Consider the following 115,343-nt stretch of genomic DNA (forward strand, 5'->3'; position numbering starts at 1 on the left):
CGTGTGGCCCGCGCCTCGACGCTGGCGGTCAAGCAGGAGCCCTATGTTGAAGCGGCGGTCGCGGTCGGCGTGCGCACGCCGACGATTATTTTACGCCACATCATTCCGAACATTGCAGCCCCCATCGTCGTGTTGATGACGCTCTGGGTTGCCTCCGCCATCCGCCTCGAAGCTTCGCTCAGCTTCCTTGGCATCGGTACGCAACCGCCCAATCCAAGCTGGGGCAATATCATCCGTGACGGTCTCAACAACCTCTTCGGTTCACCTTGGCCGATCATCGGCGCCGGTATTGCGATTACGTTCGTGGTTCTCTCCTTCAACCTGATCGGCGACGCCGTGCGCGACGTGCTCGATCCGGAGACGGCGCAATGAAGCAGCGCTTGCTGAGCGTCGAGCATCTGCGCGTGGAATTCGGAACACCGGTGAACCCGATCGTTGTCGTTGACGATGTGAGCTTCGAAATCGAAGCTGGCGGTGCCGTCGGCATCGTCGGCGAATCCGGTTCGGGCAAGTCGGTCACGTCGCTCGCGATCATGCGGCTGGTGCCGGAACTCTGTCGGATTTCCGGCGGCAAGATCAGTTTCGAGGGCAATGATTTGCTGAAACTGCCGGCAAGCGCCATGCCCGAGATCCGCGGCCGCGACATCGCGATGATCTTTCAGGAGCCGATGAGCTCGCTGAACCCGGTCATGACCATCGGCGACCAGATCGGCGAGGCCATCAAGCTGCATGAGAAGATGAACCGCGGAGAGCGCCGCGCCCGCATCATAGAACTCCTGAAGCTTGTCGGTATTCCCAATCCGGAAGGTCGTCTCGATGCCTATCCGCATCAGTTTTCGGGCGGCATGCGCCAGCGGGTGATGATCGCGATGGCGGTTGCCTGCAATCCGAAACTTTTGATCGCCGACGAGCCGACGACGGCGCTCGACGTCACCATCCAGGCACAGGTGCTCGACCTGATGGCGAAAATCAGAAAGACGCTGAACACGGCCGTGCTGCTGATCTCGCACGATCTCGGCGTCATCGCCGAGGTCTGCGACCGGGTGATCGTCATGTATGCCGGCCACGTGGTCGAGGATGCGGATGTCCGCTCGATCTTCAGTAACCCGAGCCATCCCTATACGCAGGGTCTGCTCAAATCGATTCCGCGCCTCGATGACGATCAGAAGCGGCTCTACCAGATCCCCGGTTCGGTTCCGACCGCGGGCTCGGTCAAGCAGGGCTGTGCCTTCTACGCCCGCTGCGCCAACCGGACCGACAGATGCGCCGCGGAAATGCCGCCCATGTTTGCGTTTGGTCCGAAGCACAAGGCGGCCTGCTGGGTTACCGCCGAAAGCAAGGCACCCCTCCCATCGATCAAGGAGCATATGCGATGAACGCAATCCTGCGTGCCGAAGGGTTGAGCAAGGTGTTTTCCGATGGCGGCATGCTGTCCTTCAAGCAGGAGAGCAGCGGCGTGCGCGCCGTCGATGATCTGAACTTCGAGATCCTGCGCGGCGAAACGCTGGCGCTGGTGGGTGAATCCGGCTGCGGCAAGTCCACACTCGGACGCCTGCTGTTGCGGCTGATCGAGCCGACTGATGGTCGTGTTTTCTTCGAGGGCACCGAGCTGACGGCGCTGTCGCACGAGAAGATGCGCAGCATGCGGCGCAATGTACAGATGATCTTTCAGGATCCCTATGGATCGCTGAGCCCGCGCCGCTCCATCGCCGAAATCATAGGCGAGCCGCTGGATGCCTTCGGCCTCGTCCGCTCAAAGCGCGAACGGCGCGAGAGGGTCGCCGATCTCCTGACGCAGGTCGGCCTGCCGACGAGCGCCATGGACCGTTATCCCCGGCAGTTTTCCGGCGGCCAGCGGCAGCGCATCGGTATTGCCCGGGCGATCTCCCTCAATCCCGGCTTCATCGTTGCCGATGAGCCGGTCTCCGCACTCGACGTTTCCGTGCAGGCACAGATCATCAACCTGATGCAGGACCTTCAGGAGAAGAAGGGCTTTTCCTTCCTCTTCATCGCCCATGACCTCGCCGTCGTCCGCCATATCGCTGACCGTGTGGCAGTGATGTATCTCGGCAGGATCGTGGAGGTAGGCGAAAAGCGGAAGGTCTATTCGGCCCCGCAGCACCCCTATACGCAGGCGTTGCTGTCGGCCGCTCCCGAGCCCGATCCAGATCGCAAAAGCCGCCGCATTGTACTCGAAGGCGACGTACCGAGCCCGTCACGCATTCCGTCGGGCTGCAGCTTTCACACCCGTTGTCCGATTGCACAAGATATCTGCAAGCTGGAGCGGCCTGCGTTGAGAGAGGTGGCGAGTGGCCAGATGGCCGCCTGCCACTTCGCCGCTCCCAATCCGATCCGGCCTCGGGTACGCGAAGTTGCCGCTTAACCCTTTCGCTTTGGCCCGTTTAGGCGGCGCCAGGGTGCATGATCCGTCTTAATCGTGATCGAGGCAGAGGACGGCAGAAGGGGCAGGCGCTTGCGGCGGCCGAAGCGGCGTTTGAAGCCGAGGATGTTTTCGATAAAACTGCGGGCATAGAGACCGGGGCCGCTGGAATAGATGCGCCAGCCGCCGTCGACGTCGATCTCGCCCTTCTTGACCTGATCCCAGTCGCTCATCGCCTGATAGCGGTCAGGGAAGGCGGCATCGCTGCTGCTGAAATAGGTGTTGCGCTGGCGCAGTGACGCGTGTGGCAAGGCGTCGGTCACGGCGATCGGATTGACGAGACCGATCGTCTTCCAGAGTGCCTTTGCATCCTCAGCAATTGCCAGGGTCTCGCAGTAGCGCAGATGCGCATGCACATACATGAGGCCAATCTCGCGGCCGAAGAAGGAGGAGGATTCCGCACGCCGGAACAACGTCTCCGGACCGCCGGCATAGGTCGCAGGCTTCTCCATCAGGCGCACGCCGTCGGGGAATAGCAGGTGCTTCTCGATCAGTTTCATGTGCTGTTGCCGCTGTTCTGGCGTGAAAAGCTTGCCGAGCATCGCCTGCGTCATCGAAATCAACGAATAGTGCAGCCCGGTACGCCGGTCATCGGGATGCAGCAGCAGCTCGACGCCGTCATGGGTGGGATCGAAGATGCCGTAACCGGCGACCACGCCATCGCGGATCAGGTGTTTGTTGAAGTCGCGCCGCATGGCGGTGGCGATCTTGCGCAGTTCCGTGGCGTCAGCGGCCTGGCCGATACGGCGCAGGATGGCGGAATAGCGCACGATCTGTTCGTAGAGCAGGGAAACGGTCCAACTGCTCACCATCCAGTCGCGCAGATGCGGATCGGCCGGCTGCAGGGAATCGTTCCAGTCGCCTTCGCCGTAGCGGATCAGGTGCGTGCCGGGAATGAACCGCTCGCGCACGGTGGCGAGAAGCTTGTCGACATGGATGGTGATCGTATCGGCAGGTGCCCTGCCCATGGTCTTGTCGTCGCGCCACACCACCTTTTCATCGAGGATGGTGAGATCGCCAGTTGCCTCGATATAGTCGCAGAGCGCCTTCAGCGGCCAGACGACGATATCGCCGTGGCTGTCGCCGGAGCGGATGTTGGAATAGGGCTCCAGCATGAACCATTGCGGCCAGTCGCCCTTTTCCAGGTACTGCTCGCTGAAGACTGTCTTTACCACTTCTTTGGCTTCGCGGTCATGCTCGTAGGCGAGCAGGAATTCCACCGGCCCCTGGCAGGCATCGCGCGTGCCCCAGGCAGCGCCCGTATATTGCTCCAGCCCGTGCGGGACGCTGAGATGCACGATTGCATCATGTGCGAGCCAGGGCAGGATCGCGGCATGTGCCACCGCATCGGTTTTCGGCTTGTCGAACGTCACGCCACGAATGGCGTGCTGCCAGAAACGCGAAGCCGGAGCCAGCATCGTCTCCTGCGCGACACCGCCTGCATAGCGCTCGGCCAGACGCTCGGCCTCTGCCATGTCTGTCATCGAGCCGACGACGGCGAAGGCGAGCGATTGTGTCTCCTTGGAGCGCAACGCGATGTAGGCGCCGTTGCGGGCCACGCCGTCATCATAAAGAAGCTCGTCGCCGCCGACAGCCTCGACGGCGTCAGGCGTGGAGCTTACCAGCCAGTAGCTGGCATCGGGAAAACGTTCGCCCCAGAGCCAGTGCGGGTCCGGGCGGAAGCGGATGCGCTTGGCTTCAGCATCGAATTCGGCATAGCCGCTTGTGTCATATTCCCGTTCGCCGAGAACGAGGTGGCCGAAGACGAGGAAGCGGCAGGGCTTGCCCTCGACGGAGACGGCCCACTGCATCGCGGGGTCTTCGCCCGACGCCGTCGCCGTGACAGTAATGGTGCGGTCGCCAAGGCGATAGATCCAGCGGCAGTCGCTGAGGCCCATGTCGAAGGCTGAAGGCACGCCGAGAAGCTGCCAACCCTGACCGGCATCGGCAAGAATGCGCAATCCGCTGGTGCGCGTCAGATTGTAGGGATCGCGGGAGACCGAAAACAGTTTGTGGAAGGACGTATTGCCGATCGTCAACTGCGCGGCAAATATGCCCTGCATCCAGCAGGTCGATGCCAATGTGACATCGTCGAGCAGCATATTCTGGCCGCTGCGCACGATTGCTCCATGGCGCCGCGCGATCTGCAGTTCCTTCTCCCGCAGAACCACGTGGCGATTGAGGGCGCCCTCGGGCACGAAGAAGGACAGCAGCTTCCCGTCTACGCGTTCTTCGAGCATACGATCGGGATAGAGGCGGGTAAGCGCCTTGTTGTCGAGCGTTTCGACCGTCAGCAGCCCGGCACCCTGCAGGATGCTGCGCGGCGGCACCTGCTCTGCCGGATCAGCAGCCGTCTTTTCGACGGCTTTCAAATGATCGAGGCGGAACAGATCGCTATTGTCGGATGCCGCCTGATGATCGTTGAGGAACAGGCCGAAGAAACTCGCGGTCACGCCTTCGGTAGAAACGGAGAGCGGTTTCGACTGAAGGGCCGGACAGGCCATTTCATGCTGCCGGCGTTGGCTCGGCAGGTCGCTGCCGAAGGGACCGACGAGAAGATCGTCCTTGCCGGCGGCCGATTTGACCAATTGGATCGCATCGGTAGCGTAAGCGGCAACACCTTCCAGGCAACCCTGCGCGAGCCATGGATTGCGCCCGCCGCCCTGCTTGAGGTTCTGCCGGTTCATCACGACAGGCCCGAAGACGGAATGCTCGGCGATATGATGGTCGACATATTGCGAGGCATAGGCTTCGCTGTTCATCAGGAAACCGCGGTCGCCGAGACCGATATCCTGAACCAGCACGAGATCGGCCGGCAGTTTTTCCGTACCGGAATGCTTCAGCGTGACATGCCAGAACCATGTGGTCTCGGAGGGCGCAAGCACGAGGCTCACATGATAGTGGATGTCTCCGACTTCGCCACTCCAGGAGAAGCCTGCCTCACTATGGCCAAAGCGACCCTGCGCCCGAGGTCCGACGATCTCGGCAACGGCAGGCTTCTTGCCACCGATCCGCAGATAGAGCCGTCCAACGCCGCCGGAGAGCGGCGATCCCTGGATCTGATTGATCTGCACCGATCCGAGGCTATCGACATAATCGATGGAAAACAGCGTGCCGTTCGGCAGCGCCGATATGGAGAGGCCGGAGCCGTTGGCGATCGTCAGAAGGCCGAGGTCGTCGCGGCGGGGCATCTGCAATTTGCGATTCAGTCTCGAGGGCATGTGAGATCTCGTGTCGCCTAAAAGGGAATCGGACAATGCCGCAAAATGTTTGACCAAAACACTACCTAATGTCACGGATTAGATCGTGGCGCGCAGGATTGTTTGTCGCAGCTGGGGGCACCCAACTGCCGACTTTTCCTCATTAGAGGAGAAAAAGACCCTTCATGGCCAGCCTAGTAGCGGGATTTCTCCGGCGGTTCGGCGTTATTGAGCTCGGGCGATGAGAGGCCGGACGTGTTCCGCCTCAAGACCGCAAGCAGCAAAAACCTCTCCGACGCCAATCAGCACGGGCCGGTCGAGGCCGATTCCGACCATGGCCGAAGAAAGATCATTGAGACTGCCGCCCCAGCGTCGCTCATCGGCATTGGCAACAGAACTGACGATCACGACGGGCGTTTTTGCATCGAGGCCAGCCTCGATCAGCTTGTTCTGGATCGCTCCAGCGGTGCGTCCGCCCATGTAGAAGATCGTCGTTTTTCTTGGATCTGCGATCGCCTGCCAGTCGATCGTGTCAGGCAGGCTGCCATGACGCGAATGGCCGGTGACGAATTGGACGCTCTGCGCATGATCGCGATGCGTCAACGACACGCCGAGCCGCGACGCCATCGCGCTGGCCGCTGTGATGCCCGGGATGACCTCGACCGGGATATTATGCTGCTTCAGATAGGCAATCTCCTCGCCGGCGCGGCCGAAGATCATCGGGTCGCCGGATTTCAATCGGGCGACGTTCTTGCCGGCCCTGGCGAAGGTCAGCATCATCTCGTTGATATCTTCCTGGCGGCAGCTCGTGCGGCCGCCGCGTTTACCGACGAGCAGGCGCTTCGCCTCGCGTCGCGCTAGTTCCAGAACCTCGTCCGACACAAGATCATCGAACAGGATGACATCGGCGGCCTGCAACGCCCGCACAGCCTTCAGCGTCAGATATTCTGCATCGCCCGGACCGGCGCCGACAAGCGTCACCCGCCCGACGGGGCGGGCCTGAGCTGGCCTTTTCATATCGGCAAGCAGATCGCGAGCGCTTGCTTCTGTCGGTTCAGCTCCGAAAGCGCGATCGACAAAGCGCTCCCAGAAGGCGCGGCGCTCTGCGCCGGGCTTTAGACGAAGAGCAATTTCTTCGCGCAGTGACTGGGCAAGGGCTGCCCAGGATCTCAGCGATGTCGGCAGCAGCGTCTCTATGCGGCGGCGAATGGCTTGGGCGAGAATGGGAGCGGCGCCATCCGTCGAGATCGACACCACGACGGGCGAGCGGTTGACGATGGAACCGAACTGGAACTGGCAGAAAGCAGGTTTGTCGATGATGTTGACAGGAACCCCGGCTCGCTGCGACGCTTCGAAAAATGTTCGAGCCTCGGCCTCATCCTCACAGTCCGCTATGGCGAGCGCCGCATCCGCAAAAATATCTTCGCGCCATGCCGTCGGATGGTAGATAAACGCACCATCCGGATGCGACGAACCGCGCTCAATAAGGGCGGCACAGGCTTCGCCGAGGTGCTCGGCATGAATCTCGACCTTCGCACCGCAGGCGGCCAGCAGTTCCGCCTTCCAGGCACAGGCATCCGAGCCGCCGGCGACGATCACCCGTTGTCCGGCAAGCGACCAGAAGACCGGCAGCTTGGCAAGCGGGGCCATGCGGGCGGGCGCCCGGTCGGCAACATCATTCGGCAGCGTCTGCAACACAGGCATTGATGATCCCCCTGATTTCGGCGCGGCAAGAACCGCAATTGGTGCCGGCCTTAAGTTCGTTGCCGATCGCTTCGACGCTGCGGCAGCCGGAGCGGACGGCGACGACGATCTGGTTGACGCCGACGCTGAAGCAGGAACATACCGTCGCACCCGGATCCGGCCTGTCGGCCCCAGGCCGGCCGGCGATGATGGCAAAGCGGCGACGCAGATCGCTGTGATCGGCGGTCAGCTGCGACACCGCCCAGTTGCGCGCAACGGCAACCGGCTCTCTTGCAAGGAAGAGCGCGGCAAGCAGCCTCTCTCCGTCGAAGAAGGCGATCCGCCGGTCGCCGGACTGCTGGTCGGCATAACCCAAGGGCTCGATATGGTCGGCAATGCTGAAGCTTTTTCGGCACCAGGCCGTCCAGTCTTCGATACCGTCATGGAACGCAAGCTCCAGCCGCCATCCGCCATCGGCCTTGGCGAGTGCCCAATAGTCCGCGTCCGCCACATCAGGCTTTGCCATGCTGACGGCGAAGCCATAAGTGGCAGCACGATAGCGGCTGACGGCAACCGCGACATTCTTCGAGGCGGGCTGACCCGAAACGGGGTCCGTTGTGGGTTTGACGACGGCGCCGATCCGCGCCTCAGCCGAATTCTGGTCGCTCCAGTGCATCGGCACGAAAACGCTGCCGCGCGCCTGCCGGTCGGTCACCAGCGCGCGGATGATCGCCTTGCCGTAGCTGCTTTCGATCTGCACAAGGGCGGCATCGGCCAAGCCGAGTTCCATCGCGTCGCGCGGATGGATTTCCGCAAAGGGTTCGGCGATATGGGATGATAGCCGCGCGCTCTTTCCCGTTCGTGTCATGGTGTGCCACTGGTCGCGGATGCGGCCCGTATTCAGCGTGAAGGGATAGGTTGAATCTGTTCTGTCGGTTGCCGGCGCTTCGACGGCAACGAAACGCGCCTTGCGATCGGGATGGAAGAAACCGCCCTCGGCGAAGAACCGCGTTTCCTTTTTCTCTTTTCCAAAAGGCTGCGGCCACTGGAATGGTTTCAGCGCGTCATAGGCTCGCGCTTCGGTCTTGGCATAGGCGCCGATGTCGAAGTCGCGGCTGCCGTCATTCTCGAAGGCGGAGAGTGCCGCGTGCTCGGCGAAAATATCGGCCGGAGACGTGTAGTCGAATGCGGCAAAGCCCATCCGGCGGCCGACTTCTGCCATCTGCCACCAGTCGGCGCGCGCCTCTCCCGGAGAAACGAGAAAGGGGCGTTGCCTCGATATGCGGCGTTCCGAATTGGTGACCGTTCCGTCCTTCTCGCCCCAGCCGAGGGAGGGCAGCAGCACATGCGCGTGCCGCGTCGTATCGGTCTCGCACAACATGTCGGACACGACCACGAAGGGGCAGGCGGCAATCGCCGCCTCGACGCGGCGGGCATCGGGCATGGAAACGACCGGATTGGTCGCCATGATCCAGAGCGCCTTGACGCGACCCTCTTCGACGGCGCGGAACAGATCGACGGCCTTCAGGCCGGGCTTGCAGGCAATGTCAGGCGCATTCCAGAAGCGTTGCACCCGATCGCGATCCTCGGCATTTTCGATCGCCATATGGGCGGCCAGCATGTTTGCGAGCCCGCCGACCTCGCGGCCGCCCATGGCGTTCGGCTGTCCCGTCAGCGAAAACGGTCCCATGCCAGGTCGGCCGATGCGACCGGTCGCCAGATGGCAGTTGATGATGGCATTGACCTTGTCGGTGCCGGAAGCGGACTGGTTGACACCCTGGCTGTAGCAGGTGACGACCTTATCGGTCGTCTCGAACAGGCGGAAGAATTCCCTCACCTGCATGGCTGGCAGGCCGGTACGCTCAAGCAGGTCGTCTACCGTTAGTGCGGCGGCAGCGGCGAAGGCCGCTCCAAAACCTTCCGTGTGGGCACCGATATAGTTCTGGTCGATGACGGGGCTTGCCGCGAGATGGGCGAGCAGTCCCATGAAGAGTGCCACATCGCCATCCGGGCGAATGGCCAGATGCAGATCGGCAATATCACAGGTCATTGTCCGGCGCGGATCGATGACGACGATTTTCAGGCCCGGCCGGGCCGCCTTGGCGGCAGCGAGCCGCTGGTAGATGACTGGATGGCACCAGGCGAGGTTCGAGCCCGTCAACACGACGAGGTCGGCAGACTCCAGATCCTCATAGAGGCCGGGCACCGTATCCGAGCCGAAAGCGCGACGATGGCCGGCGACCGAGGAAGACATGCAGAGGCGGGAATTGGTGTCGATATTGGCGGAGCCGATGAAGCCTTTCATCAGCTTGTTGGCGACATAATAATCCTCGGTCAGAAGCTGACCCGAGACATAAAAGGCGACGGCATCAGGGCCATGTTGGGCAATGGTCTCGGAAAATCTGTTGGCGACGAGATCGAGAGCTTCATCCCAGCCTGCTTGTCTGCCATCGATTTCGGGATGGAGCAGCCGACCGTCGAGATCGATGGTTTCGGCAAGCGCCGAACCTTTGGAGCAGAGCCGCCCGAAATTGGCCGGGTGCTCCGGGTCGCCCTTCACGGTCACTGTGCCGGCCTCGTCCACCCGGGCGATCACGCCGCAGCCGACACCGCAATAGGGGCAGGTGGTCCTGACCTCCGCTCCCATCATTCGGCCGCCATAACGAGGCTTTCGAGCGCGATATAGAGCCTGCCGCCCTCGTTCCTGAGTGGGATGGTACGCACCGCGCCGTCATCGGCGCCGAGTGCCTTGCCGGTCTCCAGCGAAATCACCCAGTTGTGTAGTGGGCAGGTGACGGCATTTCCATGCACGATGCCCTCCGAAAGCGGCCCGCCCTTGTGCGGGCAGCGGTTTTCGATCGCATAGACCTCGTCCTCGCCCGTGCGGAATACGGCGATATTCATATGCGGGGTCTTCACGCAGCGGGAGCCACGCAAAGGAATATCGGAGATCTCGCCGATCGGGTGCCAGTTCATGGTTGATCTCCTCACTCTGCCGCCTGATTGAAGCCGATCGTCGCCATCGGCCGGAATTCGTGCTTGTCCTTGCCGGAGACGCGCTCCGACCAGGGGTCGACCTGGGCGAATTTCTGGGAAAAGACAAAGCGCTCGTAGTAGGCTTGGCGCTTGTCGTGATCCTCCATAATCTGCCGGCGGATCTCATCGAGGCCGATGCGCTTGGCCCATTTGTAGATGCGCTCAAGATAGCGGCCCTGCTCGCGATACATCTGGGTCAGCGCCACGATATGTTCGAGCGCTTCGTCCTCGGTCTTCACCAGGCCGAGCACCTCCGTGCCCTTGATGTCGAGACCCGCAGCGCCGGCGAAATGGATCTCGAAGCCGGAATCCACGCAGATCACGCCGATATCCTTGCAGGTGGCCTCCGCACAGTTTCGCGGACATCCGGACACTGCCATCTTCAATTTGGCCGGTGTCCAGGAGCCCCACATGAACTTTTCGATGCGGATGCCGAGGCCGGTGGAATCCTGCGTGCCGAAGCGGCACCAGTCGGAGCCGACGCAGGTCTTCACCGTGCGCAGGCCCTTGGCATAGGCCTGGCCGGAAATGAAGCCGGCCTTGCCGAGATCGGCCCACACGGCCGGCAGGTCTTCCTTTTCGATGCCGAGCAGGTCGATGCGCTGGCCGCCGGTCACTTTGACCATCGGGATCGCGAACTTGTCGACCACATCGGCGATGGCGCGCAGCTCGCCGGAATTGGTCACTCCGCCCCACATGCGTGGCACGACGGAATAGGTGCCGTCCTTCTGGATATTGGCATGGACGCGTTCGTTGATGAAGCGCGACTGATAGTCGTCGGCATATTCATCCGGCCAGTCACAGACGAGATAGTAGTTGAGTGCCGGGCGACATTTGGCGCAGCCGCCGGATGTCTTCCATTCCAGCTCCTGCATGATGGCGGGTATGGTCTTCAGCTTCTTCGCCTTGATCAGGCGGCGCACATCATCATGGCCGAGTTCCGTGCAAGTGCACATAGGCTGCACGGCTTTCGGATTATAGGCATCACCCAGCGTCAAGGACATGAGCTGCTCGACAAGGCCGGTGCAGGAGCCACAGGAGGCCGAAGCCTTGGTATGGGCGCGCACATCGTCGAGCGATGTCAGCCCCTTAGCCGTGATCGTTGAAGTGATTTTGCCCTTGCAGACGCCGTTGCAGCCGCAGATTTCCGCATCATCCGGCAAGGCTGCAACGGCCGCCATAGGGTCCAGCGGGGACCCTCCCTGATAGGCCTGGCCGAAGATCAGAGTGTCGCGCATCTCAGAGATGTCGACCGCCTTTTTCTTGAGGTCGTTGAACCAGGCGCCATCGGAGGTTTCGCCATAAAGCACCGTGCCGATAATGCGGTTGTCCTTTAGCACCAAGCGCTTGTAGACGCCCGCTGTTGCGTCGCGCAGCACGATTTCGTGCCGGTCATCGCCGTCGGCGAAATCACCCAGAGAATAGAGCTCGATGCCGGTGACCTTGAGCTTGGTCGGCGTATCGGAATGCACGAAGCCCGGCTTTATATCGCCCGCAAGATGGGAGGCTGCCACGCGGGCCATCTCGTAGAGCGGCGCGACAAGACCATAGACCATGCCGCCGACTTCGGCGCATTCGCCGAGCGAGTAGATGTCGCCATCGGAAGTCTGCATGCCGGCATCGACGACGATGCCACGATTGACGGCAAGCCCGGCTTCCTTGGCAAGATTGACGTTCGGACGAATGCCGACCGCCATGACGACGAGCGTGGCCGGAATGATCGTGCCGTTGTCGAGCTCGACGCCTTCCACCTTGCCGTTGCCGATGATCTGCTTGGTATTGGCCTTGCAGATGACCTTGATGCCGCGTTCCTCGACGGCCTTCTGTAAGAGGTAGCCGGCGGTGGGGTCGAGCTGGCGCTCCATCAGCGTCGGCATGACGTGCAATACGGTAACATCCATACCGCGCTGGGCGAGGCCGGCGGCCGCTTCGAGCCCGAGCAGGCCGCCGCCGATGACGATCGCCTTTTGCCGCGACTGGGCGGCGAGCAGCATGGCCTGCACGTCATCGAGGTCGCGATAGGTGATGACGCCGGGCAGATCCTTGCCGGGAACGGGAATGATGAAGGGCACAGAGCCCGTGGCGATGACGAGCTTGTCATAGCTCTCGGTCACACCATGATCCGACGTGACCGTCTTCCTGTCGCGGTCGATCGAGACGATCTTGTGGCCCTTGTAGAGGGTGATGCCGTGGTCGATGTACCAGCCATCGCCATGGATGACGATCTGCTCGTAGGTCTTTTCGCCCGAGAGGACCGGCGAGAGCATGATGCGATCGTAATTGACGCGCGGCTCGGCATTGAAGATCGTGACTTGATAGCGGCCCGGCGCCTGTTCGAAGAGGTGTTCCAGCATGCGCCCAGGCGCCATGCCGTTACCGATGATGACGAGTTTTTCGGTCATGGTTTACTCCGCGGCTTCGACGAAGCGGTGACGTTCGTAGAGGAACTTCAACACGGCTTCGCGGCATTTGAGGTAGGTTCGGTCGGAGGCGAGTTCGATACGGTTGCGCGGCCGGGCGATCGGCACGTTGAGCACTTCGCCGATGCGGGCGGCGGGGCCGTTGGTCATCATCACGATGCGGTCGGAAAGCAGTACGGCCTCGTCGACATCATGGGTGATCATGACCATCGTATTGCCGAGCCGGGCGTGGATTTCCATCACTGCGTCCTGCAGATGCGCACGGGTCAATGCGTCGAGAGCGCCGAAGGGCTCGTCGAGCAGAAGGATCTTCGGCTCCATCGAGAGTGCCCGGGCAATGCCGACGCGCTGCTTCATGCCGCCCGATATTTCGGAGGGGCGCCTGTCTTTCGCATGAGCCATCTGCACGAGGTCGAGATTGGCCATGACCCAGTCGTGGCGCTCGGCCTTGCTCTTCTTATTGCTGAAGACCTTCGAGACGGCGAGATTGACGTTTTCATAGACAGTCAGCCAGGGCAGCAGCGAATGGTTCTGGAAGACGACGGCGCGTTCGGGGCCGGGTTCATTGACCTCGCGGTTTTCGAGCAGCACGGCTCCCTTTGACACAGGCGTCAGGCCGGCGATCAGGTTGAGCAGCGTGGACTTGCCGCAGCCGGAATGGCCGATGATCGACACGAATTCGCCCTTGTCGATGACGAGGTTGATGTCCTTCAGCACCTCGGTGCGGGCGCCCGCCCGGTCGAAATGTTTGTCGATATGGTCGAGTTTCAGATAGGCGTTCATGGTCGATCCCCTCAATTGGCCTAGGCGCCGCGCGTGACGAGTTTGCCGATGGCGGACACGAGCTTGTCGAGGGCGAAGCCAACGACGCCGATATAGGCAAGCGCCACGATGATGTCGGGCAGGCGGGACGAGTTCCACGCATCCCAGATGAAGAAGCCGATGCCGACGCCGCCGGTCAGCATCTCGGCGGCGACGATCGCCAGCCATGACAGGCCGATGCCGATGCGCAGACCGGTGAAGATGTAGGGGGCTGCCGAGGGCAGCATGATCTTGAAGAAGAACTCGAACTGGTTGAGCCGCAGCACTTCGGCGACATTGCGGTAATCCTGCGGGATATTGCGCACGCCGACGGCAGTGTTGATGATGACCGGCCAGATCGAGGTGATGAAGATCACGAAGATCGCCGAAGGATTGCTGTCCTGGAAGGCCGCGAGCGACAGCGGCAGCCAGGCAAGCGGCGGCACAGTGCGCAGCACCTGGAAGATCGGATCGAGGCCGCGCATCGCCCAGATCGACTGGCCGATAACCGCACCGATGACGATGCCGGCTACGGCTGCAAGACCGAAGCCATAGGCAACCCGCTGCAGCGAAACCAGTACGCGCCAGCCGAGACCGATATCCTGAGATCCGTAGTTGAAGAAAGGATAGGCGATCAGATCATAGCTTTCCTGCCAGACCTGGTGCGGCGATGGCAGCGAGGCGTTCGGCGAGGAACAGAGGATCTGCCAGAGGCCGAGAATGATCGCAAGAACGATCAGCGGTGGCACGATATTGCGGGCGGCAGCGACCGAAAGGAGCTGCAGATCGATCTTGCGCGCCGGCTTCTTTGCGAGATGGACGACATTGGCCGTCTTCGGCGCAACAGTCGCCTTGATGTTTTCATTCTTTGCAAGCGCTGACATGCGTTCGCTCCTTCATGGAATAAAAAGCCGGCGCGCCTCACGCGCCGGAGGCGGGGATTACGAAGCGGCCTTGATTGAGAGGCTGTCGAGATAGGCAGAGGGGTTCTCCGGATCGAAGACTTTGCCGTCGAAGAAGGTTTCCTTGCCGCGCGACGTCGAGGCCGGAATGTCGGCCGCCGCAACGCCGAGGTCCTTTGCGGCCTCGCGCCAGATGTCCTCGCGGTTCACCTTGTCGACCAGCGCCTTGATATCCGTATTCGGCGCGAGTTTGCCCCAGCGGATATTCTCCGCCATGAACCAGGTATCGTGGCTCTTGAAGGGGTAGGAGACGCCGCCGGCCCAGAACTTCATGTAGAGATCAGTGCCATGCGCGACGCGGCCATTGCCGTAGTTGATGTCGCCCTTGAGGCGGCCGAGCACATCCTTCGGCGGCACGTTGAACCATTGCCGCTTGCCGAGGATGGTCGCCATCTCCTCCTTGTTGTCCATGCTGTCGCACCATTGCTGGGCTTCCATGATGGCCATCAGCAGGGCCTTGGCGGCATTCGGATTTTTCTCCACCCAGTCGGCGCGCATGCCGAGGGCCTTTTCCGGATGGCCTTTCCAGAGCTCACCGGTTGTCGCCGCGGTGAAGCCGATACCCTGGTTGACGAGCTGCTCGTTCCAGGGTTCGCCGACACAGAAGACGTCCATATTGCCGACCTTCATGTTCGCCACCATCTGCGGGGGCGGCACGACGATGGTAGAGACGTCTTTGTCCGGATCGATGCCGCCGGCGGCGAGCCAGTAGCGGATCCACAGGTCATGCGTACCGCCGGGGAAGGTCATGGCGGCTTTCACTTCCTTGCCTTCGGCCTTCTTCTTTTCGAAAGCGGCCTTCAGCTTGGAGGAGTCGAGCTGGACGCCGGTATCGGCATATTCCTTGGCGACCGAGATGCCCTGGCTGTCGTAGTTCAGCCGTGCCAGCAGTGCCATCGGCACCGGCTGGTTGTTCTGGGTCACCTTGCCGGTGTGCATGAGATAGGGGAGCGGCGAGAGGATATGCGCGCCATCGATGCCGTTGGCCGCACCGCCGAGCACCAGATTGTCACGCGTTGCACCCCAGGAGGCCTGCTTCGCCACGTCGACTTCAGGAAGGCCGTGCTTTTCGAACAGACCCTTTTCCTTGGCGACGATGAGAGGCGCTGCATCCGTCAGGGCGATGAAACCAAGCTTGACGCCGGTCACCTCAGGTGTGGCCGCAGCAGCGAAAGCGCCTGAAGGAAATGCCGTCCGAACGGCGCTCACGAGGGCTGCGGCGGCGGTGGTCTTCAGCATGCTGCGACGGCTGATCGCGGTCGTGAAAATCTTGGTCATGCGCGGGCTCCTCTGGGTGGCTGCCGGATTTTTCGGAATAAAAAAACGCCGCTCGGAGATTGCGTCCTCGGGAAGGGAGAAGTCCCGGACAGCAAAAACCTTGCGACGTCGATGTCTGTTGTAAGCGCTTATTACGCGCTCATCCTGCACCTGGTCGCCGTTGACCGGTGCGATTTTAGTCTTGCAAGCGGCGTGCCAATTTGTGGTAGTTTCTGCAAACTATTGAAATAAAAAGAAATTTCTTTGAGTTGTGCCTGCTGCCGCTTTTCGAAGCACGAAATTACTCTGCAAAACTTTTGTGCGATTGCTCAGTTGCGGGTCGAAAATGCTGCAAGCGATTTATGCAATGCAGCAACCTTTTCAGGTTTCATCAGGATGCGGAATGAAGGGCAGGGCGCTCTTCACCGCAAAACCCGCAATATAGTCAGGCAGTTTCGATGGATCGAAAACATGGCCGTCCATAAAGCGGTCGGTTTCGTCGGCGCCTTCGATGCGCACGTCGGCATCGATAGGTGCGCTGCCCTCGCCCAGGGCTGTGCGATAAAGGTCCGGGCGATAGGCGGAAGCGGCTGCGCGTGCGGGGTTGAGCCCGAGTTCGGCCTGGCCCCAGCGGATCATCTGGCTGTAGATCCAGAGCGCCTGGCTCGTGCGCGGATAATTGGCAAAGCCCGAATGGAACATGAAGTAATTGTCGATGATGCGCCGGTTCCCCTTTGCATCGAGGCTGAACTCGCCGGCCAACACATGACGGATGATGTGGACCGGTGCTGCTATGTAGCGGGCATCCGCCAGGGCCTCGGCAAGCGCATCGTGGTTTTCCGGCCGGTCGCACCAGCGCGCCGCCGCGTCGAGAGCGACGATCAGCCGGGAGACCGTTTCCGGATGGCTGTCCGCCCATTCCGGGCGCATGCCGATCACCTTTTCCGGTGCAGATGGCCAGATATCCTGTTTGGCAGCGACGATACGCCCGACACCGCGCTCTGACGCCACCATGTTCCAGGGCGCGCCGACGCAAAAGCCGTCGATCGCGCCGGCGGCCAATGCATCCGAGGTCAGCGGCGGCGGCACGACGACGAGTTTGACGTCCTTGTCCGGATTGATACCGCCGGCGGCGAGCCAGTAGCGGAATTCGTAATTATGCGAGGAAAAGGGATAGGTGACGCCGAAGGTTGGCAGCGGCTCGCCGCTTGCCTTCATTTCAGCCAAGACCTTTGAGAGCGCCTTGGCGTTTTCCAGTGCGCTGGCAGTTTCGGAAAGTCCGGTCGCATTCCGCATCCTGTCGAACAGGCGGGTCGATAGCGTGATCGCATTGCCGCCGCGCCCGAGAGAGAAGGGCGTAATCGTCGGCGATGGATTGGAGCCGAGGCCGAGCATGGAGGCAACGGGCATCGGCGAGAGCATGTGGGCGATATCGAACTGCCGGAAAGCGAGGCGGTCGCGAACGTTCGCCCAAGAGACGTCCTTGACGAGATCGAGCGTCAGGCCTTCCCGCTCAGCAAAGCCGAATTCCGCTGCGGCGATGAGCACGGAAGCATCGACGAGCGGAATGAAGCCAGCCCTCAACATTCTGGAGCCTTCGCCGTTGGCGCGGGCGGGCGCGGGAAGGCCGGCATCGGGATCGCGGCTTTTCGTCATCATGTTCACTCCGGCTTCCTCCGGACAGTCGCAACCAGACCGGCCATCACATTAAAAGTCCTGCCGCGGTCACGACGCTCTGGGCGATGTCGGACATTTTCTTCTTCTCGTTCATTGCCGTCTGACGAAGCAATGCAAACGCCTCCTCCTCCGACAGGCCGCGCATCTTCATCAATATGCCTTTGGCGCGTTCGACGACCTTGCGTTCCTCCAAGGCCGACTTGGCATCGGCAAGTTCGCGCTGCAGCCGGCTAAAGGCATTGAAGCGGCTGACCGCCATGTCAAGAATGGGTTTGACGCGCTCCTTCTTCAACCCGTCGACGATGTACGCCGACACACCGGCATCCACCGCGGCCTCGATGGAGGCCGTGTCCGAGCGGTCGACGAACATGGCAATCGGCCTGCCGACGGTACGGGTCAACTGGAACAGATGCTCCATCATGTCGCGATTGGGGTTCTCGATATCGATGATGATGACGTCCGGCCGCAGCGTATCGATGATACGCGCCACGCCTTGGACTTCATGGATGACCGTCACGCGCGCATGCCCTGCCTCTCGCAGCCCCTCTTCGATGATGGAGGCGCGAATGGTGTTTTCATCGATCACAAGGATGGTCAGATCGAGCCGGCTCATGCATCATTTATGACGCAATGCAGCAAGGCGGACAAGCTAAAAAGGCAATTTATTAGGCATTCAGTGAAAATGATTAAATAATGGGCTATTTGCTTGGTATATGTGCAGTTCTTTTCTGCGTTGGGAGTTTCGAAAAAGATTGCGACATCCATGCCTTTGTCGGCGGCTGCGCTACCTATGCCTCAGTATAATGCACCGCCCGGACACTCGCTGTTATCGTCGGGCTATCTTGAAGACGGAGAGCGAAGATGAGCGACAAGCGTCCGGAAGGCGTTGAGGCATATGGTCACCCCGCAGGCGGATGGGATGCGCTGAAAGCGGTGGCGAAAACGCTGAAGCATCAGCAGATCGTTGCGCAGGGAAGTACGACCCTGCTCAAGGCAAACCAGCCCGAAGGCTTCGACTGTCCCGGCTGCGCCTGGCCCGATCCGAAGCACACCTCTTCCTTCGAATTCTGCGAAAATGGCGCAAAGGCCATCACCTGGGAATCGACCGCCCGACGCGTCGCGCCGGAATTCTTTGCCGAACACACGGTCTCTGAGCTTTGGGAATGGATCGATCACAAGCTCGAAGACCAGGGCCGGCTGACGCATCCGCTGAAATACAATAGCGCCACGGATAAATATGAAGCGATCGAATGGGGTGATGCCTTCGGCCTGATTGGTGCGGAACTCAACAAGCTCGCAAGTCCTGACGAAGCTGAGTTCTACACGTCCGGGCGCGCGTCCAACGAGGCGGCTTTCCTTTATCAGCTATTCGTGCGGGCCTATGGCACGAACAATTTCCCCGATTGCTCGAACATGTGCCATGAGGCGACGAGCGTCGGCCTGCCGCTGTCGCTCGGTGTTGGCAAGGGTACGGTGACGCTTGAGGATTTCGATCATGCCGATGCCATTTTCAGCTTTGGCCACAATCCCGGAACCAATCATCCCCGTATGATGACGACCTTGCATGAGGCGTCCCGTCGCGGTGTTCCCATCATTGTCTTCAACCCGCTGAAGGAGCGGGCACTCGAGCGTTTCGCCGCGCCGCAAAACCCGGTGGAAATGGTGACGTTGTCCTCAACACGCATTGCATCGGCCTATCATCAGCTTCGTACCGGCGGCGACCTTGCTGCCCTCAAGGGGCTGATGAAGCTGATCTTCGAGCGCGACGAGGCCGATCTCGCAGCCGGCGGTGAGGGCGTTCTCGACCGGGCCTTCATTACCGAACACACTGTCGGCATCGATGCCCTCAAGGAGGATCTCGCCAATGCCCACTGGGCCGATATCCTCAGCGTGTCCGGCCTTACCATGGAGGCGCTGAACAGCGCCGTCGACGTCTATCTCAATGCCCGCAATGTTATCCTCTGCTACGGCATGGGGATCACGCAACATGCCAATGGAACGGCGAATGTTCAACAGCTTGCCAATTTCCTGATGCTGCGCGGCAATATCGGCCGCCAGGGCGCGGGGCTCTGCCCGCTGCGTGGCCACTCCAATGTGCAGGGGGACAGGACTGTCGGCATCACCGAAATCCCGAACAAGGCGCTGCTCGACGGTATGGAACGCGCCTTTGGTTTTCGGCCTTCTGCAGAGAAGGGCCATGATGCGGTCGAGTCCATTGAGGCAATTGCGGCCGGCAAGTCCAAGGCGCTGATCTGCCTCGGCGGCAATCTGGCTGTCGCCATGTCCGATCCGGACGTCACCTTTGAGGCGATGCGCAAGCTCGATCTTGCCGTCCATATCGCCACCAAGCTCAACCGCTCGCATCTCCTGACGGCAAAGACCTCGATCGTCCTACCGTGCCTCGGGCGGACCGACCTCGACACCCAGGCATCAGGCCCGCAGTCCGTGACGGTGGAAGATTCCATGTCGATGGTGCATGCCTCGCGCGGCTTCCTCAAGCCGCCGAGCGAGTTTCTGAAATCCGAACCCGCCATAATCGCCGGCATTGCGATGGCCACACTCGGTACAAAATACGGCATCGACTGGAACGGGCTGATCGCCAATTACGATCGAATCCGCGAAAAGATCGAAGTGGTCTTTCCGGATTTTCACGAGTTCAACAGTCGCGTCCGGCTCCGCGGCGGTTTCCGGCTCGATGTTCCGGCCTCCTATCGCGTCTGGAAGACGGCGAGCGGAAAGGCGAATTTCCTTGTCGCCCCCGGTCTCGACGAAGATCCCCGCCTGAAGGACCCGACGATACTGGTGCTGACGACGCTGCGCAGCCACGACCAATACAACACGACCATCTATGGCCTCGACGATCGCTATCGCGGTATCTTCGGCCGCCGTGACGTCATCTTCATGAGCAGTCAGGATCTTGCCGAACGGGGCCTGCGTGACGGAGACCGGATCGATATCCGTTCAGCCACCGGAAACGGCGGCGGGAAAACCGTCATCGGTTTCACGGCTGTCGAGTATAATATCCCCATCGGTTCGGTGGCCGGCTACTATCCGGAAATGAATGCGGTGATTGCGCTCGATCACTATGACCGCAAGTCGGGCACGCCGAGCTACAAGGGTGTTCCGGTCACGATCGCCAAGAGCGAGGCCCAGGCTGCTGCTTGATGGTCACGCCCGTACTTTCGCGAGCGATGACCTCGAAGCCAAGATCGATCTGGCTCGGCGGCTGGCGGCTCGTCGAATTGAGGGCCGCCAGTACCTTTTCGGCGGCAAGCTTGCCCGTCTCGAAACGCCTCGTCACGATCGATGAGAGGGATGGTGACGCACAGGCAGAAAATTCCAGATCGTGAAAACCGATGATGGCGATATCATCAGGCACGCGGATGCCGCGCTTGCGGCACTCCTGCATGGCGCCGAGCGCCACGTTGTCGTCGGTGCAGAAGATCGCTTCCGGGCGGTCGCCACGTTCATGCATAAGGGCCAGGAGATCGGAGCCGAGCGCAACCGAGCTGTGCCGAGGCCGCTGGGTGACGATCTCAAGGTTCTCCAAGCCCGCTTCCTGCATCGCCAGGCGATAGCCGTCGAAGCGGGACTGGGAACGATGGTCGAGATTGCCCGCCAGAAAGGCAATACGCTTGAAGCCACGGTCGATGAGATGCTGCGTTGCTGCCTGCCCGGCGCGATCTTGAAGCATGCCAATATTGAGGTCGATCGGATCGGGCGATAACTCGAATGTCTCGACAACGGGCAAATGCGCCCGCCTCAGAAGCTGATGGGCAAGCGGTGTATGATGAATGCCGGCGATGATGATCGCTTCGACCCGTTGGCCGAGCAGTACCTTGATGGCATTTTCCTCTTCCTGTTCGGAATACCGGCTATTGACGACGATGACCTGAAAGCCCGCCCCGACAAGCACGTCGTGCAGAGCGAAGAGATATTCCGCAAAGATCACGTTATAGAGGGTTGGCACGATGACGCCGATTGCATGCGTGCGCGACGAGGCAAGCCGGCTGGCCGCAATATTCGGCACATAGCCAAGCTCCTGGACGGCGGCATTGACACGCAGTCGCAGCGCCTCCGAGACCGCATCGGGCTTGCGAAGTACGCGTGAAACTGTGATCGGGCTGACGCCGGCCAGAGATGCCACGTCATCCAAAGTTATTCTTCGCATTGTCATCTCGCTTTATACAGAAAACTTACGCCGATCTGTAATTTATCTCGCAATTGCGAAATATTTCCTCTCGATGATTACAGTTGACAGCGCTAGCAAATCCGATTTGACAGCGCTGTCAACTATGTTAGGCTCAAATTGCACCGGAAAAGGATGGGATGGAGCCTTCCGGGATCAGCATGCCAATAAGATTTTGTGGAGGGGCGGCCTGGTCCGCCTTGAGGAGGAGACATTCAATGCTTAAGGTGAAGAAAGCGAAGATGGCCCGTGTCGCCGCGTTTTCCGCGTCGGCGTTTGTTCTGCTCTGCAGCACGGCCATGGCGGAGCCAAAGGTCGTATCCGGCCCCGCCGCCGACCCCACTTGCATGGTGCCATGGTCGGCCGAAACCCAGTTCTTGCAATATCCGAAGAAGGAAGGTCCTTACCGCATCGCGCTTGCCAACGGCTATATCGCCAATACCTGGCGCATCCAGATGGTGCAGACGGCAAAGGCCTATGCCGCCCAGCCGGATGTCGCCGCCAAGCTCAAGGAATTCAAGGTCGTCTCGACCGGTGAGGACGTCCCGGCCCAGATTTCGGCAATCAACAACTTCATCGATGCCGGCTATGATGCCGTTGTCGTCAACGCCCAGAACCCGACAGCCTTCGGTCCGGTCATCAAGCGCGCCAAGGAAGCCGGCGTCGTTCTTGTCGCTTTCGACAATATCCTCGACACCAAGGATGCGATCAACGTCAACGTCGACCAGAAGGGCCTTGGCGTCATCTGGGCCGACTGGCTGGTGAAGCACCTGCCACAGGGCGGCAAGATCCTCGAAGTGCGCGGCGTTGCCGGCACCTCCGTTGATACGGATCGCCATAGCGGCATTCATGAAACGCTGGACGCTTCCGGCAAGAAGTTCACCGTCACTGAAGTTGTCGGCAAGTGGGATGATGGCGTGGCGCAGAAGGCAACGGCCGATGCGATCGCCACCAATGGCCCGTTCGATGGCATCACCGCGCAGGGCGGTGACACTGGCGTCGTGCAGGCGATGATCGATGCGAAGCATCCCTTCGTGCCCTTCGGCGGTGAGACAGAAAATGGCTTCCGTAAATTCTGCGCCGCCCATGCGGGGGATGGCCTGAAATGCTCGTCGGCAGGCACCGGTCCGGCACAGGTTGCTGTTGCCATCAAGACGGCCATCGCGGCTCTTGAAGGCGAGGTCGTTCCTCAGGCCGTCAAGCTACCGACGGCCCTCGTTTCCGATCCCAATTTCAAGGAAGGTGAGGATTATTACCCCACCCAGTCCGACAACTTCTTCGTCGGCAACTCCTTCCCGACCTGCGGCATCAACTTCTCCGCACAGGAAATCATGGGGCAGACCAAGGAAAACCAGTAAGCACCACCATCCGGACCTGGCTACGGGCGCGCGCGCCCGTAGCCTCGATCTCGACACGACCGAATGGAGGCTGGATGCATGACCCTTTCCGAACCGCTTCTGCGCCTGGAAGGCATATCGAAGCGCTATGGCGGCGCGATTGCGCTGAGGGAAGCTAATATCGCCGTTCGACCAGGGGCGATCCACGCCGTGCTCGGCGAAAACGGGGCCGGGAAATCGACCCTTATCAAGATCATGGCCGGTGTGGTGACGCCGGATGAAGGGCGCATGCTGCTGGACGGCAATGAGGTCTCCTTTGCCTCGCCGGCCGCCGCCATTGCTGCCGGTATCGTTTGTGTCTTCCAGGAACTGTCGCTCATTCCCGATCTTTCGGTGGCCGACAACATCGTCATCAGCAATCCGCCGCTGCGTTTCGGCATGATCGACCGCAAGAGGCAGCGCCAGATTGCCGAGGAGGCGCTTGCCCGTGCCGGCGCTGCCGATATCCATCCATCATCCCTGGTGAAGGATTTGCCGCTTTCTCGCCGTCAGATGGTAGAGATCGCCAAGGCGCTTGCCCGCAAACCGCGTCTGATGATCCTCGACGAGGCGACCTCGGCGCTGACCCAGTCGGATGTCGAGAAGGTCTTTGCTGTGCTGAAGCAGCTCAGGGCCGAGGGCATGGCGCTGATCTATATTTCGCATCGTATGCATGAGATTACCGAGCTCGCCGATGACTGCACGGTCTTCAGAAACGGCCGCAGTATCGAATCCTATCCCGCCGGCACCAAGACCGACCAGCAGGTAGTGGAGCTGATGATCGGACGCGAATATACCAACGTCTTTCCGCCCAAGCCGCTGCAATCGAAGGTGGACGCGCCGGTTTTGTCCTGCCGCGACCTCTCCTGGGGAGATCGGCTCTCCGGGATCAATTTCGACGTGCGCCCTGGCGAGATTATCGGTTTCGGCGGCCTGGACGGGCAGGGGCAGCGCGAATTGCTGCTGGCGCTGTTCGGCGTGCTGCGCGACCTCAAGGGCGAGGTGGCAGTCGATGGCAGACCAGTCAGGTTGAAGAGCCCGGGTGCGGCGAAATCGGGCGAGATCTCCATGGCGCTGATCCCGGAGGACCGCAAGACCGAGGGGTTGATGCTGCCAATGACGGTGCGCGAAAACCTGTCGATCGCAGCCCTTGATCGTGTTTCGCGCAACGGCGTGATCGATCGCGCAGCCGAACTTCGGGAGATCGACGAACTTCTGAAGCTGCTGGCGATCAAAGCGGCGACGATCGACATGCCCGTCGCCTCGCTGTCCGGCGGCAACCAGCAGAAAGTCGTGATCGCCAAATGGCTGATGAACCGGCCGCGCATCATTCTGCTCAACGATCCGACACGCGGCATCGATGTCGGCACCAAGCAGGAAATCTATGCCCTGCTGCGTAAGCTTGCCGATGCTGGTGCGGCCATCATCTTCTATTCGACCGACTACGATGAGTTGGTCGGTTGCTGCGACCGCGTGCTCGTCATGTATGATGGCAGCATCATCCGCATTCTCGAGGGAGACGAGATCAACGAGCGCGAGCTGGTGAGCGCCGCCCTCAACATCGGCGCCGCCGAGGCGCAGCAAGGGATGGCCCAATGAGCAGGCAGGCGACTGGTGAATGGCGCTACCGGTACGTTCAACAGAAGGGCACGCTCTTTGCGGCGCTCCTCTTCATCCTGATGTTCATCATCTATGTCTCGAACCATCCCGCCGGCTTCACGCCCAATGTGGTGCAGACGGCCGCCAACAAGGCGACATTGCTCGCCTTCGTGGCCATGGCGCAGTGTTTCGTGGTCATAACGGCGGGCATCGACCTTTCGATCGGCATGATCCTGATCCTGTGTAACTGTCTAGCCTCGTGGCTTGTCGTCGGCACGCCGCTGCAGACGGGGTTGGGTGTCCTGGCCGTACTTTTGACCGGTCTCGCCTGCGGCCTTCTCAATGGTCTCGTCATCATTTTCGGTCGGCTTCAGCCGATCGTCACCACGATCGCGACCAGTGCGGTCTTTTACGGACTGGCGCTGCTGTTGCGACCCACACCTGGCGGCTCGGTCAATGAAGATCTCGCCGATACTTTTACCTCGAAACTTTTCGGCGTCATTCCGGCAAGCCTTGTCATACTTGCGCTTGTCGTCCTGGTGATCTGGGTGCCCTTCAGCCGTTCGGTGCTCGGCCGCACCGCCTATGCGGTCGGCTCAGCAGAAAACGCCGCCTATATGTCCGCCATGCCGGTGAAGCGGGCAAAGCTTGCTGCCTATGCATTGGCTGGTCTGCTGTCAGCGATTGGCGGGCTTTATCTGACCTTCTTTTCTTATACGGGTGAGGCGGCCTTTGCGAGCGGCAACGCCTATACGCTCTATTCGATTGCAGCGGTGGTGCTCGGCGGTGTTTCGCTTGCGGGTGGTAAGGGAAGCGCTGTCGGCGCCGTTTTCGGTGCGCTGGCCTTCCGCACCATCGGCGACCTGTTGTTCGTTTTCGATCTCGATCCGCTCTGGCAGCCGCTCTTCCAGGGCGTAGTGCTGATGCTGGCAGTCAGCATCGGCTGCATCGGCCTGTCGCGTGTTCGCAATCGTCTGGAGTGGTTCCAATGAGCGAGGATGCTTCCACCATGCGGCAAATTCCTGTGCCCGCCCGGCTGCGCGGCGTCGATCCGGCTGTGGCGATCGCCTTCGGCTGCATCATCCTGCTGCTTCTCGGCGGCTCGCTCTATTCCTCCAATTTCCTGTCGCCGGATTATCTGCTGCAGCAATTGAAGGTGGCCTCCTTCCTTGGCGTCATCGCAACCGGCATGATGGCGGTCATCCTGCTTGGACAGATCGACCTGTCTGTGCCCTGGGTAGTGACGACAGGGGCGATGATGGCCTGCGCCGCCACTGCTTACGGAACGACGGGTGCGGTCCTCGCAATCCCCTTCGGTATTCTCTGCGGTGCCGCGATCGGCCTCGTCAACGGCATCGCAGTCGCCTATCTGCGCATTCCTTCGATGATCATCACGCTTGCGACCAATGCCGTCGCGCAAGGGTTGATGGTCGTCTACACAGGCGGTTTTTCGCCACAGGATTCGGCCTCTGCCGCCATGCGCTTTCTGGCAACCGGCTATGCCATACCCGGGCTTCCAAATGGCGTTCTGGTGTGGTTGGCCGTCGGCCTGCTCGCCGTCTTCCTGCTGACGCGCACCACCTTCGGCCGGGCGCTCTATGCGATCGGTAATCGTGAGCGCGCCGCGTACATGTCCGGCATCAATACCCGTAGGATCACCTTGCTGGCCTTCATCATGTCAGGCGGGCTCAGCGCGCTCGGCGGCGTGCTTCTCGCCGGCTACGCCTCGAAGGCATCTCAATCTATGGGTGACGCCTATCTCTTGCCCTCGATCGCTGCCGTGGTGCTTGGCGGCACACATGTGCTCGGCGGCAAGGGTTCCTATCTCGGAACCGTTGCCGGCGTCATCCTGATCACCCTTCTCCAGTCGATCCTCTCGGTCATGCAGATCGAGGAGGCCGGCCGCCAGCTCATCTATGGTGCGGTCATCATCGGCATGCTGCTGCTTTACGGGCGGCAGAAGGTCTCGTGACGAAACTCAGTGTTTTGCCTGGTTCGGCCGTCGATTGCCCTGAGGTTTTCGACCGATAGACCATTCGGGCCGAAGCTGGGGGCGAGATAGGTATCGACGATCGCTTTGGCGAGTTCGGGGCCGGCCACGCATGCATCCACGGTGATGATGACTTGGCGGCGCCCTCGGCAGAATAGGTATCGTCAGTCAGCGCCGCCGGATGCTTTTTGGCAGAAATCGACACGCCGGTGACCGTTCCTCAGAAGAGCGGGGCGCGATCATGCTCGCCGTCGATAATCTCTTTGCGCCACGTCGGCACGATGTTCCACACGCCCTCATTTCCCGCCGCGCTGTCGCTCTTCGCCCTGAAATTGCTGGCTTTTTCGGCGCCGTTCCTGGCTCTCGGATACCCTGACATTTACGTGATTGCGCATCACTTGACATTTGTCGAATAGCAATCGAATATTGTCAGCATCGACATTCGGGCGGAGGTTTCCGGATGTCGAATGGCCTGCACGGAACGTGCTCGCCAGACGCATGCGTGGAGGAGACGGACGTGGAATTTCTGCTGGAAGTGGAGGGGCTCAAGAAGTCCTTTGGCGGCGTCGCAGCCCTGCGCGACGGCCGCTTCCAACTTCGCGCCGGCTCGGTTCACGCGCTGTGTGGCGGCAACGGCGCGGGCAAGTCGACCTTCCTGAAAATTCTGATGGGCATTCACAAGCGCGATGCTGGCTCGATCCGCCAGCGGGGCCGGGAGGTGGATTTCTCCAGTCCGGCTGATGCACTCGCATCCGGTATTGCCATCATCGAGCAGGAACTGAGCCCGGTTCCGCACATGACGGTCGCCGAGAATATCTATCTCGGCCGTGAGCCGTCAGCCCGTTTCGGTGGCATCGATTTCCGCACCATGAACCGCGCGGCGCAAAAGCTGCTCGATGGACTGGAATTCGATATCCGCGCAAACCAGTACATGATGAACCTCTCGGTCGCGCAAATGCAGCTTGTGGAGATCGCCAAGGCGCTGAGCCACGATGCCGAAGTCATCTTCATGGACGAGCCGACATCGGCGATCGGCGAGCGTGAGGCCCAGCAGCTCTTTGCGGCGATCCGCCGCCTGCAGGCGCAGGGGCGCGGTATCGTCTACGTCTCGCACCGCCTATCGGAAATCTTCCAGATCGCTGATTCCTACACGGTTTTCCGCGACGGTTCCTTCGTCGATGCCGGCGCCTTGTCGGAGATCGACCGGCCGAGCCTGATCCGCATGATCGTCGGGCGGGAACTGTCGGAAGAATACGTCAAGACCAATACGCCGACACCTCAGATCGGTCTGGAGGTCAGTGCGCTCTCCTGCCCGAACAAGATCAAGGACATTTCCTTTGCTGCCCATAAGGGCGAGATCTTCGGCATATACGGGCTTATGGGCTCCGGCCGCACGGAAATCTTCAACTGCCTCTTTGGCCTCGATAAGCCATCGACCGGGCGCATTGCAGTGGACGGTGCGCCGATCTCGGTCGCGAAGCCCTCGGACGCGATGGCCCATGGTCTGGCATTGGTGACGGAAGACCGTAAGCAGACGGGCCTCAACCTCTCCGATTCCGTTCGCGCCAATATCTGCATGGCGAGCCTGCCGGAGCTGAGCCCCGCCTTTGCCATGGACCATGCGAAGGAAGTGGATGCCAGCAGGCGGATGCGCGAGCAGTTTCAGATCAAGGCAGCGCGCGACACCATGCCGGTATCAGGCCTTTCCGGCGGTAACCAGCAGAAGGTCGTTCTCGGCAAATGGTTCCTGCGCAATCCCAAGGTTCTGCTGCTGGATGAACCGACACGCGGCGTCGATGTCGGCGCCAAGCGCGAAATCTATCGCATCATCTGCGACTTCGCTGAAAACGGCGGCACGGTGGTGATGATCTCATCGGAAATAGACGAAGTTCTCGGCATGTCCGACCGCATCATGGTGATGCGCGGCGGCAAGAGCGCCGGAATATACAGCCGGGAGGAGACGAATGCCCAATCACTCGTCCACTTATCAACCTGACCAGAGTCAGAGCGTTCGTCCGGCAGCAGAGGAGCAGGCAGTGTCAGTGAGTGAGAACAAGAGTGTGGGCGGCTGGTTCAAGACCGAGCAGCGGCGTTTGATCGTGCAGGAATACGGCATCTTCCTCGCCTTCCTGCTTCTGGTCGTTATCCTGTCGTTCTCGAATGAGTTCTTCCTGACCGGCGGCAATATTTCCAACGTGCTGCTGCAGACGTCCATCAACGGCGTGCTGGCGATCGGCATGACCTTCGTGATCCTGACGCGCGGCATCGACCTGTCGGTCGGCTCCGTCGTAGCACTCGCCGGCATCGTCAGCGCCAGTTTTGCCACCACTTCGGAAACGGCCGGCGTCATCGGTTCGCCCTATCCGGTCGCTATCGGCCTCTTGGTCGGTGTCCTGGTCGGTGTTGTCTGCGGCTCGATCTCCGGCGCGATCGTCTCGCGCTTCTCGGTTCCTGCCTTCGTCGCCACACTCGGCATGCTCTCGGCTGCCCGTGGCATGACGTTGATCTACGGTGGCGGTCGCCCGGTTCCGGCGCTGACACCCGCCTTTCGCTGGATCGGCACCGGTGATGTATTCGGTCTTCCTGCTCCGGTCATCGTGCTTGCGGTCGTCTTCGTGGCTTCCTGGTGGGTGCTCAACCGTACGCGGTTCGGCCGCTACATCTATGCCGTCGGCGGCAACCCGCATGCAGCCAAGACTTCGGGCATCAACACCGACCGAATCCGTTTCACCGTCTATGTCATCTCCGGCGGCCTGGCAGGGCTTGCAGGCATCCTGCTCAGCGCACGCACCGGTTCGGGCCTGCCGCAGGCTGGCGTCGCGTATGAACTGGATGCGATCGCGGCAGTCGTCATCGGTGGCACGAGCCTTTCCGGCGGCGTCGGCCGGGTGACGGGAACACTGATCGGCGCGCTCATCATCGGCGTGATGAACAATGGTCTCGATCTGATGGGTATCCAGTCCTACTACCAGCAGGTCTTGAAGGGCGCCCTCATCGTCGGCGCCGTCATGCTCGACCAGAAACGAAATTTCGGAGCCTGAGCTCAACAAAAGAAATTCGGGGCAGGCGCTTCGGTCGCCCCGTCCGACAGGCAAGCCATGCTGGCAGCCTAAACCCAAGGTGGAGGAAAATGAAATGAAAAAGCTTCTGATTGCGCTTGCTTCGGCAACGGCGCTACTGGCTACGTCGGCCGCAGCCCAGGAGAAGATCAAGATTGGCGCAGCACCCTACGGCCTGAATGCAGAATTCATGCAGATCTGGACTGCGGCCCTGCAGGACCACCCCGCCGTCAAGAGCGGCGAGGTCGAACTGACGGTTTTCGATGGCCGCTATGACGCGCTGGTTCAGCAGGACCAGTTCAAGACGATGATTACGCAGAAGTACAACGCCATCATCTTCGCTCCGATCGATGTCGATGCAGGGGCATCTGCCGTTCAGTCCGCCGTCGATGCCGGCATTCCGGTCATCGGCTCCAACACCCGCGTCAATTCCGATCAACTGACCTCCTATGTCGGTTCCGATGACACGGTTTCCGGTTATCTCGAAGCCAAGAGCGTGCTGGACAAGATCGGCTGCAAGGGCAATGTCGTGATCATCGAGGGCCCGGTCGGCCAGTCGGCGCAGATCCAACGCTTGCAGGGTAACAAGAAGGCGTTGGCCGAGTGCCCCAACGTCAAGGTTCTCGAAGACCAGACTGCAAACTGGTCGCGCGCAGAAGCCCAGACGCTGATGGAGAACTGGCTGACATCGCACCCGAACCAGATCAACGGCATTATCGGCCAGAATGATGAAATGGCGCTCGGCGCCATCGAGGCGATCAAGGCTGCCGGCCTCGACGTCAAGAGCTTCGCCATCGCCGGTATCGACGGCGTCACCGATGCGCTGCGGGCCGCCAAGGCCGGTGAGATGACCTCGATCCTTCAGGATGCCCGCGCCCAGGCGCAGGGCGCTCTGGATCTTGCGATCTTCAATGCCAAGAAGGGCGACTATAAGCCGGAATCCGATATCTGGACTACCTACAAGGATATGCCGTGGAACGACGGCAAGGATAAGACCTATAATGTCCCGTGGACCCCGGTGACGGCTGAAAACGTCGATAAACTGCTTTCCACTCGCAAGTGATCCTCCCTGGGGCGGGATGAAGATCCCGCCCCATATCCCGACAGGTTGAGAAGAAAGCCATGACTGATTCAAAACAGGTTGATTTGAACTTTTCCTTGAGCGGCAAGGTCGCTCTGATCACGGGTGGGGCCTCCGGCATCGGCAGCGCCATCGCATCCGCCATGGCCGCCAAAGGCGCGATCGTCGGCGTGGTGGACATCAATGAATCGGTCGCGAAGGGCAAGGCCGAGGAACTCGGCAACGGCGCGAAATCATTCGTCTGCGACGTGTCGGACCCGCAATCGGTCGAAAAGGTGGTTTCCGACGTGGTGGCCGCATTCGGTCACATCGATATTGCCGTCAACAGCGCCGGTGTCGTCATGCTCGCGCCAGCAGAGGAACTCAGCCTCGATGCGTGGGACAAGACCATCGCGATCAATCTCAAAGGCACCTTCCTGGTGTCCCAGGCCGCCGGCCGCGCCATGATCAAGGCGGGTAGGGGTGGCAAGATCATCAACATGGCCTCACAGGCCGGCACGGTCGCCATCGATCAGCATGTTGCCTATTGTGCCTCGAAGTTCGGCGTTATCGGTCTTTCCAAGACGCTGGCTGCCGAATGGGGAAAGCACGGCATCAACGTCAACACGATCTCTCCGACTGTCGTCCTGACCGATCTCGGCAGGAAGGCATGGGACGGCCCGCGCGGTGAGGCGCTGAAACAGCGCATTCCATCCGGCCGTTTTGCATTTCCAGAGGAGATTGCGGCGGCGGCGGTGTTCCTGGCTTCCAACGGTGCCGATATGATCAATGGCGCGGACCTTCTGGTCGACGGCGGCTACACCATTATCTGACGCGCGGTAGATAGGAGTTATAATGCAGAGATTTATCAACAATCCGGACGAGGTCGTCGAGGATACCGTCAAGGGCTTCGTCAAGGCCCATGCCGACATCGTCAGGCTATCGGCACAAAATCCCCGTGTCATTGCTGCTCGTCACACACCGGTCGCCGGCAAGGTGGGCGTCATCACTGGTGGCGGTTCGGGTCATGAGCCGGCCTTCATCGGTTATACCGGCCGCAACATGCTGGATGCCGTGGCCGTCGGCGAACTTTTCTCTTCGCCAACCGCAAAGAGCTTCCTCGATGCCGCGCGCGAAGCCAATGGCGGCAAGGGCGTCGTCTGCCTCTATGGCAACTATGCCGGCGACAACATGAACGTGAAGATGGCAATCAAGCTGGCGGCCAAGGAAGGCATCGAGATCGCCACCGTCGTCGCCAATGACGATGTATGTTCAGCAGGCCCCGAGGAGCGCGAAAAGCGCCGCGGCGTCGCCGGCGAGATCTTCATGTGGAAGTGCGGCGCGGCGAAGGCTGCCGAGGGCGCGAGCCTCGAAGAGGTTCGTGCGACCGCTCAGAAGGCGATCGACAATTGCCGTTCGATCGGCGTCGGCCTCGGCCCCTGCACGCTGCCCTCCGTCGGCCATCCAAATTTCACCATCGAACCGGGTACGATGGAGGTCGGCATCGGCCATCATGGCGAACCCGGTGTGCGCGTCGAGCCGCTGAAATCCGCCAAGGAAGTTGCCGAGGAGATGGCGAAGATCGTTCTCGACGATCACCAGCTTGCTGCTGGAGCCGAAGTCGCAGTTATCGTGTCAGGGCTTGGCGCAACGCCGCTCAACGAACTCTATATTCTCCACGATACGATTGAATCCGAGATCACTGGACGCGGACTGAAGATCTACAAGGTCTATATCGGCAACTATTTCACATCGCTGGAAATGGTCGGCGCAACACTGACCGTCATGGCACTGGACGACGAGCTGAAGCGGCTGCTGAATGTTGATGTTCAGTGCCCTGCGATGCTCTGAGGGGAGGCAGACGAATGCAGCAATTTCGGAATGCCAAATCGGGCGATATCGTTCTCTCGCTTGCCGATCGGATCATCGAAAACCGCGCCTATCTGAGCGAAATTGACGGCAAGATCGGCGACGGTGACCATGGCGTCAACATGGCCAAGGGTTTCGGCATGGCGGCCGAACGCGTCAAAGGGGCAGATATGTCCTTGGCGGAAGCGCTCGACACGCTCGGCACCGTGCTGATGACGGAGATCGGCGGCTCCATGGGACCGCTCTATGGCGTCATGTTCACGCAGTTTGCCGAAACGATCGAGAAGTCTGATGCGATCGACGCCGCGACGTTCAGCACCATGCTCCACAATGGCCTCGATGGCATTCAGGCGATCGGCGCGGCCAAGGTGGGCGACAAGACACTGCTTGACACACTCGTGCCGGCGATCAGTGCATTCGATACGGCGATCGGCAGCGGAAAGTCCTTTGGCGAGGCGCTTCAGGCTCTCGTCGCAGCTGCCGAGGCCGGACGGGACAGTACACGCGATCTCGTCGCCAAGATCGGTCGTGCTAGCCGTCTCGGCGAACGTTCGCTCGGCGTCCTCGACGCGGGCGCGACATCCTGCGCGTTGATCCTGAAGTCGCTGGCTGATGGCGTGGGAACGAGGCTCCAGCCCGCCTGACAAATCGGGCTTTGGTGAGAGCCCGTGATCCTCCCTTGCATCACCTTCCCGGCCGCTTCGGCGGCCGGGAACAATCGGCCGGAGGTACGTTGAAAACTGCAGCTTTTGCGCTCATCTTCGCCGTCGATTGCAGACGAGGGGAAACCAGGCAGGATGACAGCTAAGACATCATCGGCACGAAAGAACACTACGGCTGATATCGCGGCTGAACCAATCCCGCTGCGCTACGGCGACGATCCCTATGTGTGGGCATGCTGGCTCTACTACGAAGATGGCATGACACAAGGCGACATCGCCGAGACCATGGGCATTTCACGCGCAACGGTGAACAGCTACCTCGCCGATGCGCGCGCCCGCGGCATCGTCAATATTTCCATCGAACCCTCGCGCCTGAGCTCGCTCACCATCGCCCAGGAACTGAAGCGGCATTTCGGTCTGCATGACTGTCTTGTTGTGCCGAGCGACGACAATGCCCGACCGCTGATCGAACGGCTTGGCGCAGCCGGCGCGCAGGCATTGCAGAAACTGTTGAAATCCGGGGATACAATGGCGGTCGTCTGGGGCCGCACCATCATGGCGGTTGGCGGGCAGGCCGCCATTTCGGGACTGCAGGATATGACCATCGTGCAGGCGACAGGTGGGACGAGCGCAACCTTCGCCTACACGCCGGAACTTTGTGCTGCGGCCTTTGCCGACGCGGTCGACGGCCGGCTCATCAACATTTCGGCGCCTGCCATCGTTTCCAGCGCCGAATTGCGTAACATGCTGATGCGCGAACCTTTGATCGATCAGCAGTTTGAGGCGCTTTCGCGGGCAAACAGGGTGATTTTCGGCATCGCCTCCATGCGGCCGAATTCCACTATCCACACCAGCGGCTTTTTTGAGTCGGTATCGCTGCAGGACTATCTGGCGAAGGACGCGACCGGTGTCGTTGCCGGACGCTTCATCGACGGCCACGGACGGCCCGTCGCCGGTCCGCTGGACGACCGGACCGTCGGCATTTCGCTCGACCTCCTGAAGAAGATCAACATGCGCATTGCTGTCGCCGGTGGCTTTGACAAGGTACCGGCAATCCTCGCCGCGCTTCGCGGCGGTTATGTCAATGTCCTGATCACCGATGCAGCCACCGGCCGCGGCATCCTGAATGCCGATGGGGTCACCGAGATCACTCAAAAGCTCTCCCAGCGTCCGCGCGTGGAAAGCGATATGTCGGCGCCACTGAACGGCGCTCGCACCCACATCAAGAAGTTCCTGAACAATCCTGATGATGTCGTTGAGGAAATGCTCGAGGGTGTCGTCAAAGCGCATGCGGATTACCTCCGCCCGGTCGACGGCTCCAACCGCGCGCTCGTTGCCCGCGCAGGCCCGCGGGCCGGCAAGGTCGGGCTGGTCGTCGGCGGCGGCACTGGCCATGAGCCGGCTTTCCTTGGTTATGTCGGCAAAGGGCTCGCTGACGCTGTCGCGGTCGGGAATATCTTTTCCTCGCCGCCTCCGGGGCCGATCCTGCAATGCGCCAAGGCAGCGTCGGGCGGGGAGGGCGTGCTCTTCGTCTACGGCAATTACGCCGGCGACGTTATGAATTTCGAGATGGCTGCCGAAATGGCGGCAGAGGACAATATCGAAGTCCGCACCGTGGTGACGACGGACGATATCTCCTCATCGCCCTTGGAGGATCGGGATGGACGCCGCGGTGTTGCCGGCAATTTCTTCATCTTCAAGATTGCCGGTGCGGCCTGCGATCGTGGCCTGTCGCTGAACGCTTGCGAGGCAGCAACGCGAAAAGCCAATGACCGTACGTTCACGATGGGTGTTGCGCTGGAGCCCTGTTCGTTGCCGCAGACGCGTCGCCACAATTTCGAGATCGGTCCCGACGATATGGAAATCGGCATGGGCATCCACGGCGAACCGGGCGTGATGCGCGAAAAGATGATGAGCGCCGATGYTGTGGTCGATGTCGTCATGGATCGCATATTTTCGGAGATGAAACCGGTGGCGGGGGACCGCGTCGCCGTTCTCGTCAACTCGTTCGGCGGCACGCCGCTGATGGAGCTCTATATTCTCTACAGACGGGTGGAACAGCGCCTGAGCGCGAAGGGGATCAAGATCGAAGCGAACTGGGTGGGGCATTATTGCACATCGCTCGATATGGTCGGCGCATCCATATCGATCCTGCATCTCGACCAGGAATTGACGGATCTGCTGCATCACCCCTGCGATACGGCGTTTCTGAGGGTCGTAAACTGAAAAGCATAAAAGCATCCCAGGGGGCTGGGCTGCATGAATTGGGAGGATACGCATGTCGGCAAACGCGGCCCGCCGCCTCAGCAGGATGTTTCACCGGATATCCGTGGCGATTTCGGCTGAGAAGGATCATCTCTCCGATCTGGATGGCGCGATCGGCGATGCCGACCACGGCATTACCATGTCGCTCGGCTTCCAGGCGGTGAATGGCGAACTGGCGAAACACGATCTCGATAAAATATTGCCATCAGAGGTCTTTTCGCTTGCCGCATCCGCCTTTCTCGATGCTGTTGGCGCATCGACCGGCCCGCTCTATGCCACGGCCTTTCGCAAGGCAGCGCAGGCTTTGAAGCGGGACGAGACGCTTTCGATCGCCGCTCAAGCTGCAATTGTCGAGGCCATGACATCGGGTATCCGGGACCGCGGCAAGGGGCAGCGCGGTGACAAGACGATGCTGGATGCCTGGATCCCGGCAACAGAAGCGGCTGCTGCTGCCCGCGACAGACAGGCGACAGTCTCGGACATGTGGAACGGCATTCTTGAAGCCGCCGACGCCGGCGCACGCTCGACCCGTTCGATGGTTGCCACGCGCGGCCGTGCCGCCCGCCTCGGCGAACGATCCCTTGGCCACATCGATCCGGGCGCGGCATCGGCCGTCGTCATCATCAAGGCGATGAAGGAAACGTTCACGGAAAATGAGCCGGCGGAGTGATCCACCGGCTCCGGTCACCGCTTTTGATCCGATTATTTGCCGGCTGCCTCGGCAGCCTTCGCGATCACATCGGCGACCTTCTCCGGCTGAGACGCGAAGACGGCGTGGCTTGCCTTGATCTCCGCCACCGTGCTGCCGGCCCGCTTTGCCATGTCGCGTTCGAGGTCGGGATTGATCGAACGGTCTTCGGTGGCGACGATCGTCCAGCTCTTCTTAGCCTTCCAGGCGGGATCCCCGACCTTGGCCGAGAAGGCCTCCTTGGAGGCGAAGACTTGCGACTTCGCTAGGAACGCGGCCTCGTCCTTCGGCAGGTCGGCGGCGAAGTCGTTCGCGAAGGCAGCCGGATCGAGATAGAGGTATTTTCCGTCCTTCGTCTCACGAATATTCATGCCGCCAGCCGGCTTGGAACTCGCCAGGCTGATGAGGCTTTCACCCTTGTCCGGCTGGAAGGCTGCGACATAGACCAGGCCCGCGACATTGGAGCTGTTGCCGGCTTCGGTGATCACCATGCCGCCATAGCTGTGCCCGACGAGCAGGGTCGGGCCGTCCTGCAGGTCCAGCACCCGGTTGGTGGCGGCGACATCATCGGCAAGCGAGGTGATCGGCTCCTGGACGATGGTGACGTTGAAGCCGCGGCGCTCGAGGATTTCGGTTGCCTGGCGCCAGCCGGAGCCATCGGCGAGTGCGCCGTGGACGATGACGATGTTTTTCACCTCGGCCGCCTGGGCAGCAAAAGCGATGACGCTGGTGGCGAAGGCAAAGGCGAGGGTGGAAAAATACTTACGTTTCATGGTGATTGCTCCTGTTGTTCAAGTTAAACGAGAGAAGGAATGTTCAGCCGAATGTGAAGGCGTAGGCCTGGACGCCGGGATCGAGGAAATGGATCTCGAAGTTGCGTGCTTCCACAGCGCCGGACTGCCGCACGAGCTGGTAGAGTTTGGTCGAGGTCACCGTGCCGTTTCCATCGGCATCGATATCGCTGCCATGGTCTGCACCCGGCGTCTTGCCGTCGACCGTCACCTGGAAGCGGATCGGTTTGCCGTCAGCACTTGGGCCAAGAACGAGATGTAGGTCGCGGGCGCTGAAGCGATAGGTGATGCCGCCGCCTGCCTGATCCAGCGTCGCCTCTTCGGCACCGACAGTCCATTTGCCCGCAAGACCCCACTGGTTGAGACCCGGCTGCTTGACCGAATAGTCCCTGGTGGCATCGGCGCGCATGCTCTCATTGGACGCAAAGCCGGTGGCCTGCTTATAGCCGATATAGGTCTCGCCAGAGCCGATGTCCTTCAGGTCCGGGCTAACCTCGGCGCCCTTCGCATCCGGCACGACTGGTGCGCTTGTTGCCATCTCGCTGCCGGCTTCGCGCAACAGGTCCTGGATCGCCTGCTCGGTCTGTCGGTAGTTGCCTTCGCCGAAGTGATGTTCGCGTATCTGGCCCTTGGCATCGATCAGATAATGGGCCGGCCAGTAGCTGTTATCGAAGGCGCGCCAGATCTTGTAGTCGTTGTCGATAGCGACCGGATAGCCGATGTTGAAGTCGCCAATGGCCTTTTTGACATTGTCGATCTTCTTTTCGAAGGCAAATTCCGGGGCATGCACGCCGATCACAACCAGGCCCTGGTCTTTGTATTTTTCAGCCCAGGCGCGGACATAGGGGATGGTGCGGATGCAGTTGATGCAGGAATAGGTCCAGAAATCGACGAGCACGACCTTGCCACGAAGCTGTTCCGTCGTCAGCGGCGGCGAGTTCAGCCACTCGACCGCCCCGTCCAGTGACGGCGCACGGCCTTCGACCGGCAGATCGCTGTGGAAAGGTTTCTTCGCATCGGCAAGACCGATCGTCTTGTCGTTGCTCGCGACTTCGGACGATCCTCCATCGGTTGGCTTCACATTCACCCTGTCGAGAACGGCCTGCTCGAAGGATGCGGTGCTGGCATAGGAAAGCTGCGAAAGCAGGCCAGTGTCGAGACCGAGTGCAATAACGACGACACCTGCAAGCACGGCAGCGCCGAGGCCCTGACGAATGCGCTCGCTGACGCCGAGCGACTTCTTCATGCCGGCAAAGATCTTGCCGCCGACGGAGAGGGCGATTGCGAGTGAGGTGGCCGCGCCCGCCGCATAGGCCAGCAGCAGGAATGTCGTCTGCAGGTTGGCGCCCTGAAGTGCCGCACCCGTCAGCACGAGACCGAGGATCGGCCCGGCGCAGGGCGCCCAGAGCAGCCCGGTTGCAACGCCGAGAACGAGCGCGCTCGCCACAGTCGGCGCAGCACCGGTCTTGCCGGAAGCGTTCAGCAGGCGGTTACCGAAATCGACGATCGGCTGGGTGATGAAGCTTGCGACACGCGGCGAAAGAAGACCGACGCCGAAGACGGCAAGCAAGGTCAGCGCGGCAAGGCGGCCATATTCATTGGCGTTGATCGCCCAGCTGCCGCCAACGGCGGCGAGTGTGGCTACCAACGCGAACGTGGCGGCCATGCCGATCAGCATGGGCAGCGTGCTGCGCACGAATGGCTGTCCGGCTCGGGCGAAGACGAAGGGCAGGATGGGAAGGATGCAGGGGCTGAATATGGTCAGCGCCCCTCCGAGATAGGCAATGAGAAGAAGCGTCATCATCGTTTCCTTTGAAACCGGGTGATCGGGCTCTGGACGGCGATGCAGCCCGACCAGCAACGCGGCTATCTGGTCGGGGCGATGTATCTCGGATGTGTCTGATTTCCCGGCAATATGTACCGAAGTGTAGGAAGCGCTCCGATGAGGGCTACGCTATCTTCCATGCATCAGCGCTTCGCCCGGCCGGGATCCCGCAAGAAGAGGGATGGTCGGTGAATGAGGAGGATCAAATGACAGCCAGAGCTGAGACGATAAAGCTCAAGCGGGTCTATGCGGCCAAGGTGGATGCGGATGGCGCCCGACTGCTGGTCGATCGCATCTGGCCGCGCGGTCTCAGTAAGGAGCGTGCTGCACTGACTGCCTGGCTAAAGGATGTCGCGCCAAGCACCGAGTTGCGCCACTGGTTCAATCATGAGCCTGATCGCTGGGAGGAATTCCGCCGGCGCTACACTGCAGAGCTTGAGCACAAAGAGGAAGAGCTGAAGCCGGTGACCGATTTCATAAAGAAAGGCACCGTCACGCTGCTTTATGCCACCAGCGATGCCGAGCACAACAATGCCGTGGTGCTTCGTGATTTCCTCATCCAACGGAATTTCGATTGAGAAGGCAGCCAATTGTATCAGAACGTATCTGGAAGGCCGGATGCTACATCCGCATGCAATTGAAGCGGATACCCGAAACATCGGGGATACATGCGAGCTGTTTTCTCCTTGCCATCAACTTGAAACGGAGAGAGCCAATGTCCAGCGAAATCAATCTTCAGCGTCGTCGTTTTTTCGGTGTTGCGGCCATGACCATGGCGGCGGTCGAATTCGGCCTGACCAGCGCCGCCGGCGCCCAGTCACAGGTTACCGCGCCCGCCGTCACGGCAGGCTCGCACACGTCCTTTGCACCGCTGAAGCAGATCAAGGCCGGCGTACTTAATGTCGGTTACGCTGAAGCCGGTCCTGCAAATGGTCCGGTTGTGATCCTTCTTCATGGCTGGCCCTACGACATCTACAGCTTCGTCGATGTAGCGCCTGCGCTCGCTGATGCCGGCTACCGGGTACTGATCCCCTATCTGCGCGGCTATGGCTCAACCGAATTCCTCTCCGCAAAGACACCGCGCAACGGTCAGCAGGCTGCCATCGCCACTGATATCATCGCCTTCATGGATGCGCTTGACATCGAGCGCGCCGTGATCGGCGGTTATGACTGGGGTGGCCGCACCGCGGACATCCTGGCCGCTGTCTGGCCGGAACGCTGCAAGGGCTTGGTCTCGGTCAGTGGCTATCTGATCGGCAGTCAGGAGGCGAACAAGAAGCCGCTTCCGCCGCAGGCCGAGCTGTCCTGGTGGTATCAATTCTACTTTGCCACCGAACGCGGCCGCGAGGGATATGAGGCCAACCGGCATGATTTCGCAAAGCTGATTTGGAAGCTTGCTTCGCCGCAGTGGAAATTTGATGACGCAACTTTCGACCGCTCTGCCAAAGCCTTCGAAAACCCCGACCATGTCGCGATCACCATCCACAATTACCGCTGGCGGCTTGGCCTTGCCAACGGCGAAAAGAAATATGACGCGTTGGAAAAGAAGCTCGCTGCCTTCCCTGTCATCACCGTACCGACCATCACCATGGAAGGCGACGCCAATGGCGCGCCGCATCCGGAGCCATCGGCCTACGCCAAAAAGTTCACCGGCAGGTATGAGCATCGCAACATCACTGGCGGCATCGGCCATAACCTGCCGCAAGAAGCACCGCAGGCCTTTGCTCAGGCCATTCTGGATGTCGATCGCTTCTAGAGCCTGCCTCGGCTGCCGCGAACGGAATTCCCTGTTTCGCGGCAGCCAATTCAGAGTCAAAACAGTAAGCAGCGAATCTGCATCTGAGATAACAATTCTGCTGCGCGCCAACTGATAGAGGATCCGAAAGTCCTGACATGGAGCACGTCGACCATATCCTGATCGTCGATGACGATCGTGAAATCCGCGAACTGGTTTCAAGCTATCTGAAGAAGAACGGGCTTCGGACGTCAGTCGCCGCCGATGGCCGCCAGATGCGCAGCTTTCTCGAAGGCAATACGGTCGATCTCGTCGTGCTCGATGTCATGATGCCGGGTGATGACGGGCTCGTGCTCTGCCGTGAGCTGCGTGCCGGCAAACATAAGGCAACGCCGATCCTGATGCTGACGGCTCGTAGCGACGAGATGGATCGCATCATCGGGCTGGAGATGGGCGCCGACGACTATCTGCCGAAACCCTTTGCTGCGCGCGAATTGCTGGCACGCATCAAGGCCGTCTTGCGGCGCACCCGCGCGCTGCCGCCGAACCTGCAGATTTCGGAGGCGGGACAGTGGCTTCGCTTCGGTGACTGGCGCCTGGATACGGTCGGCCGTCATCTTCTCGACAGGCAGGGAACCGAGATTGCGCTGAGCGGCGCCGAATATCGGCTGCTGCGGGTCTTCATCGACCATCCGCAGCGGGTGCTCAACCGCGACCAACTACTGAACCTCACGCAGGGCCGCGATGCGGAACTCTTCGACCGCTCCATCGACCTGCTCGTCAGCCGCGTTCGCCAGCGACTGGGGGATGATGCCCGCGAGCCGACCTATATCAAGACGGTGCGTAGCGAAGGTTACGTCTTCTCCGTTCCGGTGGAGATTGAAGAGGCCAGGTCATGAGCGTGGGAGCTGCTCTTCGCTCCGGGTTTTGGCCGAGCACGCTGAGGGCTCGGCTCTTCTTCATTCTGCTGGCGGGCCTGGCGATTGCCTATGGCCTGTCCTTCACAGTCCTCTTCGTCGAGCGTTCCATGTCGGCCAAGGCCGTCATGCTAGGCACTTTGGAAAGTGATGTCGCGACCTCGATCGCCGTTCTCGACCGCCTGCCGGCGGATCAGCGCAGCGACCTGCTCGATCGTCTCAGCCGCGGCAATTATCGTTTCGAACTTGGGCCGGGTCTGCCCGGTGTGCCTGACAATTCCAGCAAAGGCAGGGAAATCGGCGGCAGGATCGAAGAGGCGATCGGCGGCACCTATCCGATCCGCATGGAATCCATTCCAGGCGACGTCAGCCGGTTGCAGGCGCATCTGACGCTGAGTGACGGAAGTCCGCTGACGATCGACATCACACCGCGGCCTCCGATGCCGATTGCGGCATGGTTGCCCTATGTGCTTGCTGTCCAGATGGTGCTGCTGGTGCTTTGCACCTGGTTTGCCGTGCGCCAGGCAATCCGGCCGCTCGGGGCTCTTGCGGCTGCAGCCGATGCACTCGATCCCAACAAGAAAGGTCCGCCGCTCAGCGAGCGTGGCCCGAGCGAAGTTGCGCATGCGGCGCGCGCCTTTAATGCCATGCGCGAGAGGATCGCGCACTATCTCGAAGAGCGAGTGCAGATTCTGGCTGCGATCTCGCACGACCTGCAGACGCCGATCACCCGCATGCGGCTGCGCGCCGATATGACCGATGATTCCCCCGAGAAGGACAAGCTGGTGCGCGATCTCGGTGAGATCGAACGTCTCGTGCAAGATGGGATCGCTTATGCCCGCAGCGCCCATGGCAATGGCGAGAAGTTTTCTCGCATCGACCTCTCGTCCTTCATCGACAGCATCGCCTATGACTATCAGGACATGGACAAGGCCGTCAGCGTCGTCGGCCTCGTACAGGGCATTGCATCGACGAAACCGCATGCGCTTCGCCGCATTCTCACGAACTTCGTCGACAATGCGCTGAAATTCGCAGGTGCAGCGGAAATCAGCGTTGAGCGGAAAGGCGAGGAGGCGATCGCCATCACCGTGATGGACCGCGGCCCTGGCATTCCGGACGCCATGCTCGAAGCCGCCATGCAACCCTTCTTCCGGCTGGAACAGTCGCGTAACCGCGAGACTGGCGGCACAGGCCTTGGCCTTGCTATTGCCCAGCAATTGGCAGCCGCGATCGGCGGCTCGGTACGGCTCTATAACCGCGAGGGCGGTGGTCTCGCGGCCGAAGTGACGATCCGCGCCAACTGAATCTCTCGCTGCATTTGTATGCGAAAATGTCCAGATAGACCGGCGCTACGCTTTGATACAGTTCGGCCGATTTTGGAAACATACGGGATACGTCAGCCCGTCAAAACCACTCCGTCACCAGATGTCGCAGGTCGCGACACGAAACCAAGGAGTGCTCTCATGACGACGATTGAAAAGGTTCTCTACACCGGCAAGACCCACACCACCGGCGGTCGCGACGGCGCCGCCCGCAGCAGCGATGCGCAGCTCGATGTGAAGCTTTCGCCTCCGGGCAGCGCCCATGCAGGCACCAATCCTGAACAGCTCTTTGCAGCCGGCTGGTCGGCCTGCTTCATCGGGGCGATGGGCCTTGCTGCTGGCAAGCGTAAACTGAGGCTTCCCGCCGATACCGCTGTTGACGCTGAAGTTGATCTCGGCATGACCGGCGATGCCTATTTCCTGCAGGCCCGGCTGAACATCAGCCTGCCGGGTCTGGAGCCTGAAGTCGCCCGCACGCTGATCGAGGAAGCCCACCAGACCTGCCCTTATTCGAAGGCGACGCGAGGCAACATCAATGTCGAGCTCAATCTCGTCTAAACATCCCGGCGCAATTTGGGTGCAGCTGGCTGCGCCCACGGAGGCTTCGATGAAAAGGATCATTATCTTCATTCTGGGAGCCGCGATTTTTGCAGCCCCCTGTATCTATGACGTGTTCTCTGATGAGCCGTCGCCACTGCTTGGTCTGCTTGCTGCGGCCTCGGGGGCACCCGGGTCCCTGTAAGGTGATTGCAATCTGTCATCGCTGGGAGCGATGAGTAGGGCACCCGCCGTTTGGGGGGTGCCTTTATTTTTTTGTCTTTCTACCTGTCTGGCTCCGATTGCGTCGCAAAACGATCTCAGTCTTGACAATAATACGGTCGTACGTATTGTGATGCGTATGGCAAAACATTCACATCGAAACTCAATTCTCGAAGCCGGCCGAAAGGTCATGTTCCGCAAGGGTTACATTGGCGCGGGCGTCCGCGACATCGTCGCCGAAGCGGGCGTGCCGCAGGGTTCGTTCACCAACCACTTCCGTTCCAAAGAGGAATTCACGAAGGAGGTGCTGGATCTCTACTTTAGGGATCTTCAGTGCGCCATCGAGACGGCGCTGGGGGATGCGGGGCTGAGGCCACGCCAGCGCATCGAGAAATATCTCGATATCATCACCGGCCGTCTGGCTGCCGATGGTTTCAGCCGCGGCTGCCTCATCGGCGATCTCAGCCTGGAGGCCGCCCCGCAGAGCGAGATGCTGCGCGCGCGGCTCGCGGAAATTTTTGGCGAATGGAGCGCGCCATTTACGGCTTGCATTGCCGAAGGACAGGCCTCCGGGGAGATCGATGATGCGATCAGCCCGGAAGATCTGGCCGAATTCCTCCTTGCTTCATGGGAAGGCGCGATCCTGCGCATGAAAGTATCGCGGGATGCCCAGCCCCTGGAGCGGTTCAAGAAGATCGTTTTTGCCACCGTGTTCAAGGATCACAGCCATGAGACATGATATCAGTCTGCCGCGCGTGCCGGTGCTCGATTCCGAAATGGCATATCGCGAGGCCGGCAGAACGGACGGCCCTGTCGCCCTCCTTCTGCATGGCAATCCCACTTCGTCCTATATCTGGCGCAACATCATTCCGCATGTCGCAGATGCCGCCCATTGTATCGCTCCGGACCTGATCGGCTTCGGCCAATCCGGCAAGCCGGACATCGCATACCGCTTCGAAGACCATGTGCGCTACCTCGACGCCTTCATAGCGAAGATGGGCATCAAGTCGGCCTATCTCGTCGCCCAGGATTGGGGGAGCGGGCTGGCGCTCCATCTCGCCGCCCGTCGTCCTGATTTCGTCCGAGGCTTGGCCTTCATGGAGTTCATCAGACCGATCCCGACCTGGGACGAATTTCTGCAGAACAGCGCCGAGCGTGAGATTTTTCGCAAATTCCGCACGCCGGGAGAGGGTGAGGCCCTCATCCTCCAGGACAATATCTTCGTTGAAGGCGTACTGCCGGGGGCGACGCTCCGTCAATTCAGCGAGGAGGAGATGGCCGTCTATCGAGCGCCGTTCCCGACACCGGCCTCGCGCCTGCCGACCTGGCGATTTCCAAATGAGCTGCCGATCGCCGGCGAACCGGCAGATGTCTATGCGACCATGGAAAAGGCGCATGAGGCTCTGGCGGTATCGAACTATCCGAAGCTTCTCTTCGCTGGCGATCCCGGCGCCCTCATTCCGACCGCCTTTGCCGAGGATTTTGCAAAACGTCTGCGCAATTGCCGGCTGATCAAGCTGGGCAAAGGCCTGCACTACCTGCAGGAAGATCATCCTGAAATCATCGGCGAGACGGTTGCCGAGTTCATCGCCGAGATCGAGGCGCAGAGCCTGGTCGCATAGGCAGCGGAGCGATTGCCGCCACTGGAGAACGAAGGCGAGCCTCGACTTCGTTCTCTTCTCTATCCGGCTACCGCAGATGTTAATGTATTCTTTTTGCGGGGCGAACGGTGCGTTGTTCGATCCGCCCTGCGATGGAGAARATCAGCACATCGACATCGGCATCGATCGTCGACCCATCCAATAGCCGGACGACGTCGTCTATCCCCGACACCGGATGGCCGGCGATTGCGAGCAGATAATCACCCTCGCGAAGGCCGGCCCTGGCGGCAGGACCATCGTCTTCGACGCGGCGCAGGCGGACTGTTGTCCGTTGGGGAACGCCGGCCTCAAGCGCAATACGCCGATGCAGATCGACCGTATCGGCTGCAATGCCGATATATCCGCGGCGGACCTCGCCGAAGCGCAGGATTTCGGACACGACATGTTTGGCGGTATTCGACGCGACCGCAAAGGCAATGCTCTGCGCGCCCTGGATGACAGCGGTGTTGACGCCGATGACTTCACCAGACGAAGAGACCAGCGGACCGCCTGAATTGCCGGGGTTAAGCGCCGCGTCGGTCTGTATGATATCTTCCATCAGGCGACCGCTCGCAGCGCGCATCGAGCGTCCGAGAGCGGAAACGACGCCGGCTGTGACAGTCCATTCGAAGCCAAGCGGATTGCCGATGGCAACAGCGATATGCCCGCGCTTCAGCTTCTTCGAGTCGGCAAGCTGCGCCCAGGCGCCGGACCAGTCGTTGGCCCGGATCAGGGCAAGGTCGGTGTCTTCATCCCGGCCGAGCACCCGGCCTTCTATGACTGCACCATCGGGTGTCTTGATGGTGACGGCCTTTGCATCGCCGACGACGTGATTGTTGGTGACGATGAGACCGTCGGGCGAGATGGCGAAGCCGGAACCATGTCCGGCCCGTCCGCCGATGCGCTCGATGCGGCTGACTGCCGGGCCGACCATATCGACGGTATTCGACACCGTTTCGGAATAGGCATCCAGCAGCCCGGCGTCTGACGACGGTTGAATGTCACGATCAATGAATCCCATGAAATCTCCTCCGACGCGTGAGGCGTCGACGTTGAGGACCGGCAGCGACTGCTGATGGCAAAGGGCTGTCGTTCGACAGGTGAACAATGGAGATATCAGGTGAGACTTGCAGGGCTGTCTTTCAAGAGCCGTGATTTCCGGAGGCGGCGAGGTACGAAGCCGCCACCTTGCAGGCAGCCAGCGCTGCGGCGCCGGCGTCAAGACCTCCGATGATGGCATCGATGTAACCACCAGCGAAATAATCCCCCGCTCCGGTCGTATCGCGCACCGGGGCTGCTGGCGGTAACTCGACGATGATCGAATCCTGCCGGCTGACGATCTCGATGGGTTGCGTACCGCTCGTCAGCACGAGGGTTTCAAGTCGTGGCGCGGCGATTTCAGCAGCTGCCTGCCAGGCGGTTTGCGCCGCTCCTTTCACGTCCGAGCGCGAAGCGATCAGAACATTGGCCGGCCGGCGTTCAGCCGAGAGCGGATATTGCGAAACCACCTGGTCGAAATCATCCAATTGCCGCAGAGCGTCCGGGCTCATCGCCCGTGCGTTGAGGTAGACGAGCGAAGCATCGATCGGCGGCAGGGCTCCGATACCAGGCCTGCGGCGGCCGGCAGGTGCGATGATGGTGCGTTCGCCGCTGGGGTCGACAAGGATGTCGACGGCTGCTGTCTTTCCGGGCACGAGGCCAACGAAATCGGTGTTGAAGCCACGCTTGCCGAGATCCTTCAGACAGGTGCGCCCTTGATCATCGTCGTAAAGGCTGGTGACGAGTATCACCTCATGGCCGCGATCGAGCAGGACCAGGCCGGTATTGAAGCCGCCGCCGCCATAGCGCTCCTCAATCGATTGGCAGGCGAGCCTCCCGCCCGGCACCAGCGGTCGGTCGAGCCACCAGATTCGGTCGACATTGGCATTGCCGACCACCATTATCCTTGCCATTCCATCTCCCTTGCCGCGCTCTTCCGCCGCTTAGCGTGCGCTGTCATTCTTGCCGATGATCTTACCGCGCAGCCAGGCGGAGGAAAGATCGATAGCATAAACGACGGCGACGATCAGGAAGATGATCGTCCAGGCTTCCGGCCAGCGATAGGCGGCAATGCGGTCCGCCAGCAGAAACCCGATTCCGCCGGCGCCGACAATGCCGAGAATGGTGCCTGAGCGGGTGTTGGATTCGAAATTGTAGAGCATGATCGACAGGATCACCGGCATGGCCTGCGGCATGATGGCAAGGCGGATCGTCTGCAGCGGTCCGCCGCCCGACGCGAGAACACCATCGACGGGTTTGCGCGAGGTATTTTCGATCGCTTCCGAAAAAAGCTTGGCGAAGGTGCCGATTTCCGAAACGGCGATGGCAAAGACGCCTGGAAGCGGACCAAGGCCGAAGGCGCGGATGAAGATCAGTGCGAGCACGATCTGTTCCACTGCGCGCAGCGCATCGAAACCTCGGCGGGTCGACAGCCGCACCCAGCCGAGCGGCATGATGTTCTTGGCACCGAGAAAGGCGAGCGGAAAGGCGACCACCGCACCAAGCAGCGTTCCCAGGAACGCCATCGAAATCGTCTGGCCGAGGCCGACGAGCACATCGTTCCATTCCTGCCAGGTCGTCCAGATATAAGGCGGGAACATGAAGGAGAAGATCATGCCGAGCCGCGACAGGCCGTTCAGGATGCGCGCCGGCGAAAAGTCGAAGAGATAGAGGCCGGCAATGAGTGGCAGGATCAGGACTATCGCACCGGTATAACGTATCAGCCGTACGCGCGGCGGGATCGAAAATGCGCCCGGCACGCGTTGCCGCAGTCCGGAAAGGGAGGAGGTGTCGGCCATGTCTCAGATACTCCGGCTTTCGATGCCGATGATGCGGTGGCGCAGCTTCTCACTCAGGAAATCGATGATCACGACAGTGACGAGAATGATGACGAATAGCGCCGATAGATCGGTATATTCCTGAAGCGACATGGCGGTGCGGATCTCCTGTCCAAGGCCGCCGGCGCCGACATAGCCGATGATTGAGGACGAGCGTACATTGATCTCGAAACGCAGCAGCGTGTAGCTGATGATGTTCGGGATGACCTGCGGCACGACGCCATAACGCATCTGCTGAAACCAGTTGCCGCCCGAAGCTTTGACGCCTTCCAGCGGCCGCATGTCGATATTCTCGTTGACCTCGGAATAGAGTTTGCCGAGCGAACCCGTCGCATGCGTCGAGATCGCCAGCACGCCGGCAAGTGGGCCGACGCCGAAGCAGAAGACGTAGATCAGCGCCCAGACGATATCGGGAACCGTGCGGATAACCTCGAGATAACGGCGGGAGGCGATCAGCAGAAAGCTGTTGGGGCTGAGGTTGCGGGCAGCGGGGAAGCTCAGGATAGAGGCGCCGACGACACCAAAAAACGTTGCGACATAGGCGATCAGGATCGTTTCGCCGAGCAGCTCCAGCCAGACCGGCCAGCGCCAGAACCATTCGGCGAGATCGGAACCGAGCGTATCGAGGCGCAAATGCGGCAGTGTCTTGTAGAGATATTCGCCGAGCCGGGGCAGGGAAGCCCATAATTTCCAGGTCGTGATACGCTCGCCCGAGGGCAGATTGACCTCGGTCATGTCGAAGAAGCCGCCCGTCCAGGCCGTCAGCAAAACCGCGGCAGCAAAGAGCGTGACCGAAACGAGTTGCACGGTCTTGGCGCGGCTGCGGATACTGCGATATTCCGCCTCGAACTGGCGGATGGTGATGGAAGCTGATGCTGTCGTCATGTCTGATCCCGGTCGTGAGAGCGCCGGAGGGCGCGGCGCTCCCGTTGCTTGGCGTGGATGAGGGATATCAGCCGTTACGGCGCTGCTTCTTCAGCCAGTCGCGCATGTCGACGATCCACTGGTAGCGCTGATGATCGACGTCGACATAGCCCTTCGAGGTGGAGTTGTCGCCACCGCTCATTTCCTTGAAGGCGTCAGGCGCCTTCTCCGGCGTTGCCTTTACCGCTGCCTTGACCTCAGCGATCATGTCGGCGGGCAGGTTTGTGCGGGTGGTGAAGGGGCCGTTGGTGATCTCAGGCGACTGCCAGATACGGCAGACCTCGCCCTTCGGGATCATGCCCTTCGACTCCATGCGCTGCGGAATGCCGCTGATGTCGTTGTTGACATAGGTCGCGGCAGCATCGAACTGCTTGTTGGCGACGGCCATGACGCCGGTTTCGTGAGCGCCGGAGAAGGGAATGGCCGAGAAAAAGGTCTTCGGATCGTAGCCCTGCTTGACGAGGTTATAGTAGGGCACGGCGTAGCCAGAGGTGGAATCCGGATCGGCAAAGGCTAGAACCTTGCCCTTCAGATCTTCGACCGACTTGTAGCCGGAGTCGCAGCGAACGGTGATGACAGAATAGTAGCCGGTCGAGCCGTCCTGTTCCTGGCCCGCGAGCAGTGGTTCCACGCCGCCATTGGTTTCGGTATAGGCGGCCGCATAGGCCGAGGAGCCAAGGAAGGCGAATTCGATCTGGTCTGAGGCGAGCGCCTGGATGACGCCGTCATAATTGCCGGCGGTGAAGATCTCGACCTTCACGCCGAGTTCCTTTTCCAGATATTGCTGGAAGCCGACGCGGCGTGCGACGCGGTCCTTCTCGTTCTCGCCCGAGAGAACGCCGAGGCGGATCGTCTTGTACTGGTCTTTCCAACCGTCGGCATGGGCCTGGCTGGACAGGGCAAGCGTGGCCGTCACGGCCGCAAGCATGAGGACGTTTTTCATTCCAACTCTCCTGTTGCAAAAAGAAGCCCGCGGCCTAGCAGAACCGCGGGCGAAACTCATACCGCCTGGTAGACCTTCTCTTTTGCGGTTCGACCGGCGTTGAATGAGGTGGATGTCACGGCCTCGTCGATCTCTGCATCGAAATCCTCCATGCCGAAGATTTCGCGGACCCGTTCCTGGGTCAGATCTGCCGGCGCTCCGTCAAAGCGCACTCGCCCGGCCCGCATGGCGATGATGCGTTCGCAATAGTTGCGGGCAGTATCGAGCGTATGCAGATTGACGAGTACGGTAATGCCATCCTCGCGATTGATCTTGCGCAGCGCGTCCATCACCCGCGTTGCATTGGCCGGGTCGAGCGACGCGATCGGCTCGTCGGCAAGCATGATCTTCGGGTTTTGAACCAGCGCCTTTGCGATGGCGACACGTTGCTGCTGGCCGCCCGACAACGTGCCGGCCCGTTGCAGCGCCTGCGGCACGAGGTCGAGCCGATCGAGCGCGCGGATCGCCATTTCCTTTTCTTCATCCGTAAAGCGGCGCAGCATGGATGAGAGGAAGCCGTGCTGAGCGACGCGACCGATCAGAACGTTCGTCAGCACATCCATGCGCTCGACCAGATTGAACTGCTGGAATACCATGGCGCAGGAGGCGCGCCACAGACGCAACTCGCGGCCGCGCAGCTTGGTGATATCCTTGCCCTCGAACATGATCGTGCCGGATGTCGGGTCAAGCAGACGGTTGATCAGCCGGAGCAATGTCGATTTGCYGGCGCCGCTGCGTCCGATAATGCCGACCATCTGCCCGGCGTGGATCGACAGATTTACGTCGTCGACTGCCTGTGTTTGACCAAATTTCTTCTTGAGGGAATGAAGTTCAAGCACCGGAAGACCTCCGCTTGCCAGAAGCGCCTGAGACGAAACTGAATTGTACTTAAATACCAGTCTATGAAATGAAATGTAGCATTTCAGTATGACGTTTTTATTAAGTAATTGTTCAATATTTGCCGGTAGTTGCGCTATTTTTATCAAGTAATACATCCGGAAATTCCGGATGTATTTTGTTCAATGGCAGCTCTTGGTGCTTTTCCGCTAGAGGCTTCTTATGCAGCCTTTTGGAATCGCAGGACAATTCCGTCCGAATAGACCTGCCTGCCCCGGCAGAAAGTGGCCCGCACCCGCGGAAGGCGGCCATGCTCGGCAATGACGAGATCGGCACTCAATCCAACCTCGATCGCGCCGCGATCTGTCAGCCCGAGCGCCTTGGCGGGATTGGCGCTGACCAGCGCCACAGAAGCCGGCAGTCCGCCCGATCCGGCTTCCGCAAGCGCGACGGCAGCCGGCAGCATGGCGGAGGGATGGTAATCGCTCGCCAGGATGTCGAGAACGCCGCGTTCATAGGCTTCGCGGGCAGAAAGGTTGCCCGAATAGGACAGTCCGCGAAGCGCATTCGGTGCGCCCATGGCAGTTGCCAGCCCGAACTTGCGGGCCTCCTGTGCAGCCGCCATCGTCACCGGAAACTCGCTGATACGCGCGCCCAGTCCCTCAACGATCGCCACCTTTTCGATGCTGTCGTCATCATGAGAGGCGATGATGACGCCGTGGTCGCGGGCAGTCGCGGCGATGCCCTGCAGATTGTCGACCGCGTCATTGTTCTGGGCGCGGTTTTCCATGCGCTGCTGGACACGCTGGGCGGCCTGTTCGAGACTGATCTTATTATTGCGCGCGATCGTCTCGATATGCCGTTCGACATCGCGGTACTGGCCCTGGCCTGGTGTGTGATCCATCAGCGAGACGAGATCGAGGGCGCCGGCCCGCAGCAGGTCTTCGATGACGACGCGGGCATGGGTGAAGGTGATTTCGAAGCGTGCGTGAACCCGGTGATCGATCAGGAGATCGTTCTTCCGGAGTTCGACCAGCGTCTGGATGATCGAGCGCGAGTGTTCTTCCGAGCGGATGTGACCGTAGCTGCTATTGGCATGGAAGGAGAGCGCCGCATAGGCGGTGGTGATGCCATTGCAGGCGAGCTTCTTATCGAGTTCGAAAATGCCGAGTTCCAGGGGAAATCGCACATTCGGTCGCGGCTCGATCTCGCGTTCGATCATGTCGCCATGCATGTCGATGAAGCCCGGGAGCAGAAGCCTGCCGTCGCCGGAAATATCGGCCGCGGCCACCGGCTCTTCCCTGATGTCGGCGATGATGCCGTCTTCGATCCTGACAGCGCCGCGCGGTATGACCCTATCGCGCAGCACGATTTCGAAATCACTCAACCACATTCTCTGCTCCATCCTGGATCTGTCGGGTTTGAAGGCTGATTTCGCGGTCGATGAGATCCGCGACATCGTCGGGGTGGTGAAAGACGCCGATCATTGCGACGCCTGCAGCCTTCAGCTCGGCGAGGCGGGCAACGAGTGCGCGGCGTGCATTCTTGTCAAGCGAGGCGGTCGGCTCGTCGAGGAAGAGAAGCCGCTGCGGCAGGATGAGGGCGCGCGCTAGATTGACCTTCTGCTGCTCGCCGCCGGAGAAGGTGGAGGGATAGGCCGCCCAGAGCCCCGGCTTGACGCCGAAGGCGGAAAGCCAGTGGCGGGCCTCTTCGATCGCTTCGCTGTAAGGCCGGCCAGCAAGGCGCAGCGGCTCGGCGACCAATTCTTCGGCCGCCACGCGCGGACGGGCCTGCAGGAACTGCGTCACGAAGCCGATCTCCCGCTTGCGCAGGAGGGCGATATCGACGTCGGCCGCGACTGTCAGATCGATGATGCCTTCGCGCGTGTGGTAGTAGGCATGGCCTGATCGCGGCAGGTAGGAGCGGTAGAGCGTGCGCAGCAATGTCGATTTGCCGGCGCCGTTTTCGCCCGTCAATAGGATGAACTCACCTTCGCGCAGCTCGAAATCGACATTGTCGAAAGCGTGCAGCGTGCGTTTCAGATGATGCATCTCGAAATGCTTGCCCAGGCCCTGGACGGAGAGGATCGTCTGCACCGAAGCGGCGGGATGTGTGTGCATGTTCACCGGGTCAGTCTCCTGTCAAAGCTTCGCATGCACGAGCTGCTGGGTATATTCATGCTGCGGATCCTGGAAGATCTGGTCGGCGAGGCCCTCTTCGACGGCTTCGCCGTTGCGCATGACCATGACACGGTCCGCCATCGTGCGGATGACACCGAGATCGTGTGAGACGATGACGATGGTGATATGGCGTTCGCGCTGCAGCCGTTTCAGCGTGTCGAGCACCAGCGCCTGGACGCTGACATCGAGCCCCGTCGTCGGCTCGTCGAGCAGTAGAAGCGCCGGCTCGAGCGCGATCGCCTTGGCAAGCTGCACACGCTGCTGCATGCCGCCCGAGAGTTCCACCGGGCGGGCATCCATGCGCGCCACCGGAAATTCCGAGGCGTCGAGAGCACCCTTGGCGCGGGCGCGGAGCACGGCGAAATTCCGTTCGCCGGCAATCAGCAGCCGCTCGGCAACATTGCCGCTGCTCGTATGGTTCATCCGAAGGCCGAGATGCGGGTTCTGGTAGACGATGCCGATATGACGCGCCTGCAGCATGCGCCGCTCGAAACGATCGAGCGTGAAGAGGTTGAGATCCTCGCGGCCGGGCAGCGCCAGCCTGTATTCGCCGTCATCGGCTCTGTCTTCGAGGTTCATCATCCTGAGGAGCGTCGATTTGCCGGAGCCGGATTCGCCGACGATGCCGAGCACTTCGCCGGGATAGACGGTGACATCGACGCCGCGCAGCGCCTGAACCTCGCCGAAGCTCTTGCGGATGCCGTTCATTGTCAGGATCGGCGAGGACAGCATCAGCCGCGGCGGCTGGCGCCCGGATGCCGAGAGATTTGAGGCAGAAAGATTGGAGGCGGAAAGGGGGGCGGCGCTCATTGCTCGATCCTGCCTTGCTTGTAATAGGTTTCGCCGATGGCAACGGTCTCGCCGTCCTGCTTGCGGATATGCTTGACGCCATATTGGCTGTCGGACACCTCGAAGCTTGAGGAGCCATCTTCTTGCGGCAGCTCGTTCATGAAGTAGCCTGTTATGCCGCTGCGGTGACAAATCTTGTCAGCATGATCCTCGACCCGGTAGGGCACGTCGTCGAATACAAGCGGTTCGACGCGCGTGTAGGGCGGTACGGCATGGATGCGCTTTTCGCGGCCGGCCGAGAGAATGGTGAGGTTCGCCGCCTGGTTTATCTTCGGCACATCCCAGCGCGGGATCGGCGAAGGGGTCATCACATGGCGACCATTGACCATGCTCGGATAGCTGGAACCCTGCATGATCCGGCCGGAGCGCACCAGCTGCTCGTAGAGGGTCAACCAGAGCTGGCCGTAGTCGGCATCACCATGCATGATGCGCGCTTCTGACATGTCCGGCTGGACAGGCCGCAGTGGTTCGGGATTGGGAACCTGCAGCACGAGGATCTGGTCCTCGCGCAGCTTCTCTTCTGGGATGCGGTGGCGCGACTGGATGATGTCGGCCTCCAGCGTATCCAATGTCTCCCGGGCCGAGCTGACCCGGCGCAGGAACTTGCGGATGCTGCTGGCATTGACGGAATCGTCGGCACCCTGATCGATGACCTTGACGACGGATGTCGGCTTCAGGAGCGTCAGCGTCACCTGCAGGCCGCCGGTTCCCCAGCCGCGGGCAATCGGCACCTCGCGGCTGGCATAGGGCACTTGATAACCGGGAATGGCGATGGCTTTGAGGATGCGGCGGCGCATCTCGCGCTTGGCGGATTCGTCCAGGAAGCCATAGCTGAAGGCCGCCCAGGGTTTGGTCAGTTGATGGAGCTTCACGGCATTGCCTTTTCGAGTTCGGCCTGCTTGACCGCGCCGTCCTGGGGCGCGCCGGTTTCGTTGGCTGCCTTGTCGGCTTTGACGCGCCTGATAGCATCGAGGCTCGACTGGAAGGTCACGTAATGCGGCAGCTTGAAGTGGATGCAGAAGCCTGAGCTTTCGACAGGTTCCGTATGGTAGAGGACGAACTCCTCGTTCGATGCCGGATGGGGATTGGGCTGATTGGAGGCGAGGTCGAGCGAGGCAGCGGCAATGACCTTCACCTCGTTCCAGCCGAAGGTAGCGGAAAAGCCGAGCTCGAGGCCCTTGCTCTTGGAGATGACCTCTGTCTGGCTGACGCGCACGCGTCCGGCGCTGAAGAGCGTGCCGCGCGGATGGCGGATGCGCACTTCGGCTTCGCCGAGCCGCAATTCGTTGACGGTCGGATGCACGCTGCCATAGCCGCGCATGGTCGAGTAGCCGAGCGTCAGCGTCCCGCCGGTATCGGCACGCGCGAGGCTCTGCAGCTTGTGGGCACGGCTTGCCGGGAAGAGCAACGGTTCGCGCGTCACATCGGGGATCTCGTCGAGCGGTACGTCTTCCGCTGATGTCTCCTCGATCAGGCCCTGCGCCTTCTGCCAGTCGGTGAGCGACGGCTGGGTGGCGGGTGCGGGTGTCTTTGCCGCTTCCACCGGCTCAGGAACGAAGGTTGCTCCGTTCAGAACATCGACATTCAGCAGCCGGTGCGAGTAATCGAGTGTCGGGCCGAGGATCTGGCCGCCTGGGATATCCTTGAAGGCGGCCGAGATACGCCGCACTGTAAAGAGATCCTGCTGGCGAACCGGTTCGGCGATCGTCAGGCGCGGCTGGGTGGTGCGATAGGCGCGCAGCAGCAGCACTGCCTCGTAGAGGTCGCCGCCCGACTGAGCGAGTGCAAGTGCGGCAAGCTCCGGTGCGTAAAGCGAGGCTTCGCCCATGACGCGGTCGACCAGGTAAGGCAGGCTCTCGCCGATCGCGTCGACACGGGCCTTGTCGATCTGTCCGAGTTCTTCGCGATAGAAGCGCTCGGACTGTTCAATGGCGTGTTCGCCGCCACGTGTTGCAACATAGGCCATCAGAGCACCTCTATCTTTGTGGAGCGGGGAATGCCGATCAGGCTTGCGCCATCGGCGAGATAGATGTCCCAGCCGAGGGGATAGTGGATGGCTTCGGCGCGCAACGCCCAGAAATCCGGATGCACACCGCCGATGGCGATATCGATGAAACCGTTGACGCCGGGGCCGGTCAGGCGAAGCCTCGTTCCCGAGCCGATGACGGCCGGCGCGAAAATCGTTGCGGAGGCATCTGGATAGAGCAGATTGCCGCTGAGCATTGCCGAAAGCGCGGCGACTTCGGCGCGGTTGCCGATCGAGGCGAAGACATATTCAGCCTGATGCAGGGCGACTGCGTTGGCGCCGGTCCTTACGATGTCGGCCTTCAGTCGCTCGTCGGTGCAGAAGAAGCTGCATTCGCGGTCGAGCAGGCTTTCGGCCAGTGCAAGAAGGCCCGGAAAGGGCAGGGGCTGGACGCGGCCGGGACGGGCAAGTGCCCACATCAGCGCATCGAAGGTGGCGTTCGTGCGCATGTCCTCATCAGTCGGAAGGAGCAAGGTCTGTGTCATCAGAAGGTCTCCATGCGCACGCGCGTCGCTTCGACCTTGCGCAGCCTGATGTCGTCGTCCTGCATCTGGCGGCGCTGTTCGCTGGTCAGAAAGGTCTCGATGCCGGCCTTGCCGATCTCGCCTGCGAAGCTCGCATCCATGACGGCGATCGCTATGGCATGTTCGAGATCGCGCCCGACTATGGCGCCGTAACCTTCCACTCCATGATCCGACAGGCGGATATGGGCTTCGGCCATCAGCACTTCGCCGAGGTGGAAGGCGGTGTTCTGCACGGTATCGGTATAGGGCAGCATCGCAAGGCCGGTGCGGTTCACGAGAACCTCAACCGCTCCCACGTCATCGAGCAGTTCCTCTGCAATCGCCTTGATCCCTTCCGCATCCGCCCTGGCAAGTATGTCGAGCATGCTTGCATGGCTGAAGCTGGCAGGGGGCGCGCCGGCTTCCATAGTGTCATTCATCGTCCTGCCCTTTCGCCGTGGTCGCAGCGCGATCCTCCGGCTCGTTATCAATGCTGAATTGCACGCGTTCTCCGGCCCAAACGGTCTCGGAATAGGCGATTGGCCGGCCTTCCATGTCGACGTCGGTCTTCTGGACGACGAGCACCGGCTGCTGCGGCGACTGGGCGAGAAGCTGCGCTTCATCGCCGATCGCTCGACGGGTGAGGATCATGGTGCTCTGCCTGACATAATCAGGGATGCCGAAGGCAGCGTAGATGCTGGTGACCGATTCACCCGCGCGGCGGCGCAGATGCATGTTCGGGAAACGCTCGACCGGATGGTAGGAATGACTGAGGCTGATCGGCACATCGTCGGCAAAGCCACGGCGGGCGATCATGTAGACCTTTGCGCCTTCCGGGAGCTTCAGTGCTGCGGCGATCCCCGGCGGCGCAACGATCTCCGACTCAGAGACCGGCTGGCCGGAGGGAACGCGCCCTTGTTCCAGCAGGTTTTTGCGGAAGCGCGTTCGCCGGGCGATATTGTAGGTGATGACGGAGTGCTCTTCCACGAAGGTACCGCGCCCCTGCTCGACCCGCACCTTTCCGGCAGCGGCAAGCTCGGCGATAGCCCGCCGTACGCTGTGGCGGCCGACCTGGAACTGCTCCATGATCTCGGTTTCCGTCGGCAGGCGGCTTCCCGGTTGGAGCGCGCCTGACGCGATATCCCTGTTTATCTGCTTCTCGACGATCTGCCACTGGCCCGACCGCGATCTTGCTTCGATCGAATGTTGTTCGTTATTCATTCGGATGAATCCAAAATTCATTCGGATGACTTAAATATAGTGGCTGTCGGTGACGTTTTTGTGTAAGGCAGCGCAAAATTCGCGACAGCCACAACCGTGATGGCCCGCCGGCGTTCTGTGCCGGCAGGTTGGATGATTTAACTGGTTGCTGATGGCTGAGGCTGGCTGAGCCTTAGTTCTCAGGAGTCGTCTGGCTCGGCACAGCGCTCGTTCGAGTTGCCCGCTTGAAGCCGCCGCTACCATCCATGCCCGGCGTAACGATTTCGGGGTAGAGATAAAGGAAGTCGTGGAAATGGACGACGGTCGAGGGGCCGTCGATCAGGGTGACGGCATATTCGGCCGGACCGACACGGTCGCGGTGACGGGAGTCGCCGAGGTTCAGGGCTGCCTGATGGTTGAGGCCATAGCTCATCGACATCGGAATGCCATGCCATGAGCCGGCGATCGGCCGGTGGACGTGGCCGAAATACATGTGCCGGACTGCTGGATGTGTCTTGAGCACCGCAAGCAGCGCCTCTTCATCGACCATGCGAATATTGTCGACCCCGTTCATGCCGATGCGGAATGGCGGATGGTGGAAGAAGAGATAGACCGGCCTGTCTTTTGCTTCGGCAAGCCGGGCTTCGAGCCACGCAAGACGCGCCGCATCCATATGTCCGCTGTGTTTTCCATGTTCGACCGTATCGAGCATGATCAGCCGGCAGCTGTCATAGTCGATGACCGACTGAACGAAGCCGTTGTCGTCGACGGGCTGTTCCGAAAATACAGACCGGAACATGTCGCGGTTGTCGTGATTGCCGATCATCAGGCGGTAGGGAATGGTCGTTTCCTGCTCGAGAATGTCGCGCAGCAGGGCATAGGCCTCGACCTCGCCGTGATGGGCGAGATCACCCGTGAAGATCAGCCAGTCGGCATTGGGCTGATGAGCGCTGATATCGCGCAGCGCCATGCGCAGCCGCACTTCCGGGTCCGTATCGAAGAGGGAGCTGCCCGGTGGCATGAGATGGACGTCGGTCAGCTGGATGAATTTCGGCATGTCGGTCTCCCAGGAGGTTTAGGCGGCGGCGCTTGCCGGCCGTGTTTCGATGAGGCGGCCGTCGCGGCCGAAGAAATGAAGATGTTCGGACGGCAGGCTCACCGTCAGCGCCTGGCCGACGGCCTGCTTGTCATTGGCAGGCAGCAGAGCCGACAATGCGGTCTGGCCGATGCGCAGATGGACTTGCCGGCCATTGCCCAGTTCTTCGACGAATTCGACCGGAAGGTTCGGCCCCATGCCGACCTGCATGTGCTCGGGCCTGATACCGGCAACGATATCGGTGCCTGGCGCCACCGGCAGCGCATGGTCGAGCGGGACTGTGATGTCGCCGCCAAGCACGATGCCACGGCTGTCGGCATCCACAACGGCGGGAATGAGGTTCATCGGCGGCGAGCCGAGGAAGCTTGCAACGAAGGCGCTTGCGGGCCGCTCATAGATGTCGGCGGGCCTGCCCATCTGCTCGATCCGCCCCTTGTTCATGACGATCAGGATGTCCGCGAGCGTCATCGCCTCAATCTGGTCATGGGTGACGAACAGGCTTGTGACACCTTGCCTGCGGTGCAGCCGCTTGATCTCAAGCCGCATCTGGGTACGCAGCTTGGCGTCGAGGTTCGACAGCGGCTCGTCGAACAGGAAGACCTTCGGTTCGCGGATAATGGCGCGGCCCATGGCGACGCGCTGGCGCTGGCCGCCGGAGAGCTGGCCAGGCTTGCGCTTCAAGTAGTCTTCAAGCTGCAGGACCTGGGCGACTTCGATCACGCGCCGGTCGATCTCGGCGCGCTTCACGCCTGCCACGGTTAGCGAATAACCAAGGTTCTGGGCGACCGACATATGCGGATAGAGCGCGTAGTTCTGGAAGACCATGGCGACATCGCGCTCGCGCGGCTGCAAATCCTCGACCTGCCTTCCGGCAATCGAGATGCGTCCGCCCGAGACCCTTTCGAGACCGGCGAGCATTCTGAGCAAAGTGGATTTGCCGCAGCCCGATGGACCGAGGATGACGGCGAAGGCGCCGAGTTCGATCGACAGGCTCAGATCGTGGAGTACTGCAGTCGTTCCGAACGACTTGGTGACGTTGGTGAATTCTATTTCGGACATTTGAAATCGATCCCTGTGCCCGCTGGGCCTATTTTTCCGAGTTGACCAGACCTTTGACGAACCATCGCTGGGCGAAGATCACCACCGCCACCGGCGGCAGCATCACCAGCAGCGCGCCGGCCAAAATGACGTTCCAGTCGTTGGCGCCATCGGCGCCGGGCTGCATGAAGGTGAGCCCGATAGTCAGCGTGCGGTATGCAGGTCCTGACGTAACGAGAAGCGGCCAGAGATACTGGTTCCAGCCGAAGACGAACATGATCACGGCAAGGGCTGCGATATTTGTGCGCGACAGCGGCAGCAGGATATCCCAGAGGAAGCGGAGTGCACCCGACCCGTCCATCTTGGCCGCCTCCGTCAGTTCATCCGGAATGGTCAGGAAGAACTGACGAAACAGGAATGTACCGGTCGCGGTCGCAATCAGCGGCAAGGTCAGTCCGGCATAGGTGTTGATGAGGCTGAGATTGAGATTGATCCGGATGCCGGAGACCATCTGGACGAGCCAGATGATACCGGTCCATTCCATGATCTTCTGGAACGGCAGGAGCACGTTCGAGGCAACCTCGTAGGTCGGCACGATGCGCACTTCGAGCGGCAGCATGAGGGTGATGAAGATCATCCAGAAGGCCACGCCCCTGAAGCGGAAACGGAAATAGACGAGGCTGAAGGCGGTGATCATCGCGATGACGATCTTGCCCACCATGATCGTCATCGCCGAGATCAGCGAGTTCAGATAAAGGGTTGAAAATCCACCTCTTTCCCAGGCTGCGGCCATGTTGACCAGCAAATGGTCTCCCGGCAGCAGCGGCTTCGGGATCTCTGCCATGCGCTCCAGAGGAAGCGTTGCGGTGATAAACGACACGTAGATCGGAAAGCACATGAGTGCCGCTCCGCCAATCATGATCGTATGTGTGACGATGTTGAGAATGGGGGTCTTTTCGATCATTCGCTTGCCTCTCCCTTGTCGGAGCCGGCGTAGTGAACCTTGCGCTCGACGAAGCGGAACTGAAGAAGGGTGACGGAAATGACCAGCAGCATCAGGATCAGCGACTGGGCCGAGGACGAGGAAAGGTCGAGCCCGATGAAGCCGTCCTTGTAGATCTTGTAGACCATGGTCTGGGTGGCATTTCCCGGCCCGCCCTGGGTCATGACGTTGATGATGCCGAAGCCCTCGGTGAAGGAGGTCGCGACATTCAGCACCAGAAGCAGGAAGAAGGTCGGCGAGATCAGCGGGAAGACGAGATCGAAGAAGCGGCGCACCGGTCCGGCGCCATCCATGGCGGCGGCCTCGACAAGGTTATTGGGAATGGCCTGCAGGCCGGCCAGGAAGAAGACGAAATTGAAGGTGATCGAGGTCCAGCTCGAGGCGATGACCACCATGATCAGCGCATCGGTGCCGCTGAGCGACGGGTTCCAGAGACCCGGATACCATTGGTTCAGGATGCCGATGAAACCGATCTGCGGCTGGAAAATATACTGCCAGGCAACCGCCGCGACGGGGGCGGCAACCGCATAGGGCCACATGATCGCGGTCTTGTAGAAGATCGTGCCGCGCAGGCCCCGGTCGGCAAAGATCGCAAAGATCAGCCCAAGCCCCAGCGAGATGGTTGTCGTCGACGCCGACATGATCAGCGTGTTGCGGATGGCAGTGTGGTAGACAGGGCTGGTGACGATCTCGGTAATGTTGCGCAGGCCCACCCACACGGCATCGCCGCCAAAGGGTGGTTCGAGGGTGAAGGACCAGAAGAGGGCCTGGCCGGTCGGCCAGTAGAAGAACACGAAGATGATCAGCAATTGCGGTCCTATCAACAGATAGGGCAGCCACCGGTCTTCGAAGATGACGCGTTTGATCATGCGGAATGCTCTGATGATGGGACATCGAGGTGCCGGCCCGGGTCGCGAGACGATCCGGGCCGGCGTGATCGGGAACCGGCAGCTCTGTCCATCAGGGCAGCTGGGCGCCCGGATAGGTGTCTGCAAAGCGCTTGAGCAGCTGGTTGCCGCGATCGGTCGCGGTGTCGAGCGCCTGCTGCATCGTCACCTGGTTGTTGAGAGCCTTCTGGATCTCTTCGGTAATGATGTTGCGGATTTCGACATAGTTGCCGAGGCGAACGCCCTTGGAGAGCAGCGTCGGAGTTGCGCGGGTCAGGCTCTTGACGGCGAGATCGCGATTGATCTTGCCCTTCTGCTGGTAATAGCCGGACGCGACGAGATCGTTGTAGGCAGACTTGGTGACCGGGATATAGCCGGTGCCGTCGGACCAGAGCTTCTGCTGGTCCGGCTGGGCGATGAACTGGTAGAAGGCTGCGACGGCCTTGTACTCTTCCGGCGAGAAGCCCTTCATCGTCCAGAGTGCTGCGCCGCCGACGAGGCTGTTGATCGGCGTGACGTCCTTGTTGTGCGGCAGCTGGGCGACGGTCCAGTGGGTGCCCTTCGGGGCGGCCAGCTCATCGGTTGCGGTAAAGCCGGCGATCGAATCGAAGAAGATCGCGCACTGGCCGTTGACGAACATGTCGCGGCGGGTGTCGACGTTCGGATCGTATTTGGCGAGACCCTGGTCGAACCAGCGCTTCTGGCGTTCCATATGCTTGACGAACAGCGTCTTGTTGATTTCGAGCTGGGCGTCGAGGCCGTCATAACCGTTATTCTCGGTGGCAACCGGAATATTGTGGATCGCCGAGAACTGCTCCATGTCGGACCAGAGGTCGATCGTCCAGGCGACCGGGCACTTCGAGCCGGCCTTGTCGCGCAGCGCGACGAGCAGGTTGTCGAGGTCTTCCCAGGTCTCGGGGAAGTTGTCGTAGCCGGCGGCCTTCAGCTGATCGATATTGTAATAGACCATGGCGGTCGAGGAGTTGAACGGGAAGGCCCAGAGCTTGCCGTCGCGGCCGGCATAGTAATTGCCGATGACGGGGAAATAGTCGTCCCAGTTGACCTTGATGCCGGTCTCTTCGACCAGCTGATAGGCCGGAACGACGGCACCCGACAGCATCATCGTGCCTGTGCCACGATCGACGACCTGTAGGATATGCGGCTGGTTGCCAGCACGAACGGCGGCCATCGCCTTCTGGAAGATCTCGTCGTAGCTGCCCTCGCGGGTGCAGTTGATGTGGTATTGGTCCTGGCTCTGGTTGAAGCGGTCGCACTGGGCGAGAACTTCCTTCTGCAGACGGCCCGACAGGCCGAACCACATGTTGATTTCGGTCTTGGCGCTGGCAGGCACGGCACCGGAAAGCACCGCAAGAGTGGTGGCCGCGATAAGAGCAGTCTTGAACATCCCTATCTCCAAAATTCGTTTCATGCGGGAGCTGAAAAAGCAGTGGCCCCGCGACAACGGGCGATTTCCTATCGTGGAAACGTTTCATCTGCATGACGACCATGTGTAGGATTGGTGACGTTTCAGTATCTGCCCCGCATCGCCTGCCCAACGAAAAGCGCGAACGCCGACCATCCTTCCTCTCTGGCGATAGGGAGGAAAGAGACGGAGGGGATCAGGAGAAGATGGAGAGGGGAATTAGAGGCCGGCGGATTCCGCCAGCGCCAAAAGGCCTTGCCCGACCAGTTCCGCTGTGATTTCGACGGCATTCACCCCAACCGCACCGATGGAATAGGAGGCGCCGACCGCAGCCCAGCGCGCCGCGAGTTCCGCATCGCGGCTATTGAGGTAGACGGCCAGGAATACGCCGACGAAAATATCGCCGGCACCCGTCACGTCGACGGGCTCTACCGCAAGCGCCGGCACGATGACGGGCGCAAGGCCTGGCTGGATAAGCGCGGAACCGACGGCGCCCATAGTCAGCATGAGGCTCGCGCCGCCGCCATCGACACGCCGCGCCAAGGCACGAACGAGCTCGGCGTCCTCGGCATGTTCGCCGATGAGCTGTCGCGCTGCCGGACGGCTCATGAAGATGAAATCGCAGGCACGTCTGAGCGCGTCGAAGGCCGCTGGCGTCTGCCAATGTGCGGGTAGCCCGGTCGTATCGATCGTCACGAGTTCGGGCCGCATCGCACCGGTCAGGCTCAGTTCATCAAGCAATCCCACCCTGAAGCCTTCCAGATGCAGGCAGTGGCGCCCGCCCCTGGCAACGGCTTCGGTCATGTAATCGCGAATACGCGGCACAGGCAGCGATAGCGGCTCGTTGAGGATGGTGCGCCGGCCTCCCTTTTCCACAATAATGACACTGCGCGACAAGCGCCCGTCGGTAACACGCTCGACTGTCTCGACATTGAGGCCGCATTCCAGCAATTGCGCCAGCGCCCAATCGCTTTCAGGGTCGTCGCCGAGCGAGGAAATCAGGCTGACCGCGACCGGAAAATCACCGCCCAGGCGGCTCGCGGCGATCGCCACATTGGTGGCCGGGCCGCCGACCGAGCGGTGAATGAGCCGGGCGGAAACACGGCTGCCTGCCGGCGGCATCTCGTCTGTGAGGATGGAATGATCGATGCTGACGTAGCCGATCGTCGTCAGCCGTGGCGCATCGGGAGGAAGCGTAATGCCACGGCGGGCCTGCTCGGTCTGTCCGACTAGGGAGCGCGCGACGGAGCTTGGCCTGTACCCCAGTCTTTGGATCGCATCGAAGACCGCGAGACGGTTCTGCTCTGTCACGGCCGGATTGCCATTGACGACACGGCTCACCGTGCCGACGGAAACCCGCGCAAGCCGGGCGACGTCCTTGATGGTGGCGCGGGCTTTCATGGCCTGGAGAACCCTTCGCGGGTTTCGTGGCGCAGTTCAGCAGACGCGATTTCAATGGGGGAGGTGGAAATCGTGGTCAGGTAGGACTGAAGGTTCATGCAATCATCACACAAGCGTGTCGGAAATTTCATATTCGCGGATTAGCCCTCGCATGACTGCACAATGAAACGTTTTCTTGGTGTAGCGCAACTCAAATTTTATGCGAGGCTCCATGCTGATCACTACCTATAATATTCAGTACACCCGTGGACGGGATGATCGCTACGATCTGGAACGTATCGTCGATACCGTCAAGGACAGCGATATCATCGCCCTGCAGGAGGTAGAGAATTACTGGGACCGTTCGGGCAATATCAGCCAGTCGGACGAAATTGCGCGCCTTCTGCCGGATCATTTCCATGTCTGGGGTCCGACGGTCGATGTGCTCAAGGTCTCTGACGCCAACGGCAAGCGCCCCACTGACTACAAGCGCCGCCAGTTCGGGAACATGATCCTTTCACGCTATCCGATCCTATCGACGCGCAATCATATGTATCCGAAATTTACGGCACCCGGCCCGCACACCATCCAACGCGGTGCGATCGAGGCGCTGATTGAAACATCGGCCGGCCCTGTCCGCTTCTATTCGACCCATCTCGATCATCTGGCTAGTCGCTACAGGATGGATCAGTTGCAGGAGCTGGTTGGTGTCTCCAACCGCGCCTTCTATGACGGCCCGGCAATCGGCGGCCGCGAGATCGTCGCCTCCTGGCGCGAAGAGCCGGCTCTGCCTGATATGCCGCGTGAAGCAATCCTGCTCGGCGATTTCAATTTCGAACCAAGTTCGCCGGAATATGAATGGATGTGCGGTCCCGTCAACCGCTGGCACGGCAGGCTGCCGGACGCCGCCGGGTTCGTCGACGCCTTCGTTGCTGCCGGTGGCGCTGAAGATCAGGGTCACACGCTTTATCGTGATTTCGAGGCCAAGAGCGGCATCCGCATCGACTATTGCTTCGTGCCGACATGGTTCTCGAGCCGGATCCGCAAGGTCTGGGTGGACGAACAGGCCGACGGATCGGATCATCAGCCGCTGCGCATCGACATCGATCTATAGTCTCCACGGGGCCGATATCAACGGCACATAAATGCCTGACGCCGCCGTTGGGGAAAGCGGCGTCAGGTCATCTTGTTGGCTCATTTGCGAAACGAAATTTAGACCGCGTAGGGATTTTCTGCGGGCGTCGAGAACCAGTGCGGGCCGCCTTCGGTCATGTAGATATGGTCTTCGAGGCGAACGCCGAATGCGCCGGGGAAGACGACCATCGGCTCGTTCGAGAAGCACATGCCCGGTACCAGCGGTGTTTTATTGCCGCGGACGATATAGGGCGCCTCGTGGATTTCGAGGCCGAGGCCATGGCCGGCGCGATGCGGCAGGCCAGGCAGGCGGTAGTCCGGGCCGAGCCCATGCCGCGCAAACACGTTGCGGGCTGCGGCATCGAGGCTTTCGCAGGGCGTGCCGAGTTTTGCCGCATCGAAAACGGCCTGCTGGCCCTCACGCTCGATTGCCCATGCGCGTAAGAATTCGCGATTGCCCTCGTCAAGCATATAGGTGCGTGTCAGATCGGAATGATAACCATCGATCCGGCAGCCCGTATCGACGAGGATGACGTCACCTGCCTGCAGGATCTGTTCGCCATCCGCCCCGTGCGGCAGTGCTGTCGCCTCACCAAAGGAGACGATGCAGAAGGTCGAGCCGCCATCGGCGCCGGCAGCGCGATGCTGCTGGTCGATGAAGCGTGTAACGTCCGAGGCGGCTATGCCGGGCGCGAGCGTGTCGCGGACCTTGCGATGAATATCGAGCGTGATACCCATCGCATACCGGACGAGGGCGATTTCCGCCGGCGATTTGATGGCGCGTAGCGCGCGGATGACAGGCCCTGCATCGACAAGGCGGGTCGCCCCCATCTCTCCGGTAAAGGCGTGATAGAAGGCAAGCGGCAATGCATCGTCGAGCGCGAGCGTGCCGGACGAGCCGACGAGCCGCGATACCAATGCGGCAGGGCTTTCCTCTTCTTCCCAGATGGCAATCTCGCCGGGCAGATGCGGCAGCGTCTCGACGCGGCTGCGCTCAAAACCGGGGACGATGTAAGTGAGCTTATCGTCAGTCACAACCGCGCCGAGCAGCCGCTCGCTCAGATGCCAGACGAGGCCGGTAAAATAGCGTAAACTCTCGGTTGGGCCGAGCAGCGTGGCGGCGATGCCGTGCGCCTGCATGCGCTCGCGCAAGCGCGACAGGCGGCTGCGCCGTTCTTCATCAGTGATGGCTGCGACGGGATGGGACCAGACCGGGAGAGACACGCTATATATCCGTTATCTTTGTCAAAATTGAATGCTTGATTCCAGCATAGGGCAATTGTAGGCAGTGTGTCGACAAACATTCCACAGGATTTGATCATGCTTGTCAGCGAATATACGATCCCCGGCGTTCATGTCTGCGACCATCTCGTCGACGTGCCGCTCGACTGGAAAAAGCCTGATGGCTCTTCGATCAAAGTCTTCGCGCGCGAGGTCTGCGATCCCGCACGCAAGCAGGAAAAGCTGCCTGTCCTTCTCTTCCTGCAGGGTGGCCCCGGCGGCAAGTCGCCACGGCCGGTTGGCGGCGGTCCGTCCTGGCTTGGCGAGGCACTCAAGAATTACCGCGTCGTGCTGCTCGATCAGCGCGGCACGGGCAGAAGCACGCGCATCGAGAGCGCCACCATGACTGCCTTTACAGACGGGAAGGCCGGAGCCGATTATCTCAGCCATTTCCGGGCAGACAGCATCATTGCCGATTGCGAGCATCTCCGGAAGACCGTGTTCGGTGGCGTGCGCTGGGAGACGCTTGGTCAGAGCTATGGCGGCTTCCTGACGCTGACTTATCTGTCGCAGGCGCCGGAGGGGCTGGCTGCCTGCTATGTCACGGGCGGGCTGGCCGGGCTCTCGGCAACTGCAGATGACGTCTATCGTCGCACCTATCCGCGCGTCGCTGCCAAGAACCGGGAATACTACAAGCGCTATCCCGCCGATCGCGACCGCATCGCCCGGATCGCCGAGCGCATTGTCGCCGGCGATGTGCGCCTGCCTGATGGGGACCGCTTGACAGTGCGCAGGCTGCAGACCATCGGCATCGATTTCGGTATGGCGCCGGGTTACGAAAACGTGCACTGGCTGGTGGACGAGGCCTTTTCCGATCCGGAGGAAACGCAATTCTCCGATGCTTTCCTCGCCTCCGTCATGTCGCTGACTTCCTATGACGGAAACCCGATGTTCGCCGTGCTGCAGGAAAGCATCTACGGGCAGGGCAACGGTGCGACCGGCTGGGCGGCGGAGCGTATCCGGTTGGAATTCGCCGAATTCGGCGAAGAGAGCCGGCCGCTCTATCTGACCGGCGAGATGATGTATCCGTGGATGTTCGAGGAAATCCGCTCGTTGCGGCCCTTCCGCGATGCGGTGGAGGCGTTGGCGCGTCACGACGGCTTCGAACCGCTCTACGATCCAGTCCAGCTGGCATCAAGCGAGATCCCGGTTGCCGCAGCGGTCTATTTCGATGACATGTATGTGGATGCCGAGTTGTCACTCGCGACTGCCCGTGATGTCGGCAATATCAAGACCTGGGTGACGAACGAATTCGAACACGACGGTGTGCGCCAGTCAGCCGCTGTCTTCACGCATCTGCGGCAGATGGTGCGCGATCGCGGCGGCCCCCTCGGTTAATACGAGGGGTTTCCACCTTTGCTATGTCCGCGCGTACGCCGACGTCAGGCCGAAAGCGACTTGCCGCCGACGGGATCGAAGAGATGCATGCGATTCATGTTAAAGGAGAGCGGCATTTTCGTGCGTGGGCGTGGATCGCTCTCAGGATCGACATTGGCGCACATGCTGACCGAGCCGATGTCGAAATAGATCATCGTTTCCGGCCCCAGCGGCTCTACCAGATCGACATTTGCCTCGATGGTTTCAAAGCCGGGTTTCGGCGTCAGGCTTGATATCGATTCCGGCCGGATTCCGAAGATGACCGGCTTGCCGGCATGCGCCTGATATTCCTGAAACCGGGTCGCGGGAACGGCGAGCCGGCTGCCATCTTCGAGGATGACGACCAGCCCATCTCCCTCGGCCTCAAGCATCGCAATGAGGAAATTCATCGACGGCGAGCCGATAAAGCCGGCCACGAACTGGCTGACAGGATGATGGTAGAGTTCCTGCGGCGGCCCGGCCTGTTCGATGATGCCGCCATTCATGACGACGACGCGATCAGCCATAGTCATCGCCTCGACCTGGTCGTGGGTGACATAGACTGTCGTGGTTGGCAGCAATTGGTGCAGGCGCTTGATCTCGGTGCGCATCTGCACGCGCAGCTTGGCATCGAGATTGGAAAGCGGCTCGTCGAACAGGAAGACTTTTGGATTGCGCACGATGGCGCGACCCATGGCAACACGCTGACGCTGGCCGCCCGAGAGCTGGCCGGGGCGCCGCGACAGGAGTTCGGTAATATGCAGCGTCTCGGCTGCCCGACTGATACGCTCGTCGATCTCCGCCTTCGGCAGCTTCTGTTGCTCAAGGCAGAAGGAGATGTTTTCCCTGACATTCATATGCGGATAAAGCGCGTAGTTCTGGAACACCATGGCAATGTCGCGCTTGCCGGGGCCGAGCCGATTGACGACCTGATCGCCGATGACGATATCGCCGCCGGTGATGTGCTCCAGTCCGGCAATCATGCGCAGCGTCGTCGATTTGCCGCAACCGGACGGGCCGACAAAGACGACGAATTCGTTGTCCTCGATATTGAGGTTAATGCCGCGCACGGCTTCGTAAATGCCGTAGGATTTGACCACGTTGCGCAGTTCAAGGCGTGCCATTGTGATCTCCCTACTTTTCGTGCAGCCAGACGGCCATTGCGCCCGGCTCTCGGTTTGCCCAGAGGTGGTAGGGGATCGCCCTGAACCGCCGCGGCTTCAGCGTCGGCGGCTCGGTGCGATAGAGCGAATCCTGCCAGTCGGATGCATCGGCTTCCAGCGCATCGCCTTCGAGAACCGTGGCGCCGCCGAGAAGCGTTTCGTCGAAGCTGGCCGCGATCTCGCCTTGCGAGGGCAGTCTCAGCCGCTGCGGCTCCGTGCCGAGATCGGCCTCCTCGACACAGAAAATGACCGGCCCGCGGCGCAACGCAAAGCGGCCATTGTCCTCCGTTGCCGCCGGATGGGCATAGAGGCGATCGACCGGCATGTCGAATGCGAGACGAGCCTCGTCGCCATCCTTCCATTCACGTTCGATGGCCGCATAACCCTTGATGATATCCAGCCTGACTGCCTCGCCATTGACGAAGACTTTAGCATCGCGGCACCAGCCGGGAATGCGCAGGCGCAGCGTGAAACGCTTCGGCTGATCGAGGCCGAGCGAAATCCCGATATCGCCATTCCAGGGATATTCGGTCTTCTGCTTCAGACGCAGTAAGGCATTGCCGACCGTGAGCTCCGCAGCATTTTCGCCGTAGAGGTGGACAGCAACCTCATCGGCCTTGCTCGAATAGAAATATTGACCGAGCGAAGTGATGAAACGGGCGATATTGGTCGGGCAGCAGGGGCAGTAGTGCCATTTCCAGCGGCGGTTCTGACCGTGGCTTTCGAGCACGTTCTCATAGAAATAATGTTCGCCGTCGCGGGAGATGCCTGACAGCGCGCCATTGTAGAGCACGGTTTCGAGCTTGTCGGTGAACTTGCTGTCGAGCTCGATCTGCGCCATGCGGTGGCTGAAGAAGCCGAGCGCCACGGCAGCACAGGTCTCGGCATAGGCTGTCTCGTTCGGCAGGTCGTATTCCCTGGTGAAGCCTTCATTCGATGCCGAGGGGCCAAGGCCGCCAGTGACATAGAGCTGGCGTCCGACCAGATTGTCGAACAGCCGGTCGCAGGCGCTCTTCAGGCCCTCGTCATCATTCTCGAAGGCGAGATCGGCCATCGCCGAGAACAGATACATGGCACGCACTGCGTGACCCACGACCTGCGTCTGTTCGCGCACCGGCATGTGTGCCTGGCTATAGGCATAGGTCTGGAAGACATAGCTGGTCGGGTCCTCGCCGCGCTTGCGAGCCTCTTCATCATAGTAGGAGGGCATCTGGCCGCGTTCGTCGACGAAATAGGTGGCGAGATCAAGGTGGCGGGGATCCTTGGTGACGCGGTAGAGCTTGACCAGCGCCAGCTCGATTTCCTCATGCGCGTCGTAGCCGCGCAGCTTGCCCGGCTCGCGGCCGAATGTGTCGATGATGTGATCGACGGCTCGGATCATCACATCGAGGAAACGGCGCTTGCCGGTCGCTTCGAAATAGGCGACCGCACCTTCCAGCAGATGACCCATCGAATACATTTCATGAAGGTCGCGCAGATTGGTCCAGCGCTTCTCGGGCTCGCGACGGATGAACCAGCTGTTGAGATAACCGTCGGCCATCTGGCCATGCTCGAGCTTCTCAACGATCGCGTCGATCTTCGCCTCGATATCAGGGTTCGGATTGTTCTTCAGCGTGTAGCTTGCCGCCTCGATCCATTTGCCGAAATCGGAATCGAAGAAATGCTGCATCGACAGGCCGCTCGGCTGGATCGGCCGCGCCAGCGGGCCGGCCGGCTTGTCGAAATCGAGCACTTCGAGGAAGTCTTCTTCATCCAGCCGCATATGTTGCGTCGGAATGGTCACGTGGCGGACGGTTTCAGTCCAGCTCTTCCAGAAGCCGCCATTGAAGGCAACGCGGGTATGGTCGGCCGGCACGTAGCGGTCGATCGGGGTTCGTGACGGGGATTTCTGGGCGTTGGGCATGGGAACTCCTTGAGCGGACGGGCCGCTTCTCATTTCACGGCGCCGGCCGTCAGGCCGCGCACATAATAGCGTTGCAGAAGAAGGAAGAGGATGATGCAGGGGATCATGGTGACCACGATGCCGGCCTGCAGAGCGCCCCAGTCGATGATGCCGTAAAGGCCCGAGGAGACGTTCACGAGCATGATCGGCAGCGTGAACTTGTTCTGGTCCGACAGGAAGATGAGGGCGGCCAGGAACTCATTCCACGAATTGAGGAAGGCAAACATTGCCACCGTCGCCACGCCGGGCAGTGCAATCGGCAGCATGATGCGGCGCAGGATCGTCGCCTGCGAGGCCCCGTCAATGCGCGCCGCCTCGATCAGTGCCTTCGGCACGGCATCGAAAGCGTTGCGCATCATGAAGACGGAGAAGGGCAACTGGAAGGTGACGTAAATAAGCACCAGGCCAGCCAGGCTGTTTTGCAATCCAAGCAGCTTCAGGATCAGGAACAGCGGCGTCAGGATCGACTGGAAGGGGATCATCATCGTCGCCATGATCAGCACGAAGAGGATCGACTGGCCTGGAAACCTGAACTTGGAGAAGCCGTAGCCGGCCGGCACGGAGACGATGACGGTCAACAGAACCGTGCCGACCGCGATCATTACCGAATTGGCTGCGTAGACATACCAGCCGGCGCCGACATTCTCGAGCCGCCGGTAATTCTCCAGCGAGAAGGTCTTGGAGAACAGCGCTGCGGGATTGGCAAGCGCTTCGGCGGCTGGCTTGAAGGAATTCGCCAGCGACCAGACGATCGGCATGATGAAGAAGATCGCAAACAGGATCGATACGAGCAGAAAGAGCAGATATCCCGTCTGGCCGCCGCGCGGATTGCTGCCCGTGTTGGATGGGGTCGGGGTCATTAGCTTTCCTCCGGGCGCTCGCGCAGCAGCACGAATTGAATGGCGCTGATGGCGACCAGCACGATCAGCAGCGCGAAAGAGAGCGCCGAGCCGTAACCCAGCCGATAAGACGAGAAAGACGCCAGGTAGATGGAGAACACCGCCGAGATCGTGCTGTTTTCCGGGCCGCCCTGGGTGATGATGAAGAATTGATCGAAGGCCAGCATCGAAGACGTGACGTTGAGAACCAGCGCCAGTACCAGCGAGTTGCGCATCAGCGGCAGGGTGATGCGACGGAAGCGGCTGAAGACGCTGGCGCCGTCGATCTTTGCCGCCTCGATAACGTCATTGGAAATGCCCTGCAGCCCAGTGAGCAGGATGACCATGGTGAAACCTGCGGTTTTCCAGACGACCATCAGGATGATCACGGCCATCGCCGGCCAGAAGCTTTCGAGCGGGCGCGGTGCCGAGCTGATGAGACCGATGCCACGCAGGACCTGTGCGAAGACGCCGCTATCAGGATTGAGCAGCCACATCCAGAGTGTGGAGGCGGCACCGAAGCCGATCACGACAGGCATGAAGAAAATGGTACGGAAGAAGCCGGCCGAGCGCAGCGGGCGATCGACGAGCAGCGCCAGCGGAAAGGCCACCGCAAAGATCGCGGCCGTTACCAGCACGGTGTAGAGCATCGTGAAGCCGAGGGAATGCCAGAGCTGCATGTCGCCGAGCAGCTCGCCGTAGTTGGCAAGACCGATGAATTTCTTCCGGCCAAGCAGCGGCCAGTTGTAGAAGCTCATCCATATCGTCATGGCGAGCGGAACGAGAAACAGCACCAGGATGAACAGGAAGCCGGGCAGGATGAAGGCCAGTCCCAGCCAGCCCTTCGGCTCCGGCTCCCCGGAGATCGGCTGTTTTATGTGCGTTGTCGGCGTGTCGACCACTGTCATTCCTCGAAGATTTCAAAACCGCGTGTCGGCAATCCGGAATGTGCGGGGCGGATACCGCCCCGCCTCAGATGCTGTTACGGATTGGTGCGGTCGAGGATCTTGGTGAAGTCGTCCTGCGCCTTCTTGATCGAACCATCGACATCGTCACCAAAGATCGTGCCCTGGATAAGGTTGAGGAACGGGCCGGTGCGGCTGACGAACAACTCATCCGAAGAGAAGGTGTAGGGCGTGCGCGCCTTTGCCAGGATGTCGTAGGCGATCAGGTTGCGCGGATCGAACTTGGCATAGGCTTCCTTGGCAAGGTCGGTGCGCGACGGCATGCCGGATTCCTGGGTGATGTAGACCTGCTGTTCCGGCTCCATGTAGAATTTCACGAAGTCGAGCGCGACCTTCTTCTTTTCCGCGCTGATACCCTTGATGAGGGCCAGCGTGTCACCGCCTGCAAAGCTCGATGCGCCGCCCTTCGGGCCGGGGATCGGGGCGACGGCAAACTTCACATCAGGATACTTGCTGGTCAGCAGGTTGACGATGTAGGAGCCGGTCATGAGGATGCCGACCTTGCCCGAGGCGAAGGCTTCAACGGCGTTGTTGCCGTTGCCCGAACGCGAGGTCGGGTGGATGGCGCCTTCCTTCCACATGTCGCGATAGGCGGCGATAGTGTCGCGCAGCGCCGGTGTATCGACGGTAGCGGTGCGGCCGTCATCGGAGAGCACGTCGGCATTGGCGGCCCAGAGATGCGGCAGGAAATCGTAGATCAGCCAGCTGCCGGAATTGGCGACGAAGTAGAAGCCATAGGTTTCCTTGTCGAGCGCATGAATTTTCTTGGCGTCGGCAGCGATTTCTTCAAGCGAAGCAGGCGCCTTGTCCGGATCGAGGCCGGCTTTCTTGAAGAGGTCGGTGTYGTAGGCGATGATCGAGGCGTCCGGCAGCGCCGGCACGCCGTAGACCTTGCCGTCATAGGTGGCGAGGCGAATGTGCGACGGGCTGAGCGCCGCCGAATAGGGCAGGCCCTTGACGAAATCGCTGATGTCTTCAAGGCTGTCGTTGGACGCAAAGGTCGGCAGATAGATCAGGTCGAGGACGGCGCCATCAGGGGCAGCGTCGCCGGCGATTGCAGCGCCGAGCTTCGGCACCATCTGCTCGGCGGTGATCTGGGTCACGTTAACCTTGTCGGAATGCGAAGCATTGTATTTTTCGGCCAGGCCCTGGAGCACGGCACCCGAAGATGTGCGCACCCATAGCGTGATTTCTTCGGCGCTGGCGAGAGAAGAGCTCGCCAGGAGCGCAACGGCGGCAATCGTGGTTTTCAAATGTAACATGTGGGTTCCCCTTCTCTTATTTGAGGCTCCTCTGCCTCGAGACAAAGACGACGTTAGATGAGAAAATTTTTTATGTCGACAGGCTGTATGCATTAAAAGGCAATGTTTTTGTTAAAACCTTTTAGCAGCTAAATTTTTTCTGCTAAAAGGTTTTAACAAGCTAGCTGAATGGGTGCGAATTTGAAGGAATCTGGTGGCAACCGACATACGATCCGTGACGTTGCGAAGGCTGCGGGGGTCAGTATTTCAACGGCGTCGAACGCGCTGAATGGCACTGGGCGAACCAATGCCGAGACCCGTGAAAAGGTGCGACGGATCGCCGAGGAGATCGGATTTCGACCGAATGCGCTCGCGCGTGGGTTGTTGACCAAGCGCAGCCATGCGATCGGCATGCTGACCAACGATACATACGGGCGTCTGACGCTACCGATGGCGAGCGGCGTATCGGAAGTGCTGGTGGATCATGGCGTCTCCCTTTTCCTTTGCGCCACCAACAATGATCCAAGGCTGGCAAGACTGCATCTCGAAGCGCTGCGTGACCGGCAGGTCGACGGCATCATCTTCACCGCGACGCGCATTGATCTGGAACCACCGCCGGAACTGACCCAGTTAGGCATTCCAGTCGTCTATGTCTTCGCGCAGGGACCCGCGGACAGCGTCAGCTTTCATCCCGATGACGCTCAAGGTGCGCGGCTTGCGGTTGAACATCTCCAGAGCCTCGGCCGCTCCCGCATCCTGCATATTACCGGCGAGCAGAACTATCGCGCCGCCTGTATTCGCGCCGAGGCCTATCGGGAGCTCGTTGGACAGACGGCCGAGGTCATGTTCGGTGACTGGTCGGAAGAATGGGGGCATGCGGCGATCGAGACGGTCTTCTCGCGATCCGGGGCCAAACCGGATGCGATCTTCTGTGGCAGCGACGAGATCGCCCGCGGCGTCATCGATGCGCTGCGCGACAGAAACGTCTCCATCCCCGGCGACGTTGCGGTCGTCGGGTTCGACAATTGGGAAGTCGTCTCACGGCAGACACGCCCGCCGCTCACGACCGTTGACATGGAACTCAAGGAACTCGGTCACCGCGCCGGGCTTGCGATCCTCGGTCTCTCGAAAGGGGAACCGGTCCAACCTGGCGTCGAGAGATTGCCCTGTACGCTCGTCGTTCGCCGGTCTGCCGGCCAGGGCGATCAAGCCTGAGGCCGGCACGGCTGATCATCTATCCGCATGCGGCCTGACTGGCTTCGTCCTCGGTATCCTCCTTGTTGTCAACGGCGCGCGGCTTCAACGCCTTCGTCAAACAAAGGGCTGCGACGATGATCGGCAGGCAGACAAGGTAGGAAACTCTGATGCCGGCATGTTCGGCGACAAAGCCAAGAAGGGGCGGGGCCAGGAAGAATACGACGAAGGACATCTGCCCGAGAGCCGCGACATTGAGATGGGCTGGGCGATCAGTTCGTTGTGCCGCGGCAGACACGGTGAGCGGATAAACCGCGCTGCAGCCGCCGCCCATCAGCGCAAAACCGAACAGCGCGACATAGGGGTGTGGCGCAAGCCAGACGGCGCAGAGCCCGACCACCGCAAGAACCAGCAGAAACGTGGCGACGGCGCGCGCGCCAAATCGGTCGACTTGCGGATCGACGAACAGTCGGGCGACCGCCATGAAAAAGGTGAACAGCGTCAGGCCAAGGCCGCCGACAAAGGGTTCGACCGCGAAGGTGTCACGCATATAGATCGCCGACCAGTCGATACCTGCGCCTTCCACCAGAAAGGCGGCAATGCCGATCACGCAAAGTGGCATCAGCCCCCATGTCGGCAGCGCCATACTTGGGCCTTCCACATGCTCAACTCCGGCACGGGCCGGCGCATTCTCTATGCCCGAGATGACGACAATGCCGACGATCAAAACGAAAGTGAATGTTAGCGCAAGATGCAGATGCATTGGCACGCCCACCTGACGAACGGCAGAGCCGAAGAGTGCGGTCAGGAAGAATCCAAGGCTCCAGAAGCCATGTGCCCTGTTCATCACGCCGCGGCCGAGTTGGGCTTCGATGCGATCGATCTCGACATTGAGATTGATCTCCAGGGCGCCGGCCAGCAAGCCCTCACAGAAGAGGATGAAGAAAACCAGCCAGGCGGCATTAGCCCAGGGAATGGTTGCCAGTAGCGCGGACGTGCCGAGTACCGTCAGGAACGCCGTCTTGCGCGCGCCGAAGCGCGCAATGAGAGGTGACGCGAATGTCAGGGAAATCAGCGCACCGATCGCTGCGCCGATCAACGTGAGGCCGAGTTCGGACTTGTTGACGCCCAGGGCGTCCTGTAGGTCGGGCAGGCGCGAAAGCAGTGCTCCCATCGAAACGGCGAAGAGAAAGAAGCAGACATAGATCCGGTGTTGCGGCTGGATATGCATTCGATCGCTCCGGGATGATCGGTTCGGGAGTTTGGTCTCAATCGCAGCGACGGCGAAAAAAGACAATTTCGAGTGGCATTTCCGAGATATATCTTGTTGACGGCAACCGCAACAACAACCTTAACTAGTTGTTGACAGACTTGCCGACTGTGTCATGACGGCYGCAGGGCAGCGCGTTAAACCATCGTATATCTGACCTTTCCTCGTGCGTGGACTTAGCCTGCCCAGGTCGTAGCGAGCCCCAGAGGAGAAAGATACGATGCTCAAGTCCATGACCACTGCCGCGCTGGCGCTGTCCCTTGCCGCAGCCCCGGCTTTCGCGGCCCAGAAGGCCCACAATGCCAAGATCACGGTGGTCTTCGACCATGAATTGCCAAACGTCCCGGGCAAAAGTATGCGCGGCGTTCTCGTTGAATACGGGCCGGGCGGGTATAATCCCGCCCATACCCACGCGAAGAGCGCTTTCATCTACGCGACGGTCATCGAAGGTGAAATCAAAAGCAAGGTAAACGACGGCAAGGAAAAGGTCTTCAAAACCGGTGAGAACTGGATCGAAGTCCCCGGCGATCATCACTTGGTAAGTGCGAATGCCAGCAAGACGAAGCCGGCAAAAATTCTGGCCGTATTCGTCGTCGATACCAAGGAAACGGAGTTGACGACGCCCGATCCCTGATCGAGAAGTCGATGCGTTGAGCGGGAAGGGGATGTCCCTTCATCACCTTCCCGTATTTTCGCTTACAACGCCCCTCTTTGTCACCCTGCGATGGAAACGGGATTAGTGCCGGCCGGGCCGCGCGGGAACGGACGCCATCAGTCGCGCAAATGCCGCTTGAGATCGCACACCCGTTTTGGACAGGAGCCTTGCTGTATGCGTTTTGACGGTGTTGGGAGATAGGGCAAGCATCCTGGCGGTCTCTGGAACCGAAAATCCGCAGCCGACAAGCACAGCTACCTTCGTTTCCGCGGCGGTTAGGCCAAAGATGCTGCGAAGCTGTTCTGCCTGCCCGGTGGCGCGGCTTTCCGCATCGACGATCTGAAGAAGTACGCGGGCGCCGGAATCTGCCGAATCCCAGGCGACGAAGGAATTTGGCGGCAAGGGAGTGACCTGCGCGAGGTAGGGCGGGAGGCCCGACGGTCGGAAAATCTGGACAGCGCCCTGCAATTGCGTGGCGGTTCCGCTTGCGATTTCGATGGCTTGCCGTATCGCATGAGCCAGAACCTTGGAGCTGCTGGAAATGCTTGGAAGCGCCGAGCGCTCATGTCTGTTGATGGAAAGGCCGTCGCCCCGTCTCAGGATGTCTTCGGCGGCGGAATTCAGCAGGACGATTTCGCCCTGGCCATCGAGCAGCATGGCCGCATCGGGCAGGGCCTCGAGCAGCCGCTGCAGAAGGCTGGCTTCCCGTCTTATGCTTCCGACATGAAGGGAAAGCTCTATCGAGCGGGAAAGATGCGGCGTCAATTGCAGGAGCTTCCGGGCCGCCTGGGCGTTTTCGGTGTCCTGGGCCTTGGAGAGAAAAAGCGCCACCCCGCCGATACCGCCGCGTTCGTGCAGGCTGGCGTGAGGAACGAAGAGCTGATTGTAGATATTTTGAGGTGCGCAGATGTCGGCATAGTATGCGGTGCGCCGAACGGCGGTATCATCGATGAGCTCATTGCCGATCGCCACCTGATCCGGCTGAACTTTCTCGAACGCCTTTGCATAGGGATTGCCGGCGTAATGCTGCAAATAAAGGTCATTCAGATCTTCGCGCATCCGGCCGGGGATCAGAAAGCTGCTTTTTCCATCAGGGGCCTGATAGACAATATTGCCGGCTGTTGCTCCGACATAGTCGACAACCGTGCATAATGTGCTGGACCACAACTGTATGTTTACAGAAGCCCGATAGATGGCATCGACAATATCCGCATGCTCCATTTGACTGTCTTTCGATTGGTAAAGTCATATGAGCGGCCGAAGCCGAATATTAGTCTGGCCAAATCTTTTAGAGGAGAGACTGATACTTGAGCATCACCCGATTGGGTGACGATAGAAAACTCAGTGGCTTATCAAGGAATAAGGCCGAAAATCTCAAACCATCTGGTCGGTTCCTGCCATGAGACGCCGATAGGTCTGGCATGGAAGGCGATACGGCATGTCACGTTGTTGATGCTCGTCCATCCCTCAGGTGTGGAGTTTCGAACTCGCCCAAGCGATGGAAATAGACACAATCTATGCGGGATAAAGCACCGCTTGCTAGCGCTGTCGGCGATATGTGCCTGCGGATTATGCCCATAATGTTGACCATTCAAAATTAAGTAAAAAACAAGTTTTCCTCTCAAGAATTAGGGTATTCGACGCATGAGAGGACGATATGAGCGAAGAACAGATTAAGCGGCCGATTTGGATCCGCATCACAGCCTACGGGTTCGCTGCCGTTTTGTTTGCAAGCGCAGCAATCGGTGGCCTTGCCTGGCATCGCCAGAGCGCGATGAGCGATCAATCGCTTCAGAAGGAGCTCTCGGCGGACCTGCACGTCATCCAGACCGACATGGATGCGCAGAAACGCGCTGCTGCCGGGCTTGCAGTAACCCTTGCCGGTGAGCCTGAAACGGCTGATCTGATCGCCAAGAATGATCGGGCATCCATTCTTGCAAAATACACGGCCAGCCTGCCGGCGATCAAAGCGCAAGGCCTTCAGCTCATCACCTTCAGCAATGGCGATGGCCTCGCAGTCGCACGTATCCATACGCCTGACACCTTCGGCGATGACCTCAAGGGACGTCGCAAGATGATCGTTGCGGCGCTGACGCAGGGCAAACTGAATGCGGGCATCGAACCCGGGCGGACCGCCGTCAGCATGTTTGCCTCAGCCCCCGTTATCAAGGACGGCAAGACCGTCGGCGTCGTCGATGTCGGCACCTCGCTCACGAATGACTATTTTGCGCCGCTTGCAAAATCCGTCGATGCCGAAGTTGCGGTCCACATCCTGCAGGACGGGAAATTTGTGCCGCAGGCCTCGACCTTCGGAGACAAGACGATCCTCACCCAGGAACAGTTGCAGGCGGGTTTCAACGGCGACCGCGTCCGTGTCCATGCCGTTCTCGGCAACAAGGACTATGAAGTCACCGCCATTCCCTTCGAAGATTTCTCCGGCCGCAAGATCGGTGTCTTCGAAATCGGCTCCGATGTTACGGAAGTCGTCGAAGCATCGCAGCAGGCACTCTGGATGGCTGGGATCGGCACAGTCGTTGTCTCACTTATTTCACTGCTCGGTTTCCTCGTCTTCGCGCGTTCGATTGCGTCGGTCATGAAGAAGATGACAGGCACGATGGCGCGCCTGGCCGCAGGCGATATCAATGTCGAGGTCGAAGGTCAGGCTCGACCTGACGAAATCGGCGCGATGGCCCGTGCCGTTCAGGTCTTCAAGCAGAATGCGATCGAGCGGGTTCGCCTCGAACAGGAGGCAGAAGCCAATCGCAGCTTGAGCGAAAGAGAGCAGATCGAGCGCGAGAAGGAAAAGGCGAAGGACGCTGCCGATGTGCAGTTTGCCGTCGACAATCTCGCTGCCGGCCTGTCAAAGCTCGCCGAGGGCGATGTGTCCTACCGTATCGCGCAGCCCTTCGTGGCAAGGCTCGATGGCGTCCGCAGCGATTTCAATGACTCCGCCGAAAAGCTGCAATCCGCGTTGAACCGGGTCTCGCAAAATGCCCGCGGCATCGACTCGGGAGCAAACGAGATCAAGTCGGCTGCCGACGACCTTGCGAAGCGCACCGAGCAGCAGGCGGCGGCTCTCGAAGAGACGGCTGCGGCTCTCGAAGAAATCACCACGACCGTCAAGGGTTCCAGCAAGCGCGCCCAGGATGTCGGCCAGCTCGTGGCGCGTGCCAAAACCGGTGCCGAACATTCTGGCGAGGTGGTCCGCAAGGCCGTGCTCGCCATGGAGCAGATCTCCAAGTCTTCCGGTGAGATCGGCAATATCATCGGCGTGATCGACGACATCGCCTTCCAGACCAACCTGCTGGCGCTCAATGCCGGTGTTGAAGCGGCCCGTGCCGGCGAGGCCGGCAAGGGCTTTGCCGTCGTCGCGCAGGAAGTGCGCGAACTGGCGCAGCGCTCCGCAACGGCGGCCAGAGAGATCAAGGATCTGATCACGGCCTCGAATGCGCAGGTGCATGCAGGTGTGCAGCTGGTCGACGATACCGGCAAGGCGCTTCAGGCGATCGTTTCGGAGGTTCAGGAAATCAACCGACATATCGCTGCGATCGTCGAAGCATCGCAGGAGCAGTCATTGGGCCTCGACCAGATCAACACGGCCGTCAATCAGATGGACCAGGATACGCAGAAGAATGCTGCCATGGTCGAAGAGTCGACCGCTGCAAGCTACAATCTTGCGAAGGAGGTTGCGTCGCTCAACCAGCTTCTGGCTCAGTTCAAACTGAACGAAGCGGGCTATGCTTCGCATTCGGCGCCTGTTCGAAGCGCCGGGCGAAACGATGCACCGGCGCAGTCCCCCGCCCGGGCGCTCGGCCGCAAGATTGCCTCCGCATTTTCAGGAAACGCCGCACTGGATACGAAGGGCGGCAACTGGGAAGAGTTCTGAGGTTCGATCGGCCAAGCAAGACAAGGTGCGGCGATCATCGCCGCACCGTTTTCATTCGGTAGCGCAAAGCAGCCGCTAGCCGATCGACAGACGCTTTTCGGTTTTGGCGTCGAAGAGATGCAGTTTGGTGAGATCCGGCATCATTCTGACGGTATCGCCGGCCTGCAGGGAAAGCCGGTCTCGCACCGTCGCCACCAGAGGATCCAATCCAAGCTTCGCGTTAATCTGGGTTTCAGCGCCTGTCGGTTCGATGACCGCCACCTCGGCGCTCACGCCATCCTGGCTGACGATCAGATGCTCCGGACGGATGCCATAGACCACCTCCGCGCCGCGTACTGCCGCAGCAGCCTCCGGCAGCGGCAGGTGCGCGCCTCCGTCGGCGATGAATTCAAGCGGTCCGGACGCGCTGATCCTGCCTTTGATGACATTCATGCCCGGCGAACCGATGAAGCCCGCGACGAAGAGATTGGCCGGCCGGTCGTAGAGATCGAGCGGGGAGCCGATCTGCTCAACATAACCGTCGCGCATGACGACGATCCGGTCGGCCATGGTCATGGCTTCGATCTGATCATGCGTCACATAGATGGTCGTCGTTTTCAGCCGCTGATGCAGCTGCTTGATCTCGGAGCGCATCTGCACGCGAAGCTTGGCATCGAGGTTGGATAGGGGCTCGTCAAAGAGGAAGACTTGCGGCTGGCGGACGATGGCGCGGCCCATGGCAACACGCTGACGCTGACCGCCGGAGAGATTTCTCGGGTAGCGGTCGAGCAGATGTTCGAGGCCAAGGATCTGCGCCGCATCGCGGACACGCGCCTTGATCTGCTCCTTCGGCGCTTTCGCCAGTCGCAACGAAAATCCCATATTCGCTTCGACCGTCATATGCGGATAAAGCGCATATGATTGAAAGACCATGGCAATGTCGCGCTCCTTTGGAGCGACATTGTTGACGACCTTGCTGCCGATCGAGACGTTGCCACCGGAGATTTCCTCAAGCCCTGCGATCATGCGCAGCAAGGTCGACTTGCCGCAGCCGGAAGGGCCGACAAGGATGACGAATTCTCCGTCGCGGATATCGATGTCGACCCCGTGCAATACTTCGAAGTGACCATAGTTCTTGCGGACATTTGCCACATTTACGGACGCCATAACTGTCTCCGGCTGAAAATCTGATTTCGGATCTGTGCTCGCTCGGGCAGAGCGATATGTAGCGCCTCGCTTATCGAGGCGCTGTCGCGGTGGCGTAGGGAGCGAGCGCCCCATCAATAGCGGCAAGACAGAGATCGCGGGCTTTCGGAGCGACACGCTTTTCGACCACATCAGGGTAGAGGCGGGCGAGATGCTGGCTGATCAGCGTTTCCGGGATCTCGTCGGGCAACCGGGCGAGTAGTTCGTCGACTGCTGCTGCAGCACGCGCGTCGGGCCAGTAGTACCGGATGCGGTCGCTGTAGCTGAAATGCCGCTGCAACCGCTGCTCATCAGCCGTACCACCATAGTGGCCAGCCCAGTGGCTGGGCTCGGCGAGCATGATCTCTTCCATCGCCGCCGTGAGCCCGCTGCCTGGCCTACCATCGCCAAGAATACCGGCGATCGCATCGAGGCCGTAGAGCGCCTCCCGCAATGCGAAGGTCAGGCCGGGGCCGACTTTCAGGATCGCAAACCCGCCGTCGACCAGAGCCGAGAGCGCGGCTGCCGGCTGGTAGTCGGTGGAATGGGCCTCGAAAAGCAGTCCCTTCATCCCATCGAGCGCAGAGATGAGCTTTTGCGCGCGCTCGGGCTTGTAGAGCGCAACATTGGCGTTGCCGAACTCGACGCCCGGCTGGACGACAATGGCGATAACGCGCTCCAAAGCTGGATTGACGTCGGCTTCGGCAAATGCCTGACGGTGAACATCAAGCGTCCTCAGAGCCGCTTCCCGCCGCGTGATCTCCAACTCGTCCAGTGCATGGGTCGCACCGCCGGGCGGCGGCACCTCGGTGCCAATGACATAGACCGGCAGACGTCGACCGCTGCGACGGGCAGCCTCTTCGGCAGCTTTCGCCAGACGTGCCGCTCTTGCGGCGGTCAGTTCGTCGGCAAGCGCCACAGGCTCGCCAGCACAGCCCATCGACGTGTCGAGATGCAGTTTTTCGAAACCGGCTTCGACATAGGCCGTCACCATGGCTTCAGCGCGCGCCATCGCATCCTCGGCAGCAAGCTTTCGCCATGGGTTCGGGCCGAGATGGTCGCCGCCGAGAATGATGCGGTTTGCGGGAAAGCCGACCTCTGTCGCGAGGCGCTCGATGAAGGCCCGGAAGTCAACTGGCGTCATGCTCGTATAGCCGCCTTCCTGATTGACCTGATTGCAGGTCGCCTCGATCAGGACGACATCACCCCGCCGGGCCGCGTGTCGCAATGTCGCCTCGATGACCAGCGGATGGGCCGAGCATACAGATGTGATGCCGCGCGGCAGGGGCAGGCCCCTTTCGCCGAACAGTTTCGCCAGGGCGGTCTGGCGGTTTTGATCGATCACGGCGCTCATACGAGTGTGACGACCTTGGTGAGATGACGCGGCGAGACGGTATCAATCTGTCTTGCTTGCGCTGCGCGTTCGCCAAGGATCTGCAGCGCCGGCAGGACGACGAGACCGGCAAGCGACAGATCGACATCAACAGGAAGCTCCAGATCGCCGGGGCCGCCGATACCGATCACCACAGCGCCTTTCTCGCGCAATTCGCCGACGAGCTTGGCCTCGGCTTGTCTCTGGTCCGTGCTGTAGAGCATGATGGCGGCCGTCTTCTCGTCGACGAGGCTGATCGGCCCGTGGCGGTATTCGAGCGGATGAAAGGCCTGAGTCATCAGCTGGCTCATTTCCATCAGCTTGAGCGCCCCTTCGAGCGCGATGCCGAAAAGGGGGCCGCCGCCGAGAAAAACGAAGTGAGAGCGATCCTCGATGATGTCGGGCAGGGCGGCGTCGAGCGTATTCGCGAGCTGACGTGCTGATGCGACGGCCGAAGCGGGTACGGTCTGACCGATCAGTTGCAGGCTGAGCAACACCATGAGGCTTGCCGAAACCGTCATGACGATGCCTTCCTCAGGATGGGTCGGAGAGCAGATCAGCTGGTCACAGTTCTTGGCGAGTGCGCTTTCGGGCTCTACCGTCACGGCGGTCACGAAGGCGCCGGCAGCACGGCTCGCCTTTGCGGCGGCGACCGTTTCCGTCGTTTCGCCGCTGCGCGAGAGCGCGACCACATGGGTCTTCTGCCATTCCGGCCAGAAGTAAGAAGGCCGGTTCAGCCATTCCGCGCCCGGAACGGCGATTGCCTTGCGCTTGAGGCTGTTGGCATAGGCGGCCAGAGACAAAGCGAGGTTGAAGGAGGTGCCGCAGCCGACGAAGACGAGGAGGTCGTCCGCCTTGCCGCTTGCCATATTCGAGCCGATGGCTTTTTCCCAATAGGGGAACTGCTCGAAGATTACCTTTTCGGTCGTGTTCATGATGTCTCCGATTATTTGACCGAACCAGCCAGCAGACCGCTGACGAGGTACCGGTTGAGGAAGATGACGACCAGGGCAGGGATGACGATCGCAATCGATCCGCTTGCCGTGATCAGCCCGTAGTCGATGAAGTTCTTGGTGACGAATTCGGGAATGAGAACCGTCAGTGGTTTCGTCGCCTGCGGTGAGAAGATGAGGGGAACAAGGTACTGGCCCCACGCCCCAAGGAAGGTGAGGATGGCGGCCGCCGTCAGACCGGGTCCGGCGAGTGGCAGCACGATGTGGAAGAAGATGAATAGGCGACCCGCGCCATCAAGCTGTGCCGCCTCTTCGAGCGCGATTGGAAGCTGCTCGAAGACGCTGCGCAACAGCCAGAGGGAGAGCGGCAGATAGGCTGAGACATAGATCAGCGAGACCCCGGTATAGGTGTCGACCAGATGCATCCCGATCATGATCTGATAGAGCGGGATCAGCACCGCATAGGCAGGGATGGCCAGCGTCGCGACGACAGCGCCAAACAGAAGCTGACGCCCGGGAAAGCGCATCCGGGTGAAGGCATAGGCGCCGAGTGCCGAGATCGCGACGCAGAGAGCCGTGGCGGCGGCAGACGTGATCACGCTGTTGAGCAGCGCTGCACGGAACTGCTTCCATACTTCCACCCCGCCGATCCGCGCAATGTTGATTCCGAGCAGGCGCGAATAATGGTCGAGCGTGAAATGCTGCGGGAAGAAATGGATCGGCCGCGTGGAAAAATCTTCCGTCGGCGTCACGGAACTTGCGATCGTCCAGTAGATCGGGCCGAGCGACCAGATCAGCAGCACCGCAAGACCGGCCCAAATCATCAGGCGATAGAGAATGGTTGGTTTCATCAGTCGAACCGTGTGTTGCGATAGACGCGGAGGACGTAGACGAGCGAGACGAGCAGCGACACCAGCGTAATGACGACCGACAGCGCCATCCCGTAGGAGAAGCGAAGGTTCTGGAACGTCTCGAGATAGATCTGCACGAGGATCGGCCGCGTTTCGAGGCTCGATCCGGCCAGCACCCAGGCCTCGTCGAAAAGGTTGAAGGCATTGACCGTCGCGTTCGTCATGGCAACGGCGATGGCGCTGCGCACCAGCGGAAGCGTGACCAGGCTGAACATCTGCACGCGCGTCGCACCGTCGATGCGGGCAGCCTCGTAGAGATGCGCCGGGATGCTCCGCATGGCGGCAAGCACGATGACGATCGTCAGCGGCATCATGCGCCAGACATGCACGACGGTGACCGCGATGATCGCGCTCGTCCGGTCGTTGAACCAGACATGATTTTCGAAAGGCAGGCCAAGTGCGACGAGGATGCCGTTCAACAGGCCGGCGCCGGGCTGATAGATCCATAGCCAGATGACGGAGTTGACGACACCGGGGAGCGCCCAGGGCAGGATGACGGCCGCAAGCACCCACTGGCGCCCGACCTTCATCTGATTGATGAGCGCTGCGGCAAGCACGCCGAAGATGGTTTCGGCAGCGACGGCGAGAACGACGTAGATGAGGGTATTCGTCCAGGTCGTCGCCAGCTGTCCATCCGACAGCATGCGTATGTAATTTTCCAATCCGACAAAGGGCGTTCCGGCCTGCATCGGATTGACCCGGTGCAGCGAGTCCCAGACCGTCCGTCCCATCGGATAGAAGACCAGAGCTGCCATCGTCACGAGGATCGGCAGCACCAGCAGCAGTCCGAGCATGGTGTCGGCGTTGAGGCCGACACTACGCTTGGCTGCGACACCTTCAGCGGTGGCTGTTGTCATTGCGCCATCGCCTGCTTGGCTGCATCGGCGATGCTCTGCATGGCCTGATCAACGGTGACCTGCTCCTTTGCCGCGCTGTTGATCGCCGTGTTCACCGCGCTCGAAAACTGCGGATACCACGGCGGCGTTCCCTGCTGGAACAAAGGCTCGACGGTCTTGGACTGTGCGACAAGTGCGTCGCCGCTCGTCAGCTTGCCTTCCGTATTGAGTTCGGCGAGAGCCGAAGTGCGCGTCGGCAGGAAGCCGTTTGCGGCATTCTTCTTCTGGAACTCCTTGCTGGTGAACCACTTGACGAAGGCGACCGCCGCTTCCTTGTTCTGCGAAACGTTCGGAATGGCGAGCGCTTCCGGAAGACCGAAGCTGCGGGTCTGACCACTTTCGGTCGGTACGAGGATCGCTTCCACCTGGCCGGCGACCTTGGACTGCTTCGGGTCGTTCATCTGGCCCAGGCGACCGGGCTCACCCGAGATCATGATGCTGGTCAGCCCCTGGGCAAACATGCTCTCGTTGATCTGGCTGTCCTTGAGGCCCGTCGAGGCCGGATCGACCAGACCGTCCTTCAAGAGCTTCAATTCGAAGGCGAGCGCCTTGTAGCCGGCCGAATCGGGGGTGAGGAAAAGCGGCTTGAAATCCTTGTCGAAGAGTTCGCCGCCGAAGGCCTTGGTCAGCAGATACCAGCTGGTGGAAGCGCCTTCGGTCGCCGAGAGCGGCAGGCCGATTGGATAGGTGGAGATGCCCTTCTCCTTGATCTTCTTTGCGGCCTCGACCAGCGCGTCGAGCGTCTTTGGCATCTCGGTAACGCCGGCGTCCGCGAAATGCTTCTTGTTGACGAGCATGACGCGGAAGTCGTTGGTGTAGGGTACGCCGAGCAACTGACCGTCGACGGTGAAGATCTTGGCGACGCCAATATCATCGACACTATCCTTGTCGATCACGTCGTTCAGCGGCATGTACCAGCCGGCGGCGCTGAACTGACCCGTCCATGACCAGTCGAATTCGGTGACATCGGCCGGTGCCGTGCCGGCGACGAGCGCCGTTACCAGCTTCGGGCGGATATCGTCCCAGGAGAGGGTCTGGAGATCGACATGAATGCCGGTCGCGGCTTCAAAATCGGCCGCAACCGTGGCGCCCTGCGGAGATGGCATCAGCACCGTGATAGACTGGCCGGCAAGTGGCTTGGCGTCGTCCGCCAAGGCAGGCAGGGCGATGGCAAGGGCGGCGGAGGCAAGCAAAGGCAATATCAATTTACGCATGTTCCCATCCTTCTTTATCGTTGACAGTCATTGTCTTGATCGCGCGATCACAGCTTCTGCCGCGACCGCGATTTGCCCGAACCAGCGCTCGTCAAGCGGCCAGTCGAGAAGTTGGGCGGCGGCCAGAAGCGCGCCGCCAATGGGGGGAAGTACGGGTGAAACCGCCCGCCGGCCGATCCGCCGTTCGACGGCTTCAAGCAAAAGACGGCTGGAGAAGGTGCCGCCCGCATAGGTCCAGTCGGCGCCGGTTTCACAATGGCCTGATATCGCCCAATGGTGTTTGGCAAGCTCCTCGGCTGCCTTCTCGATCAGGCCGATTGCGGTTTCGTCACCCTGGCTCGCTGTTTGGTCGACAAGGACGGAGAGCGCTGCAATACCTGCACGTGGACGCTTGAGCCCGCTGATCCAGCCCTCGAGCGCGTTGATCGGATCGGTGATGTCGAGCTGGAGATGGTCATAAATGGCCTTCGCCAGCACGGTCGGTTTGGCACGTCCGTCAAGGCTTTGGCTGATGAGATGCAGAGCTTCGCGGCCGATCCAATAGCTACTGCCCTCGTCGCCGATAACATCGCCCCAGCCGCCTGCGCGTGCGGAGGCGCCCGCGCCATTGCGCGCCCAGGACATGGAACCAGTACCCGACAGAACGAGGATGCCCGGGCGCCCGGCAAAGGCGCCGAGATGGGCGGCGTCGACGTCATTCAGCACGATCCCGCGGATATCCGGAAAGGCGTCGTCAATGCATTGTTCCTGGAGCGCGGAGAGATGCGCTACTTCGCCATAGGCGGGCAGGGCAGCTCCGACGGCGGCCAGTCCTGGCTCATTGCGGAACGGTTCGATATGCCGCTCCAGCTCCTGCCGCCAGTCCGGATTGTCCATCGGATTGACACCACCGCCGAGCGCAGTGCGCAGAATTCGGCCGTCTCTGTCGGCCAGTGTGACGAGCACCTTGCTGCCGCCGCCATCGATGCCGAGGATCAGCTCGTTACTCATTCTTTTGCTCCGAGTTCGGCATAGGTTGCGTCAATACCGAAGTTGGTGAGTTCGGCGCGCCATTGGGGTGTCAGCCCCTTGTCGGTGATGAGCTTTGCGGTGTTCAGCGGCGCGACCTTGTAAGTCGCCATCGTCCCGAATTTCGAGGAATCGGCGAGCACATAGCCGTTGGCAGAGCGGGTGAGCATGCGCCGGTTCAGGCTGGCTTCGGCACTGTCCACGCTGTAGATCGCGCCGTCTGGGCTGATGGCGCTTGCTCCGAGAAACAGCTGATCGAACCAGATCGTTTCGAGCATCGCCTCGGCCTGCGGGCCGACGAGCGAGGCGTTTTCGCTGCGCAGCTGGCCACCGAGAAGCACGACTTCGAGGTTCGGAATGTTGAGAAATTCCTGAGCGACGATCAGGCCGTTGGTGAAGATGCGGAGCGGCATCGGATTGATGCGAATGAGCCGGGCAAGCTGAAGAACCGTCGTGCCAGCGTCGAGGAAGATCGCCGTGCGGGGCAGAAGCAGTTCATAGGCCGCATTGGCGATCGCACGCTTGGCCGAAAGCTGGCGCTTTTCCCGTTCCTGGAAGGCCATTTCGACCGAGGAACCCTCGGCGATGCGGGCACCGCCGTGCACACGGTCAATCGCGCCATCCTGTTCGAGAATTTGCAGGTCGCGCCGCACAGTTGCCAAGGAGGCGCCGACAGCATCGGCCAAGTCCTGAATGGTGGAAAAGCCATTCGCGTAGAGATGGCTGCGGATGGCATCGAGCCGATCAGTCTTCACGCCGCCAGTCTGGTTCACAGATTGTCCCCTGCTGCAATTGTGCTTCTTTGCATCAAAGTTCCCACTCAATACGATCAATGTCAATCAAGATTCTGATCGTTTATGATCTTTTTCATGTTGGCCGATCTGGTAGTGCAGGATCAAAAAGAAAGGCACGCCGTCTCTGATGACGACGTGCCTCTTGGCTGTTGTTTGGTGAGCGAATAGGCCTGTGGCCGATCTCAGCTATATCTGGGCAGGAGGTCGCCGTGGGCCTCGATCAGGTCGTCGACCAGGCCCCAGATCTCGTCCGGCGACAGTTCTGCCGATGTATGCGGATCGAGCAGAGCTGCCTGATAGATGCGGTCGCGTTTTCCCGTCAATGCTGCTTCAACGGTCAGTTCCTGAACCGAGATGCTGAGTTTCATCACAGCGGCGAGCTGCGAGGGGATCCTGCCGATGCGGGTCGGCTGGATGCCGTTCCTGTCCACATGGCAGGGCACTTCCACGATGCATTCGGCCGGAAGGTTCTCGATCAGGCCGTTATTCGGAACATTGCCATAGATCAGCGCCGGATTGCCGGTGACGGCGGCGTGGATGATGCCCGCGGCATATTCGTTGCTGCGGCAGACCTCGATCGGCTTGTCGCCTTCGAGATCCCGGCGCAGCGCATGCCATTCTGAAATCTGCCGCTCGCAGCGGCTGATATACTCGTCGAGCGGGATGTTGAGCTTGTCGATGAGCTCCGGACGGCGGTCCTTGATGTACCAGGACGTATATTCGGAGAAATGCTCGCTGGATTCCGTCACGAAATGACCGAGCCGCTTCAGGACATCGAAACGCACCCGGTCGTCGGACGGCACGCGTCCCTCGCCGGCGAGAGCCTTCAGGCGGGGATAAAGATCTTCGCGTCGGCCATCGGCATGCAGCTTCTCGTATTTCAGGAAGAAGGCGACGTGGTTGATGCCAGCTGAGATGTAGTTGATGTTGGCAATGTCTTCGTCGAGGCAGGAGGCGAGATGGGCGGCGGTATGCTGCACGCTATGGCAAAGTCCAACAGTGCGGATGGAAGGCGCCAGTTCCTTGATAGCCCAGCAATTGATCGCCATCGGGTTCACATATTGCATCAGCAGTGCGTCCGGGCAAACGTCTTCCATATCGCGGCAGATCGCTTCCAGCACCGGAATGGTGCGAAGTCCGCGGAAGATCCCGCCGATGCCGAGCGTATCGGCAATGGTCTGCCGCAGGCCGTATCGCTTCGGCACTTCGAAATCCGTCACAGTAGCCGGCTTGTAGCCGCCGACCTGCATCATCAGAATAACGAAATCCGATCCGCGCAGCGCCTCGCGACGATCGAGGGTGGCCTCTATCTTTACCCTTTGCAGATTGAGCGCCTCGCAGATGCGCCGCGCAACGATCTCCGATGTCTTCAGCCGCTCGGGGTCGATGTCGAAAAGGCTGATCACATAGTCGCTGCCCGAGGGTGTGGACAGCACATCCCCCAGAATGTTCTGCGCAAAAACGGTGCTGCCCGCACCCACGAGGCAAATCTTCGGCATTTCGGTCTCCCACAAATCAAGGTCGCCATAGTCGTGCCTCTTCCAAATCAGAATTTCTTCCTGTTATTGAAGGGAGTATTCCCGGATTGAAGCATTGGACGCATGAAAGACGATCATTTCAACAGGAGCGGCGAGTGGGCGGGGTCGCCGCGGACCTTCCTGATCGAGCGCCACACGGCAGATGCCATGAGCGCTGCGCATTGGCACGACCATGTCGAGATCAACCTGCTTCTCGATGGCGCAATGACCTATCTCTTCAATGGCCGGCAGGAGCGGGTCGAATCCGGGCGTCTCGTGCTCTTCTGGGCGGCCATTCCCCACCAGACGATCTTGGTCACCCCGGAGGCGCCGCTCATCTGCATCTACCTTCCGCTCGTCGACTTTCTCGCGCTCTCCATCGACAAGAAGGAGAGACAGGCAATCATGCAAGGCGCCTTCGTGGTCGAGCCCCGCCGCCGCGAGACGACGCCGCTCACCGTCTCTGCCTGGGTCGAGGAATGGGGCAAGGGCGATCCCGTCCGGCGCCAGTTGATCGCGGACGAGGCTAAGCTCAGGGTGCGCCGGCTCATCCTTGATCACGCCGATGATCGAGGCTCGTCCGTCGCAGCCGCCGCGACGCCGGTAAGCCCCGCCATCCGCCATTCAGAGGTGCTGACCGACCTGATCAACCGGCATTTTTCCGAGCCGCTCAGCCTGGCGGATCTTGGAAAGCGCGCTAACGTGCATCCAACCACCGCCAACCGGGCGTTTCGCGATGTGCTCGGCATTTCCGTAATGGAATATCTGACGCGTTATCGTCTCGCGAGAGCAATGCAGCGGCTGGCTGAGACCGAGGACTCGATCCTGGAGATTGCCCTTGACTGCGGCTTCGGCTCCAGCAGCCGGTTTTACGACATCTTCAAGCAGCGAACCGGCACGACACCCCGGCAGTTCCGCCTGTCGCTCGGCAAGCCGTGACGTTTGCACAAGTCGGACAGGGGTTTGAAAGAAGTGCAGGTTCAGGCGCAGTGCGGCTATCGAATCTTCTCGTCAGCGCGCTAGAGTTTGCAGACGATCCACCCGAACGGATTGAGGCCGATGACGACTGACAGCAAAAACCCCGCTGGCGCCCTGGCGTCCTTGGCAACGATCGAGGATTTCTGCCGAGAGGTCTTTATCGCGGCCGGTGCCGACCAACAGACTGCAGATGCAGCGACACGGGGAATGCTGCATGGTACGCGCTATGGCATCGACAGCCACGGTGTGCGCCTCCTCCCTCATTATCTGAAAGGGTTGACCGAAGGACGCCTCAATCCGCGCCCGCATCTCGCGCTGGTAAACACTTTCGGCGCCGTCGCTTCGCTCGATGCGGATAATGGCCATGGTGCGCTCGCGACCTATACGGCCATGGAGCATGCGACGCGTCTTGCCGGGGAATTCGGGATCGGTGCCGTTGCGATCCGCAATTCCTCGCATTTCGGACCGGCAGGTGCCTATGCGTTCGATGCCGCCCAACGCGGCTTCATCGGCTTTGCCTTCTGCAATTCCGATAGCTTCGTGCGTCTGCACGAAGGCGCCATGCGCTTTCATGGCACCAATCCGATCGCCTGCGCTGTGCCGGTCACGGGAGATAACCCGTGGCTCTTCGACATGGCGACGAGCGCCTTGCCCTATAACCGCGTGCTGCTCTATCGCAGCCTCGGTCGCCAACTGCCGGAAGGAGTCGCCTCTGATGAACGGGGGTATGACACGACCGATCCCGATGTGGCCGACATGCTGGCGCCGCTCGGCGGCGAATTCGGCTTCAAGGGCGCCGGGCTTGCAGGCATTCCCGAGATTCTGAGCGCCGTGCTCACAGGCATGAAGCTGAGTTTCGATATCGCTCCGATGCCCGGGCCAGATTTCTCGACACCGCGCGGGCTGGGTGCCTTCGTCATCGCGCTGAACCCTGCAGCCTTCCTCGATATCGAAATCTTTGACGCTGCCATGAAACGCTACATCGAAACCTTGAGGGCATCTCCGCCGCGTGAAGGCTTCAGGGTGATGGCGCCTGGCGATCGGGAATGGGCTGTTGCCGCCGAGCGGGAAAAACATGGCGTGACGCTGGATCCGGCGACGGTCGAGGCCCTTAGAACCCTTGCGTCCACTTATCAACTGGCCAGCCCGGTCTGAGTGCATGCGTCGGATTGACGCACAACTTCCCCGATGATAGCTTCGGATCAATTGGTCAGGCCAGTTGACCAGTTGTGCGCTTGAGGAGAAGCGTGCCGGGGAGGCCATAATGTTTTCGGCAGTTGAATCACGCCGCCTCTACAGGCAGGTGGCGGACCAGATTCGTATGATGATTATCCGAGGCGAACTCGCCGTCGGCCAGAGGCTGCCTGCCGAGCGCGAGCTTGCGGAGCAGCTTTCGGTTTCGCGCCCCACGCTGCGCGAAGCACTGATCGTGCTGGAAGTCGAGGGATACATCAATATCCGCATGGGCTCCGGCATCTATGTCACGCGCAAACATGCGGCCGAAGCGACCGGCAGCGAGCGCGAACCGGTGGAGGGGCCTTTCGAGCTGCTGCAGGCCCGCGCCATCATCGAATGCGCAATATCAGAGGAGGCCGCAAAAGGCGCCCGCCCTGAGGACATTGCCGTTCTCGATGAGGCGCTGAGAGCGATGAGCGGCGTGGTGGAGGATGCGCGCGCCGTGCTTGTCGCCGACCGCGCCTTTCATATCGGCATCGCCGCAATCGTCGGCAATGCGACCTTGATCCGCGTCACCGGCGAGATGTTCGACATGCGCATGACGCCCTATTTCGAGAAGCTCGCCAGCCATTTCGAAGGACCGGTGTCGTGGCGCAGCGCGCTGGAAGAGCACCGGGCTATCCGCGACGCGATCGCCGCCGGCGATACGGCAGGGGCGAAGGCGGCCATGCGCACGCATCTCACGAATTCACAGAAGAGATTTTCCGAAAGCTTCGGGGAGGAGTTTTCGGGCGAGGAGGGGCGCGGCCACACGGCCGGGCCGAACAAGGGAAAAGCAGCCACTTAACGAAATTTCAGGAGGAGAGAGCGATGAAGTTGAAACTGACGACGATACTCTGCACTGCCGCCGCAATCATGGCGACGACTGCGATCGCACATGCCCAGACGGTGCTGAAATGGGCCCATGTCTACGAGACATCGGAACCTTTCCACACGGATTCCCTCTGGGCCGCGGAAGAGATCAACAAGCGCACCAACGGCCGCTACAAGATCGAGGTCTATCCGGCTTCGCAGCTCGGCAAGGAAGCCGATATCAACCAGGGCCTCAAGCTCGGAACGGTCGACATCATCATTTCCGGATCGAGCTTTGCCGCCCGCGACTATAAGCCGATCGGCGTCACCTATTTTCCTTATATCTTCCGCGGCCCGGAACACCTGATCGCCTACACCAAGAGCGACGTCTTCAAGCGCCTGGCCAAGGGTTATGAGGACAAGACCGGCAACCATATCGCCGCCGTCAGCTATTACGGGACGCGCCATACGACGGCCAACAAGCCCATCGCCAAATGCGCCGACATGCAGGGTCTGAAGATCCGCGTGCCTGATGTTCCGGCCTACCTCGCCATGCCGCGCGCCTGCGGCGCCAACACCACGCCAATCGCCTTTGCCGAGGTCTATCTCGCCTTGCAGAACGGCACGGTCGAGGCCCAGGAAAACCCGCTGACGACGATCGAGGCCAAGAAGTTCTACGAAGTCCAGAAGAACATCATTCTGACCGGCCACATCGTCGATCACTTGAATACGGTGATCTCGAAGACGCTCTGGTCGAACCTTTCGGACGAAGACAAGAAGATCTTCGGCGAAGTCATGCAGGAAGCTGCCGTGCGCACGACCAAGACCATCGAAGGCAGGGAAAACAGCCTGATCACCACCTTCAAGGAGAAGGGCTTGAGCGTCACCGAGGTCGACAAGGCCGATTTCGAGAAGACGGTCGCGGAAAAGGTCAAGTTCGAGGACTTCGGCTACGAAAAGGCCGATTGGGAAGCGATCCGCGCGATCCAGTAAGTGCCCGAGGGCGCGCCGCCTGAGCGCCGCGCGCCCTTCCTTCCCAACCGGAACAAGGCCGATCATGTCACAAGAAGTCCATACGCAAGTCACTGCCGAGGAGATCGGCCATGAATTCGAGGGGCATGCGCCCACCGCCAATATCTCGGACTACGCCATCGAAGACTGGATCACCCTGATCGTCTTCTGGCTGATGGCCGGTTGCGTCTTCCTGCAGTTCTTCACCCGCTATGTTTTGAACAACAGCTATGCCTGGACCGAAGAGATCGCCGTCAATTGCCTGATCGGCGTCGTCTTTCTCGGCGCCGTCATGTGCGTGCGCACGTCGCGCCATATCCAGGTGGACGTCTTCTATCATTACATGCCGGCAGGTCTTGCGCGCGTTCTCGCAACCTTCGTGGATATCGTCCGCATCGGTTTCTTCGCCTATGGCTGCTATCTGATGTGGCGCTATGTGCAGATTGTCGCCGACGAGCAGATGGTCACCGTCGACCTGCCGCGCAACATCGTCTTCTACAGCGTGCTTGCAGCCTTCGTGCTGATGCTGATCCGTGCGGTGATCGTCTTCATCGCCAATATGCGCCGAGGCTACTCCGTTCTGGAGCGCCCCGAAGAATTCCACGCTGTCGAAGGATGACCTGATGCTGCTCTTGCTTGGCTCATTTCTGGTGCTGATGCTGATCGGCGTGCCCGTCGCGATATCGATGGCCGTCGCATCTGTTCTCTATATCGTCCTCTACGGCGTTGCCCCCGACATCATTGTCGCCCAGCGCATGATCGCAGGCGTCGAAAGTTTCCCGCTTCTCGCTGTTCCCTTCTTCATCCTTGCCGGCAACCTGATGAATTCGGCGGGTGTCACCGGCCGCATCTATTCCTTCGCCGTCGCGCTCGTCGGCTGGATGAAAGGTGGCCTCGCACAGGTCAACATCATCGGTTCCGTCATCTTCTCGGGCATGTCGGGCACTGCGCTTGCCGATGCSGCCGGYATCGGCACSATCGAGATCAAGGCGATGAAGGAYCACGGCTACCCSGTYGARGCYGCRGTCGGMGTMACRGCSGCSTCKGCSACGCTCGGTCCGATCTTCCCGCCGTCCTTGCCCTTCGTGATCTACGGCATGATGGCGAATGTCTCGATCGGCGCTCTTTTCATGGCGGGCATCCTGCCGGGCGTCGTCATGACGCTGCTGATGATGATCACAGTTGCGGCCTTTGCCTACATAAAGCGTTGGGGTTCCGATGCGCCTTTCGACGTCAAACAGCTCCTTTCCGCAGGTTTGGAGATCGTCGTGGTCCTGCTCGTACCGCTATCGATCTACGTGATGATGCGATCAGGCGTATCGATGAATGCTGCGGCGGGCATCGCGCTTGTCGTGCTTCTGGCGCTCGACTGGTATCTCCGCTTTTCCGCCGTCATGGCGCTGATGACGCCGGTCATCCTGATCGGCGGCATGACCATGGGTTGGTTCACGCCGACGGAAGCGGCCGTCGCCGCTGTGCTCTGGTCACTGTTCCTCGGCCTCGTGCGCTATCGCACGATGACGTTCTCGACACTTGCCAAGGCGAGCTTTGACACGATCGAGACAACGGCTTCCGTTCTCTTCATCGTCACTGCCGCTTCGGTCTTCGCATGGCTGCTGACGGTGAGCCAGGCTGCCCAGCTTCTGTCCGACGCGATCCTGTCGATCACCGACAATAAGTGGGTGTTCCTGATCCTCGTGAACCTGCTGATGCTCTTCGTTGGCTGCTTTCTGGACACAATCGCGGCCATTACCATCCTCGTGCCGATCCTTCTGCCGATCGTCGCGAAATTCGGCATCGATCCGGTACAGTTCGGCCTTATCATGACCCTGAACCTGATGATCGGGCTGCTTCACCCTCCGCTGGGCATGGTACTTTTCGTGCTGTCGCGGGTGGCGAAACTGTCCGTCGAACGCACGACGATGGCGATCCTGCCCTGGCTTGCGCCGCTCTTCATCGCCCTGATCCTGATCACCTTCGTTCCCTCGATATCCCTGTGGCTGCCACAGCAGCTTGGGCTTCTGAAATAGGAGAATGTGATGCGCACCCGTCTGGCACGGCTTTATGCAAAGGGCGATCTCAGGATCGAGACTGATCCGGTCGCGGCCCCCGGTCCGGGCGAAGTGCTTTTGAAGATGGCAGCCGCAGGCATCTGCGGCTCCGACCTGCATTATTACCAGGATGGCGGTTTCGGACCGGTCAGGGTTCGCGAGCCGATGATACCCGGCCACGAGGCCGCCGGAACCGTGGAGCAGGCAGGTGAGGGCGTCACCCTGAAGGCCGGAACGCTGGTCGCCGTCAATCCGAGCCAGCCCTGCGGTGCTTGCGAATATTGCAGTATCGGCTTGCCGATCCACTGCCTGGAAATGCGCTTCATGGGCAGTGCGATGCGCCTGCCGCATGAGCAGGGCATGTTTCGGGAATGGCTGGTGGTGCCGGCCAAACAATGCGTTGAGGTTGGAGCCTCGATAACGCCTGCGGAAGCGGCCTGCAGCGAGCCGTTATCCGTCTGCCTGCATGCCGCATCGCGCGCACCCGGCATTGCCGGGAAGAAAGTCCTGGTGACGGGTGCCGGACCGATCGGCTCCCTGATGGTTGCCGTTATCAGCCATTATGACGCCGGCGAAATCGTCGTCACGGATCTTGCCGACGCAGCGCTCGCGCGGGCGAAAGCCATAGGCGCCAGCCGCACGATCAACGTGGTGCGGGATGCAAAGTCATTTGCCGAATTCCAGGCAGGAAAAGGCTATTTCGATCTCGTGTTCGAATGTTCTGCTGCCGCCCCGGCCATCCGTAGCGCGATTGCGGCGGTCCGGCCGCGCGGCACCATCGTCCAGGTCGGCGTCACCGGCGACGTTCCGGTGCCTCTCAACGCCATTGTCGGCAAGGAACTGCATATCCACGGAACGCAGCGCTTTCACGAGGAGTTTGCGACCGCCGTCGACCTGATTTCCCGCCGGAAGATCGATGTGCGGCCGATCATCAGCCACAGAATGCCCCTCGAAGACGCCGTTTCAGCCTTCGAAATTGCTGGCGACCGTTCGCTGGCCTGCAAGGTGCAACTGACCTTCCAGTCAGTCTAAACGACGGTCTCGCCGCCATCGACGACGAGGATTTGCCCCGTCATGTAGGAGGAGCGGTCCGAAACGAGAAACAGGATCGGTTCGGCAATCTCCGAAACATCCGCCCAGCGGCCGAGCGGCACCTTCTCGGCGATGTAGCCTTCAATGGCGCTGCGTCCACCCATCTGCGCAATGAACGGTTCGTTGAATGGCGTGTCGACCCATCCGGGGCAGAGTGCATTCACGCGGATGCCGAATTTTGCATAGTCGCCCGCCATTTGCCGGGTCATGGCGATAACAGCATGTTTGGTCGTCGTGTAGGCGATCATTTCGCGGTCGTAGAGCACGCCTGACGATGAGGACGTATTGAGGATTACGCCTTTGCCTGCCTTTTTCATGATCGGCATGACGAAACGCGCGGCCATGAAATGCGCCCGCACGTTCAGGCTCCAGGACTTGTCGAAACCTTCGATGGCAACCTGCTCCAGATCGCCGGCCACCTGCGCACCCGCGTGATTATGCAAAATGTCGATGCGGCCGTGACGTGCAGCAACAGCGGCAATGCCGATTTCAAGCGCCCTGTCGTCGGTGACATCGACCACAAGGCTTTCGGCGCGGCCGCCTGCCTCGACAATCAGACCGACGGTTTCTTCGGCATTTGCGAAATTGATGTCGGCAACGACGACATGGGCGCCTTCGCGCGCCATGATCTGTGCACCGGCCCGACCGATGCCCGAGCCTGCGCCCGTGACGATTGCAACGCGATCTCTCAGTATCATGGCATTTCCCCGGTCAGTTTGTCGTTGTCTTTTCGCGCATCAGGAAGCGCGCGATGAAAATAAGGGCAAGCGAGGCGATCAGCACCATCGTGGCGACAGCATTGATTTCAGGTGTCACGCCGCGGCGGATGGAGGCGAAGACATAGATCGGCAGCGTCGTGTTGGAGCCCGCCACGAAGAAGGCGATGATGAAATCGTCGAAGGAAAAGGTGAAGGCGAGCAGAAAACCCGCCAGGATCGACGGCATGATTTGCGGCAGCACGATCTGCCGAAAGGTCGTGAACGGTGTCGCGTAGAGATCGCTGGAGGCCTCGACGATATCGCGCCCGAGGCTCGCGATGCGCGCCTTCACGATCATCGTCACCAGCGCCATGGTGAAGAGCCCGTGCGCAGCAATGATCGAGCCGTAACCGAGTGCCAGCTTCGGCGGCTGCTCGCCCGGCCAGAGGGCGGCGATGACAGGATTGATGAAGCCGAAAACTTCGACGAGGGCTACCAGCGTTGCGATGCCAATGACGACACCGGGCACGACGATCGCGGCTGCGAAGAGCCCGTCGAAGATCGCTCGGGTCCGTGCCCCGAGCCGTTCCATGCCGATCGCGGCCATGGTGCCGAAGATCGCCGCCAGTGCCGCACTGGTGACCGCGATGATCAGGCTGTTGCGCAGCGCCTCCATCAGGAATGTATTGGATAGAGCCCGGCCATACCATTGCGTCGAGAAGCCGGTGAACTCGCTGGCGTTGCGGCCCGCATTGAAGGAGAAGAGCACGACGAGCGCGATCGGCGTGTAGAGGAACAGATAGACGAAGGTGACGAGCGCGCGCATCAGATGAGATCCACCTGCCGCGTACCGGCGACGCGCCAGGCGATGCGCATGGCGACGAGCAGGACGATGACGACGACAGCAACTAGCGTGACAGCAATTGCCGAACCGAACGGCCAGTTGCGTGATTGCAGGAAGAGATCGACGAGCGCATTGCCGATGAAAAACACCTTGCCGCCGCCCAGAAGCTGCGGGATCAGATATTCGCCGAGAAGCAGGATCGTCACCAGCGCAACGCCGGTCATCACACCCGGCAGCGATAGCGGCAGGGTAATACCGAAGAAGGTCGAGATAGGCTTCGCACCAAGGTCGGCCGAAGCTTCGAGCAGCCTGCGGTCCAGCTTTTCAAGGCTGACGTAGATCGGCATGATCATCAGCGGCAGGTATCCGTAGACGATGCCGAGCAGCACAGCGCCGGGTGTATTGATCAGCCTGACATTTTCGATGCCGACGAATTCGAGCAGATGCGGAATGCCGCGTGCGCCGAGCAGATACATCCAGGCATAGGTGCGCACCAGCAGGCTGGTCCAGAAGGGTACCACGACAAGCGAGACGAGCAGCAGCCGGCGCTGCGGGCTTGCCTTGACCGCGAGATAATAGGCGACCGGATAGGCGACGATGAGGCAGGCAGCCGCCCCGATCGGCGCCAGGATCAGCGTGTTGACGAAGGCTGCCGACCGCGCGCCGAGATTGGCAAACTGCTCGAAGGTGAAGGCCGCCTGATAACCTCCTTCAGGTGCGCGCTCGCCAAAGGCGAAGACGATAATGGCGATGAAGGGCAGCACCAGGAAGACGAACAGCCAGATACTGGCCGGGCCGACAAGGGCGACGGTGATCAGGCGCCGTTTGGTGGCGTGGGGCAGGGGCATGGCTTTGGTCTTCATCCGCCGGATCAAGGAGCTGAACCGGCTCCCGCAGTAAGCCGCGGGAGACCGGCATTCACAGGTGGTGTCAGGCCGACTTGAAACGCGCCATTAGTTCAGCGCGACCCGGATCGGTGAGCGTGACGGCGGCGCCGAATTCCAGCGGGGTTAATGCTGCTTCATCCGGATAGACGATCTTGTTGGACGTGACCTCCTTCGGCAGCAGCGCGATGACGCGGCTGTCTGTGGTCGGCGCACCGTTGGCAATGTGCTCCTTCACCGCATTCTGCGGGTCCATCAGATAGTTGAGCAGCGCGTAGCCGGCAGCCTTGTTCGGCGCATCCTTGGGGATTGCGTAATAGTCGGTCCAGATTTCGCCGCCGTCGGTGCCGAGGATATAGGCAAGCTCCGGCATGTCGCGGTTGAGCTGCGCGCCGTCATTGGTCCAGCACATGGTCAGCCATGCATCGGTCGAACGCATTGACGGCTGATAGTCGGAATTGATGGCGAACAGATGCGGCTTGACCTTGATCATCAGTTCTTCCGCCTTGGCGAGCTCGTCAGCCTTGATCGAATTGAAGTCATAGCCGAGCGAAACAAGCGCACTGCCGATCGTCGTCAACTGATAGTCATGCACCATGGCGCGGCCATCGGCTTCCGTCTGGGCGATTTCGAAGAAATCCTTCCAGCTGGAAAGCTTGGTCTTGATCTTGGACGTATTGACGGAGAAGCCGGTCGTGCCCCAGTTCTTCGGCACGGCATAGGTCTTGCCGTCGATCTGACCTTCCTTGGTGAAGCGCGGGCTTTCGCTCGCCTGGCTGAAATTCGGGATCTTCGAAAGGTCGAGCTCGTCGATCAGGCCGAGCTTGTGATGGGTCGAGATCGTGTAGTTGGTCGGCACGAAGAGCGACCAGCCGGAGGCGCCGGCCTGCAGCTTGGCGAGCATTTCCTCATTCGAGCCGAAGACGTTGACCTCGACGGCAACGCCGGTTGCCGCCTTGAAATTCTCGAAGGTTGCCGGGTCATGGTAGTTCGGCCATGTGGCGATCGACATCTGCGTGCCGAGATCTTCTGCTGCGTAGGCGGGCGCCGACAGCGCACCGGGGAAACGCGACAGTACGGCGGTTGCAAGGCCGAGGCCGGTAATGCCGAGGAAGTGGCGGCGGCTGACGGAGCCGCGCTTCAGGCGCATGAACTCGTCCATGAAGCCCTCGGCGGAGATGGGCAGATTGTCCTTATAATCCTTGCTCATGATGCTGTTCCCTTGTTTTGGTTTATGTATTCGATGCTGGAAAGACATGGATGGCGGCAGGGTCGAAACCGAGGAAAACCTCTTCGCCCGGCTCCACGAGATCGCTCTCGTTCATGCTGCGGCGATCGGCTGTAATCAGGAAGTCGCCAAGCCCCGGTACGCTGACGGCATATTCCGCCGACGAGCCGAGGAAGATGCGGTGCGTCACCGTACCCTTGAACGACGTGCCGGTCGCCGCCCTACGTGTCATATGGATCGCCTCGGGGCGGAGCGCAGCGATGACGTCTCCGGGCGCCAACCGTTTGCCGGAGGCCATCACGGACCCGTCCGCCAGCCGTAGGGTCGTGCCATCAGGCTCCATCGCGGCAGTGATGCGGTTGGTCTTGCCGACGAAATCGGCGACGAAAAGATCGGCCGGACGGTCATAAACTTCCTGCGGGCTTCCGAGCTGCCGGATGCGCCCGGCACTCATCACACAGACGACGTCGGCCATCGAAAGCGCCTCTTCCTGGTCGTGGGTGACGAGGACGAAGGTGATGCCGAGTTCTCGCTGCAGGGTCTGCAATTCGATCTGCATCGCCGAGCGCAGCTTCTTGTCGAGTGCAGCCAGAGGTTCGTCGAGCAGCAGCACGGAGGGGCGATTGACAATGGCGCGGGCTAGCGCCACACGCTGCTGCTGGCCGCCCGACATTTCATGAATACGCCGCTTGGCAAAGCCGCCAAGTCGGACCATTTCGAGCGCCTCGGCGACACGGCGGTCGATCTCCGCCGACCCGATTCTCGGGCGCATCTGCTTCAGCCCATAGGCAACGTTCTGCTCGACATTGAAATGCGGAAACAGCGCATAGTGCTGGAAGACCATGTTGACGGGTCGGCGATAGGCCGGAACGCCGTTCATCTCGCGCCCGTCGATCAGCACCGTGCCTTCGCTCGGCTGCTCGAAACCGCCGATCATGCGCAGGCAGGTCGTCTTGCCGCAGCCGGAGGGCCCGAGCAGCGCCAGGAACGCGCCCTTGGGCACAGTAAGGTTGATGTCCGTTACGGCGGTCACGGCGCCATAGTTCTTTGTGACCGAACGGAATTCGATATCGTTCGTCGAAGCGGATGCCACGTCTGTTCCCTGCGGTTGGTTGGAATGGCAGTCTATCGCTGCCTTATTGCCACCGTCGTTAAGGAAAGAGTAAGCCTGAGCTTCCTGCGCGGTATATACCCCGAGAGAGGTATTTAGGCGCACAACGTTTCATGGAAGGTGTATATCCGGGCTGCGCGAAATTACGCGGAACGGCGGAGGGGAAGGGCTAGTGAGTATCGACCTGGAGACGCTGTTTGCCGCTTTCAATGCCACGGTCGGCAAGTCAGTCATGACGGATGCGGGCTTCGGCGATACGTTCCGCCAGATGATGGCCGCACTTGTGCGCTTCGACTATGTCGTCGTCTTCGCCTATCGCGGAAAAGAGCGGCCGATCGATCTCTACAGCACCTTCGATCGCGATGAGCACGTCGTTTTCGTGACACTCTATCAGGCCGGTCCTTACCTGCTTGATCCCTTCTATCATACCGCACGCGAACGGCGGGAGGGCGTCTTCAGGATGCGTGAGCTGGCGCCGGACCGGTTCTTTTCCAGCGAATATTATCGCACCTATTACGTCCAGACCGGACTTGCCGAGGAAATCGGCTTCTTCGTACCTGTCGGTGGCGATATCACGGTCGTGTTGTCGCTGATGCGGCGCGAAAAGACCGGCGCTTTCCCGCCCGCCGAATTCGCCACGCTGAAGAAGGTCGAGCCGCTCGTGGCCAGCATGGTGAAACATTATTGGGCCGGGCTCGCGCCGCGCTTCGATGCGCAGCTTGCCGCGAGAGGCAGGAGCCGCCGCAAAAGCGAGGGCATCCCGCGCGCCGATACCGTCTGGCACGACCTCAACCTCACGGGCCGCGAAACGGCAATCGTCGAACTGGTGCTGCAGGGCCATTCGTCGGAATCGATCGGCCTGAAGCTCAACATCTCGACGGGAACGGTGAAGGTTCACCGCCGCAACGTCTACCGCAAGCTCGGCATCTCCTCGCAGACGCAGCTGCTCTCGCTCTATCTGAAAAATCTGAGCTGACCGATTGCTGTGCGCCCTGGGGTTACTGTTAGGCGCGCGCCTCTGCCTCACGCAGCGAAATCAGCCGTCGTGCCGTCTCGTCCCAGAGGATGAGTTTCACGCAGCTGAGGCTGTCACGAATGTTGATGCGCCCAAGTTTAGCCAGCTCCGGATAGTCACGCAGCACCTCCGGCAACCGGTAAAATGGCACCCGACTCGACAGATGGTGGACATGGTGCATGCCGATATTGGCGGTGATCCATCGCAGAGGGCGCGGCAGATCATAATGCGAGGCGCCATGCATGGCGGAATAGGGGAACGTCCATTCCGGCGGCTTGGACCAGTGTGTGTCTTCGAATTGGTGCTGAACATAGAACAGCCAGACACCAGCCGATCCGGCAAGCAGAACGATTGGCAGATGGATCAGCAGAAAGGGAACGATGCCGACGGCCCAGATGAGGAGAATGGCCAGTGCAGCGATGCCGGCGTTGGTCGCCATCGTCGAAAGCCAGGGCAACATGCCGGAGCGCATCATGCCGAACGGCAGTCTTTGCTTGAAGAGAAAAAGATAGGCAGGGCCAATGCCGAACATGACCAGGGGATGCCGGTATAGGCGATAGGTGAGTTTTCCTCGCCTCGTCAGGGCGCGATATTCTTCGACCGTCAGCGTGGTAATATCGCCGACCCCCCTCTCATCCAGATTGCCGGCTGAGGCATGGTGTTCTGCGTGCGCGCGGCGCCAATAGTCGTAGGGTGTGAGCGTGAGAACGCCGATCACGCGCCCTGTCCAGTCATCCCACTGACGCCGTCCGAAGAACGAGCCGTGCCCGCAATCATGCTGCAGCATGAAGAGCCGCAAGAGGAATCCGGCGGCAGGGACGACGAGGATTAAGCCGAGCCAATAGCCGAAGTGGATCGCAACCCACGCTGCTGCCCAAAGAAGGATAAACGGGATCAGGGTCACAGCCAGTTCGTACAGGCTTCGGCCTGTATTGGGTTTTCGGTAATTCGAGAGAATCTTGAGCCAGGCTTTTTCGGCACCGGCGTCTTGGCCGGCCGTCATCGTTGCGTTCATAGTCAGTCGGCGTCTTTCTGTTGGGCAGCGCTGCGGAAGAAATGTTCGGCATGCTGGTAGTCATTTTCTGCGCCGATCCGGTCGCCGGCCAAAGACTTCAGCTCGGCAAACTGAAGGTACTGCTTGTGTCGATCCAGCAGGCGCTGCCTCGATGGTGTAGCACTTCTATTGGGGTGGGCGAAATGGTGATTATTCATGATAGATCCGAACCACGAGGGTTCGCTCCTGATTGTCTGAAAATGATTGCTTGAGTGCTCTGCGCAGCTTGCAATTGATGCGCTGTCTTAGGAGACTGCGGCAAGGTGCGTCAGCGATCGGCGAGGCGGCGTTTCCGCCAGCAGATGGGGTCGTTCTGATCTGGTCTGTATGAGATCCACGCGCAGAAGCAATACTCCACTGCGGCTGCTATAAATCGCTGATGGGAAGGTCGCAAGCGCGCGTCGGCAATCGGGCAACGGAGCCTGCATCATCGAGGATACAATATCCTCGGATGTTTACGGTACTACTGCAGCATTGTGGCTGCATCACGTCCGAGATGCCTCCAAGCTATCCGGATCGAAAGAATTCTGTCGCTTCCCGCACCCGCTGTTGAGCTCGCGACCAACGCAGGCTATCAGGACGAGCAACAAAGTCCCGGTTCCGAGAGACGCATCTGACAATGACCCCTTCATACTTGGTTACGCATTCCGGCGGCTTCCACGCCGACGAGCTGCTTTCGAGCGTCATCCTGACCCGGCTGTTCCCTGAGGCCAGGATCATTCGCAGCCGAAATGTCGAATGGACCACACCGGCCGCCGATCGCATCATCTACGACGTCGGCGGGCAGTATGATCCCGCCGCAGGTATTTTCGACCACCATCAGCGTGGCGCGCCGGTGCGTGGGGACGGACGGCCCTACAGTTCCTTCGGCTTGGTCTGGAAACACTATGGGGCTGATTATCTTGCAGCTCTGGGAGTGCCCGAAGCGCATGTTTCATCGGTGCATGCTTCGTTCGACGCCAAGTTTGTCCTGCCGGTCGATCTGACCGACAATGGTGCACTTGATCCTTCCATCGCAGGCGAGCTGGCTGGCCTTACGCTGCCGGTCTTGCTGGAAACCCTGAAGCCGGTTTTCGATGCCAAGGATCCCGAGGCCGATGACAGGGCGTTCCATGCCGCCCTTTCGATCGCACGAAGCTTCGTCGAGGCCGGTATCGCGACGCAGGATGCCAAGCTGCGCGCCGAAGCCCTCGTTCTCAAGGCGATCAACGAAACAGGCGAGGGGCGCGTCCTCGAACTGCCGATGGGCATGCCTTTTCGTGCGGCGATCGTAAGGGCGAAGGCCGATCATCTGCTTTTCGTCGTTCACCCCCGGGAAAACGACTGGTGCCTGACCGGTATCCGCCGCGCAGACGAGGGCTTCGAGCTGCGCGCCGATTTGCCCGCATCCTGGGCGGGATTGACCGGCCAGGAACTCGAGCGCGCCTGCGGCGTCGCAGGAGCAACCTTCTGCCACAAGGGCCTCTTCGTCGCGGCGGCAAAAACCCGCGAAGCAGCACTTGCGATGGCACAAATCGCCGTAGACGAGGCCCTGTCGTAGGACGATCGGCGTGCGTGGGCGACGTCGTTCCGCGCTTATAGGGAAAGCCGATCCAATGGCGGGCGACGAAGCGATTTGTCGGCCGGCTTGCGCACAGCTTCGCTTGCGATCATGGTCACCGGCATGATGATTGTTGAGGTTATGCAACGTCCTCGTCTACTGCCGCAGAGAAGCTTTCCGCGCTACGCCTATTTGCCCGGCCGAATGCCCCATCCCGTAAGGGATCCGGCAGGGCACAGTTACCGGGTCGAGCCTGCGCCGATTCTTCCGACACTCGATTCCGATGAATTCGCGTGGGGCTCTGACCTTTTCAACCACGGCTATTACTGGGAAGCCCATGAGGCCTGGGAAGGGATCTGGCAGGTCGCGGCGAAAGGCAGTGCGCTGCGCACCTTGCTTAAGGGCTTGATCCTGCTCTCTGCTGCCGGCGTGAAGATCCGCGAAGGCAAGCGCGCACCGGCCCTGCGTCATGCCGGCCGCGCCGCCGGGCTGTTTCGTCAACTATCGAAAGTCCCGCATGAGGCCTTTTCGCAGGCACTCGGAATGTCGCCAGCGATGCTTGCTGACAGAGCAGAAGCATCAGCAAGCGTTCCGCCGGTTTTGCGGACGACCGGGCCGGGACAGCCTGAACCGGTTTACGATTTCATTCTTGGAAACCCACGAAGCTTCGCGCCATAAGGGATTTATTGGCAGCTCTGTTTGAGACAACATGGCCAATCGCTATGTGCTCGGTTTTCCGATGATGATGGCCGTGGCCCCAACGCTCAGTGCCCATCGTCAGCGCTCTCATCAAACTTCCATGACATCTTCAAACGATTCCGGGAAATTCTGACGTGCTACCTTTTCGTCGATGACGAGCATCGCCTCATAGGACATCGGATCGAAATCCTTGTCGACAGCCACCACTTCTCGTCCAAAGAGCAGGTTGAGCCGAGCCGCGTCCAGATTGCCACGCTCGAAGGGCTCTGCCCCGAAATGATGCCAGAGTGCATGCAGGAAGGCTGCATCGACCCGGTGCTCTGCCGTGCCGGGTCGGGCGCGGCGGGGCAGGGCCTTGATCGGCGTCACGCCCCTGGGATTGGCGCGCCGGATGGTGAACTGAATGCCGCTCCCCGGCATGCCCGATGGAAAGCCGCGGTGTTTCGTCATATCGGGAAGATTGGCCATAGCTTACTCCTTCGCAATGGGTTCGGTCCCAATATCGGGCTTGTCGATCGCAATACTCGCAGCCACACGAATAGCGGTATAGGCGCCGCTTTACGAGCGCTGCAAGGCTCTATCCATTGAATATTCCGCGACGGAACGTTGAGCGCTATGGCTGGTCCGCCGTCTTTGCCATCAAGGAGATCGGTGGAACGCTACGCGCAGGCGCCGATGACAGGCTGAATGGCGATACCCGGCGAATTTCACTCGCCGGGTATCAATCGTAAATTTACTCACTTCGGCGTGACGTCGAAGCCGAACCACTTTTCCGACAGCGTCTTGATCGTGCCATCCGCCTTGGCGGCGGTAATTGCGTCGTTGAACATGGCCTTCAACTCCGTGTCGCTCTTGCGCAGGCCAACGGAGCTGCCGCGGCCGAGGAAGCCGCCCTGGAAGCGCGGGCCGGTGGTCGTCATGTCCTCGTTGCCTGGCTTCTCGGAAGCCGTGCTCAGATAGGCCATTGACGCCATGACGATATCGACACGACCGGCCTTGAGATCGAGATCATGCTCTTCCGTCGTCTTGTATTCTCTGACATCGACGACACCCTTCAGATATTTGTCGACGAAGGTCGCTGCGGTTGAGGCCGTCTGCACGCCGATCGTCTTGCCCTGCAGCGCCGGCTTGATCTTTTCGATCTCGGCAGCAGCGCCTGCTTCATCGCTGGCGAGCGAGAAGACCTGGCCCTTTTCAGGCAGGTTTGCGAGATCGCCCGTCTTCGAGGTTGCGAAGGCCTGGCCGGTGGAGCCGTAGGAATCGCTGAAGGCAATAACCTCTTCGCGCTTGGCCGTCGCCGACATGCCGGAGATGATGGCGTCGAACTTGCCGGCGTTCAGCGCCGGGATCATGCCATCGAAATTCTGGACGACGATCTTGCACTCGACCTTCATGTGGTCGCAGAGATATTTGGTCAGCTCGATCTCGTAACCATCGAGCGAACCATCCGGCTTGGTGAAGTTATAGGGCTTGAACGCGCCTTCGGTGGCGATCGTCACCGTCGTCCACTTCTTGTCTTCGGCATGCGCGATGCCGGCCGTCGCGATGATGGCTGCGGCTGATGTCGCCGTCAGAACCCGTGAAAAGAACGTCATGTTTTTGCTCCCCTTTTCTTTGTTTGGGCCGAGAAAACTATTTGCTGATGAACTGGCGGAAACGGTCCGACCGGGAATTGGCAAAGACCTCCTGCGGCTTGCCGTCCTCTTCAACGACGCCCTGATACAGGAAGACGACCCGGCTGGAGACATCGCGGGCAAAGCCCATTTCGTGGGTGACGACCAGCATGGTGCGGCCTTCCTCGGCGAGCGCGCGCATGACGCGTAGTACTTCGCCAACGAGCTCCGGATCGAGCGCCGAAGTCGGCTCGTCGAAGAGCATCACCTTCGGCCGCATGGCAAGCGCGCGTGCGATCGCGGCACGCTGCTGCTGGCCGCCGGAAAGATGCGAGGGATAGAAATTGCGCTTCTCGGCAATGCCGACCTTGGCAAGCAGGGCCTCGGCTTCCTCGATGCATTCCGCCTTCGAGCGGCCGAGGACATGCACGGGCGCTTCGATGACGTTCTCGAGCACCGTCTTGTGAGACCAGAGATTGAAGCTCTGAAAGACCATGCCGAGCTGCGAACGGATACGGTCGACCTGCCTGCGCTCCGCCGGCCGACTGCCGCCTTTACCGTCGGCAACCATGCGGATCGTCTCGCCTGCGACGGTCACCTCGCCGGAATTGGGCGTCTCCAGCAGGTTGATGCAGCGCAGGAATGTGGACTTTCCCGAACCGGAGGAGCCGAGGATCGAGACGACATCGCCTTCATGGGCATCAAGCGAGATGCCTTTCAGCACCTCCATAGGCCCGAAGCTCTTGTGCAGATCCTTCACGCTGAGCGCGATCGGAGAAATAGGGGCATTCGCCGCAGTCATCGGGCGTCTCCTTCGAGTGCGGATGCGGGGGCGGCCACAGGATGGTGGGGAACAGGTTGGCGCAGATGCGGACTCAGCCAATATTCGACAAGGTGGACGAGGCGCGTCAGCAGGAAGTTGATCGCCAGGTAAATGGCGCCTGCAACGATGAAGACTTCGATTGCCCGGTAAGTCTCGGAAATGATCTTGGCGGCGACGCCTGTCACCTCCATCAGGGTGATGATTGAGGCGAGCGACGTTGCCTTCACCATGGCGATCATCTCGCTACTGTAAGCCGGTAGCGCCTGTCGGATTGCAAGCGGAAGAACGATGCGACGGAACTGCATAAGCCGGGGCATGCCGCAGGCGCGCGCCGCCTCGATCTGGCCGAAAGGCACAGACTGAAGTCCGCCGCGAATGATCTCGCTGGCGTAAGCGGCCGTATTCATGGTCAGCGCAAGCACGGCGCACCAATAGGGTTCACGCAGGAACGGCCAGAAGATGCTGTGCCTGACCTCGGGAAACTGGCCGAGCCCGTAATAGATCAGGAAGATCTGCACGAGCAGAGGCGTTCCGCGGAAGACGAAGACATAGGCGCGCGCAAACCATTCGAGCACCATGATGCCGGAGAGCCGGCACAGTGCGATCGCGAGCGCCAGGATGGCGCCGAGCGCGATCGAGGTCGCGGCAAGTTGAAGCGTCAGCGGGATGGCGGAAACGAGACTGACGAAGGTTTCGCCGAGAAATTGCCAATCCATCAGCCTCTCCTCACGCCGCGAGAGAAGTGCTTTTCAGCTCGCCTTAGGAAAAGGCCGGAACCGGTTGAAATAATGAGATAGATCGCTCCCGCAACGACATAGAAATCGAAGGGCAGACCGGTCGAACCTGCCGCCACCTGTGTCTGGCGAAGCAGTTCGGCGACGCCGGTGATGGAGACGAGCGCGGACTCTTTCAGAACGACCTGCCAGACATTGCCGAGGCCCGGAAGCGCGTGGCGAAGCGTCAGCGGCGCGACGATACGGCGGAACCGCAATATACGGCCCATGCCGCAGGCAATTGCCGCTTCAATCTCACCGGAATGGACCGCCTTGAACGCCCCACGGAAGACTTCGGTAAATTGCGCACCTGAGGTGACGCCGACAGCAAGAGATCCGGCGAGGAAACCCGGAAAGCCGAGGAAGCCTTCAGCGCCGAACATCCGGCCGAGAGCAGTGACGGCGGCGCTGCCGCCGAAATAGAAGAGGTAGATGACCAAGAGATCCGGTATGCCCCGAAGGACCGTCGTATAGGTGTCGGCGGCGATCCTGAGGCCGCGCCCGCCCGATATCTTCGCCCAGGCGCCGAAAGTGCCGATGACAGCGCCGATCGCATAACCGGAAATCGCAACCAGAATCGTCATCCACGCGCCGGCCAGCAGCGCCTTGCCCCAACCATCGGGGCCGAAGCTTATGAGCTCGAGGATGCCGGGCTGGTTCATGACGCGTGCTTCTCCGGCAGCGGCGGCTGAACGTCATCGGGGATCGGATTGACGAATGGCGTCCCATCGAGGCGGCCCTTGAGGTCCGCCTTGGCCGCCTCGATGAGTGCCGGATTGCGGATCAGGTCGATGGCGGTGCTGGCCATGACCTTTGCCGCGTGTTCCGTGCCTTTATGTGCTGCCGGAAGCTTGCCTTGAGCGACCAACTGCCAGGAGTGACCGGGCGTGCCGATCGCATAGGTCGCGCCGCGCATCTGCACCGTTGGCACGACCCAGCTGACGCTGCCGACATCAGTCGAGCCGACGATCGCGCTGTCGCCGGCATAGAGCGGGAAGATTTCCTCGCAAAGCGGCTGGTCTTTCTTCGGCTTAAGACCGAAGCGTGCGTAGGAAGAGGCGATGTCCTCGGCGCTCATGGTCGCCTGGAATGTCCGGGCAGTGGCGCGGTCGTCTTCATCGAAGACGGGCGGGCCGAGACGTTCGAGGTTGGCAAACATCAGTTCTTCGAGCGGAACATTGCCGACGAGATTGGCGTCACCACTGATCACTTCGCTACGGACCGACGTCTCGGTCATGAGGGCGGCACCCTCCGCCACTTTCTTGACACGGGCGACGAGCGACAGGAGTTCGGGCAGGTTCCGGGCGCGGATGAGGTAACGCACCGTCGCTCGGGCCTGCACCACATTCGGTGCCGACCCGCCGGTATCGGTCACGGCATAATGGATACGCGCCGTCGAGGGCATATGCTCGCGCATATAATTGACGCCGACATTCATCAGTTCAACGGCATCGAGTGCGCTGCGGCCGAGATGCGGCGTTGACGAGGCATGCGAGGAGCGACCGGTGAAGTGGAAATTGAGTTCGTTGCAGGCAAGCGAGACCGGGTTATTGACGCCGGCAAAGGCAGCCGGGTGCCAGCAGATGGCAATGTCGACGTCATCGAAGACACCCGCGCGAACCATGAAGCCCTTGGAGGACCCGCCTTCTTCTGCCGGGCAGCCGTAATAGCGCACGCGGCCCTTGAGGCCGTTTGCAGCGAGAAAATCCTTCACCGCCGCTGCCGCCAGCATCGAACCGGCGCCGAGCAAGTTGTGGCCGCATCCATGGCCGTTGCCATTTGCCGCCACCTCACGCTTTTCGGCGATGCCGGCCTCCTGGCTAAGCCCCGGCAGCGCATCGAATTCTCCGAGGATCGCGATAACAGGGCCACCTTCGCCGGCTTCGCCCATGACAGCCGTCGGCAGTCCCGCGACGCCACGCTCGACACGAAATCCTTCCGCCTCCAGCTGGCGCGCGTGCTCTTCAGCGGAGCGATACTCCTCGTAATTCGTCTCCGGCATATCCCAGATCCGGTCGCTGAGCGTAAAGAAGGCTTCGCGCTTGGCTTCGACGATGTCCCACACGGCGTCCGAGTTTTTCATGACTTCCAAAACAGCTTCATTTTGCATAGTATCCAAAATTGGCGCCAATTTAGGTTACAAAAAATTTATGCGCAATCCGTGTGCACGAATAAATTTTCATCACGGCAAACTGTTGGGGCTGCCTTACGAAAATGCCTCAGCCCGTGGTATCGATGCAGAAAGTCAGGGGAAGTTCGAATGGCGGATGTCATGATGGATTCGGGGCAGGGAGTGTCCAATGGGCGCGACGTGACGGATCTCGTGCTTCAGGACATCCTGGCTGGTGTGCTTCTGCCCGGAACATGGCTGAAGCAGATCGATCTCGAGCGACGTTACAGTTGCACGCGGCCTGAAGTGCGCCGGGCTCTTGATCGCCTCGCCCAGAAGAGGCTTGTCGAACATGTGCCGAACCGCGGCTACCATGTCTATGAGCCGGACGGTCGGCGCGCGCGGGAAGTCAGCGAGATCCGCATCATCCTGGAAACGGCCATCGTCGGAACGATCATTCAGAACGCGTCGCCGGCAGACATCACCAATCTGCGCGGACTGGCAGAGCAGTTCGACTTCATGGTGCTGAATGGCACGATGCTGGAACTCTATGAAGCAAATCTCGCCTTTCATCGCCAATTGCTGATCCTCGGCGGCAATCAGGAACTGGTCGACCTCATCACGGAAATTCGCCAGCGGACCTCATCGGCGCCGGTTTCACAGTGGCGCACGCGCGCCCGTGTGGAACAGTCGGGCCGAGAGCACCACCTGATGGTCGATGCAATCGAAGCCGCCGATCCCGAGCGTCTGAAGGAACTGGTGCGGCAACACATTCTTCAGGGCTAAGCGCGTCTAACCTATCCCCGCCAATCACTTCGCCGTCGTAGTAACTTGCGGCCGCGACCGCCGATAAGGCGAGAACGTACTGTAAATCTCGGGCTTCGAATTGTAGTCGATAAATTTCCGAACCCGTAAGATAGTACCTGCTAGTTTTCGATCGTAACCGGTCGAACGGGTTTCGAGGCCATTCGAGCGAAAGGCAACATGACGAGGCCGGGCATGCGAGGACAGCTTCAGCAGGAAATCTTGGATATGCTGGCACGAGGGTCTTCCCTCGAAGACGCCTGCAATCGTATTTGCGAGCATGCTGAACGACTTGCAGCCGGCGTCATTTGCTCAATCGTGACCGTCGACCGCGAGGGGCTCCTGCATCCCCTGGCGGGGCCAACGATCGCCAAAACCTATTCGGATGCGCTCGACGGAATACCGATCGGGCCTGATGTTGGCTCGTGCGGCACGGCTGCCCATTTCCGCAGGCCGATCGCCGTCACCGATATCTTTGCAAACCCGCTTTGGATGCCCTATCGGCTGCTTGCCGACATCCTTGCGAAAGAACATGGTGTGAAGGCGTGTTGGTCGAGCCCCATCCTGCGCAGCGATGGACGCGTGCTCGGGGCGTTCGGGTTTTACTACAAGGACAATCGCGGCCCTACGCCCGAAGAACGCATGATCGTCGCCGAGTGCCTCGACCTTTGCTCACTGGTGCTCGAGCGCGAGGAGGTGAAAGCCGATAATCAAAGGCTCGCCTTTTTCGACAATCTCACCGGCTTCGGCAACCGCGCCAACTTTTTGAAAACGCTGGAGGCGGCCGTCGACGGTGCCACTGCCCCTCTTTCGGTTCTGCTCGTCGATATCGATCATCTCGGCCGGGTCAACGACGCCTTCGGGCATGCGACCGGCGACAGACTGATCCTGGAGGTCGGTCAAACGGTTGCGCGGATCGCGGCGCCGGCGGCTATCTTCAGGGTGGACGCCGATGAGTTCGCCGTATTGATCGAAAATCGTTCCGCAACGGAATTGTCAGCGGTTTCGGCAGAAATTCTGCGCGCTATGGAGAACCGGACACCGCAGCGCAACGAACATCTCCTGCCGGTCTCGGTTACCTGCGGGGGCGCGACCTTCGAACCGTCCGGGCCACCCGACGTTCCGACCTTTCTGCAACATGCAAATCTCGCACTCCACCATGCCAAGCAGACAGCCAGAGGCGGTTTCGTGCTTTACAGCGACGATCTTGCCGGGGCGATCGCAAACCGGTTTCGGGCGCTGCAGACCGTGACGGGCGCCTTGGCCGAAGATCGGATAGAGGCGCATTACCAACCGATCGTCAGCCTTCCAACGCAGGAAATCGTCGGCCTCGAGGCTTTGTGCCGCATTCGTATGGACGGTGGCCAGATCCTTTCACCCGGGGCGTTTGCCGAGGCGCTCCAGGATCCGTCGGTGGGCCATCTCCTGACAGACCGGATGCTGGAGCAGGTCGCCCGCGACATCCGATACTGGCTCGATCTCGGGCTCTCGTTTCAGTATGTCAGCGTCAACGTATCGATGGCGGATTTCAATCAGGGAAATCTCTGCGAGCGTATAAAAAGCGTTTTCGCCCGCCACCGCACGCCCCTCAAGCATGTCGTGCTCGAGGTCACCGAAACGGTCTATATGGACGAAAAAGACGGGAAGGTCGCAAAAGCGATCGAGGAGCTTCGAAGGGAAGGGCTGCTTGTGGCGCTCGATGATTTCGGCACGGGGTATGCCTCGCTCACGCATCTGCTGAATTTCCCCGTCGACATCATCAAGATT

Annotated in this window: 104 protein-coding genes and 1 pseudogene (1 of these 105 running past the window's edge); 41 read left to right on the plus strand and 64 right to left on the minus strand. The window is 60.5% G+C overall.

Annotated features, from left to right (window positions below):
* The 3 genes from AC1DM5_RS29025 to AC1DM5_RS29035 all read left to right on the plus strand — a co-directional run.
* A partial coding sequence (locus tag AC1DM5_RS29025; protein ID WP_477821141.1) for an ABC transporter permease occupies positions 1-372 on the plus strand: 372 nt, incomplete at its 5' end.
* Positions 369-1,376 carry an ABC transporter ATP-binding protein gene (locus AC1DM5_RS29030; protein ID WP_477821142.1) on the plus strand — a complete coding sequence of 336 codons (1,008 nt, stop codon included), beginning with the start codon at positions 369-371 and terminating at the stop codon, positions 1,374-1,376. The genes AC1DM5_RS29025 and AC1DM5_RS29030, both read left to right, overlap by 4 nt.
* Positions 1,373-2,383, plus strand: coding sequence for an ABC transporter ATP-binding protein (locus AC1DM5_RS29035; protein WP_477821143.1), 1,011 nt, complete (start codon positions 1,373-1,375; stop codon positions 2,381-2,383). The genes AC1DM5_RS29030 and AC1DM5_RS29035 overlap by 4 nt, the downstream gene beginning before the upstream one ends.
* Here the strand turns inward: AC1DM5_RS29035 and AC1DM5_RS29040 are convergent.
* The 10 genes from AC1DM5_RS29040 to AC1DM5_RS29085 form a co-directional block, all read right to left on the minus strand.
* Complete coding sequence (locus tag AC1DM5_RS29040; RefSeq protein WP_477821144.1) at positions 2,380-5,661, minus strand: GH36-type glycosyl hydrolase domain-containing protein; 3,282 nt, start codon at positions 5,659-5,661, stop codon at positions 2,380-2,382. The two genes, AC1DM5_RS29035 and AC1DM5_RS29040, sit on opposite strands and share 4 nt — an antisense overlap.
* 204 nt (positions 5,662-5,865) lie before the next feature.
* The gene (gene cysG, locus AC1DM5_RS29045) at positions 5,866-7,344 is read right to left on the minus strand and encodes a siroheme synthase CysG (RefSeq protein WP_477976322.1); all 1,479 of its coding nucleotides are present in this window, start codon (positions 7,342-7,344) and stop codon (positions 5,866-5,868) included.
* Complete coding sequence (locus AC1DM5_RS29050; protein ID WP_477821233.1) at positions 7,316-9,970, minus strand: nitrate reductase; 2,655 nt, start codon at positions 9,968-9,970, stop codon at positions 7,316-7,318. Before AC1DM5_RS29050 ends, cysG begins: the two co-directional genes overlap by 29 nt.
* Entirely contained in the window at positions 9,970-10,299 is a 330-nt protein-coding gene (gene nirD / locus AC1DM5_RS29055; RefSeq protein WP_007816845.1) for a nitrite reductase small subunit NirD, read from the minus strand. The genes AC1DM5_RS29050 and nirD overlap by 1 nt, the downstream gene beginning before the upstream one ends.
* An 11-nt stretch (positions 10,300-10,310) precedes the next feature.
* The gene (gene nirB, locus AC1DM5_RS29060; RefSeq protein WP_477821146.1) at positions 10,311-12,761 is read right to left on the minus strand and encodes a nitrite reductase large subunit NirB; all 2,451 of its coding nucleotides are present in this window, start codon (positions 12,759-12,761) and stop codon (positions 10,311-10,313) included.
* Positions 12,762-12,764: 3 nt separating this feature from the next.
* Positions 12,765-13,562: an ABC transporter ATP-binding protein gene (locus AC1DM5_RS29065; RefSeq protein ID WP_477821147.1), complete on the minus strand. Its 798-nt coding sequence runs from the start codon at positions 13,560-13,562 to the stop codon at positions 12,765-12,767.
* A gap of 20 nt (positions 13,563-13,582) precedes the next feature.
* Positions 13,583-14,464 (minus strand): nitrate ABC transporter permease, encoded by an 882-nt coding sequence (gene ntrB / locus AC1DM5_RS29070; protein ID WP_477976324.1) that lies wholly within the window; start codon positions 14,462-14,464, stop codon positions 13,583-13,585.
* Positions 14,465-14,521: 57 nt separating this feature from the next.
* Positions 14,522-15,820, minus strand: a complete 1,299-nt coding sequence (locus AC1DM5_RS29075; protein ID WP_477821148.1) for a CmpA/NrtA family ABC transporter substrate-binding protein — start codon at positions 15,818-15,820, stop codon at positions 14,522-14,524.
* Between the two features lie 360 nt (positions 15,821-16,180).
* Positions 16,181-17,458, minus strand: a complete 1,278-nt coding sequence (locus tag AC1DM5_RS29080) for a CmpA/NrtA family ABC transporter substrate-binding protein (protein ID WP_477821149.1) — start codon at positions 17,456-17,458, stop codon at positions 16,181-16,183.
* Positions 17,459-17,501: 43 nt separating this feature from the next.
* Complete coding sequence (locus AC1DM5_RS29085; protein WP_007816832.1) at positions 17,502-18,089, minus strand: ANTAR domain-containing response regulator; 588 nt, start codon at positions 18,087-18,089, stop codon at positions 17,502-17,504.
* A gap of 248 nt (positions 18,090-18,337) precedes the next feature.
* Between AC1DM5_RS29085 and AC1DM5_RS29090 the strand changes: the two genes are divergently transcribed.
* A complete protein-coding gene (locus tag AC1DM5_RS29090; protein ID WP_477821150.1) occupies positions 18,338-20,641 on the plus strand; it encodes an FdhF/YdeP family oxidoreductase in 2,304 nt (767 codons plus the stop codon).
* Here the strand turns inward: AC1DM5_RS29090 and AC1DM5_RS29095 are convergent.
* Positions 20,604-21,647: a LacI family DNA-binding transcriptional regulator gene (locus AC1DM5_RS29095; RefSeq protein WP_477821151.1), complete on the minus strand. Its 1,044-nt coding sequence runs from the start codon at positions 21,645-21,647 to the stop codon at positions 20,604-20,606. The two genes, AC1DM5_RS29090 and AC1DM5_RS29095, sit on opposite strands and share 38 nt — an antisense overlap.
* A 236-nt stretch (positions 21,648-21,883) precedes the next feature.
* Here AC1DM5_RS29095 and AC1DM5_RS29100 point away from each other — a divergent pair, with 236 nt between their 5' ends.
* The 4 genes from AC1DM5_RS29100 (at position 21,884) to AC1DM5_RS29115 (ending at position 26,612) form a co-directional block, all read left to right on the plus strand.
* The gene (locus AC1DM5_RS29100) at positions 21,884-23,023 is read left to right on the plus strand and encodes a sugar ABC transporter substrate-binding protein (RefSeq protein ID WP_477821152.1); all 1,140 of its coding nucleotides are present in this window, start codon (positions 21,884-21,886) and stop codon (positions 23,021-23,023) included.
* A gap of 78 nt (positions 23,024-23,101) precedes the next feature.
* Positions 23,102-24,640: a sugar ABC transporter ATP-binding protein gene (locus AC1DM5_RS29105; RefSeq protein ID WP_477821153.1), complete on the plus strand. Its 1,539-nt coding sequence runs from the start codon at positions 23,102-23,104 to the stop codon at positions 24,638-24,640.
* Entirely contained in the window at positions 24,637-25,632 is a 996-nt protein-coding gene (locus AC1DM5_RS29110; protein WP_477821154.1) for an ABC transporter permease, read from the plus strand. The genes AC1DM5_RS29105 and AC1DM5_RS29110 overlap by 4 nt, the downstream gene beginning before the upstream one ends.
* A complete protein-coding gene (locus AC1DM5_RS29115; RefSeq protein WP_113296602.1) occupies positions 25,629-26,612 on the plus strand; it encodes an ABC transporter permease in 984 nt (327 codons plus the stop codon). The genes AC1DM5_RS29110 and AC1DM5_RS29115 overlap by 4 nt, the downstream gene beginning before the upstream one ends.
* Here AC1DM5_RS29115 and AC1DM5_RS29120 read toward each other — a convergent pair.
* Positions 26,588-26,850 (minus strand): annotated as a pseudogene (locus AC1DM5_RS29120) (hypothetical protein); the annotation flags it as partial. The gene AC1DM5_RS29115 and the pseudogene AC1DM5_RS29120 overlap by 25 nt on opposite strands.
* Here AC1DM5_RS29120 and AC1DM5_RS29125 point away from each other — a divergent pair.
* The 9 genes from AC1DM5_RS29125 to dhaL (AC1DM5_RS29165) all read left to right on the plus strand — a co-directional run bounded on the left by AC1DM5_RS29125 (position 26,819) and on the right by dhaL (AC1DM5_RS29165) (position 36,215).
* A complete protein-coding gene (locus AC1DM5_RS29125) occupies positions 26,819-27,046 on the plus strand; it encodes a hypothetical protein (RefSeq protein ID WP_477821155.1) in 228 nt (75 codons plus the stop codon). The pseudogene AC1DM5_RS29120 and the gene AC1DM5_RS29125 sit on opposite strands and share 32 nt — an antisense overlap.
* A 101-nt stretch (positions 27,047-27,147) precedes the next feature.
* Positions 27,148-28,626: a sugar ABC transporter ATP-binding protein gene (locus tag AC1DM5_RS29130; RefSeq protein ID WP_477976327.1), complete on the plus strand. Its 1,479-nt coding sequence runs from the start codon at positions 27,148-27,150 to the stop codon at positions 28,624-28,626.
* The gene (locus AC1DM5_RS29135) at positions 28,595-29,671 is read left to right on the plus strand and encodes an ABC transporter permease (RefSeq protein WP_477976329.1); all 1,077 of its coding nucleotides are present in this window, start codon (positions 28,595-28,597) and stop codon (positions 29,669-29,671) included. The genes AC1DM5_RS29130 and AC1DM5_RS29135 overlap by 32 nt, the downstream gene beginning before the upstream one ends.
* A gap of 94 nt (positions 29,672-29,765) precedes the next feature.
* Positions 29,766-30,752 carry a substrate-binding domain-containing protein gene (locus AC1DM5_RS29140; protein ID WP_113320389.1) on the plus strand — a complete coding sequence of 329 codons (987 nt, stop codon included), beginning with the start codon at positions 29,766-29,768 and terminating at the stop codon, positions 30,750-30,752.
* Between the two features lie 59 nt (positions 30,753-30,811).
* Positions 30,812-31,582, plus strand: a complete 771-nt coding sequence (locus AC1DM5_RS29145) for an SDR family oxidoreductase (protein WP_477821158.1) — start codon at positions 30,812-30,814, stop codon at positions 31,580-31,582.
* Between the two features lie 22 nt (positions 31,583-31,604).
* Complete coding sequence (locus tag AC1DM5_RS29150; protein WP_477821159.1) at positions 31,605-32,600, plus strand: dihydroxyacetone kinase subunit DhaK; 996 nt, start codon at positions 31,605-31,607, stop codon at positions 32,598-32,600.
* Between the two features lie 14 nt (positions 32,601-32,614).
* Complete coding sequence (gene dhaL / locus AC1DM5_RS29155) at positions 32,615-33,262, plus strand: dihydroxyacetone kinase subunit DhaL (RefSeq protein WP_477821160.1); 648 nt, start codon at positions 32,615-32,617, stop codon at positions 33,260-33,262.
* 153 nt (positions 33,263-33,415) lie between these two features.
* The gene (locus AC1DM5_RS29160) at positions 33,416-35,506 is read left to right on the plus strand and encodes a bifunctional sugar-binding transcriptional regulator/dihydroxyacetone kinase subunit DhaK (protein WP_477976331.1); all 2,091 of its coding nucleotides are present in this window, start codon (positions 33,416-33,418) and stop codon (positions 35,504-35,506) included.
* A gap of 52 nt (positions 35,507-35,558) precedes the next feature.
* Positions 35,559-36,215 (plus strand): dihydroxyacetone kinase subunit DhaL, encoded by a 657-nt coding sequence (dhaL, locus tag AC1DM5_RS29165; protein ID WP_477821162.1) that lies wholly within the window; start codon positions 35,559-35,561, stop codon positions 36,213-36,215.
* Positions 36,216-36,247: 32 nt separating this feature from the next.
* Here the strand turns inward: dhaL (AC1DM5_RS29165) and AC1DM5_RS29170 are convergent, their stop codons facing one another.
* Together AC1DM5_RS29170 and AC1DM5_RS29175 are read right to left on the minus strand one after the other, a co-directional pair.
* Positions 36,248-37,006, minus strand: coding sequence for an alpha/beta fold hydrolase (locus tag AC1DM5_RS29170; protein ID WP_477821163.1), 759 nt, complete (start codon positions 37,004-37,006; stop codon positions 36,248-36,250).
* A 43-nt stretch (positions 37,007-37,049) separates the two neighbouring features.
* Positions 37,050-38,825, minus strand: a complete 1,776-nt coding sequence (locus AC1DM5_RS29175; protein ID WP_477976333.1) for a cytochrome c biogenesis protein DipZ — start codon at positions 38,823-38,825, stop codon at positions 37,050-37,052.
* A 230-nt stretch (positions 38,826-39,055) separates the two neighbouring features.
* Between AC1DM5_RS29175 and AC1DM5_RS29180 the strand changes: the two genes are divergently transcribed.
* The 7 genes from AC1DM5_RS29180 (at position 39,056) to AC1DM5_RS29210 (ending at position 45,204) form a co-directional block, all read left to right on the plus strand.
* On the plus strand, positions 39,056-39,427 hold the full coding sequence (locus AC1DM5_RS29180) for a DUF488 domain-containing protein (protein WP_477821165.1): 372 nt from the start codon (positions 39,056-39,058) through the stop codon (positions 39,425-39,427).
* A 137-nt stretch (positions 39,428-39,564) separates the two neighbouring features.
* Positions 39,565-40,605, plus strand: a complete 1,041-nt coding sequence (locus AC1DM5_RS29185) for an alpha/beta fold hydrolase (RefSeq protein ID WP_477821166.1) — start codon at positions 39,565-39,567, stop codon at positions 40,603-40,605.
* Between the two features lie 137 nt (positions 40,606-40,742).
* A complete protein-coding gene (locus AC1DM5_RS29190) occupies positions 40,743-41,483 on the plus strand; it encodes a response regulator (RefSeq protein ID WP_477821167.1) in 741 nt (246 codons plus the stop codon).
* Positions 41,480-42,805, plus strand: coding sequence for an ATP-binding protein (locus AC1DM5_RS29195; RefSeq protein WP_477821168.1), 1,326 nt, complete (start codon positions 41,480-41,482; stop codon positions 42,803-42,805). Before AC1DM5_RS29190 ends, AC1DM5_RS29195 begins: the two co-directional genes overlap by 4 nt.
* Positions 42,806-42,964: 159 nt before the next feature.
* Positions 42,965-43,381 carry an organic hydroperoxide resistance protein gene (locus AC1DM5_RS29200; protein WP_113320380.1) on the plus strand — a complete coding sequence of 139 codons (417 nt, stop codon included), beginning with the start codon at positions 42,965-42,967 and terminating at the stop codon, positions 43,379-43,381.
* A gap of 340 nt (positions 43,382-43,721) precedes the next feature.
* The gene (locus AC1DM5_RS29205; protein WP_477821234.1) at positions 43,722-44,321 is read left to right on the plus strand and encodes a TetR/AcrR family transcriptional regulator; all 600 of its coding nucleotides are present in this window, start codon (positions 43,722-43,724) and stop codon (positions 44,319-44,321) included.
* Entirely contained in the window at positions 44,311-45,204 is an 894-nt protein-coding gene (locus AC1DM5_RS29210; RefSeq protein WP_477821169.1) for a haloalkane dehalogenase, read from the plus strand. Before AC1DM5_RS29205 ends, AC1DM5_RS29210 begins: the two co-directional genes overlap by 11 nt.
* 79 nt (positions 45,205-45,283) lie before the next feature.
* Here the strand turns inward: AC1DM5_RS29210 and AC1DM5_RS29215 are convergent, their stop codons facing one another.
* From AC1DM5_RS29215 to AC1DM5_RS29310, 20 genes are all read right to left on the minus strand, one after another.
* Positions 45,284-46,243 carry a S1C family serine protease gene (locus tag AC1DM5_RS29215; protein WP_477821170.1) on the minus strand — a complete coding sequence of 320 codons (960 nt, stop codon included), beginning with the start codon at positions 46,241-46,243 and terminating at the stop codon, positions 45,284-45,286.
* Positions 46,244-46,364: 121 nt separating this feature from the next.
* A complete protein-coding gene (locus tag AC1DM5_RS29220) occupies positions 46,365-47,174 on the minus strand; it encodes a PfkB family carbohydrate kinase (protein WP_477821171.1) in 810 nt (269 codons plus the stop codon).
* Between the two features lie 30 nt (positions 47,175-47,204).
* On the minus strand, positions 47,205-48,059 hold the full coding sequence (gene phnE / locus AC1DM5_RS29225; protein ID WP_477821172.1) for a phosphonate ABC transporter, permease protein PhnE: 855 nt from the start codon (positions 48,057-48,059) through the stop codon (positions 47,205-47,207).
* A 3-nt stretch (positions 48,060-48,062) separates the two neighbouring features.
* The gene (gene phnE, locus AC1DM5_RS29230) at positions 48,063-48,983 is read right to left on the minus strand and encodes a phosphonate ABC transporter, permease protein PhnE (protein WP_477821173.1); all 921 of its coding nucleotides are present in this window, start codon (positions 48,981-48,983) and stop codon (positions 48,063-48,065) included.
* Between the two features lie 67 nt (positions 48,984-49,050).
* Positions 49,051-49,965 (minus strand): phosphonate ABC transporter substrate-binding protein, encoded by a 915-nt coding sequence (gene phnD / locus AC1DM5_RS29235; RefSeq protein ID WP_477976335.1) that lies wholly within the window; start codon positions 49,963-49,965, stop codon positions 49,051-49,053.
* Between the two features lie 56 nt (positions 49,966-50,021).
* Positions 50,022-50,843: a phosphonate ABC transporter ATP-binding protein gene (gene phnC, locus AC1DM5_RS29240; protein ID WP_477976337.1), complete on the minus strand. Its 822-nt coding sequence runs from the start codon at positions 50,841-50,843 to the stop codon at positions 50,022-50,024.
* 218 nt (positions 50,844-51,061) lie between these two features.
* Positions 51,062-52,234, minus strand: a complete 1,173-nt coding sequence (locus tag AC1DM5_RS29245) for an alpha-D-ribose 1-methylphosphonate 5-triphosphate diphosphatase (protein WP_477821176.1) — start codon at positions 52,232-52,234, stop codon at positions 51,062-51,064.
* On the minus strand, positions 52,221-52,961 hold the full coding sequence (locus AC1DM5_RS29250) for a phosphonate C-P lyase system protein PhnL (protein WP_477821235.1): 741 nt from the start codon (positions 52,959-52,961) through the stop codon (positions 52,221-52,223). Before AC1DM5_RS29250 ends, AC1DM5_RS29245 begins: the two co-directional genes overlap by 14 nt.
* Positions 52,962-52,982: 21 nt before the next feature.
* The gene (locus AC1DM5_RS29255; RefSeq protein ID WP_477821177.1) at positions 52,983-53,831 is read right to left on the minus strand and encodes an ATP-binding cassette domain-containing protein; all 849 of its coding nucleotides are present in this window, start codon (positions 53,829-53,831) and stop codon (positions 52,983-52,985) included.
* Positions 53,828-54,742 carry an alpha-D-ribose 1-methylphosphonate 5-phosphate C-P-lyase PhnJ gene (locus AC1DM5_RS29260; RefSeq protein WP_477821178.1) on the minus strand — a complete coding sequence of 305 codons (915 nt, stop codon included), beginning with the start codon at positions 54,740-54,742 and terminating at the stop codon, positions 53,828-53,830. The genes AC1DM5_RS29255 and AC1DM5_RS29260 overlap by 4 nt, the downstream gene beginning before the upstream one ends.
* Positions 54,739-55,836 (minus strand): carbon-phosphorus lyase complex subunit PhnI, encoded by a 1,098-nt coding sequence (locus AC1DM5_RS29265; RefSeq protein WP_477821179.1) that lies wholly within the window; start codon positions 55,834-55,836, stop codon positions 54,739-54,741. Before AC1DM5_RS29265 ends, AC1DM5_RS29260 begins: the two co-directional genes overlap by 4 nt.
* A complete protein-coding gene (gene phnH, locus AC1DM5_RS29270; RefSeq protein ID WP_477821180.1) occupies positions 55,836-56,381 on the minus strand; it encodes a phosphonate C-P lyase system protein PhnH in 546 nt (181 codons plus the stop codon). The genes AC1DM5_RS29265 and phnH overlap by 1 nt, the downstream gene beginning before the upstream one ends.
* Positions 56,381-56,839 (minus strand): phosphonate C-P lyase system protein PhnG, encoded by a 459-nt coding sequence (locus AC1DM5_RS29275; protein WP_477821181.1) that lies wholly within the window; start codon positions 56,837-56,839, stop codon positions 56,381-56,383. Before AC1DM5_RS29275 ends, phnH begins: the two co-directional genes overlap by 1 nt.
* Positions 56,832-57,620, minus strand: a complete 789-nt coding sequence (phnF, locus tag AC1DM5_RS29280) for a phosphonate metabolism transcriptional regulator PhnF (protein WP_477976339.1) — start codon at positions 57,618-57,620, stop codon at positions 56,832-56,834. Before phnF ends, AC1DM5_RS29275 begins: the two co-directional genes overlap by 8 nt.
* 172 nt (positions 57,621-57,792) lie before the next feature.
* Positions 57,793-58,656: a phosphodiesterase gene (locus AC1DM5_RS29285; RefSeq protein ID WP_477821183.1), complete on the minus strand. Its 864-nt coding sequence runs from the start codon at positions 58,654-58,656 to the stop codon at positions 57,793-57,795.
* 18 nt (positions 58,657-58,674) lie between these two features.
* On the minus strand, positions 58,675-59,754 hold the full coding sequence (locus tag AC1DM5_RS29290) for an ABC transporter ATP-binding protein (protein ID WP_477821184.1): 1,080 nt from the start codon (positions 59,752-59,754) through the stop codon (positions 58,675-58,677).
* Between the two features lie 28 nt (positions 59,755-59,782).
* A complete protein-coding gene (locus AC1DM5_RS29295; protein ID WP_477821185.1) occupies positions 59,783-60,697 on the minus strand; it encodes an ABC transporter permease subunit in 915 nt (304 codons plus the stop codon).
* Positions 60,694-61,605, minus strand: a complete 912-nt coding sequence (locus tag AC1DM5_RS29300; protein WP_477821186.1) for an ABC transporter permease subunit — start codon at positions 61,603-61,605, stop codon at positions 60,694-60,696. Before AC1DM5_RS29300 ends, AC1DM5_RS29295 begins: the two co-directional genes overlap by 4 nt.
* A gap of 91 nt (positions 61,606-61,696) precedes the next feature.
* Positions 61,697-63,028 (minus strand): extracellular solute-binding protein, encoded by a 1,332-nt coding sequence (locus AC1DM5_RS29305; protein WP_477821187.1) that lies wholly within the window; start codon positions 63,026-63,028, stop codon positions 61,697-61,699.
* A 237-nt stretch (positions 63,029-63,265) separates the two neighbouring features.
* On the minus strand, positions 63,266-64,447 hold the full coding sequence (locus AC1DM5_RS29310) for a PfkB family carbohydrate kinase (protein ID WP_477976341.1): 1,182 nt from the start codon (positions 64,445-64,447) through the stop codon (positions 63,266-63,268).
* A gap of 211 nt (positions 64,448-64,658) precedes the next feature.
* Here AC1DM5_RS29310 and AC1DM5_RS29315 point away from each other — a divergent pair, with 211 nt between their 5' ends.
* Positions 64,659-65,540 carry an endonuclease/exonuclease/phosphatase family protein gene (locus AC1DM5_RS29315; RefSeq protein WP_477821189.1) on the plus strand — a complete coding sequence of 294 codons (882 nt, stop codon included), beginning with the start codon at positions 64,659-64,661 and terminating at the stop codon, positions 65,538-65,540.
* A gap of 98 nt (positions 65,541-65,638) precedes the next feature.
* On the opposite strand, the gene AC1DM5_RS29320 is transcribed toward AC1DM5_RS29315, so the two are convergent.
* Entirely contained in the window at positions 65,639-66,784 is a 1,146-nt protein-coding gene (locus AC1DM5_RS29320; RefSeq protein WP_477976343.1) for a M24 family metallopeptidase, read from the minus strand.
* A 96-nt stretch (positions 66,785-66,880) separates the two neighbouring features.
* Between AC1DM5_RS29320 and AC1DM5_RS29325 the strand changes: the two genes are divergently transcribed.
* Positions 66,881-68,179: an alpha/beta fold hydrolase gene (locus tag AC1DM5_RS29325; RefSeq protein ID WP_477821191.1), complete on the plus strand. Its 1,299-nt coding sequence runs from the start codon at positions 66,881-66,883 to the stop codon at positions 68,177-68,179.
* Between the two features lie 44 nt (positions 68,180-68,223).
* Here AC1DM5_RS29325 and AC1DM5_RS29330 read toward each other — a convergent pair whose 3' ends face one another.
* The 5 genes from AC1DM5_RS29330 to AC1DM5_RS29350 all read right to left on the minus strand — a co-directional run bounded on the left by AC1DM5_RS29330 (position 68,224) and on the right by AC1DM5_RS29350 (position 74,407).
* Positions 68,224-69,321: an ABC transporter ATP-binding protein gene (locus AC1DM5_RS29330; protein WP_477821192.1), complete on the minus strand. Its 1,098-nt coding sequence runs from the start codon at positions 69,319-69,321 to the stop codon at positions 68,224-68,226.
* 10 nt (positions 69,322-69,331) lie between these two features.
* Positions 69,332-71,263 carry a glycoside hydrolase family 127 protein gene (locus tag AC1DM5_RS29335; protein WP_477976347.1) on the minus strand — a complete coding sequence of 644 codons (1,932 nt, stop codon included), beginning with the start codon at positions 71,261-71,263 and terminating at the stop codon, positions 69,332-69,334.
* 29 nt (positions 71,264-71,292) lie between these two features.
* Positions 71,293-72,162 carry a carbohydrate ABC transporter permease gene (locus AC1DM5_RS29340; RefSeq protein ID WP_477821194.1) on the minus strand — a complete coding sequence of 290 codons (870 nt, stop codon included), beginning with the start codon at positions 72,160-72,162 and terminating at the stop codon, positions 71,293-71,295.
* On the minus strand, positions 72,162-73,088 hold the full coding sequence (locus AC1DM5_RS29345; RefSeq protein WP_477821195.1) for a carbohydrate ABC transporter permease: 927 nt from the start codon (positions 73,086-73,088) through the stop codon (positions 72,162-72,164). The genes AC1DM5_RS29340 and AC1DM5_RS29345 overlap by 1 nt, the downstream gene beginning before the upstream one ends.
* A 74-nt stretch (positions 73,089-73,162) precedes the next feature.
* A complete protein-coding gene (locus AC1DM5_RS29350) occupies positions 73,163-74,407 on the minus strand; it encodes an ABC transporter substrate-binding protein (RefSeq protein ID WP_477976349.1) in 1,245 nt (414 codons plus the stop codon).
* Positions 74,408-74,575: 168 nt separating this feature from the next.
* Between AC1DM5_RS29350 and AC1DM5_RS29355 the strand changes: the two genes are divergently transcribed.
* Positions 74,576-75,601, plus strand: a complete 1,026-nt coding sequence (locus tag AC1DM5_RS29355) for a LacI family DNA-binding transcriptional regulator (RefSeq protein WP_477821197.1) — start codon at positions 74,576-74,578, stop codon at positions 75,599-75,601.
* 19 nt (positions 75,602-75,620) lie between these two features.
* On the opposite strand, the gene AC1DM5_RS29360 is transcribed toward AC1DM5_RS29355, so the two are convergent.
* Positions 75,621-76,811 (minus strand): MFS transporter, encoded by a 1,191-nt coding sequence (locus AC1DM5_RS29360; protein WP_477976351.1) that lies wholly within the window; start codon positions 76,809-76,811, stop codon positions 75,621-75,623.
* 259 nt (positions 76,812-77,070) lie between these two features.
* Between AC1DM5_RS29360 and AC1DM5_RS29365 the strand changes: the two genes are divergently transcribed.
* On the plus strand, positions 77,071-77,484 hold the full coding sequence (locus AC1DM5_RS29365; RefSeq protein ID WP_113320356.1) for a cupin domain-containing protein: 414 nt from the start codon (positions 77,071-77,073) through the stop codon (positions 77,482-77,484).
* A 102-nt stretch (positions 77,485-77,586) separates the two neighbouring features.
* Here AC1DM5_RS29365 and AC1DM5_RS29370 read toward each other — a convergent pair whose 3' ends face one another.
* Complete coding sequence (locus AC1DM5_RS29370; RefSeq protein WP_477821199.1) at positions 77,587-78,726, minus strand: helix-turn-helix transcriptional regulator; 1,140 nt, start codon at positions 78,724-78,726, stop codon at positions 77,587-77,589.
* 436 nt (positions 78,727-79,162) lie between these two features.
* Here AC1DM5_RS29370 and AC1DM5_RS29375 point away from each other — a divergent pair, with 436 nt between their 5' ends.
* Positions 79,163-81,391: a methyl-accepting chemotaxis protein gene (locus AC1DM5_RS29375; RefSeq protein WP_477821200.1), complete on the plus strand. Its 2,229-nt coding sequence runs from the start codon at positions 79,163-79,165 to the stop codon at positions 81,389-81,391.
* Positions 81,392-81,466: 75 nt separating this feature from the next.
* On the opposite strand, the gene AC1DM5_RS29380 is transcribed toward AC1DM5_RS29375, so the two are convergent.
* The 9 genes from AC1DM5_RS29380 to melA form a co-directional block, all read right to left on the minus strand.
* The gene (locus AC1DM5_RS29380) at positions 81,467-82,537 is read right to left on the minus strand and encodes an ABC transporter ATP-binding protein (protein WP_477821201.1); all 1,071 of its coding nucleotides are present in this window, start codon (positions 82,535-82,537) and stop codon (positions 81,467-81,469) included.
* A 70-nt stretch (positions 82,538-82,607) separates the two neighbouring features.
* On the minus strand, positions 82,608-83,909 hold the full coding sequence (locus AC1DM5_RS29385) for a D-tagatose-bisphosphate aldolase, class II, non-catalytic subunit (protein ID WP_477821202.1): 1,302 nt from the start codon (positions 83,907-83,909) through the stop codon (positions 82,608-82,610).
* Positions 83,906-84,862, minus strand: coding sequence for an SIS domain-containing protein (locus tag AC1DM5_RS29390; protein WP_477821203.1), 957 nt, complete (start codon positions 84,860-84,862; stop codon positions 83,906-83,908). The genes AC1DM5_RS29385 and AC1DM5_RS29390 overlap by 4 nt, the downstream gene beginning before the upstream one ends.
* Positions 84,863-84,873: 11 nt before the next feature.
* Positions 84,874-85,731: a carbohydrate ABC transporter permease gene (locus AC1DM5_RS29395; RefSeq protein ID WP_477821204.1), complete on the minus strand. Its 858-nt coding sequence runs from the start codon at positions 85,729-85,731 to the stop codon at positions 84,874-84,876.
* Positions 85,731-86,648, minus strand: coding sequence for a carbohydrate ABC transporter permease (locus AC1DM5_RS29400; RefSeq protein WP_477821205.1), 918 nt, complete (start codon positions 86,646-86,648; stop codon positions 85,731-85,733). The genes AC1DM5_RS29395 and AC1DM5_RS29400 overlap by 1 nt, the downstream gene beginning before the upstream one ends.
* Positions 86,645-87,901: an ABC transporter substrate-binding protein gene (locus tag AC1DM5_RS29405; protein WP_477821206.1), complete on the minus strand. Its 1,257-nt coding sequence runs from the start codon at positions 87,899-87,901 to the stop codon at positions 86,645-86,647. Before AC1DM5_RS29405 ends, AC1DM5_RS29400 begins: the two co-directional genes overlap by 4 nt.
* A gap of 27 nt (positions 87,902-87,928) precedes the next feature.
* Positions 87,929-88,891, minus strand: a complete 963-nt coding sequence (locus AC1DM5_RS29410; RefSeq protein WP_477821207.1) for an N-acetylglucosamine kinase — start codon at positions 88,889-88,891, stop codon at positions 87,929-87,931.
* Entirely contained in the window at positions 88,888-89,682 is a 795-nt protein-coding gene (locus tag AC1DM5_RS29415; protein WP_477821208.1) for a DeoR/GlpR family DNA-binding transcription regulator, read from the minus strand. Before AC1DM5_RS29415 ends, AC1DM5_RS29410 begins: the two co-directional genes overlap by 4 nt.
* A gap of 203 nt (positions 89,683-89,885) precedes the next feature.
* Positions 89,886-91,202 carry an alpha-galactosidase gene (melA, locus tag AC1DM5_RS29420; RefSeq protein ID WP_477821209.1) on the minus strand — a complete coding sequence of 439 codons (1,317 nt, stop codon included), beginning with the start codon at positions 91,200-91,202 and terminating at the stop codon, positions 89,886-89,888.
* Between the two features lie 102 nt (positions 91,203-91,304).
* Between melA and AC1DM5_RS29425 the strand changes: the two genes are divergently transcribed.
* The 7 genes from AC1DM5_RS29425 to AC1DM5_RS29455 all read left to right on the plus strand — a co-directional run bounded on the left by AC1DM5_RS29425 (position 91,305) and on the right by AC1DM5_RS29455 (position 98,320).
* Positions 91,305-92,159: a helix-turn-helix domain-containing protein gene (locus AC1DM5_RS29425; protein WP_477821210.1), complete on the plus strand. Its 855-nt coding sequence runs from the start codon at positions 91,305-91,307 to the stop codon at positions 92,157-92,159.
* Between the two features lie 120 nt (positions 92,160-92,279).
* Complete coding sequence (locus AC1DM5_RS29430) at positions 92,280-93,353, plus strand: Ldh family oxidoreductase (protein ID WP_477821211.1); 1,074 nt, start codon at positions 92,280-92,282, stop codon at positions 93,351-93,353.
* Positions 93,354-93,462: 109 nt separating this feature from the next.
* Positions 93,463-94,221, plus strand: a complete 759-nt coding sequence (locus AC1DM5_RS29435; protein ID WP_477821212.1) for a FadR/GntR family transcriptional regulator — start codon at positions 93,463-93,465, stop codon at positions 94,219-94,221.
* 23 nt (positions 94,222-94,244) lie between these two features.
* Complete coding sequence (locus tag AC1DM5_RS29440) at positions 94,245-95,219, plus strand: sialic acid TRAP transporter substrate-binding protein SiaP (protein WP_113184450.1); 975 nt, start codon at positions 94,245-94,247, stop codon at positions 95,217-95,219.
* Between the two features lie 64 nt (positions 95,220-95,283).
* Entirely contained in the window at positions 95,284-95,856 is a 573-nt protein-coding gene (locus AC1DM5_RS29445; RefSeq protein ID WP_037098769.1) for a TRAP transporter small permease, read from the plus strand.
* Between the two features lie 4 nt (positions 95,857-95,860).
* Positions 95,861-97,267 (plus strand): TRAP transporter large permease, encoded by a 1,407-nt coding sequence (locus AC1DM5_RS29450; RefSeq protein ID WP_477821213.1) that lies wholly within the window; start codon positions 95,861-95,863, stop codon positions 97,265-97,267.
* Positions 97,268-97,276: 9 nt separating this feature from the next.
* Positions 97,277-98,320, plus strand: a complete 1,044-nt coding sequence (locus AC1DM5_RS29455; protein ID WP_477821214.1) for an L-idonate 5-dehydrogenase — start codon at positions 97,277-97,279, stop codon at positions 98,318-98,320.
* On the opposite strand, the gene AC1DM5_RS29460 is transcribed toward AC1DM5_RS29455, so the two are convergent.
* The 5 genes from AC1DM5_RS29460 to AC1DM5_RS29480 all read right to left on the minus strand — a co-directional run bounded on the left by AC1DM5_RS29460 (position 98,317) and on the right by AC1DM5_RS29480 (position 103,127).
* Positions 98,317-99,078, minus strand: coding sequence for an SDR family NAD(P)-dependent oxidoreductase (locus AC1DM5_RS29460; protein ID WP_477821215.1), 762 nt, complete (start codon positions 99,076-99,078; stop codon positions 98,317-98,319). The two genes, AC1DM5_RS29455 and AC1DM5_RS29460, sit on opposite strands and share 4 nt — an antisense overlap.
* A 13-nt stretch (positions 99,079-99,091) precedes the next feature.
* A complete protein-coding gene (locus tag AC1DM5_RS29465) occupies positions 99,092-99,904 on the minus strand; it encodes an ABC transporter permease (RefSeq protein WP_477821216.1) in 813 nt (270 codons plus the stop codon).
* Complete coding sequence (locus AC1DM5_RS29470) at positions 99,904-100,770, minus strand: ABC transporter permease (RefSeq protein ID WP_310382134.1); 867 nt, start codon at positions 100,768-100,770, stop codon at positions 99,904-99,906. The genes AC1DM5_RS29465 and AC1DM5_RS29470 overlap by 1 nt, the downstream gene beginning before the upstream one ends.
* Before the next feature lie 82 nt (positions 100,771-100,852).
* Positions 100,853-102,016 carry a polyamine ABC transporter substrate-binding protein gene (locus tag AC1DM5_RS29475; RefSeq protein WP_477821217.1) on the minus strand — a complete coding sequence of 388 codons (1,164 nt, stop codon included), beginning with the start codon at positions 102,014-102,016 and terminating at the stop codon, positions 100,853-100,855.
* Between the two features lie 22 nt (positions 102,017-102,038).
* Entirely contained in the window at positions 102,039-103,127 is a 1,089-nt protein-coding gene (locus AC1DM5_RS29480; RefSeq protein ID WP_477821218.1) for an ABC transporter ATP-binding protein, read from the minus strand.
* Between the two features lie 190 nt (positions 103,128-103,317).
* Between AC1DM5_RS29480 and AC1DM5_RS29485 the strand changes: the two genes are divergently transcribed.
* Positions 103,318-104,121, plus strand: coding sequence for a helix-turn-helix transcriptional regulator (locus AC1DM5_RS29485; protein WP_477821219.1), 804 nt, complete (start codon positions 103,318-103,320; stop codon positions 104,119-104,121).
* A gap of 28 nt (positions 104,122-104,149) precedes the next feature.
* On the opposite strand, the gene AC1DM5_RS29490 is transcribed toward AC1DM5_RS29485, so the two are convergent.
* Positions 104,150-105,175 (minus strand): fatty acid desaturase, encoded by a 1,026-nt coding sequence (locus AC1DM5_RS29490; protein ID WP_477821220.1) that lies wholly within the window; start codon positions 105,173-105,175, stop codon positions 104,150-104,152.
* Positions 105,176-105,177: 2 nt separating this feature from the next.
* The gene (locus AC1DM5_RS29495) at positions 105,178-105,372 is read right to left on the minus strand and encodes a DUF4167 domain-containing protein (protein ID WP_477821221.1); all 195 of its coding nucleotides are present in this window, start codon (positions 105,370-105,372) and stop codon (positions 105,178-105,180) included.
* A gap of 461 nt (positions 105,373-105,833) precedes the next feature.
* Here AC1DM5_RS29495 and AC1DM5_RS29500 point away from each other — a divergent pair, with 461 nt between their 5' ends.
* Together AC1DM5_RS29500 and AC1DM5_RS29505 are read left to right on the plus strand one after the other, a co-directional pair.
* On the plus strand, positions 105,834-106,754 hold the full coding sequence (locus tag AC1DM5_RS29500) for an MYG1 family protein (RefSeq protein ID WP_477821222.1): 921 nt from the start codon (positions 105,834-105,836) through the stop codon (positions 106,752-106,754).
* 75 nt (positions 106,755-106,829) lie between these two features.
* On the plus strand, positions 106,830-107,432 hold the full coding sequence (locus tag AC1DM5_RS29505) for a DUF309 domain-containing protein (RefSeq protein ID WP_477976354.1): 603 nt from the start codon (positions 106,830-106,832) through the stop codon (positions 107,430-107,432).
* Positions 107,433-107,543: 111 nt separating this feature from the next.
* Here the strand turns inward: AC1DM5_RS29505 and AC1DM5_RS29510 are convergent, their stop codons facing one another.
* From AC1DM5_RS29510 to AC1DM5_RS29535, 6 genes are all read right to left on the minus strand, one after another.
* On the minus strand, positions 107,544-107,921 hold the full coding sequence (locus tag AC1DM5_RS29510; protein WP_477821224.1) for a hypothetical protein: 378 nt from the start codon (positions 107,919-107,921) through the stop codon (positions 107,544-107,546).
* A 269-nt stretch (positions 107,922-108,190) separates the two neighbouring features.
* A complete protein-coding gene (locus AC1DM5_RS29515; protein WP_477821225.1) occupies positions 108,191-109,048 on the minus strand; it encodes a transporter substrate-binding domain-containing protein in 858 nt (285 codons plus the stop codon).
* 37 nt (positions 109,049-109,085) lie between these two features.
* Positions 109,086-109,868, minus strand: coding sequence for an ABC transporter ATP-binding protein (locus AC1DM5_RS29520; RefSeq protein WP_477821226.1), 783 nt, complete (start codon positions 109,866-109,868; stop codon positions 109,086-109,088).
* Positions 109,865-110,605, minus strand: coding sequence for an ABC transporter permease (locus tag AC1DM5_RS29525; protein ID WP_477821227.1), 741 nt, complete (start codon positions 110,603-110,605; stop codon positions 109,865-109,867). Before AC1DM5_RS29525 ends, AC1DM5_RS29520 begins: the two co-directional genes overlap by 4 nt.
* Positions 110,605-111,324 (minus strand): ABC transporter permease, encoded by a 720-nt coding sequence (locus AC1DM5_RS29530; protein WP_477821228.1) that lies wholly within the window; start codon positions 111,322-111,324, stop codon positions 110,605-110,607. The genes AC1DM5_RS29525 and AC1DM5_RS29530 overlap by 1 nt, the downstream gene beginning before the upstream one ends.
* Positions 111,321-112,745, minus strand: coding sequence for a M20 family metallopeptidase (locus tag AC1DM5_RS29535; protein WP_477821229.1), 1,425 nt, complete (start codon positions 112,743-112,745; stop codon positions 111,321-111,323). The genes AC1DM5_RS29530 and AC1DM5_RS29535 overlap by 4 nt, the downstream gene beginning before the upstream one ends.
* Before the next feature lie 177 nt (positions 112,746-112,922).
* Here AC1DM5_RS29535 and AC1DM5_RS29540 point away from each other — a divergent pair, with 177 nt between their 5' ends.
* Together AC1DM5_RS29540 and AC1DM5_RS29545 are read left to right on the plus strand one after the other, a co-directional pair.
* Positions 112,923-113,558, plus strand: coding sequence for a GntR family transcriptional regulator (locus tag AC1DM5_RS29540; RefSeq protein WP_477821230.1), 636 nt, complete (start codon positions 112,923-112,925; stop codon positions 113,556-113,558).
* 213 nt (positions 113,559-113,771) lie between these two features.
* Positions 113,772-115,343: the 5' portion of a bifunctional diguanylate cyclase/phosphodiesterase gene (locus AC1DM5_RS29545; protein WP_477821231.1), read on the plus strand. The gene runs 237 nt beyond the window's last position; the window shows 1,572 of its 1,809 coding nt (coding positions 1-1,572); its start codon is at positions 113,772-113,774; its stop codon lies off the right edge, out of view.

This window comes from Rhizobium sp. 01T437 (assembly GCF_056398505.1).

Coding starts and splice junctions, on each gene's coding strand:
- AC1DM5_RS29030 (WP_477821142.1), top strand. CDS start 369: ATGAAGCAGCGCTTGCTGAGCGTCGAGCATCTGCGCGTGGAATTCGGA.
- AC1DM5_RS29035 (WP_477821143.1), top strand. CDS start 1,373: ATGAACGCAATCCTGCGTGCCGAAGGGTTGAGCAAGGTGTTTTCCGAT.
- AC1DM5_RS29040 (WP_477821144.1), bottom strand. CDS start 5,661: ATGCCCTCGAGACTGAATCGCAAATTGCAGATGCCCCGCCGCGACGAC.
- cysG (WP_477976322.1), bottom strand. CDS start 7,344: ATGCCTGTGTTGCAGACGCTGCCGAATGATGTTGCCGACCGGGCGCCC.
- AC1DM5_RS29050 (WP_477821233.1), bottom strand. CDS start 9,970: ATGGGAGCGGAGGTCAGGACCACCTGCCCCTATTGCGGTGTCGGCTGC.
- nirD (WP_007816845.1), bottom strand. CDS start 10,299: ATGAACTGGCACCCGATCGGCGAGATCTCCGATATTCCTTTGCGTGGC.
- nirB (WP_477821146.1), bottom strand. CDS start 12,761: ATGACCGAAAAACTCGTCATCATCGGTAACGGCATGGCGCCTGGGCGC.
- AC1DM5_RS29065 (WP_477821147.1), bottom strand. CDS start 13,562: ATGAACGCCTATCTGAAACTCGACCATATCGACAAACATTTCGACCGG.
- ntrB (WP_477976324.1), bottom strand. CDS start 14,464: ATGTCAGCGCTTGCAAAGAATGAAAACATCAAGGCGACTGTTGCGCCG.
- AC1DM5_RS29075 (WP_477821148.1), bottom strand. CDS start 15,820: ATGACCAAGATTTTCACGACCGCGATCAGCCGTCGCAGCATGCTGAAG.
- AC1DM5_RS29080 (WP_477821149.1), bottom strand. CDS start 17,458: ATGATGACGAAAAGCCGCGATCCCGATGCCGGCCTTCCCGCGCCCGCC.
- AC1DM5_RS29085 (WP_007816832.1), bottom strand. CDS start 18,089: ATGAGCCGGCTCGATCTGACCATCCTTGTGATCGATGAAAACACCATT.
- AC1DM5_RS29090 (WP_477821150.1), top strand. CDS start 18,338: ATGAGCGACAAGCGTCCGGAAGGCGTTGAGGCATATGGTCACCCCGCA.
- AC1DM5_RS29095 (WP_477821151.1), bottom strand. CDS start 21,647: ATGCGAAGAATAACTTTGGATGACGTGGCATCTCTGGCCGGCGTCAGC.
- AC1DM5_RS29100 (WP_477821152.1), top strand. CDS start 21,884: ATGCTTAAGGTGAAGAAAGCGAAGATGGCCCGTGTCGCCGCGTTTTCC.
- AC1DM5_RS29105 (WP_477821153.1), top strand. CDS start 23,102: ATGACCCTTTCCGAACCGCTTCTGCGCCTGGAAGGCATATCGAAGCGC.
- AC1DM5_RS29110 (WP_477821154.1), top strand. CDS start 24,637: ATGAGCAGGCAGGCGACTGGTGAATGGCGCTACCGGTACGTTCAACAG.
- AC1DM5_RS29115 (WP_113296602.1), top strand. CDS start 25,629: ATGAGCGAGGATGCTTCCACCATGCGGCAAATTCCTGTGCCCGCCCGG.
- AC1DM5_RS29135 (WP_477976329.1), top strand. CDS start 28,595: ATGCCCAATCACTCGTCCACTTATCAACCTGACCAGAGTCAGAGCGTT.
- AC1DM5_RS29140 (WP_113320389.1), top strand. CDS start 29,766: ATGAAAAAGCTTCTGATTGCGCTTGCTTCGGCAACGGCGCTACTGGCT.
- AC1DM5_RS29145 (WP_477821158.1), top strand. CDS start 30,812: ATGACTGATTCAAAACAGGTTGATTTGAACTTTTCCTTGAGCGGCAAG.
- AC1DM5_RS29150 (WP_477821159.1), top strand. CDS start 31,605: ATGCAGAGATTTATCAACAATCCGGACGAGGTCGTCGAGGATACCGTC.
- dhaL (WP_477821160.1), top strand. CDS start 32,615: ATGCAGCAATTTCGGAATGCCAAATCGGGCGATATCGTTCTCTCGCTT.
- dhaL (WP_477821162.1), top strand. CDS start 35,559: ATGTCGGCAAACGCGGCCCGCCGCCTCAGCAGGATGTTTCACCGGATA.
- AC1DM5_RS29170 (WP_477821163.1), bottom strand. CDS start 37,006: ATGAAACGTAAGTATTTTTCCACCCTCGCCTTTGCCTTCGCCACCAGC.
- AC1DM5_RS29175 (WP_477976333.1), bottom strand. CDS start 38,825: ATGACGCTTCTTCTCATTGCCTATCTCGGAGGGGCGCTGACCATATTC.
- AC1DM5_RS29180 (WP_477821165.1), top strand. CDS start 39,056: ATGACAGCCAGAGCTGAGACGATAAAGCTCAAGCGGGTCTATGCGGCC.
- AC1DM5_RS29185 (WP_477821166.1), top strand. CDS start 39,565: ATGTCCAGCGAAATCAATCTTCAGCGTCGTCGTTTTTTCGGTGTTGCG.
- AC1DM5_RS29190 (WP_477821167.1), top strand. CDS start 40,743: ATGGAGCACGTCGACCATATCCTGATCGTCGATGACGATCGTGAAATC.
- AC1DM5_RS29195 (WP_477821168.1), top strand. CDS start 41,480: ATGAGCGTGGGAGCTGCTCTTCGCTCCGGGTTTTGGCCGAGCACGCTG.
- AC1DM5_RS29200 (WP_113320380.1), top strand. CDS start 42,965: ATGACGACGATTGAAAAGGTTCTCTACACCGGCAAGACCCACACCACC.
- AC1DM5_RS29205 (WP_477821234.1), top strand. CDS start 43,722: ATGGCAAAACATTCACATCGAAACTCAATTCTCGAAGCCGGCCGAAAG.
- AC1DM5_RS29210 (WP_477821169.1), top strand. CDS start 44,311: ATGAGACATGATATCAGTCTGCCGCGCGTGCCGGTGCTCGATTCCGAA.
- AC1DM5_RS29220 (WP_477821171.1), bottom strand. CDS start 47,174: ATGGCAAGGATAATGGTGGTCGGCAATGCCAATGTCGACCGAATCTGG.
- phnE (WP_477821172.1), bottom strand. CDS start 48,059: ATGGCCGACACCTCCTCCCTTTCCGGACTGCGGCAACGCGTGCCGGGC.
- phnE (WP_477821173.1), bottom strand. CDS start 48,983: ATGACGACAGCATCAGCTTCCATCACCATCCGCCAGTTCGAGGCGGAA.
- phnD (WP_477976335.1), bottom strand. CDS start 49,965: ATGAAAAACGTCCTCATGCTTGCGGCCGTGACGGCCACGCTTGCCCTG.
- AC1DM5_RS29245 (WP_477821176.1), bottom strand. CDS start 52,234: ATGTGGTTGAGTGATTTCGAAATCGTGCTGCGCGATAGGGTCATACCG.
- AC1DM5_RS29250 (WP_477821235.1), bottom strand. CDS start 52,961: ATGCACACACATCCCGCCGCTTCGGTGCAGACGATCCTCTCCGTCCAG.
- AC1DM5_RS29255 (WP_477821177.1), bottom strand. CDS start 53,831: ATGAGCGCCGCCCCCCTTTCCGCCTCCAATCTTTCTGCCTCAAATCTC.
- AC1DM5_RS29265 (WP_477821179.1), bottom strand. CDS start 55,836: ATGGCCTATGTTGCAACACGTGGCGGCGAACACGCCATTGAACAGTCC.
- phnH (WP_477821180.1), bottom strand. CDS start 56,381: ATGACACAGACCTTGCTCCTTCCGACTGATGAGGACATGCGCACGAAC.
- AC1DM5_RS29275 (WP_477821181.1), bottom strand. CDS start 56,839: ATGAATGACACTATGGAAGCCGGCGCGCCCCCTGCCAGCTTCAGCCAT.
- phnF (WP_477976339.1), bottom strand. CDS start 57,620: ATGAATAACGAACAACATTCGATCGAAGCAAGATCGCGGTCGGGCCAG.
- AC1DM5_RS29285 (WP_477821183.1), bottom strand. CDS start 58,656: ATGCCGAAATTCATCCAGCTGACCGACGTCCATCTCATGCCACCGGGC.
- AC1DM5_RS29290 (WP_477821184.1), bottom strand. CDS start 59,754: ATGTCCGAAATAGAATTCACCAACGTCACCAAGTCGTTCGGAACGACT.
- AC1DM5_RS29295 (WP_477821185.1), bottom strand. CDS start 60,697: ATGATCGAAAAGACCCCCATTCTCAACATCGTCACACATACGATCATG.
- AC1DM5_RS29300 (WP_477821186.1), bottom strand. CDS start 61,605: ATGATCAAACGCGTCATCTTCGAAGACCGGTGGCTGCCCTATCTGTTG.
- AC1DM5_RS29305 (WP_477821187.1), bottom strand. CDS start 63,028: ATGTTCAAGACTGCTCTTATCGCGGCCACCACTCTTGCGGTGCTTTCC.
- AC1DM5_RS29310 (WP_477976341.1), bottom strand. CDS start 64,447: ATGAAAGCCCGCGCCACCATCAAGGACGTCGCCCGGCTTGCGCGGGTT.
- AC1DM5_RS29315 (WP_477821189.1), top strand. CDS start 64,659: ATGCTGATCACTACCTATAATATTCAGTACACCCGTGGACGGGATGAT.
- AC1DM5_RS29325 (WP_477821191.1), top strand. CDS start 66,881: ATGCTTGTCAGCGAATATACGATCCCCGGCGTTCATGTCTGCGACCAT.
- AC1DM5_RS29330 (WP_477821192.1), bottom strand. CDS start 69,321: ATGGCACGCCTTGAACTGCGCAACGTGGTCAAATCCTACGGCATTTAC.
- AC1DM5_RS29335 (WP_477976347.1), bottom strand. CDS start 71,263: ATGCCCAACGCCCAGAAATCCCCGTCACGAACCCCGATCGACCGCTAC.
- AC1DM5_RS29340 (WP_477821194.1), bottom strand. CDS start 72,162: ATGACCCCGACCCCATCCAACACGGGCAGCAATCCGCGCGGCGGCCAG.
- AC1DM5_RS29345 (WP_477821195.1), bottom strand. CDS start 73,088: ATGACAGTGGTCGACACGCCGACAACGCACATAAAACAGCCGATCTCC.
- AC1DM5_RS29355 (WP_477821197.1), top strand. CDS start 74,576: ATGGGTGCGAATTTGAAGGAATCTGGTGGCAACCGACATACGATCCGT.
- AC1DM5_RS29360 (WP_477976351.1), bottom strand. CDS start 76,811: ATGCATATCCAGCCGCAACACCGGATCTATGTCTGCTTCTTTCTCTTC.
- AC1DM5_RS29365 (WP_113320356.1), top strand. CDS start 77,071: ATGCTCAAGTCCATGACCACTGCCGCGCTGGCGCTGTCCCTTGCCGCA.
- AC1DM5_RS29370 (WP_477821199.1), bottom strand. CDS start 78,726: ATGGAGCATGCGGATATTGTCGATGCCATCTATCGGGCTTCTGTAAAC.
- AC1DM5_RS29375 (WP_477821200.1), top strand. CDS start 79,163: ATGAGCGAAGAACAGATTAAGCGGCCGATTTGGATCCGCATCACAGCC.
- AC1DM5_RS29380 (WP_477821201.1), bottom strand. CDS start 82,537: ATGGCGTCCGTAAATGTGGCAAATGTCCGCAAGAACTATGGTCACTTC.
- AC1DM5_RS29385 (WP_477821202.1), bottom strand. CDS start 83,909: ATGAGCGCCGTGATCGATCAAAACCGCCAGACCGCCCTGGCGAAACTG.
- AC1DM5_RS29390 (WP_477821203.1), bottom strand. CDS start 84,862: ATGAACACGACCGAAAAGGTAATCTTCGAGCAGTTCCCCTATTGGGAA.
- AC1DM5_RS29395 (WP_477821204.1), bottom strand. CDS start 85,731: ATGAAACCAACCATTCTCTATCGCCTGATGATTTGGGCCGGTCTTGCG.
- AC1DM5_RS29400 (WP_477821205.1), bottom strand. CDS start 86,648: ATGACAACAGCCACCGCTGAAGGTGTCGCAGCCAAGCGTAGTGTCGGC.
- AC1DM5_RS29405 (WP_477821206.1), bottom strand. CDS start 87,901: ATGCGTAAATTGATATTGCCTTTGCTTGCCTCCGCCGCCCTTGCCATC.
- AC1DM5_RS29410 (WP_477821207.1), bottom strand. CDS start 88,891: ATGAGTAACGAGCTGATCCTCGGCATCGATGGCGGCGGCAGCAAGGTG.
- melA (WP_477821209.1), bottom strand. CDS start 91,202: ATGCCGAAGATTTGCCTCGTGGGTGCGGGCAGCACCGTTTTTGCGCAG.
- AC1DM5_RS29425 (WP_477821210.1), top strand. CDS start 91,305: ATGAAAGACGATCATTTCAACAGGAGCGGCGAGTGGGCGGGGTCGCCG.
- AC1DM5_RS29430 (WP_477821211.1), top strand. CDS start 92,280: ATGACGACTGACAGCAAAAACCCCGCTGGCGCCCTGGCGTCCTTGGCA.
- AC1DM5_RS29435 (WP_477821212.1), top strand. CDS start 93,463: ATGTTTTCGGCAGTTGAATCACGCCGCCTCTACAGGCAGGTGGCGGAC.
- AC1DM5_RS29440 (WP_113184450.1), top strand. CDS start 94,245: ATGAAGTTGAAACTGACGACGATACTCTGCACTGCCGCCGCAATCATG.
- AC1DM5_RS29445 (WP_037098769.1), top strand. CDS start 95,284: ATGTCACAAGAAGTCCATACGCAAGTCACTGCCGAGGAGATCGGCCAT.
- AC1DM5_RS29455 (WP_477821214.1), top strand. CDS start 97,277: ATGCGCACCCGTCTGGCACGGCTTTATGCAAAGGGCGATCTCAGGATC.
- AC1DM5_RS29460 (WP_477821215.1), bottom strand. CDS start 99,078: ATGATACTGAGAGATCGCGTTGCAATCGTCACGGGCGCAGGCTCGGGC.
- AC1DM5_RS29465 (WP_477821216.1), bottom strand. CDS start 99,904: ATGCGCGCGCTCGTCACCTTCGTCTATCTGTTCCTCTACACGCCGATC.
- AC1DM5_RS29470 (WP_310382134.1), bottom strand. CDS start 100,770: ATGCCCCTGCCCCACGCCACCAAACGGCGCCTGATCACCGTCGCCCTT.
- AC1DM5_RS29475 (WP_477821217.1), bottom strand. CDS start 102,016: ATGAGCAAGGATTATAAGGACAATCTGCCCATCTCCGCCGAGGGCTTC.
- AC1DM5_RS29490 (WP_477821220.1), bottom strand. CDS start 105,175: ATGAACGCAACGATGACGGCCGGCCAAGACGCCGGTGCCGAAAAAGCC.
- AC1DM5_RS29495 (WP_477821221.1), bottom strand. CDS start 105,372: ATGAATAATCACCATTTCGCCCACCCCAATAGAAGTGCTACACCATCG.
- AC1DM5_RS29500 (WP_477821222.1), top strand. CDS start 105,834: ATGACCCCTTCATACTTGGTTACGCATTCCGGCGGCTTCCACGCCGAC.
- AC1DM5_RS29510 (WP_477821224.1), bottom strand. CDS start 107,921: ATGGCCAATCTTCCCGATATGACGAAACACCGCGGCTTTCCATCGGGC.
- AC1DM5_RS29515 (WP_477821225.1), bottom strand. CDS start 109,048: ATGACGTTCTTTTCACGGGTTCTGACGGCGACATCAGCCGCAGCCATC.
- AC1DM5_RS29520 (WP_477821226.1), bottom strand. CDS start 109,868: ATGACTGCGGCGAATGCCCCTATTTCTCCGATCGCGCTCAGCGTGAAG.
- AC1DM5_RS29525 (WP_477821227.1), bottom strand. CDS start 110,605: ATGGATTGGCAATTTCTCGGCGAAACCTTCGTCAGTCTCGTTTCCGCC.
- AC1DM5_RS29530 (WP_477821228.1), bottom strand. CDS start 111,324: ATGAACCAGCCCGGCATCCTCGAGCTCATAAGCTTCGGCCCCGATGGT.
- AC1DM5_RS29535 (WP_477821229.1), bottom strand. CDS start 112,745: ATGAAAAACTCGGACGCCGTGTGGGACATCGTCGAAGCCAAGCGCGAA.
- AC1DM5_RS29540 (WP_477821230.1), top strand. CDS start 112,923: ATGGCGGATGTCATGATGGATTCGGGGCAGGGAGTGTCCAATGGGCGC.